This window comes from Nocardia brasiliensis NBRC 14402, from assembly GCF_000308475.2.
Lineage (GTDB): Bacteria > Actinomycetota > Actinomycetes > Mycobacteriales > Mycobacteriaceae > Nocardia > Nocardia brasiliensis.
The window spans coordinates 1-115,343 of record NZ_BAFT02000079.1 but is presented as its reverse complement, the minus strand read 5'-3'; the positions used below and the strand labels follow the sequence as shown (position 1 = coordinate 115,343).

Sequence of the window (115,343 nt, the reverse complement as noted above, 5' to 3'; positions counted from 1 at the left end):
ATCGGAGATCGCAGTGGGCAGCGTCAGCACACAGGTAGCAAGCGAAACCGCACGAGTTCCGGAGAAAGACCCGAGCCGAGTGGTCGGCAAGACCGTGACACGTTGCGCCTCCCTGCTCGTGCGCCCATAGCTGACCGGCCTCGAGACAAACCGACCGGTACATCCAAATATGTTCGACTACAGCATGTTTCGATGAAGCGCGTTCGAGCATACTGATCCCGAGCAGCGTCCGCAGCCCGAACCGTAGGTCTCGGCAAATCTCCGGCACCGGCAACTCGGGATATTCACCGACCGCAGGCTTAGCGCATCCGCGGTGTTCGACGCCGCCGCGGACGCGCCCGCAAACCCTCCAGGGATCATGCGGGAGCAACGACGGCAAGCGCCCAGATCCGGCCATCGCGTCGGGCGATCCACTGCAGACCGTCAGCGAGACTTCAGCCGGGCGTGACCGCCACGCGATCGAGGCAACTGGACTTGCTTCTACGTATACATATGCTTATAGTAGGTCTTCAATGGCTGCTGAGAGTCTCTCAAATATCTTCTGCTGCAAGGGAAATGAGCATGAGCGAAGCGCTCCACACGATCGCCGCGCTACCGGTGGCGCGCCAGTCCGGCTGCCCGTTCGGCCCGCCCGCCGAGCTGATCGAGGCTCGTCGACACGGCCCGATCAGCCACTACACCTTCCCCGGCGGAAAACCCGGCTGGCTGGTTACCGGATACGAGCTGGTCCGGTCGATCCTGTCCGACTCGCGATTCAGTTCGCGCAAGGAGCTCATGCTCCACCCGACTATCGACTACTCGGGCTTCGAGATCCCACCGGCGGCGCCTGGTGAGTTCCTGCTCATGGACGAACCACAGCACGGGCGTTACCGGAAACCGCTGGCGAGCAAGTTCACCGCACGGCGCATGCGATTGCTCACCGAACGCGTCGAGCAGATCACCGCCGACCGGCTCGACGCCATGGAGACGGCCGGGCCGCCGACAGACCTGTTGGCGACGTTCGCCAGACCCATTCCCGCCATCACGATCTGTGAACTGCTTGGGGTGCCCTACGAAGACAGGGGTTCCTTCCAGGACAACGTGGAGTCGTTCATGAGCGGGGAGATCAGCGACGAGGACCTGATCGCGGCGGTGACCGCGACCTACGGGTACCTCACCGAACTGGTCGCCACCAAGCGCGCGAACCCCACTGACGACGTGCTCAGCGAGCTCACCCACACCGATCTGAGCGATGAGGAACTGCGGGGCATGGCCCTGGTTCTGCTGGCGGCCGGCCTAGACACCACCGCGAACATGCTGGCACTGGGCACCTTTGCGCTCCTGCGCCACCCGGAGCAGCTCGCCGCGCTGCGCGCCGATCCGGGGCTCACCGACCAAGCGGTGGAGGAATTGCTGCGATATCTGAGCGTAGCCAAGACCTCCATGAGGACAGCGCTGGAGGACGTCGAGCTGGCCGGCCACACGATCAAGGCAGGGCAGGTGGTGATCGCGTCGTACCACACCGCCAATCACGACCCCGAGCGCTTCGCCGATCCCCACGCGTTCGATATCCACAGGCGCCTCGGCGCGCACGTTGCCTTCGGCCACGGAGCCCACCACTGCCTGGGAGCGCAGCTCGCCCGCGTCGAAATGCGCGTCGCGTTCCCCGCCCTGATCAACAGATTTCCCACACTGCGCCTGGCCGTACCGGCCGACGAGGTCGCCCTGCGCCCGGAAACCGCGGACATCTTCGGGGTGAAGAGTCTCCCGGTCACCTGGGACGTGTGACCGCAAGACCCTCGCCGCCGAACCAGGAACCATACCGACCGCGGCTACGTGCCCGCCCGGGTACGCGAGAGGCTGATCGAGGCAATCGCACACGCCGAAAAACTGAGCGCCCGCTGACGACACCGTCGAAGCCGTCCCGTTATCCGCGGCAAGTGAGGAGCGAAACCAGCGCACCGAGCCGAAAACCTTAGCTTCTGGGCCACTCGAACTACGCGCGGGGCGGCGACCGGGGTCCCAGCTCGGTGGCGTTTGTGGAGAGGCCCCGCGCCGGATGTCTCCAGTGCGGGGCCGCGAACGAGAAGGAGCTGCTGACAGCTACTTTTCGATCAATCGAACGACCCTCACTTGCAAGCCGCCTTGGCTTCCCGCCGGCGCCGGTGCAGGATCGGCTCGGTGTAACCGTTGGGCTGCTTGGTGCCTTCGAGGATGAGTTCCTTGGCGGCTTGGAAGGCGATGCTGCCGGCGAAGTCCGGGGACAGGGGGCGGTAGTTGCGGTCGCCGGCGTTCTGGCGGTCGACGATCGGCGCCATCCGTTCCAGGCTGGCCACCACCTCGTCGGCGGTGACGATGCCGTGGCGCAGCCAGTTCGCCATCAGCTGGCTGGAAATGCGAAGGGTGGCACGGTCTTCCATGAGCGCGACGTCTTCGATGTCGGGCACCTTGGAGCAGCCGACGCCCTGGTCGATCCAGCGCACCACATAGCCGAGGATGGACTGGGAGTTGTTGTCCAGCTCCTGCTGCTTCTCCTCGGCCGACCAGTTGGGCGCCGCGGCGAGCGGGATCTCCAGGATCTGGTCGACGGTGGCGCGCGGGCCGCCCTTCAGGATTTCCTGCTGCCGGTCGAGCACGTTGACCTGGTGGTAGTGCGTGGCGTGCAGGGTGGCCGCGGTCGGCGAGGGCACCCACGCGGTGTTGGCGCCGGCCTTGGGGTGGCCGATCTTCTGCACCAGCATGTCGGCCATCAAGTCCGGCATGGCCCACATGCCCTTACCGATCTGCGCCTTGCCGGGCAGTCCGGTGGCCAGGCCGGTGTCGACGTTCCAGTCCTCGTAGGACTTGATCCACTGCTGGCCCTTCATCTCGGCCTTGCGGACCATCGGCCCGGCCTCCATGGAGGTGTGGATCTCGTCGCCGGTGCGGTCGAGGAAGCCGGTGTTGATGAACACCACGCGTTCGGCGGCAGCCTGGATACAGGCCTTCAGGTTCACCGTGGTGCGGCGCTCCTCGTCCATGATGCCGACCTTGAGGGTGTTGCGCGGCACACCGAGCACGTCCTCGATCCGGCCGAACAGCTCGTTGGTGAACGCGACCTCGTCGGGGCCGTGCATCTTCGGCTTCACGATGTAGACCGAGCCGGTGCGGCTGTTCTTCAATTCGGTGTCGCCGCGCAGCGAATGCGTCGCGATCAGCGAGGTGATCAGGCCGTCGAGGATGCCCTCGGGCACCTCGTTGCCGTCGGCGTCGAGGATGGCGTCGCTGGTCATCAGGTGACCGACGTTGCGCACGAACAGCAGCGAACGGCCGTGCAGCACCAGCTCCCCGCCGTCGAGCGCGGTGTAGACCCGGTCCGGGTTCATGGTGCGGGTGAAGGTCTGGTCGCCCTTGCTGACCTGCTCGCTGAGATCGCCCTTCATCAGGCCGAGCCAGTTGTGGTAGCAGAGCACCTTGTCCTCGGCGTCGACCGCGGCGACCGAGTCCTCGAAGTCCATGATGGTGGTGACCGCGGACTCCAGCACCAGGTCCTTGACGCCCGCGGTGTCGGTGCTGCCGATCGGCGAGTCCGCATCGATCTGGATCTCGATGTGCAGACCGTTGTGCTTCAGCAGCACCGAGGTCGGCGCGTCCGGCTCGCCGAGGTAACCGACCAGCTGCGACGGATCGGCGAGCCCGATCTCGGTGCCGTCCTCGAGGCCGACCTCGAGCTCACCGTCGACGATCTTGTACGAGGTGGAGCCGATGTGCGAGCCGGTGATCAGGGTCGCGGCGTCGTCGAGGAAGTTGCGCGCCCACTCGATGACCTTGTCGCCGCGAACCTTGTTGTAGCTCTTGCCCTTTTCCGCGCCGTTGGCCTCGGAGATGGCATCGGTGCCGTAGAGCGCGTCGTAGAGCGAACCCCAGCGGGCATTGGCCGCGTTGATCGCGAAGCGCGCGTTCATCACCGGCACCACGAGCTGCGGGCCCGCGGTGGTGGCGATCTCGTCGTCCACGTTCTGCGTGCTGATCTGGAAATCGGCGGGCTCGGGGCGCAGGTAGCCGATTTCGCTCAGAAAGTTCTTGTAGGCGGCCTTGTCGTAGTTCGCGCCGGGGTGCTCGGCGTGCCAGGCGTCGACCTTGCCCTGGATCTCGTCGCGTTCGGCGAGCAACGCGCGGTTGCGCGGCGCGAGGTCGTTGATGACCTGCTCGGCACCGGCCCAGAACGCGGCGGAATCTACGCCGGTTCCGGGAAGCGCCTCGTTCTCGATGAACTCGTGGAGAACGCTGGCCACCTGAAGCCCGCCGACCTGAATCCGCTCTGTCATCTACTGCCTCACTTCTGAGAAAGCCGGGTGGGAAAAGACGCATCGATGTTACCCGTGGGTAGTGATACCACCCTGTTCCGGGTCGAACGTGGCGTCTCGCCGATATGTTCCGGCGCGCCGATGAAGCGGGGTAGATCACTCGGCGCGGCACAGCGTGTCGGCGGTCGGCCGAACATGCCCTTGATTGTATCGGCCGCGCGATTTAATGTACTGATCGGAACATTTTCTGATCGACGGGAGAGCGTGTGTCGCTCGAGGACAAGGTCGTCGTGGTCACCGGGGGCAGCCGGGGACTCGGCCGGGAGATGGTGCTCGCGTTCGCGGCGGCGGGCGCGGACGTGGTGATCGCCAGCCGCAAACTCGACGGCTGCGTCGCGCTGGCCGACGAGGTACGCGCCACCCACGGCAGGCGCGCGCTGCCGGTCGCGTGCAACGTCAGCGACTGGTCCCAGTGCGACGCACTGGTCGAGACGGTCTACGAGGCGTTCGGCCGGGTCGACGTGCTGGTCAACAACGCCGGGCTCTCGCCGCTCTACCCGAGCCTCGATCAGGTGTCGGAGGCACTGTTCGACAAGGTGATCGGCGTGAACCTCAAAGGGCCGTTTCGTCTTTCGGCGCTGATCGGCACCCGGATGGCGGCCGACGGCGGCGGCTCGATCATCAACATCTCCTCGATCGAGGCGGCCCGGCCAGCACCGCACGCGCTCCCCTACGCCGCGGCCAAGGCCGGATTGAACACGCTCACGGTCGGTCTCGCGCAGACCTTCGGACCGACCGTGCGGGTCAACACGATTCAACCCGGCGCGTTCGCGACCGATATCTCGAAGGCCTGGACGCCCGAGGTCCGCGCGGCGATCGGCACCGTCAACGCGCAGCGCCGCGTCGGCGAACCCAGCGAAATCGTCGGCGCCGCACTGTTCTTCGCGGGCGCGGAGTCCGGATTCTGCACCGGGGCGACGCTCGCCGTGGACGGCGGCTGGCGATGAAGGCACTGACCTATCAAGGCCCGCGGGAGATCTCGTACTCCGACGTGCCCGACCCGGTACTCACCGGACCGGACGGCGTGCTCATCCGGGTCACCGCCGCCGGCATCTGCGGCAGCGACCTGCACATCTACGCCGGGCACGGGTTCACCGACGGGACCGGCTACAGCGTCGGGCACGAGGCGGTCGGCGAGATCGTCGAAATCGGTTCGAACGTACGCGGATTCGCGGTCGGCGACCGGGTGCTGGTCCCCGCTTCCGCGGGCTGTGACCGCTGCGCGAACTGCCGGATCGGCCTCGTCGCCGCCTGCGAACGCACGCCCGCAGCGATCGACGCCTGCTACGGGCTCGGCGGCGCGCTCCCCGGCTGTCAGGCCGAATATCTGGCCGTCGCACACGCCGAAGGCAACGTCGTGCGGCTGCCCGCGGGGGTCAGCGACGACGCCGCCGTGGTCCTCACCGACAACGCGCCGACCGCCTGGTACGGCGCGCGCCGGGCCCGGATCGCGCCCGGGGAGACGGTGGTGGTGATCGGACTGGGTCCGGTCGGGCTGATGGCGGTGCAGTCCGCGTTCGCGATGGGCGCGTCCCGCGTGCTCGGCGTCGATCTCATCGCCGAACGCCGCAAACAAGCCGCCGAACTCGGCGCCGAACCGGTCGACGCCGACGATCCGAAGCCGGCGATCCGCGAACTGCTCGGCGGCGGCGCGGATGTCGCGATCGAGGCGGTCGGCGCCGATGCCACCATCAAACTCGCGATCAGCGCGGTCGGACACCGCGGGCGGGTCAGCGTGATCGGCGTCAGCCAGAACCGGGCTTACCCTTTCCATATGCCGCTGGCACAGATCAAGGAGCTGGAGTTCCACATCGGCCTGTGCTCGATCCAATACGAGCTGCCCACCCTGCTGCGGCTCACCGCCGCGGGCCGGCTGCGCCCCGAAGCGGTCATCACCCATCGGCTCCCGATGTCCGACGGCGCGAACGCCTACCGGCTGTTCGCCGAACGCGCGGACGGCGTGAGCAAGGTCGTGCTGGACCCCGCGCGATGAGTACCGCGTCGCGCAGCAGGACGACGCCGGACGACGCCGACGTCGCCCCGGCGCGGCGCCGCGGCCGCCCGCCCGCCTCCGCCGCCAACGCCGGCGACACCCGGGAACGGATTCTGCGGGCCGCACGGGAGTTGTTCGCGGAGAAGGGATTCCACGGTACCGGCGTCGCGGAGATCGGCGACCGCGCCGATGTTCAGCGCGGCGCGCTGTACTACCACATCGGCTCCAAAGAAGAACTGCTCTGGCAGATCCTGCACGATTACATCCAGTTGATGCTGGTCGACGCGGAACAGATCGTCGCGGGCGACGACGATCCGATCAGCCAGCTGCGCCGGCTGATCCACAGCCACGTCCGGCTGATCATCGAGCACCGTAGCGAGGTCGCGATCCAGCTACGCGACGTCACCGCGCTCACCGGCGAGCGCGGAGCTCAACTGCAAGAGCTGCGCGATCGGGTCCAGCAGTGCTGGCAGCGGGTGATCGACACCGGGCACGCCGCGGGTCTGCTGCGCACCGACGACCACGTGGTCACCAACAGCGTGCTCGGCATGCTCAACATGGTGACCTTCTGGTATCGCCCACACGGCGAACACTCCCCCGCCGAGATCGCCGAGATTCTCGCCACCACGTTCCTCGACGGCGTGGTGACCACCACCGAACCGCACACGAAAGGCTGACCATGGCTTGGGATTTCGAGACCGACCCGGACTTCCAGAAGAAACTGGACTGGGCGGCGGAATTCGTCCGCACCGAGGTCGAGCCGCTCGACTCGCTGTACCCGAATCCGTACGACCGCGGCAACAAAGAAGCCATGGCGCTGATGCGGCCGTTGAAGGAACAGGTCAAGGAGCAAGGGTTGTGGGCCTGCCACCTGGGCCCCGAGCTCGGCGGCCAGGGCTACGGGCAGATGAAGCTCGCGCTGCTCAACGAGGTGCTCGGCACGTCGTTCTGGGCGCCGTCGGTATTCGGTTGCCAGGCACCGGATTCCGGCAATGCCGAGATCCTCGCCCACTACGGCACCGAGGAGCAGAAGGCGAAGTACCTGGCGCCCTTGCTCGCCGGTGACATCGGCTCCTGTTACGTGATGACCGAGCCCACCGGCGGCTCGGACCCCACCACGTTCAAGACCCGGGCGGTACGCGACGGCGACCACTGGGTGATCAACGGCGAGAAGTGGTTCAACTCGAACGCGCAGTTCGCCAGCTTCCACATCGTCATGGTGGTCACCAATCCGGATGTCAGTCCGTACCAGGGCATGTCGATGTTCATCGTGCCCGCCGACACTCCCGGCCTCGAGATCGTCAAGAACTTCCACGTGCACGGGTTCAGCGAGCACGAGGGCCATCTGCGGTTCACCGACGTCCGGGTGCCCGCCGACCATCTGCTCGGCGCGGAAGGCCAGGGCTTCATCGTCGCGCAGACCCGCCTCGGCGGTGGTCGCGTCCATCACGCGATGCGCACGGTCGCGTTGGTGCGCAAGGCTTTCGACATGATGGCCGAGCGCGCCGTGTCCCGGCCGATGCGCAAGGGCCCGCTGGCCGGCCTGCAGATGACCCAGGAGCGCATCGCGGACAGCTGGATCGAGATGGAGCAGTTCCGGCTGCTCGTGCTGCGCACCGCGTGGCGCATCGACAAGGAACAGGACTACCTGAAGGTGCGCAAGGACATCGCCGCCATCAAGGTCGCCATGCCCAAGGTCATGCACGACATCGCCCAGCGCGCACTGCATCTGCACGGCGCCATCGGCGTCAGCACCGACCTCCCCTTCGTCGACATGATGAATTACGCCGAGGTGATGGCCATCGCGGACGGGCCCACCGAGGTGCACAAGATCACCCTCGCCAAGGAGGTCCTCAAGACCTATGAACCCGCGGATCCCGTCTACCCCAGCGGTTACCGCCCCACCCTCCGCGAAAAGGCCCGCGAGCACGTCGCCGAACGCCTCGAACACATCGTCGGCAACCTCTGACCCGCGCGGGGAGGTAGCGCCTCCGGATGCCTACGCACCTACCTGCCGAATTCGCAGGTAGGTGCGCCGCGGCCGATCACGAAGCGCGCGTGGCGAAGTCGACCGGCGCCGGAGTGACGTACGGTGCCATCGGGCTCAGCAGCAGTACCGAGGGCATGCGGCGGGTCAGCGCGGTCGGGCCGATGAACGTCAGCCGGCCGGTCCGGATCGCCTGCGCCAGTGAGAGTTTGCCGAGCCACACCTGATACAGCGCGCCGACGTCGGAGCTGATCGCCACGTCGACCGGATAGCCCGGGTCGGCGTCGCAGACCGACGGGACACCCGATTCGACGACGATCCAGTAACGGTGCGGACGATCGGTGAACCGGATGGCGAAAACCTGGCGTTTGCCGGGCAGCGCGGAGGTGTCCAGGCGGGTATGCATCCACCACACCAGCACCGCGGGATCGAGTTCCGCCGGCCGCGGGTCGCCGAAACTCCAGCGGGCGCCCCACGCGCCGAGGCCGAACAGGATCCGCTCCAGATCCCGGCCCGCGGCGGTCATCAGGTACTCCGAGCCCACCTTGTCGAGCAATCCGGCGCGCTCGAACTGGCGCAACCGCTTGGCCAGCAGGCTGCGGGACAGGCCGGGCAGGCCGCGCGCCAAATCGTTGAACCGGGTGGTACCCAGCAGCAGGTCGCGCACGATCAGCAGCGACCAGCGCTCGCCGAGCACGTCGAGCGCGCGAGAGATCGGACAGTACTGGCCGTAGCCCGGTGTCGTCATGGTCACCTCGTGTTCGGGGTCCAGATACTGGACCGGCAGGGTCCACTTTCTGGACTATTCGGTTATCGCGGCTGTTCCTACCTTCGAAACATGACGACAACCTCTTCCGACATCCACACCGACTGGATCGCCCGCGCCCGCGAGGTCGGCGCCGCCCTGCGCCCCGAGGTGGCAGCCAACGACCGCGCGGGCGAACTGTCCACCACCGCCTTCGACCTGCTGCGCAGCACCGGACTGTCTGCCGCGCTGGTCCCCGCCGAGTTCGGTGGCGGCGGTGCGACACATCGCGAGATGGGCGACATACTGCGCGAACTCGGCCGCCACGACCCGTCCACCGCGGTCGCGTTCGCCATGCACACCCATCTCGTCGCCGCCCAGGTGTGGCGGCACCACCACGGCATCGACGCGGCACCGTTGTTCGGCAAGGTGGTCGACGGCGCGATCCTGATCAGCACCGGCGCCTCCGACTGGGTCGCCTCCAGCGGCCGGGCCGAGCGGGTGGAGGGCGGCTACCGGGTGCACGCGCGCAAATCACCGGCCAGCGGTGTCGAAGCGGGCACCGTGCTCGTCACCAGCATCCGGTGGGCGGACGCACCCGAAGGCCCGCACGTGCTGCACTGCGCCGTCCCGATCGCCGCGCCCGGTGTGCGGATCGAAAAGACCTGGGACACACTCGGTCTGCGCGCGAGCGGCTCGCACACCGTGCTCCTCGACGACGTCTTCGTGCCCGACGCCGCGGTCTCCCTGGTGCGCCGCGCCGACGCCTGGCCGCCGCTGCTGAACGTGGTGATGGGCGCGGCGATGCCGCTGGTGATGGCCGCCTACCTCGGGATCGCCGACGGCGCAGTCGAACTCGCCGCCGCCCTGGTCGCCGACCGGGACGATGCAGCCACCTTCCAACTGGCCGGTGAGATGGTCAATGCGCACACCACCGCCGCCGACCTGATCGACGCCATGTTCGCCGGTTCCGACGATCTGCGGTTCGACAACTCCGACGCCCATGCCAGCCGCACCCTGAGCCGCAAGACCGCGGCCGCCGACGCGCTCATCCACACCGTCCGACTCGCCATCGAAACCGTTGGCGGACTTGGCTATTCACGGACCTGCGAACTGGAGATGCGCTACCGCGACATCCACGGCTGCCTGTTCCATCCACTGCCGCGAGCCAAGCAGACCCGATTCACCGGCCGCGTGCTGCTCGGACATTCGCCGCTCGGATGACGTTGCAGGCCGCGGACCAGCAGACGCGGCAATCGCCAAGGGCACGAGACATGACGGCTCGCAGCAGCGCTACTCCACGTGAAAACTGCGGCACGACGCTGCAATACGAGCATCGCGGCACCCTACAGCGTTGCGATGCGGCCGCACACCGCCGCTGCCGACCGACGGGCGGGAATCCGTCAGGGTTTGTTCACACGTTTTCGCTCGTCAACGCGCGGTTGAAGGCTGGATTGCGGTGTTCAATGGTCGTATTGCTGGAACAGCTCGAAGGAGTACCCATGGTGTCGGCTCGGCGAATTGCGCGCTCCCCCATCACGTGGGCGTTGGCGGCGGTACTGGTCGTCGGGCTCGGGGTGGGGCTGGCGCTGTTCCAGCCGTGGCGGTTGTTCACGAACACCACGGTCGTCGAGGCCGCGCCATCGCTCGCCGCACCGGCCGGGGCCGCGCCGCCGGGCGTCCCCGCCGAACCGCGCGTCCTCGCCCGCGGCACGTTCATCTCCCATGAGCACACCACGTCAGGTACGGTCGCCGTCCTCCAACTACCCGACGGGAGCCGCGTCCTGCGCCTGGCGGACCTCGACACCTCCAACGGCCCCGACCTGCACGTCTGGCTCACCGACGCGCCGGTCATCGAGGGCAGCTCCGGCTGGTTCGTCTTCGACGACGGCAAGCACCTCGACCTCGGCAGCCTGAAAGGCAACAGAGGCAGCCAGAACTACGCCATCCCCGCCGACACCGACCTGGCGTCCCTCACCAGCGTCACCATCTGGTGCGACCGCTTCAACGTCTCCTTCGGCGCCGCCGAGCTGGGCGCGGCCTGAAAATGACGGCTCACACGGTCAAAACCGTTGGACCGGTAGCACGTAGCGCGTCCACGGCTTCGGGGGTGGCGTCGTGGTCGGTCACAACGGCGTGCAGGGCGGCGGCGGGGGCGGCGACGGCCAGGGCCGTGCGGGAGAACTTGGCCGATTCCGTGACCGCGATGACCCGCCGGGCGGAGGCGATGGCGGCCTGTTTGACCGCGGCGTCGTCGAGGTCGTGCGCGGTGAGACCGTCGGCGGCGGTCAGCCCGCAGCAGCCGATGACGGCGGTGTCGAACCTGATCGCGGCCAACGAGGCGAGGGTCAACGGACCGGTCAGCGCCAATTCGCCCGGGCGCGGCCTGCCGCCCGGCACCAACAGGGTCACCGCGGGCGCCGCCGACAGCGCGTTCACCGCATGCAGGGACAGCGGCATCACGGTGAGCCGCCGTGCCGCCAGCAGGTGCGCGACCTCGACACAGGTGGTCCCGCTGTCGAGGACCACGGACTCGCCGTCGGCGAGCAAACCGGCCACGGCCGCGGCGAGCCTACGTTTGGTCTCCAGCCCCTCCCGCACCCGCAACGCGTATGGCGGTTCCTCGCCGCGCAGCAGCAGGGTCCTGGCGCCGCCGCGGTAGCGCTCGAGCACGCCCTGACCGGCGAGGGTCTCCAGGTCCCGGCGAATGGTCATCTCCGAGGTGCCGGTCAGTTCGGCCAGCTCGGCGACGCCGAGACTGCCCGCCGCGCGCACGGCATCGGCGATCTGCGTAAGACGATCTGTGCTCACCACACCGCCATTCAAACATCCTTTGTGTTCATAAATCAATATTTCGCACAGTCGATGTGTTCGTTATGTTCGAACACATGCAAAGTACGTTGCGCGCCGCACGCCTGGCCACCTTCGCCTTCTTCGCGCTGAACGGTTTCCTGATGGGCATGTGGGTCGTGCACATCCCGGCGATCGAACAGCGGACCGGCATCAGCCACGCGACACTCGGCTGGCTGCTCCTGCTCCTGGGTGCGGGCGCGTTCGCGGGCATGCAGATCGTCGGCCCGCTCGCCGATCGTTTCGGCGCCCGGGTCGTCGTCCCGGCGAGCGCGGCGCTCTGCGCGCTCGCCCTGGAGCCGCCAGGGCTGGCCACCAACGGGTGGCTGCTCGGCGCGGCCCTGTTCGGACTCGGGCTCGGCAACGGCTGCCTCGACGTCGCGATGAACTCGCACGCCGTCCAGGTCGAACACGGCTATCAGCGCGCGGTGATGTCGGCGTTCCACGCCACCTTCTCGCTGGGCGGCGTGCTCGCCGCGCTGATCGGCGCCCGCACGCTGAGCTGGGACTGGTCACCCGCCACCACGCTCGGCGTCGCGGCCCTGCTCGGCCTCGCCGTCGCGCTGACCGCCGCACCGGCCCTGCTGCGAGCCGAAACCACCGGCACAGCAACCACTTCCGCGACAAACGGCAAATACAAAGCGACACGGCGGATCTGGCTGCTCGCCACCCTCGCGTTCCTGCTCATGCTCTGCGAAGGTGTCGCCAACGATTGGAGCACACTGCATCTGCGCGATGTGCTGTCCGCCTCCCCCGCCACCGCCGCGCTCGCCTACGGCGCCTTCGCCACCGCGATGACCGTCGGCCGCCTGCTCGCCGATCGGCTCAGCACCAGGTTCGGCCCGGTGGCCATCCTGCGTTACGGCGCGGCGACGGCGGCGATCGGCCTGTCCACTGCCGCGCTCTCTCCGTGGATTCCACTGGCGCTCGCCGGATGGGCAGTGTTCGGCGCGGGTATGTCCGGGTGCGTCCCGCAGCTGTTCAGCGCCGCCGGTCACGCCGACCGAAACGCGGTGGGCGCCAACGTCGCCCGCGTGGCGGGCATCGGATATCTCGGCATGCTGGCCGGCCCCGCGATCATCGGGCCGCTCACCCACTTCGCCGCGCTCGACGTCGTCTTCTTTCTGCCTGTCGCGTTCTGCGTGCTCGCCGCGGCCGCATCCGGCGTGCTGCGCACCCGCTCGACCAGCGCCGACGCGACCGGCACCGGGCAGCGCGTCGCCTGAACCGAGCCGCGAAAAAATGACCCGACAACGGTGGGTCCGTTATGTCACCATGGGATTCGACGATGATCACCGAGTAGCGGTGACGCCCGAGCACGCGGAAAGGAGGAGGTGGCGAATGCGCCCGACCATGCCGAACACCCATGCGGCCCAGCGCTTGTCGACCGTGAAACCAGGTCGCGAAAACAGCCGCCTCCAAGACGGTCGCTGACCTCTCCCCTTCCGCCGCATCGCTCGACTCTTCCCGAAACATGGTGATTCCCATGCCCTTCCGCCATGCCGCATACCCCGCGGCCGTCACCGCCGACAACTGGATACACACCGGCGTGCTGGTGCTCAACGCCTCCTACGAGGCGCTCGACGAGATCAGCGCCGACCGGGCCGTGGTGCTGCTCATGGCCGGAACCGCGGAGTCGATCGCCGACCGGGTACCGCATTTCACGATCCGGTCCCAACACGTCGAGGTGCTGCTGCCGGAAACCATCCGGCTGCTGCGCTACGTCTACCTCGAGCACAGCGCGCGGGTACACGACGAGAGCCGCGCGACCTGGGCCGGCGTGCTGCGCCGGGACAACCACCGGTGCGGCTACTGCGCCGCCTGGGCCCGCACCGTCGACCACATCCGCCCGCGCAGCCGGGGCGGCCCGAACACCTGGAGCAACCTCGTCGCCTGCTGCGGGCCGTGCAACACGAGCAAGGCAGACCGCACGCCCGAGGAGGCAGGCATGCGGTTGCTCTGGGTGCCGAAGGCGCCCAACCACCGGGCCAGACAGCAGCGACAGATCTGGAAGCAGCTCGCGCGGACCTGACATCCGAGAAAGGAGACCACCACGATGACCGTCCACACCGACACCGCCGCCGTCGTGCAGCTGACCCTGGCGGAGCTGCTCCCGCTCTCGGACTCCGGCGAGTGGCATCGGGCCGCCTGCCGCGGTGACCCGCATCACGAGGCCTGGTTCCCGTATCCGTCGCAGGACTTCGACTACGCGCGCGAGGTCTGCGCGGATTGCCCCATCCGCACCGCGTGCGGTGAATTCGCCGCGCGCACCGGCCAGTCCGGCGTCTGGGGTGGCCACGAGTTCGACCGGGGCCGGATGATCCGCCCCTGAGCACCGGCGTCGTGCCCCGTCCGGGCACGACGCCGGCTGTTTCGACACGGCACGCCGACGAGCAGGAGACTCGCCGAGCCCGCAAACCGCAGGTGAACATACACTGTGCACCGTGGGCACTCATCGCAGCGGAACCAGGTCCCGTGGCGTCAGTAAAGGTCCGGTTCTCGCGATAGTGGCCATCGTGCTGCTGGTCGCGGGCGTCTTCGGCTGGTTTCAGTTGAGAGACCGCGCCGCGGACGAGGACAGCGCCGCTGCGGCCGAATGCGTCTCCGGCGCCGCGACGCTGTACGTGACCGCCGATCCGGATATCGCACCGCAGGTCAGAGCGGCCGCGGACCGCTACAACGCGACGCAGCCGAAGGTGCGCGACCACTGCGCGCAGGTGTCGGTCACCACTCAGCCGTCCGCCTCCATCGTCGCCGCCTTCACCAGCGGCAAGCCGTGGGATCCGAATCTCGGCCCGCAACCGGTGCTGTGGATCCCGGACTCGACCCGCTCCATCGAAGCCATGCGCGTCCCCGGCCTGATCGAGGGCACGCCCGCACCGATCGCGGTGAGCCCGATCGTGCTCGCGGTGCCCGACGAATTGCGCGGCGCCCTCGAAGAAGCCAAGTCGTCGTGGTCGGATCTGCCACGCCTGCAACAGGGTTCGCTCGGCGATATCGGCCTGTCCGGGTGGGGCGGCCTGCGCATGGCGCTACCGCCGGGCGATGCCACCCTCGCCGCCGCCATCGCGGTCGGCTCCGCGGTCTCGGGCGCGGACCCACTCACCGACCCCGCCGCACAGTCGGGCCAGGTCGTCTCGGCCATCTCCGGCCTCGCCGCCGAAGCACCTGAGGTACCCGACACCGCCGCCGCCTTCAGCGCGCTCGCGGGCGCGCCGAAGGACGCCACCGTGCACGCCGTCGCGACCACCGAACAGCAGGTCAAAAGCCAACCGGGACTAACTGTTTACCGTCCGTCCGGTGCCGCACCGATCGCCGACCACCCCGCGGCGCTGATGTCCGGGCCGTGGGTCGACAAGACCCAGAACCTGATCGGCGGCCTGTTCGCCGACTTCCTGCGCACCCCGGAAACCGCCCAGACGTTCGCCGCGGCCGGGTTCACCGCCGGCCCGCCCGCCACCGCACCCGCGCCGCCGCGCGCGGTCCTGGACAAGGTCGCCGGCACGCTCGCCAACCCGGTGCTCGGCGTGCAATCGACTGTGCTGGTAGACGTCTCGGCATCCATGTCGACCGCCGACGGCTCGACCACCCGGCTCGCCAACGTGATCGCCGCCCTCAACTCCACGATGACCGTGATGCCGCCCGACTTCGGCCTGGGCATCTGGACTTTCGGCAAGAACCTCGACGACACCAAGCCGTACAAGGTGCAGGCCGCCACCGCACCGCTCACCGACGCGCAGCGCACGAAGGTCAGCAACGCACTCGGCGCCGTGCGCGCCACCGACGTCCGCGCCGATCAGGCCTACCCCTCCTTGATCGCGGCCTACAAGAACGCCGTGGCCAATTACACCGCCGGACGCACCAATTCGGTGCTGCTCATCACCGACGGGCCCGACGACGATTCCTCGGTCACCGGCGCGAAACTCGCGAGCGATATGGCCGCGGCGATCGACAAGGCCCATCCGGTCCGCGTGGACATCATCGTGATCGGCGGACCGGGCACGCAGACCCTGAAAAGCATCTCCGAACAGAGCGGTGGCACCTACACCCGCCTGGCCACCTCCGACGATCTCACCTTCGCCTCGGCGGTCGTGCAGTCGCTGACGGCCCCGTAAACGCCGAAAGCCGCACCCTGCCAAGGGCGCAACCGCCCTGGCCTGCCAGAGCGGTTGCGCGACGGCGGAAGCGGTGCGGTCGGCCGGCGGGGTGCGCCCACCCGCTACCTCAGTCGGCGTACGCCTCCAGCGGCGGGCACGAGCACACCAGGTTGCGGTCACCGTACGCGCCGTCGATGCGGCGCACCGGCGGCCACACCTTCGCGCGAGCGTGGCCGAGACCCCGTGGGTACACCGCGGTTTCGCGGCTGTACGGGTGCTCCCACTCGCCCACCAGGCTGGCCGCAGTGTGCGGCGCGCCGCGCAGCGGGTTGTCGGTGACCGGCCAGACACCCGCGGCGACCTGGTCGATCTCCTTGCGGATGGCGATCATCGCCTCGATGAAATCGTCCAGCTCGGCGAGGTTCTCGCTCTCGGTGGGCTCCACCATCAGCGTGCCCGCCACCGGGAAGCTCATCGTCGGCGCGTGGAAACCGTAGTCCGCCAGACGCTTCGCCACATCGTCGACGGTGACGCCGGTCTGCTTGGTGATCTCGCGCAGGTCCAGGATGCACTCGTGCGCGACCATGCCGTGCTCACCGGTGTAGAGCACCGGGAAGTACTCGTCGAGCCGGCGGGCGATGTAGTTCGCCGAGGCGATCGCGGTCAGCGTCGCGCCGCGCAGGCCGTCGGCGCCCATCATCCGGATGTAGGCCCAGGTGATCGGCAGGATCGACGCCGAACCGTACTTCGCCGCCGACACCGCGTGCGAGTCGAGCTCGAGCGGGTCGCCCGGCAGGTACGGCGCGAGATGCGACCGCACCGCGACCGGACCGACGCCGGGACCGCCTCCGCCGTGCGGGATGCAGAAGGTCTTGTGCAGGTTCAGGTGGCTGACGTCGCCGCCGAATCGGCCCGGACGGGCAAGGCCGACAAGCGCGTTCAGGTTCGCGCCGTCCACGTACACCTGGCCGCCCGCGTCGTGCACCAGCGCGCACAGCTCGGCGACCTCGTGCTCGTACACGCCGTGCGTGGACGGGTAGGTGATCATGATGCAGGCCAGCCGGTCGGCGTGGTCGGCGATCTTGGCGCGCAGGTCGTCCAGGTCGACGTCACCGTTGTCGCGGCACTTCACCACCTCGACGCGCAGCCCCGCCATCGCCGCCGACGCCGCGTTGGTGCCGTGCGCACTGGACGGGATGAGGCACGTATCCCGGTGCGTGTCACCACGATCCAGGTGGTAGCGCCGGATCGCCAGCAACCCGGCGTACTCGCCCTGGCTACCGGCGTTCGGCTGCAGGCTCACCGAGTCGTAACCGGTGATGTCGGAGAGCCACTGCTCGAGGTCGTGGATCACCTGCAACAGGCCGGGGGCGTCCTCGACCGGCGCGTACGGGTGCACGCGGGCGAAGCCGGGCCACGTGATCGCTTCCATCTCAGCGGTCGCGTTCAACTTCATGGTGCAGGAGCCGAGCGGAATCATGCTGCGGTCCAAGGCGATGTCCTTGTCCGACAGCGACCGCAGGTAACGCAGCATCGCGGTTTCGGTGTGGTACTTGGTGAACGCGGGGTGTTCGAGGAACGGCGAGGTCCTGGTCTCGATCGTGGCGGCCGGGGCCGGCTCGCGCTGCTCGGAAGACAGTGCGGTGCCGAACGATTCGAGCACCGCGGCGACGTGCGCCGCCGTGGTCGCCTCGTCGCAGGCGATGCCGACGTGATCGGCGTCCACCAGCCGCAGATTGATCCCCCGCGACTTCGCCTTGGCGACAACGGCTTCCGCACCGCCGGGCACGTGCGCCAGCACGGTGTCGAAGAAGCTGTCGTGCACGACCGCGCCGTCCAGCCCGGCCGCGATGGCGGCCGCGTGTCCGTGCACCCGGCGCGCGATGGCGCGCAGGCCCTCGGCACCGTGGTAGCTCGCGTACATCGCGGCCACGATCGCCAGCAGCACCTGTGCGGTACAGATGTTCGAGGTGGCCTTCTCCCGGCGGATGTGCTGCTCGCGGGTCTGCAACGCCAACCGGTAGGCGAGGTCCCCGTCCGCATCCACCGACACGCCGACCAACCGGCCCGGCAGCTGCCTGGCATACGCCGTGCGCACTGCCAGATAACCCGCATGCGGGCCACCGAAGCCGAGCGGCACGCCGAAACGCTGGGTGGTGCCGAAGCAGACGTCGGCACCCTGGTCGCCGGGCGAGGCGAGCAACGTCATCGCCAGCAGGTCGGCGCCGACCGCGACCAGCGCGCCCCGCTCGTGCGCGGCGGCGATCAGCGACGTCCAGTCCACTATGCGACCGGACGCACCGGGCGCCTGCACGAGCACCCCGAAGAATTCACCCTCGGGCAGTTCCCCGCCGGACAGGTCGGCCGGCACCAATTCGATGCCCAGCGGCTGGGCCCGGGTGGTCAGCACGGTCTTGGTCTGCGGGAACAGATCGGTGTCGATGACCAGGCGGACCGACTTGGATCGGCTCGCGCGGTGCAGCAGGGTCATCGCCTCGGCCGCGGCGGTGGCCTCGTCGAGCATCGAGGCGTTGGCGACGTCCATGCCGGTCAGCTCCGACACCATGGTCTGGAAGTTGAGCAGCGCTTCGAGCCGACCCTGGCTGATCTCCGGCTGGTACGGCGTGTAGGCCGTGTACCACGCCGGGTTTTCCAGCAGGTTGCGCACCAGCACCGGCGGCGTCAATGTGTCGTAGTAGCCGAGGCCGATCATCGAGGTGGCGACGGTGTTCGAGTGCGCGAGGGCGGCGAGTTCGGCGAGCACCTCGTGTTCGGTTGCCGCGGCGGGCAATCCGGCCAGTCCGGAACCGTCCAGGATGCTGGCGGGCAGCGCCTTGGTGGCGAGCTCGTCGAGCGAGCCGACGCCGACGACGTCCAGGATCCGGGCGAGTTCTTCCCGGTCGGGTCCGATATGGCGGTCGGCGAATGAGCGAGTCACGGCAGCTCCCATGGGTCGGGCGGGTCGACGTCGGTCGACGGGTACCAGCCCTCTCCCTCTGTCGTGGCGCCTGAGAGATTCGGTTGCCGCGACCTGAGCCGAGCCCCTTTCCCCGTGGGCGGGCGACTCCGCTCGTAGCAGGCCACCGCTTTCCAGAGACGTCGAAGCCCGTACGGTCCTTTTGCCTGAGAGATTGACGGAGAGGTGCTGCTCCTTCGGCGCCCGGGGTTACCCGGAACTCTCCCGCACGGCGGCGACGCGCCACCAGTTTATGCCGACGCCACGCCGATGTGCGCCACCGGCTCCCTTCCTTGCCGTGTCGCGCTGGTCACGTGCCGTTCGCACCCGGCTCGCCCTGTTGCAGACCTATAGTTAGATGCGCATATCCAAGTATCTTGATGTTTTCGACCTCTCGCCCTGGAACTTCGAAAATTCAAGTGCCACACAGCACAACACCCCGCTACCCTCGATGACGGGGAGGCGGGGTGTTGTGTCTGCTTTATCTCTTAACCGGTCTTGCGGTTCATTCGCGCCTTGCGACGGTAGGACAGCTCGTCCTCCGGCCGCTCGGTCACCGCGGACGCGCGTTCTGCCGGGAAATTGGCGATGGCACCGGTGAGTTCGTGCATGGCGCCACTGATGGCGATACCGAAGACGCCCTGCCCACCCTGCAGTAAATCAACGACCTCCTCGGGCGAGGTGCACTCGTACACCGAGGTCCCATCCGAGAAGAGCGTGATGCCCGCGAGGTCCTGCACTCCCCTGCTGCGCAGATGGTCGACCGCGATCCTGATGTTCTGTAGCGAGATGCCCGCGTCGAGCAGCCGCTTCACGATCTTCAGGACCAGAATGTCCTTGAAGGAATACAGCCGCTGGCTCCCCGAGCCGGCCGCGCTGCGGATGGAGGGCACGACCAGTCCGGTCCGCGCCCAGTAGTCGAGCTGCCGGTAGGTGATCCCGGCCACCTGGCATGCACTGGGCACCCGGTAGCCGACTAGATCGTCAGGAACCGAGTCGTCCGGGAACAGGCCTGGCTGTACCACATCCTGCGATTGCTCTGCCACTGACCACTCCCTTGCTTCGCCGACGGCTAGCCTCATCGATGACCCGGCTCCGTTTCGACCCCTGCGGTACTGCCGAACACTGCGGTACTGCCGAACTGGCCAAAACGGACGTGGCCCAACTATCGAGATTACTCCCCTAGATTGTCCAGGGAGCACCATCGTCGAGCCAAACGCGACGCGCGGTCAAAGTCTCAAGCTCTAGTTCAGAGCTGATCCCCCGGTCATCCCGGGAAAACGCCGGGATGCCGGAAAGATCCTGTTCAGCTGTCGGTGGCCTTGAAATCGTCGGGTGACACCGACTCGAGAAACTCCTTGAACTTCTCCACCTCGTCCTCGCGCTCGTCCGGCATGACCAACCCGGCCTCCTCGAGCACCGGCTCCTCGGCATAGATCGGGCAACCCACCCGCAAGGCGATCGCTACCGAATCCGACGGGCGCGCCGACACGTGCAGATCGTTGTCGAACACCAGATCGGCGTAGAAGGTGCCCTCCTGCAGATCGACGATGCGCACCTCTTTCAGCGTGTGCCCGAGTTCGGTGATCAGGATCTTGATCAAATCGTGGGTCAGCGGCCGGATCGGCGTCACCCCCTCCTGCTCCAGCACGATCGCGGTCGCTTCCGCCTGCCCGATCCAGATCGGTAGATACCGGTCCCCCGACACCTCACGAAGCAACAGCACGGGCTGATTCTGTGGCTGTTCGACACGAATGCCGATAACCCGCATTTCACTCATGGCTGCGCCTCGCTCCGCTCAGCTCCGCCACGCGCGAAGCACGCTGCAACATGATTCGCTCGCTTCGCTCACTCATCGCACTGCCTCCCATTTCGCCAGGCCGCCCGGCACGACCACCGCAGAGCTCGCCGTACCACGAGTCTAGGCGAACGCGGACGGGTGCAGCGATGCGTGTGCACAGCCGAAATCGGCGTGTTGGCCGACTGAAACCTGACACCTCAGCCCGGCCTGGTGATTCGCCGGGATGCTCAGCCGCCCAGCGACGTCCGTACCGACGACTTCACCAGACAGGCGTGCAACGTCAACGACAGCGCCGCCAATTCCCGCACGGTTTCCTCGGCGCGCGCGCGAGCGCCCGCGTCGCGGCTCTTCGCGATCGGCGCGGCGATCTGCGCGACCAGCGCGGCCTCGCGGTCGGCGGCGAGTTTGAACGCACGCAGATGCCGTGCCTCCAAACCGAATTCGGCCATCGCCTTGGCGGTTTTGGCCAGGGTCACCGCATCACCGTCGAAGAAGCCGGCGGCGCCGGGGGTGATGAGGTTGGCCCGGATCAGATCGTTCAGGAACGCGTCGTCGATCTCGGCCTTCGCGAGCAGATCCGCGCGGGTGAGCCGGATTTCGTGATCGAAACGCAGATCGTCGGGGGAAATCTCGCTGGGCACCACGCCGAGCCTCCTCGGCGCCGCGGCGCCGTTGCTGTTCCCGCCGGACGCGGCAGGGTGCCCGGAGGCCGACCCGGTAGCGGTCGGCTCCGCGGCACCTGCGCGGCCGGAGTGCGCTCGGGCACGGGCTTCCCGTACCCCGAGCGACGCCGCACCGCTGTCGATCGCTTCGAGTTGTTCCTTGATCACCTTCAGCGGCAGGTATTGATCGCGTTGCGCGGTCAAGACGAACCGCAGCCGTTCACAATCGGCGACGGAGAACCTGCGGTAGCCCGAGGGCGTTCGCTCCGGCCGAATGAGGCCTTCCGCCTCCAGGAAGCGGATTTTGGAGATGGTGACGTCCGGGAAGTCCGGGCGCAACAGGTCGAGCACGGAGCCGATCGACATGCCTCCGCGTGCCCATTGCGCCGCGCCCGTCACAGTGCCCTATCCCTCAACACAGCACACACTCTCATGACCCCGAGCCCTTCGGACCCGACGCCGCGTGCTCATAGGCTCCCTGCACCCGTTTCGCTCACCGACGCCTTCGGTCCGGTGAGGAACACCAGACGGAACTTGCCGATCTGCACCTCGTCGCCGTTCTGGAGTTCCGAGGAGTCCACCGGCTCCCGATTCACATAGGTGCCGTTCAGGCTGCCCACATCGACCACCTGGAACGAATCGTCGTCCTGACGGAACTCGGCGTGCCGACGGCTGACGGTGACGTCGTCGAGAAAGATGTCACTGTCGGGGTGGCGACCGGCCGACGTGGTCGGCTGATCCAGCAGGAACCGCGAGCCCGCGTTCGGACCGCGCTTGACGACCAGGAGGGCCGCACCAACGGGCAGACCCTCGACCCCTTGGACCGGCTGTTCACCGGTCGGCTCTCCGGAGCGCGACGCGTCGACCTCGTTCAGGAAATCCGCGCGGAAGACCGACGTCGTCTCGGCCGCGGTCTCCCCGTAACCCGGGTCTTTGTTCTCGCTCACCGTTTCTCTCCTCCTCGAACCTGATTATCCATGCAAGCAGGTGATACCTGTGGCACCACGACCTGCCGTCGAGTCCCTAGATTCCCGGCAACGACTGCCGGCGGATCTGTTGGCATTGACCGTACCCTGCCAGGGCGTGCCCGTGCAGGTAGAACCGGGAAGGCTGATTCAGCCCCCGATAACTCCTTGATAACCTGCCGCATCCAGCAGTTCACCCAGCGTCGCGTCGAGGCCGGCAGCGTCGGCGACCTCCAACTCGAACAGCCAGCCGTCACCGTACGGATCGGTGTTCAGCGTCTCCGGCTGCTGCACCAATTCCTCGTTCACCGCAACGACTTTCGCGCTCAGCGGCGCGTAGATGTCGGAAACGCTCTTGGTCGACTCGACCTCGGCGATGCTGTCTTCCACCGCGACGTCCTTGTCGGTTTCGGGCAGCTGCACGAACACGACGTCACCGAGCTGCGACTGGGCGTAGTCGGTGATTCCCACCCGAACGCGGGTAGGGCTGAGTCGCCGCACCCACTCGTGCTGATCGGTGTAGCGCAGGTCCTCGGGGGTCTGGGTCACAGCCCGTCCGTCCTTTCCATCGTGATCGTGTGTGCGCAACTCTATGCGAGGGTCGGCCGAGAGTCCGACCCGGCGCTGCACCTTACGTGGACCGGTGTGGCACAGCCGGTATCGCGCGTGCGACCGCGATCGCTTTGCCGGTGTAGAGCAGGCCGGTCCATACATACACTGCCGTGCCCCAGACCAGTAGTGCCCCGCCGAAGGCCCGTCCGAAACCATCGAGTGCCCAATCCATCTCCCCGGCCAGCAACCAGGGCAGCGCGGACATCAGGGCGAAGGTGGCCGCCTTGCCCAGATAGATGACATCGGGCGGCGGCAGGTCGCGCCGCTTGTAGATGGACAACGTCAGCGCGAGCACCGCCTCGCGGCCGATCAGCAGCACCGCGACCCACACCGGGAGCAGACCGCGGATCACGAAGGCGGCCAGCGTCGTCACGAGGTAGAGCCGGTCGACGAACGGGTCGAGCAGCGCGCCGAGCCGGGACGACTGATCGAGCAGGCGGGCCAGTTTGCCGTCCAGGAAGTCGGTGACGCCGCTGGCGATCAGCAGCGCGAACGCCCAGCCGTCGGCCCGCTGCACCAGCATCAGCCACAGCAGCAGCGGAACGCCGAGCAGGCGCAGCACGCTCAGGACATTCGGGACGGTGAGGATGCGGTCGGCGAAGATACCGCCGAGCACGCCGTCGCTGGCGGCGCGTTCCTCCGGTTCCGTGGTGCCCGATTCGGTTGTCACGCCCCGTGCTTACCGCACCGACCCCGCTCGACGCCATCCAGGCGCGCCGCATTCGGCCATATCCGCGTGCGACGATGGTGTGCACCACAGCGCGTCGGTGAAAGAATGAGTATGAAATTATCTCATCCATCGGCGCGGCGTGGACCTGCCGAACGGTTGGTGACGAGAGGAAATCATGCCCACATTCGACTACGACGTGGTGGTGATCGGATCCGGTTTCGGCGGCAGCGTGAGCGCCCTCCGGCTGACCGAGAAGGGGTATCGGGTCGGCGTGCTCGAGGCGGGCCGACGCTGGCACGCCGAGGACATCCCGAAGTCCAATTGGAATGTCCGCAAATCCATCTGGGCGCCCCGGCTCGGATTGACCGGGCCGCAGCGGATCAGTGTGCTCGGCAAGTGCGCGGTGTTCTCCGGCGCCGGCGTCGGCGGTGGCTCGCTGATCTACGGCAACACCCTCTATGAGCCGCTGCCCGACTTCTACACCGACAAGCAGTGGGCGCACATCACCGACTGGCGGGCCGAACTCACGCCCTACTACGACCAAGCGCAGCGGATGCTCGGCGTGGCGCCGAATCCGCGGCTGACCCCGGCCGACGACGTGATCCGGGAGATCGCGAGCGACCTCGGCGTCGGGCACACCTTCCACCCGACGAACGTCGGGGTGTTCTTCAACGAGGACGATCCGGGCACCGAGGTCGACGATCCCTACTTCGGCGGCGTCGGGCCGCGCCGGCGCGGCTGCGTGCACTGCGCGCAGTGCTTCACCGGCTGCCCGCACAACGCCAAGAACACCACCACCACGAACTACCTGTACCTGGCCGAACAGGCCGGCGCCGAGGTGCACGAACTCACCACGGCCACCGCGGTGCGCCCGCTGCCCGACGGCGGCTACGCGGTCGAGACGCAGCGGTCGGATCGGTGGATTCGCAAGCAGCGCAAGACCTTCACCGCCGAGCAGGTGGTGTTCGCGGGTGCCGCGCTCGGCACCCAGAAGCTGCTGCACAAGATGCGCGACGACGCGGTGCTCCCCCGCCTCTCGCCCCGGCTCGGCGAACTCACCCGCAGCAATTCCGAGGCGATCCTCAACGTGGTCAGCCGCGCGCGCCGGGACTTCGCCGAGGGCATCGCGATCACCTCCTCCATCCACCCGGCAGAGGACACCCACATCGAGGTGTGCCACTACGGCAAGGGACAGAACGCGCTGTTCCCGATGTCGGTGCCGATCGTGGACGGCGGCGCGTTCCGGTTCCTGCGCTTCCTGCTCGCGATCGTGCTGCATCCCTTGGTCTTCCTGCGCAGCCTCAATGCCAGGCACGCCTCGGAGAAGTCGGTGATCCTGCTGGTCATGCAGTCGCTGGACAATTCACTGACCTCGTTCCGCAAGCGCGGGTTGTTGAAGACGAAACAGGGCACCGGCGAGCCGAACCCGACCTGGATCCCGATGGCGCACGACATCGGCCGGCGCTTCGGCGAGAAGGTCAAGGGCGATACGCACGGCCTGGTGATGGACGTCTTCAACATCCCGGCGACCGCGCACTACATCGGCGGCTGCGTCATCGGCGACACGGCCGACACCGGCGTCGTCGACCCGTATCAGCGGGTGTTCGGCCATCCCGGGCTGCACATCGCGGACGGGTCCGCGGTGACGGCGAATCTGGGCGTCAATCCCTCGCTCACCATCACCGCGCAGGCCGAGCGGGCAATGGCGTTCTGGCCCAACAAGAACGAGCAGGATCCGCGCCCCGAACTCGGCGCGGCCTATCGGCGGATCGCCCCGGTGGCGCCGAAGCACGCCGTCGTGCCCGCCGCCGCGCCGGGCGCGCTGCGCCTGCCGATCGTCCCGGCGGATGCGGCGCAGCCACCGGTCTCGGCCACCTGAGCGACCGGTCGAACCCCGGAGGGCGGGACTCGGACCGGGATCGCCACGCGCGATCCCGACCCGAGTGACGTCGACCATCGGAGGTGCCCAGGATGGCAGTTACCCGCTAGCGTCAGTCATTGTGTCGGAGAACGGTATCGATTTGCGCTCGTACATCCCCGCGGCGGAGGTACGCGCGCGGGGGCAGGCGATTCGCCGGCAAGTCCCGGTGATCGCCCGCGATCGCGCGGCCACCAGCGTGCGGCGCCCGGAGGTGCTCGACTTCATCGAGGCGAGCAATGCGGGCCGCCTGCCGCACCTGGTGCCGCTGCGGATCGGGCGGATGATCACCTCGCCGTTCACCTTCTACCGCGGCGCGGCGGGGCTCATGGCCGCCGATCTGGCGGGCGGACCGGACAGCGGCCTGGCCGCACAGATCTGCGGGGACGCGCACGCCGCCAACTTCGGCCTCTACGGCACGGCCCGCGGCGAAATCATCATGGACATCAACGATTTCGACGAAACGGTGGTCGGTCCCTGGGAATGGGATCTGGAGCGGCTCGCGGCCAGCCTGGTGCTCGCGGGCCGGGAAAGCGGTACGGACGAGCAGGATTGCCGCCGGGCGGCCTGCGACGCCGCGCGCGCGTACCGCCTCGCCGCCGGTCAGCTCGCCGACCTGCCGTTCATGACCTCGTGGACCGCGCTGCCCGACGAGTCGATCCTGAGCGCCGCGAAAGCGGAGGACCTGATCGACGATTTCAAGAAGGCCGCCAAGAAGGCCCGCAAGAACACCAGCGCCAAAGTGGTCGCGAAATGGACCGAGCACCTGGAAGATCACGAGACCGGCATCCGTAAGCACCGATTCGTCAGCGACCCACCGATTCTCACCGAGGTGGACGAGCGGGTGGCGGCGGCGTTCACCGGCGGACTGGAGCGCTACGCGGGCACCCTGCGGGAGTCCCGGCGCCATCTGCTCGCGCGATTCGCGGTGTCCGACATCGCGTTCCGGATCGTCGGCACCGGCAGCGTCGGGCTGCACAGCTACGTGGCGTTGCTGCACGGTAACGAGGGCGAGTCGGTGGTCCTGCAGATCAAGCAGGCCAACCCGTCGGCGCTCGCGCCGTATCTGCCCGCCGTTCCGGCACGCCACGAAGGCGAGCGAATCGTGCAGGGCGCCAGGCACGTTCAATCCGAGACCGATATCCTGCTGGGCTGGACCAGCGTGGACCCGACCGGGGACGGCGTCGAATTACCGTTCATCGTGCGGCAATTCCGCAATCTGAAGGGCAGCATCGACCCGGCCGAACTGTCCGCCGGCGATCTCGACGACTACGGCAGGCTGGCCGGGGCGCTGCTGGCCCGCGCGCACTCCCGCTCGCTCGATCCCCGCCTGCTGGCAGGCTATCTCGGCGACGACGAGCGGTTCGAGGAGGCGGTCGCGGCCTTCGCGGTCCGCTACGCCGATCGCACCGAAGCCGATCACGCGGTGCTGGTCGAGGCGGTGCGCAGCGGCAGGATCGCGGCCGATCCGGCGGAGTGAGCGCGCACCAACACGCCGACTGTTGCCAGGAGGGCGACGAACCCGGCGCCGGACCTCGTATCCTGTGAGCTGTCGAGTGTCGACGTGAAGGGCGGTCGTCAATGCTGGTGCGAGTGCAGAACGCCGCGGGCACCAATGCCGAGCGCGCGCTGATCGATTGGCTGCGCACCTGGAAGGACCCGGGCAGCCCCAAGGGCGTCGCCACGATCAACTGCAGTCTGTTCCACAAGGATCGGCTGCATCAGTTCGACGCGGTGATCTGGACGCCGACCAGCTGCGTGGTGATCGAGGCGGAGGCGTTGGTGGCGCGGCAGGACGGCGTGCTGGAGATCCCGCTGAACGGCGCGTGGACGATCAACGGCGAACCGGCCGCGATGGAGGGCCGAGACCGGCGCACGCCGCTGGAGAAGTCGCGCGAACACACCTTCGCGCTGCAGAACTGGCTGGCCGATCGTGGGCTCGGCCAGCGCGCGGTGCACGGGCTCGCGCTCGTCGTCCCGCTGCGCGGGGCGCAGCTGAAGATCCAGCAGGCCTGGAGCGACCCGAGCTTCGACGTGATCCTCGGCGAGGACCCCGCGCGGCTGCGGCACTATTTCGATGTGCTGGCCCAGCAGGAGAAGCACCTGTGGACGGCGAACGATGTCGCGGTCGCGTTCCGCGGTCTCGGCATCCTCCCCTACCTGCCCGCCCCGCAGGAGCTGCTCAACGAGGGCTTCCTCGGCCCGATCGACATCACGCTGTGGCACGGCGGCCCCAATCAGGCGCAGGCCGAGGCGTACGCGGAGGAACTGGCCCAGGCCGAGCGGGAAGCGAGCAAGCCGATCTACGCGGTCGAGGCGCCCTGGTACAGCCCGTGGAAGCTGTATCCGCGGGAAACCCGGGACATGGACTTCGGCCGGGCCTTCATGCGGATCACCCTCGCGGTGGGCATGCTGATCGCGTTCGCGTGGCTGCTGTGGTTCGTCATCAGTGCGGTGCTGACCTACGGTCCGTAGTCGCCGGTCACGGTTTGTAGTCGCGTCATGGCTTGCGCGCCAGGGCGATTCGGTGTGACTCCGGTGCCGGATCGGCGAGCTGCGCTTCGCGCTCCACCACCAGCGCGACGTGCAGCCGGGACGGGCAGTCGAGCTTGAGCATCACCTGACGGACGTGGTTCACCACCGTCCATTCGGAGATCCGCAACTGGGTCGCGATCATCCGGTTGGTCATCCCGGTCGCCACCAGTGTCGCGATCTCGCGCTGCCGGTTGGTCAGGGCGGCCAGCGGGGAATCTTCCGGGTCGGGCAGCGTGGGCGCGTTCCGCGCGTAGGCGACCGCTTCGGTCAGGGTCAGCTCCGCCGCCAGCCGCTGGATCTCCCGGAATTTGCTCTCCCCCACCGCGTTCCGGTTCTCCGCCAGGCGCGGCGCGGGATCGCCCGCGCCGAGCAGCGGGATGCCGTGCGTGGCCCGCAGGTGCCGGGCCGCGAGGAGCAGGGTCAAGGTCTGTTCGGCGTATTCGACACCGACCGCGTCGTAGGCGCGGGCACAGCCTTCGAGCGCGACGATCGTCTGCAGCACATGGGTGGACAGGTCGTTGTTCGCCAGGTTCTCCCGGTACAGCGACTGGGCGCGATCCGCGGTCAGCGGCCCGATCTGGCTGCGCGCCAGGGTGTTCAACCCGATCAGGCGCGCGGTGCTGTCCAGCTGCCGGATCCGATCCCGGATCTCGGACCAGACCCCGGTATCGCGCCGCGGCGGATCGGGCAGCGCCGCCAGGCGCATGGACAGTTCGATCCGCATGGGCCACGGGCCGCCGAGTTCGTCGCGGTAGCGCGCCGCCATTCGCAACAGGTCGCGGGCGGTGTCGTGCTCCCCCACCGCGGCCAGCGCCACCGCCAGCGGCACGGCGGTGCGGGCCGCGTCCCGGGGACGGTCGAAACGCCGGTATGCGGCAACCGAACTGGTGAGCAGATCGACGGCGCGGCGCAGCCGGCCCGAGCGCCCCGCCCAGACGCCGAGCACCTCGAGGCACAGCGGCGCCGTCACGCCGGGCGTGAGCGTCGTCCGGTCGCTCATCTCCAGCGCCTTGGCCAGCACCGATTCCAGCTCGGCCTGATAGCCGTGCTGGATCCACGCCGATTCCAGTACCGCCGCGAGCCGGACCGCCTGTTCGGGTTGGCCGGTGTCGATCAGATAGTGCAGTGCGGCAAGGAAGTCCACGATCAGGCGGCCCGCGATGTCCAGCGCGGCGCCGCGTTGCTCGTGCTGCTCGAACTGCGGGCCGATGGTCTCGGCGAGCTGACCGAGGCGGTGTACCTGGTCCGCACGAATCTCCTTGGCCCGCACCGAGTCCGCGCGCAACGCGTGCCGGCAGTAGGCGCGCACCGGCGCGAAGAGCCGGTAACCGTTGCCGCGCGGGCCACTCACCGTATGGTCGAGCAGGCTGCGCTGCACCAGGTCGGCCAGCGCGGCCGCGGCCTGTTCCTCGCCGATACCCACTGCGAGACAGGCGGTGTCGGTGTCGATCACCGATTCGTATAGCGAAAGCCGCAGCAGCAGCTCGAGCGCCTCGGGCGCGAGGTCGCGCAGACCCCACGCGACCGCTCCGGGCAGGGACCGATGCCGGACGGGCACGTCCACATACCCGGGTGAGAGCAGCTCGCCGCCGGCTTTGATCTGCTGCAGGGTGCGCACCGGGCCGATCCGGGCGATGGTGCCCGCCGCCAGCTCCAGCGCCAGTGGCACCCCGTCCAGCTCGCCCACGATCTCGTCCACGACCAGCCGATCGGCCATGGTGGCCGACCCGCGGTAGTGACTGTCGATGCTGTCGAGCAGCAGTTCCGCGGCGAAGGAGGAGCCCGGGTAGTAGTCGCCGCTGCCGGTGTCGGTGGGCAGCGGGCGCACGCACAGCACGCACTCACGGTAGAGCTTGAACGGAATCCGGCTGGTCGCAACGATGATCAGGTTCGGGCAGCACGCGAGCAGGCGCACGAGATCGGTGGAGATCCGCTCGACCACCCGATCGCAGTTGTCCAGCAACAGCACCAGCGGGTGCTCGCCGACCCGGTCCACGAGCACGTCGAGCACGAGTGTCGCGGCCGCCGAACCCGGCAGTACCCGAGTCACCGCCGCCAGCACCGCCTGCCAGACGCCACCCGGGTCGTCACCGTCCACGAGGTCGACCGCGACCCGGCGACGGCCGTCGAGTGTGGTGTCCGACAACGCTTCCCGTGCCAGCGCCGTCTTACCGACGCCGGCCGTCCCGGTGAGGGTCAGCAGCCGAACGCGCGGATCGCTGAGCAGACGCCCCATTTCGGCCAGCTCGGCCGTCCGTCCGACCACCGTCGGAAGCCGATAGGTGCCGGCCAGCGACGGCTGGACATCATCGCCCACCATGGGTACCTCTCAGTCACTGCCCCGGCTCCGACGACCATCACAAATACGCCAGAGCCCCATTGCATCCAGGCCGACCGAGCCGAGATCCTCGATCTACGAACCCTTTTGTTCGCCGATCGAACACGACGATACCAAGCCTGCGCAACCCTGCGGGCGGTTCGGCGCATCTTGCCCGTTTCGGTCGAGTTCGCCTGCCGCCGTTCCGGTTTCGGGCACAGCACCATTCCGGACAGGTTGGGTCGAGTGACCATTGACATCCGGGACGGGTGTGCATAGCGAGCCGTCCACCGGTGCGATCCTGCCACTGACTATCGTCGATCGGTGCCCGGATCGCGACAAGACGTCATTCCACGGGGCGTACCCACCCTCGGCGGCATCGCGCTGGGCGCCACCGTGACCGGCGCGCTGCCCGCGACCTTCCCACCCGACGGCGGCCCCACCACCCTGGACCGCACGCTCGCCGCCCCGATCCATGCCGCGCTCGACGCCCGGCCCGGTCTCGCGGAATTCTTGGTCGTCCCGAGCAACGGCTACATCTTGCTGCCGCTACTCGCGATCGCCGCCGGCTGGTTCGCTTACCGAAGCCGGTGGCGCAGCGCCGCCCTCATGCTCGCGGTTCCGGGCCTGGCGGTCGCGCTCAACGCGTGGGTGTGGAAACCGCTGTGGCACCGGCAACTCCACGACTATCTGGCCTATCCCAGCGGCCACACCGTGCATCTCGTCGCGATCGCGACCACGTTCTTCGTGCTCGCCGATTCCCCACGCGCGCGGCTGAGCACGGTCGCCGTCGCGATACCGGCCCTGCTCGCCGCGGCGGCCGGGATGATCGGACTGGACTATCACCTGCCCACCGACATCATCGGCGGCACGGCGGCCGCAGTGGCCATGGCGCTGACGTTCTGCTGGGCGGCGCGGCTGTTCCCGGGCGCACCCGCGCCCCAACGTAATTCGTCCTGATTCCACTCGAAGGGATTGCACACCGGACAAATCCGGCTAATCTCTACTACCAACCGTAGTAGTTACTCGAGGGGATCACATGAGCAAGCTGCAGGGCAAAGCCGCCCTGGTCACCGGATCGAGTCGCGGCATCGGGCGCGGGATCGCCCGCCGCCTCGCCCGGGATGGCGCGTTGGTGGCGGTGCACTACTCGACCGACGAGGTGGCGGGCAAGGAAACCGTGCGGCAGATCGAGAGCGCGGGCGGCTGCGCATTCCTGGTCCAGGCCGACCTCGCCACGACGGAGGCGATACCCGAGCTGTTCGCCGCGCTCGAGGTGGAACTGCGGGTGCGCACCGGCGCGCCGACGCTCGACATCCTCATCAACAACGCGGCGCACACCGGATTCGAGGTCGCGACCCCGGAGGACGTCACACCCGAGCTGTTCGATCGCACCATCGCGGTGAACGCCCGAGCGCCGTTCTACCTGACCCTGCGCGCGCTGCGGCTGATGCCCGAGGGCGGCCGGATCGTCAACATCTCCTCCGGCCTGACCCGCACCTCCTTCCCGTCGCAGATCTGCGACGCGATGAGCAAAGGCGCGCTCGAGCAGATCACCGTGCAACTGGCCCGCTACGTCGCGCCGCGCGGGATCACGATCAACACGGTCGCGCCCGGCGTGACCAACACCGGCGGGCCGGTCTTCGCCGACCCCGCGGCCGTCGCGGAACTCGCCGAATGGTCCGCGTTCAACCGAGTCGGCGAGGTCGGCGATATCGCCGACGTGGTGGCCTTCCTCGCCTCCGACGACGCCCGATGGGTCACCGGCTCCTATATCGACGCCACCGGCGGCACCCTGCTCTGACCCGTTCCCATGGTGCGCACCGGCAAAGAATGGTAGAACTTGTTCTAGTTTCGGCGATGGGAGCGCGTACGGTGCGGTACGGAATTGTGTTGTTCACCAGCGATCGGGGCATCACGCCCGCGGAGGCGGCGGTGGCCGCCGAAGGTGTCGGTTTCGATACCTTCTACGTACCGGAACACACGCACATTCCCGTGGTGCGGGCCGCGGCGCACCCCCGGACAGGTGACGCGAGCCTGCCCGACGATCGCTACCTGCGCACGCTCGATCCCTGGGTCGCGCTGGGCACCGTCGCCGCGGTCACCAGCCGGATCGGGCTCTCGACGGCGGTCGCGCTGCCCGCCGAACATCATCCGATCACGCTGGCGAAAACCATCGCCACGCTCGACCACCTGTCCGGCGGACGCGTCAGCCTCGGCGTCGGATTCGGCTGGAACACCGACGAACTCGCCCATCACGGCGTCCCCCCGAACAAGCGCCGGACCGTGCTGCGCGAACACCTGGACGCGATGCGCACCATCTGGACCGAGGAAGAAGCCAGCTTCGCCGGTGAATTCGTGCAGTTCGGCGCGAGCTGGTCCTGGCCCAAGCCGGTGCAGAAACGCATTCCGGTGCTGCTCGGCGCGGCGGGCACGGAGAAGACCTTCGGTTGGCTGGCCGACAACGCCGACGGGTGGATCACCACTCCCACCGAAGCCGGACTGGACTCCAAAATCGCCCTGTTGCAGCGGGTCTGGCGCGAACACGAGCGCGCGGGCAACCCCGAGATCGTCGCCCTCGCGGGCCGCCACAACGCGGAACAGTTGGCGCAGTGGGCCGACTTCGGTGTCACCGAAGTCGTTTTCGGCATGCCGGATCGTTCGCCCGACGACGTACGCGCGTACCTCGCGCGCCTAGTCGGCAAGCTCGGGATCGGCTGAGCCTCCGGTTCCCGCACGCCTTTCGCGTTCCCGCACCCGCTGTGCCAGTCCACAGCGGGTGCGGGAACGCGAAAGGGGTGCGCGAATCGTTACGAGCTGGGCGCGCGCGTTCAGCGCAGGTCGCGGCGGCGGAAGGCGAGCAGGCCCGCCGCGAGCAGCGCGGCGGCGATGCCCAGCAGCCACAGCACCGGCGCGATCTCGAACGGCGCGCCGGGCAGTTTCGGCGGATGGACGAACGGCACCAGATCCACCACCCACTGCGGCAGCCCGTCGAGCGAGCCGACGAAGAAGATGACGACCAGGACGCTGAGCACACCCCAGGCCACCGGAGTGAAGCGCGGCGCGAAACCGTACAGCGCCACCGCGATACCGGTGCACACCCAGACCGCGGGCACCTGGACGAGCGCCGCGCCCAACGTGTCGGCCACCTTGCCGAGCAGATCACCGTCGGTCGCCCCGTACACCACCCCGATCGCGAGACCGGCGACGGACATCAGCAGCACCGGACCGAGCAGCGCGAAAGCGATGTGGCTCAACGCGTATCGCTCGCGGCCGACCGCACCGGCGAGGGTCGACTCGATCCGCTGGCTGGACTCCTCGTCGTGCAGCCGCAGCGTGGCCGAGAGCGAATAGGCCGCGGCGCCGGCCGCGAGCAACGTGAGCGCCAGCGTCACGAACGAATCCTGCAGCATGGTCGAACCACCCATCCGGGTGATCGCGTCGTGCACGGTGTCGTTGTCGCCGAGCATGTCCCCGACGCTCTTGATCGCGCCGCCCATCAGCAACCCGTACAGCAGGAATCCGATGGCCCAGAACACCATCGACCCGCGTTGCAGCCGCCAAGCCAGGCCGAGCGGGCCGGCCAGCGAGGGTGCCGCGCTCGGCGGCCCGGGCCGCTCCGCGACCAGACCCGAGCCGGTATCGCGGCGACTCAGCAGCAGATACGCGGCCGCCACCGTGAGCACCGCGACCAGCAGCAGCGGAACGAGCACCCACCAGCGTTCCTGCGCGAACGCGCGCATCTGGATGCACCATCCCAGCGGCGAAAACCAGGACAGCACACCGTTTCCCGCATCACCGATGGCGCGCAGCGCGTACGCCGCGGCCAGCGCGCCGAGCGCGATCCCCCGGGCGATCCGCGAACTGGTACTCACCTGCGCGGCCGCGGCGGCCACGCCGGCCCAGGCGAGCCCGGAACCGGCCAGCGCCGCCGCGTAGGCCACCGAGCCCGCGATCGGCAGATCGTTGCTGTACAGCATTGCGGCAGCGATGATTCCGACCAGCACGCAGCCCGCGGTGGTCAGCACCAGCGCGGCGGAGAGACCGGCGTAGCGCCCGATACTGGTCGCGCCCACCAGCTCGGCCCGTCCGGTCTCCTCTTCCACCCGGGTGTGCCGGATGACGGTGAGGATGGTGGCGATCGCGATCATCGCGAAGAACGGCCCGGCCTTCCACAGGTACATCGAGCCGGGCTCGGTGCTGAACACCGGCCCGTACATGGCGATCAGCGCGGGGCTGTCGGTGATCGTCTTCGCGTAGTTCGCCAGGTCGGCGGGCGAGGAGTACACGCCCTTGGTCGCCGAGACATAGAACGCGGGCAGCATGCCGAACGCGATCACCCACAGCGGCAACACGATTCGATCACGGCGCAGGTACAGCCGCAGCAATTGGCCGGTGCCGGCGAAGTCGGCCGAGCCACGCGCGGCGGGGGCGGCGGAGTGCCTGCCCGCGGCAACGGTCGTCATGCCCGCACCTTCTCCCCACGCTGCGCCGGGGTGGCGGCCGAGTCGTCGGCGCCGACGTGATAGTGCCGCAGGAACAATTCTTCGAGCGTCGGCGGAGTGCTGGTCAGGCTGCGCACGCCGGTATCGCCCAGCACCCGGATCAGTTCGCCGAGATGTTCACCGTCGACCTGGCAGCGCAAGGTCTTTCCGTCCCACTGGATGTCGCCGACGCCGGGCAGCCGACCGAGATCACCCGGGTCACCGACCAATTCGGCCGTGATCGAGGTCCGCGACAGGTGCCGCATCTGCGAGAGCGTGCCGCTCTCCACGGTCCGTCCCGCGCGGATGATGGTCACCCGGTCGCAGAGCACTTCGACCTCGGAGAGGATGTGACTGGACAGCAGCACCGTGGTGCCGCGGTCCTTGGCCTCCTGCACGCATTCGCGAAAAACCTGTTCCATCAACGGATCCAGGCCGGAGGTCGGCTCGTCCAGCAGCAACAGGCGCACGTCCGAGGCGAGCGCGGAGATCAGCGCGACCTTCTGCCGGTTGCCCTTGGAGTAGGTGCGCGCCTTCTTGCGGGGGTCCAGGTCGAAGCGCTGGATCAGCTCCGCGCGGCGTTCGGCGTTGATACCGCCGCGCATGCGGGCGAGCAGGTCGATGGTCTCACCACCGGACAGCGACGGCCAGAGCGTGACATCGCCTGGCACATAAGCGAGTTCGTGGTGCAAGGCGACCGCATCGGCCCACGGGTCGCGGCCGAGCAGCTCGGCTCGTCCGGCGGTGGCGCGCAGGATGCCGAGCAGCACCCGGATGGTGGTCGACTTACCCGCGCCGTTCGGGCCGAGGAAGCCGTGGATCTCCCCTTCCGCGACGGTGAGATCCAGGCCGTCGAGCGCGGCTACATGGCCGAACGTCTTACGGAGATCGGCGATTTGAATGACCTCGGACATCAATGCTCCTTGGTGAAGGTGTCCAAAAGCGTGGGGTCGGTGAGAATGCCCTGGGTGTAGAACTCCAGGGCCGGAGGGGTGAGCTCTTCGGTCAACTCACGAATGGCCTTACGGAAATCGAGCTTTTCGCCGGGCTCGTGATGCATCTGCATCCAGAGCAGCGTCGCGCCGACATTGAGCGTCATCAGATATCTGGCCCGCGCCGCGGGATCGCGGCTCGGCTTGATCGCGCCCGCCTCGACGCCCTGCTGGATATAGACCTCGGCGTCCTCGACCATGTGCTCGAAGAGCGATCTCGCCATGGGGCCCCCGGCTTGCAGGCTGCGGACCATGTAGGCGACCAGCGGTGCGTACTCCTCGATCTCGGCGAGGGCGGCCAGCATGCCCTTCGCGACGTTGCCCGCGGTGATCGTCTGGACTTTCTTGTCGCGGATCAGCTGCTGCACTCGCGCGTCACACGCGGCGCGCAGGCCGTCCTTCGAACCGAAGTGGTGGTTCACCAGTCCCGGTGACACGCCCGCCGCCTTCGCGATGGCCCGCACCCCGACCTGGAAGCCCTGGTCGCCGAAGACCTCGATCGCGGCGTCACGTATTCGGGCCGCGGTGGTCAGATCCGAGGCGGGTCCTTGCGGTAGGGGCTGTTCGTTAAACACATGTTCAATATACTAAACACGCGTTCAACCCACCACAAGAGCCTGCCCGGAATGTCGTGTCAACAGTCACGGTTTGCCCGGCCCACATCGGGCTAATGTCGAGTTATGACTACCGGCACCGGCACCGCAACGACCGCAGATCACCTCCGCGCAGCGCTCGACGGACCGTGGGGCGAGATCCGGGAGCAGGCTCGCGTCCAGCTCGCGGACGACAAGTTCGCCGGAGATTCCTACCTCGACTACAAGGCCGCGCGGGCCCGGGTGCTCGAGCAGATGCGCGCCATCGCGACGATGGGCTACGCCGAGCGCGGCTTCCGCCGGGAGAACGGCGGCACCAGCGAGCCGGGCGCCGCGGTCACCGGACTCGAGATGCTCGCCTACGCGGATCTGTCGCTGTGGGTGAAAGCCGGTGTGCAGTGGGGCTTGTTCGGCGGCGCGGTGGAGAACCTCGGCACCGAGCGGCACCGCGAGTACATCAAGCGGCTGCTCTCGCTGGACCTGCTCGGCTGCTTCGCGATGACCGAATCCGGGCACGGCAGCGACGTCGCCAATCTCGAGACCACCGCGACCTACGACCCCGAGACCCAAGAGTTCGTGGTGCACTCGCCGACCCCGTCGGCGCGTAAGGACTACATCGGCGGCGCGGCCGAACACGCAAGGATGGCAGCGGTTTTCGCGCAGCTCATCACCCAGGGCAAGAACCAGGGCGTGCACTGTCTGCTGGTGCCGATCCGGGACGAGGCGGGCGCGGACCTGCCCGGCGTGACCACCTTCGACGACGGCCTCAAGGGCGGGCTGCCCGGTGTCGACAACGGCCGCATCGTGTTCGACCACGTGCGGGTGCCGCGCGAGAACCTGCTCAACCGGTACGCCGACGTCGCACCGGACGGCACCTACAGCTCCGAGATCGAGAATCCGAGCCGCCGCTTCTTCACCACGCTCGGCACGCTGGTGCGCGGGCGAGTCAGTGTGGGCGGCGCCGCCGCGGCCGGGGCGCGGGTGGGACTGAGCATCGCCGTGCGCTACGCCGAAAAGCGCAGGCAGTTCTCCGATCCGGACAGCGGACAGGAAACCGTGCTATTGGATTATCGCAGCCATCAGCGCCGGTTGCTGCCGCTGGTCGCCAAGTCCTACGCGCTCGCCTTCGCGCAGAACGACCTCGTCCGCCGCATGCACCTGGTGCAGACCGGGCAGGACCTCAACCCCAGCTCGCAGCGCGCGCTGGAGAAGCGCGCCGCGGGCCTCAAGGTGGCGCAGACCAGGCACGCCACCCGGGCCATCCAGGAATGCCGCGAAGCCTGCGGCGGCGCAGGCTATTTGACCGAGAACCGGCTCGTCACGCTGAAGGCCGACACCGACGTGTTCACCACCTTCGAAGGCGATAACGTGGTACTCACCCAGCTGGTCGCCAAGGAACTGCTCACCGCGTACTCCGACGAGATCCGCGACCTCGACGCGCTCGGCTGGGTCAAATTCGCCGCCACCATGGCGCGCGACGAGGTGCGCAAGCGCTCGGGCGTGCGTCAGCTGATCCAGACCCTGCGCGACGGCTCCGACGACACGGTCGACGACGGCGACCTGTCCCGCCGCGCGGTGCAGCTGCAACTCTTCGCCGACCGCGAGGACTACCTGGTGCGCACCGCCGGTCACCGTCTGCGTGCCCGCGCCGAGGACACCAGCCCGTTCGAGGCCTTCAACAACGCGCAGGACCACATCCTCACCGCGGGCACCGCACACATCGATCGGCTCATCCTGGAAGCGTTCATCGAAGGCATCGAGGACATCCACGATCCCGACGCGCGCGCCCTCGCCGAAACGGTGTGCGACCTCTTCGTCTACTCGACGCTGGAGGAGAACTCCGCCTGGTACATCATGCATCGCTTCATGTCCGTCGAGCGGGCCAAGGGCGTGCGCCGCGGGGTCAACGAACTCGTCGACCGGCTGCGGCCCGACGCGCTGACCCTCATCGAAGGTCTGGGCGTGCCGGAGTCGATGCTGCGCGCCGCGATGCTCGACGACGCGAGCGTCTACGAACGCGGGTGAACTGGCTGCTCATCGGATGCGCTGCCACTGATCAGTTTTCGAGAAGCATTGCCCGGTGCCCGCTTCATAGCATGGGAAGCAACGCAGCACCGATCAGGAGGAGCATCCGATGAGCACCACTACCGCCCAGGTCACCGACACCAAGTCCTACGCGGGTTTCACCGCCGAGGAACGCGACGCGATGAAGCAGCGTGCCAAGGAGCTGAAGTCGGCTGCCCGGCGCACCTCTCGCGGGGCCAAGGCGGACGGCGAAGCCGAAGTGCTGGCCAAGATCGCGGAGATGTCGGACGCGGACCGGGCGACCGCCGAACGAGTGCACGCGCTCGTCAAGGCCAACGCGCCGGCGCTCACGCCGCGGCTCTGGTACGGCATGCCCGCGTACGCCGCGGACGGCAAGATCGTCTGCCACTTCCAGCCTGCGGCGAAGTTCAAGACCCGCTACTCGACCTTCGCGTTCAGCGATCCGGCGCACCTCGACGAGGGCGCCATGTGGGCGAGTTCCTTCGCGATCACCGAGCTGACCGCCGAGGACGAGGCGATTCTCGGCGCGCTCGTGCGCAAGGCCGTCAGCTGAGCGCGCGGTCGATCAGTCGGCGCGCAGTTCTTCGATCCGCTGCCGCAGCTGGTCGAGCAACTTGTCGGGATCGTCGAAATCCGCCGGATCGATCGGGGCGCCGAAATGGATGGTCACCTGCTGGCGGCGGTCGAAGGCCGGGCCGTCGCCGCGCGTGCGCCGCATCGGCAGCACCCGGTCGGTGCCGGTGGTGCCGACCGGGATGAGCGGAACCCCGGTCGCCAGCGCAAGTTTCGCCACACCCGGCTTGTAGGGCTCGTGCTCGCCGGACGCGACCAGCCGCCCTTCCGGATAGATGAGCAGCACACCACCGTGCCGGAGAATCTGCTCGGCCTGCGACAGCGCGGCCTGCCCGGATTCGCTGTCGCGCCGTAGCACCGGAATATGACCCAGCCGGCGCACCAGCCAGCCCACCACCGGCCACGACCACAGCTCCGCCATGGCGATCGCGATCGCCCGGCGGCGCAGCGCACCCCATAGGAACACCGCGTCCAGCATCGAAATGTGATTGCTCGCCACGATCACCGGACCGGACTTCGGTATCGACTCGCGGCCGAGCACCGTGACGCGCACGAACCGCGACCAGGCCAAGCCGCGCAACACCCGGCGCACCAGCTTCGTGGTCACCCACGCACGTTTGCCCAGCCCCTTCGGCCGACGTCGTGCACCGTCCATCTGTTCCCCCGCGCTCCTCGTCGGCCTCGTCCCAGCCTACCGAGGGCCACCGACAGCCCGGCCCATCGATAATCGTTTGCCTGCCTTGCGATGATGGCTGGCGTGCGTTTGTCCTATACCGATTTCGGTGGTGCCGGGATGCCGCTGCTGGCGCTGCACGGCAGCTTCGGGCGCGGAACCGTGTTCACCCGCCTCGCCGCGGACCTGTCCGGGCGCGCCAGGGTGATCGCGCCCGACCTTCGCGGCCACGGCCACAGCGACCGAGCCGACAGCTACACCTGCGCGGACTTCGTGGCCGATGTGGCGGAATTGCTCCAGCGGCTGGCCCCGGGTCCGATTGCGGTGCTGGGTCATTCACGCGGTGGTATCACGGCGTATCAGCTGGCCGCACGCCATCCCGAATTGGTGTCGCGCTTGATCGTCGAGGACGTGGGTCCGGTGATGCGGCGACCGGAGGTCGAGAATCCCGTCCTTGACGTGCGCGGCTGGCCTGCGGTCGCGGCATCGGAATCGGAACTGGCCGAGGCGCTTCGCGCGCGTGGCATTTCCGATCCCGGCTACTTCATGCAGAGCGCGGCAGCTTCCGATGACGGCCGCTGGCGCTGGCTTTTCGACTGGACCGACATGATGGCCGTACAAGAGGGCGGTGTCGGTGACTGGTGGGCCGACTGGCTCGGTTCGACATGTCCGGCGCTGGTCCTGCGCGGTGAGCACAGTCCGATGCTGTCCGCGGAACTCGCCGCGGCGATGGTCGCCCGGCGTCCCGGCGTTCGCCTGGTCGAGTTCGGCGGTGCCGGGCATTGGGTGCACGACGACGCGCCCGCTGCCATGGCCGAGACCGTCGCGTCGTTCCTCGACGAGCCGGGCCCTGCAGCCCACTGAGGTCGAAAAGACGACGCCCCCGGCGGTAGCCGGGGGCGACTTCGGTGTTCAGTTATCGAATCGCGTTCAGCCCTTGATCAATTCGGGGGCCGAGGGATCGGTTTCGTCGACCGTCGACTCCGCCACATGGTCGGCGGCGCGGCTGGGCAGCAGCACGGCCATGACGATCACCAGCACCGACACCACAGCGGAGACGAGGAACGCCAGGCGCATTCCGTCGAGGTGCGCGGTGGCGATTTCGACACCGTCCTCCACCAGCTGGCTGCTGCGCGCCGACATGATCGTCACCACGAGCGCGGTGCCGAAGGCCGCGGCCACCTGCTGCAGGGTGCCCAGCATCGAACTGCCGTGCGAGTACAGGTTGTGCGGCAGCGCGCCGAGACCGAGGGTGAAGACCGGCGTGAAGGTCGCAGCCAGCGCCACCATCAACAGCACGTGCAGGGCGATCAGCTGCCAGTACGGCATCGACATCGAGATCTGGGTGAAACCGGCCAGCGCGACGGTGATCGCGATCGAACCCGGGATCACCAGCCAGCGTCCGCCGAACCGGTCGAACAGCCGGCCGACCGTCGGTCCGAGCAGACCCATCGCCAGACCGCCCGGCATCACCAGCAGGCCGGTCGCCAGCGGGCTCAGACCACGCAGGTTCTGCAGGTACAGCGGCAGCAGGATCATCGAGCCGAGCATTGCCATGAACGCGACCGACATCAGCACCAGCGCCTTGGTGTAGGTGCCGGCCAGCAGCACCCGCAGATCGAGCAGCGGGGTGCCGTTGCGCTGCAGCCGCAGCTGCCGGAACACGAAGGTGGCGATGAGTGCCGCGCCGACGGCCACGATCAGTGCCGGCTCGCCGAGGTTGTCCGCCTCGAACTTGCTGAGCCCGTACACCAGGCCGCCGAAACCGAGCGCGGCGAACACGACGCTGGCCCAGTCGATGGCGCCGGCTTCCGGTTCCCCGACGTTCTCCAGCTGGCGCAGACCGAGCCAGGTGACGACACCGGTGATCGGCAGCACCAGCACGAAAAGCCAACGCCACGAACCGACTTGGAGCACGAGCCCGGAGATCACCGGACCCATCGCGGGCGCCACCGAGATGGCGAGGGTGACGTTGCCCATCACCCGGCCGCGGTCCTGCTCGGGCACCACGGTCATCAGCGTGGTCATCAGCAGCGGCATCATCACCGCGGTGCCGCCGGCCTGGATGATCCGGCCGATCAGCAGCACCGCGAACGACGGCGCCACGGCCGAGAGCGCCGTGCCCGCGAGGAACACGCTCATCGCGACGGCATAGGCCTGCCTGGTGGTGACCCGCTGCAGGAACCAGCCGGTGGTCGGGATGACGGCCGCCATCGTGAGCATGAACGCGGTGGACACCCACTGCGCGGCGCGCTCGGTGACCTGCAGGTCGGCCATCAGACGCGGGATCGCGTTGATCATGATGGTCTCGTTGAGGATCACCACGAAGGTCGCGAGCACCAGCACCCGGATGACCAGCGGCGTCCGTCCTTTCGAGACGGAAACGGATGGGGCGGCGGGCATCGATACCTCCGGTGGGGCTTGGACAGTGACTGAAGACAGGTGGCGGAGGCTGTTCGAGCTTCGGTGCCACAGTGATGGAGACGGAACCGGTAGCTCGAACTAATCGGCCGCACGTGAGTATTCCGGTCGGCACCGACACAAATCACCCGAATTTCTGGCGGGGCGAGCCATCGCATAACGCAAACGCGCAGTTCAGAGTGGTCTCCGAGCGTCAGTCAAGATCGAATCGTGACCCTGGTCACCCTGCCGTGCCCGCACGGCGGCACCGTTTGCTCCGCGGTGCGACCTCAATCCGCATTCTCGCCCAGCGCCCGGACGAACAGGGCGATCTGGTCGGCGTAGTGGGCGATGAATTCACCTCTAGCGACCGAGATCGGCAACGTCCAGGGCCTCGATCATCATGGTCGCCAGAACGTTTGCGGCGGTGGGGGGTTCGCGGTCTCGGGGGGTGGCGAGGTGCATGCGCCAGGTCAGGTCGGGTTCGGCTAGGGGTAGGGAGCGGATCTGCGGGTCGGCGCCTTCGTAGGCTGCGGGGACGATGGCGATGCCGAGTCCTTGGCGCACATAGTCGACTACGACGCGGCCGTCGCCCAGTTCGATGGCGACGTTGCGGGTGCGGTCGGCCGCCGCGAAGGCCCGGTCGACCACGGCCCGGCTGCCGAAACCCTGGGGCAGGTCGACGAAGTTCTCGCCGTCGAGTTCCGTCAGCGCGACGCTGCGCCGGGCGGCGAGCGGATGGGCGGCCGGGACGAGCAGGCGCATCGGGAAGGACTTCAGCTCGGTCAGTCGCAGCTTCCGCCTGAAGGGACCGGGATCGGAAAGGATCGCGAGATCCAGCTCCCCCGCGACCACGGCGGCGGCGAGGTCGTGCGAGCCGCCGGCGCGATGACTCAACCGCAGCCGCACCTCGGGATGCTTCGCATGCATTCGGCCGAGCACCGCGGGCAGGTCGAACCACGGCACCGAGGACATCAACCCCAGCCGGACCTCCCCGCCGACGACGCCGCGGACCCCGTCCACCGCGTCCACCGCCTCCCGAACGCCGCCGATGATCGCCCGCGCCCGCGGCAGCAGTACCTCGCCGGCTTCGGTCAGCGCCACCTCGCGGGACGTGCGCCGCAGGATCTCGGTGCGCAGTTCTCGTTCCAGCGTTTTGATGGCCGCGGACACCGCGGATTGCACGACGTGCAGCCGCGCCGCCGCCTTGGTGAAACTGCGCTCCTCAGCGACCGCGACGAAGTATTCGAGATACCTGAGCTCCATCCGTCAACTATCACATTTGGTGATAGCTAAGAGAAGAATCAATCGTTGGACGTGAACGTTCACGCGCTCGACCATGGATTCCGGCGGCCGGACCCGGCCTCGACACCACGGAAGAGAGTGCACGCGATGACGACCACGTCTATCGATACCCGCGGGAAGCCCCGCACCGAACAGCCCGACTCGCGGCGGCACGACACCGGCTTCTGGTTGGTCACCGTGGCGTTCTGCGCGGCCGTCGCGCTGGCGATGGTGCCGACACCGCTGTACCCGCTCTACGCGCAACAGCTCGGCCTCTCGCCGCTGACGATCACCGTCGTCTTCGCTGTCTACGGCACCGGCGTGATCGTCAGCCTGTGCACCGTCGGGCACGTGTCGGACTGGATCGGCAGGCGGCAGGTGCTGACCCTGGCGATGTCCGCGGAGGTGCTGGCCGCGCTCATTTTCATCCTGCCGCCCCAGCTACCGCTGCTGATCGCCGGACGACTGATCACCGGCCTCGGAGTCGGCGCGATCACCGCGACCGCGACCGCCTACCTGCACGAATTGCACGTGCTGGCCCGGCCCCGCGACAGCGCGAGACGCTTCGAAATCGCCTCCCCCGCAGCCAATATCGGCGGACTCGGGGTCGGCGCGCTGGTGTCGGGCGCGCTCGCCCAGTGGGCGCCGTGGCCGCTGCGGACCACGTATGTGGTGTTCGTCGTGCTCCTGGTGCTGCTCATCGCGGCGCTGATCCGGTTCGTCCCCGAGACCGTGTCCGTGCCGCGCTCGCTGCGACCGGCGTACCGCCCGCAGCGCGTGTCCGTCGTCGGATCCCGGCTGGGCTGGACCGTCGCGGTGCTCAGCATCTTCGGGGCGTTCGCCGCGTTCAGCCTGTTCGCTTCGCTGACCCCGGCTTTTCTGGCCGGGACGCTCGGCCAGCCGTCGCGCCTGCTGGCGGGCGGTGTGGTGTTCCTGGTGTTCGGCAGCGCGCCCGTCGCTCAGCACGCGGCCATGGCGTTGACGGTGTCGGCCCGCCTGCTGTCCGGCCTGCTCGGTGCCCTCGCCGGGCTGGCGCTGCTGGTGGCGGCCATGCTGCTGGGCAATCTGCCGTTGTTCCTGGTGGCCGGCGTGGTGACCGGTGCGGGCGCGGGCGTCCTGATCCAGTCCGCCGTCGCCCGCACCGTGCGCACGGCCGCCCCGGCGAACCGGGGTGCCGCGGTGGCCGGGCTGTTCCTGATCGGCAACGCCGGTCTGGTCTTTCCCGCGATCGGCATGGGCATCGCCACCCAATTCGTCGACACCCGCGTCGCGATGGCCGGTTTCGCGGGCGTGCTCGTCGCACTGCTGTGCGGTGTCGTGGTCGGCGCCCGCAGGATGCGCGGTATCGAGGGCCACTGAGCCGCGGGTCGGCGGCGCGAAGATCGGGGATTCGCGCCGCCGGCACGCGGTGAGCGAGGTCATGTGCCAGCCCGGATGCGAAGGTCGCCGGAAGGTGACTACGTTCGCGTGCATGGAATCAGACACGCTCCAGGGAGGCGACAGCACCGAGACGCGGGTCGATCACCTCGGTCGGCGGCGTCTGTTCCGGCGGGGACGACGGGTGCCGGTGGTGAGCCAGGCGGTCGGCCTGTTGGTCGCCGATCGGCAGGCCATCGCCGACACCATCGTCGCGGCGCCCGCGCCGTTGCAGCCGATCGATCTGACCGACGACGCGCGCGTCGCCGAGGTGCTCGACCTCGCCGTGCGCGTCGGTGAGGTGGTCATGGCCTCCGGCACCGGCGTCATCGATACCACCACCCAGGTCCAATTCATCGCGGCCACCTATGGTCTGGCGCGCTGCCATGTCGATGTCACCTACGACGCGATCAGGATCTCCGCCGACCGCGGGCCCCGGCTGCCGCCGGCGAGCACGATGCGGATCGTGCACTACCGCTCGCTCGACTTCACCCGGCTCGCGGCGGTGGACCGGCTTACCCGGCGCATCCGTAACGAGGTGGTCGACCCCGAGGAGGCGCGCGCCGCGCTGGACGCGATCACCTCGGCGCCGCACCCGTACCACCGCTGGATGGCCACCTTCGGCTGGTCGCTGCTCGCGGCCGCCATCGCCGCGCTGCTCGGCGGCGGGATTGTTGTCGCCGCAGTAAGTTTCGGCACCACGCTGGCGATCGACCGGGTGAACCGGGTGCTGAACCGCTACGGTCTGCCGTTCTTCTTCCAGCACATGGTGGGCGGCGCGATCGCGGCGACCCCGGCCATCGTGCTGGCCACGCTGGCCGAACCGCTCGGCATCGAGGTCGATCCGTCACTGATCATCGCGGCCGGAATCACCGTGCTGCTCAGTGGATTACAACTGGTCGGCGCGGTGCAGGACGGGATAACGGGCGCGCCGATCACCTCGACGGCGCGCATGCTCGAGGTGCTGATGATGACCGGCGGCATCATCGCAGGCATCGCGCTGGCGTTGCGGATCGGCGACACCATCGGCGCGACGGTGCCGCAGATCCAGCTGACGCCGGGGCCGGATCTCACCGATCTGCCGATCAAGATCATCGCCGGTGCCGTCGCGGCCCTCGCGTTCGCGCTCGCCTGCTACGCGGAGAAACGCGCGCTCGCCGCCGCGGCGGGCAGCGGTGCGGCGGGCACGATCTGCTTCCTGCTCGTGCAGCAAGCCGGGTTCGGCCCGGTGCTCGCCTCCGGTGCCGCCGCGACGGTGATCGGCATGGCCGGTGGTCTGATGGCCCGCCGGGCGCTCACGCCCCCGCTGGTCGTCGCCGTCGCGGGGATCACGCCGCTGCTGCCCGGCCTCAAGCTGTATCGCGGGCTCAATGCCGTGCTCAACGATCAACTCGCGACCGGCGCCAACCAATTGCTCGCGGCCTTCGGCATCGGCTGCGCCCTGGCCGCGGGCGTCACGCTCGGCGAGTGGTTCGACCGCACCGTGCGGCGGCCGCGCATCCTGCGACGCTTCGGCGCGCTGCGCCGCCCGACCGTGCGACGCATCCGACCCGGCGGACGGTGGCGCAGGCCCGCGCCCACTCAGTGAGGCAAGCACCTGCATCTCGAGAAAAATACCGGTATGGTCGTACCAAGTTAGGGTAGCCATACCTGGTTCGCCAGGGTGCCGAAGTGAGGTGGTCCCGCCATGTCGGAAGCGACACCGTTCTCGACGCAGATCCGTAGCGCCACGGCGCGCCAGCATGCGGACGCAGAGAACTCCCGATTCCTCAGCGACATGCTCGGCGGCGCGCTCGGCGTCGACTCGTATCACCGCTACACCGGCCAACTCTGGTTCGTCTACCGCGCGCTCGAGGCGCGGTGGGACGCGCTCGCCGACGATCCGATCGCCGGCCCGTTCATCCGCCCGGAGCTCGCCCGCACCGCCGAACTCGAACGCGATCTGGCGCACCTGATCGGCCCGCGCTGGCGCGACGCACTGACGCCGCTCCCCGCGACCGCCGCCTACGCCGCACGAATCGATGACTGTGCCCGGGACTGGCCCGCGGGCTATATCGCGCACCACTACACGCGGTACCTCGGCGACCTCTCCGGCGGACAGGTCATCCGCGGTACCGCCGAGAAGCTGTGGAATCTGCCGCATCGCGGCGACGGCGTCCGGTTCTACGTGTTCGACGGCGTCGGCAATCCGGCGGCGTTCAAACGCGAATATCGCGGTCTGCTGGATCAATTGCCGCTCGACGACCTGGAACGCCGCCGGGTGCTCGACGAAGGGCAGCGGGCGTTCGCCATGAACGCCGCGCTCTTCCAGGAACTCGCCGCGGAATTCCCCGCCGCACAGTAGCCGCTCAGTACGCGCCCGCGCCGCGGGTGACCGCGCCGATCGTGCGCGCGATGAGCAGCAGGTCGAGCACCATCGACCAGTTCTCGACGTAGGAAAGATCCAGTCGCACAGAGTCTTCGAGCGAGAGATCGGATCGTCCGCTGACCTGCCACAGCCCGGTCACCCCGGGTTTGACGAGCAGCCTGCGCCGCATCTCGCCGTCGTAACTGTCGACCTCGCGCTGCACCTGCGGACGCGGCCCGACCACGCTCATCTCCCCGCGCAGCACGTTGAAGAACTGCGGTAGCTCGTCCAGGCTGAACTTGCGCAGCACTTTGCCGAGGGGGGTGATCCGCGGATCGTCCTTCATCTTGAAGAACACCGGGTTGCCGCCGTTGCGTGCGATGAGCGCGTCCACGGCGGTATCCGCTTCGACATACATGCTGCGGAACTTGATCATCTGGAAAGGCTTGCCGCCCCGTCCGATCCGCTCCGAGAGGTAGAACACCGGGCCCGGGCTGGTCAGCTTCACCGCGAGCGCGATCCCCAGCATCGTCGGCGCGATCGCGAGCAACACCGCGGCCGCGAACAGCACATCGAAAACCGCCTTTCCGGTCGACTTCGCGCGATCGTATTGCGGTTTCGCGATGTGCAGCATCGGCACGCCCGCCACGAACCGGTTGGTCAGCCGAGTACCGGCGATATCTACCACGCCGGGCGCGACGATCAGCTCGACCCCGAGCGGGTCGAGTTCCCATGCCATCCGGCGTAATTCGATCGGACCCAGATGGTCGGTCGCGGTGACCGCGACGGTGTCGGCGCCGCTGCGCCGGACCGCGTCGAGCACCGTGCGGTCGTCGCCCACGACCGAGAACAGATGGTCCGACGGCCCGCGCAGGTACTCGGTGATGCCGTTGAGCCCGTCCGGAATACACACACCGACCACCCGGTACCCCGATGCCGGGTCGGCGGCGAAGGCATTGGCCATCGCCTGGGCCGCCTCCGCACATCCGACCACGAGCACCGAGGTGCGGTATTCCCCGCGCCCGCGCAACTGACGCGCGTGGACCCGCCACAGCAACCGGCTCAGCATCAGCCCGAACAGACCGAGCGGTAGCGCAATCGCCAAATAGCCTCGGGCGAACTCGATCTGGAAGACCAGCGACAAGATCGCCAGCACCCCGAACAACCGCAGCGTGGCCGCCACCAACCGGCGATATTCCTCGCTGCCGCTGCCGACCACCTGCGGCGACCGGGTGTTCCCGACAGCCAGGAAACCGGCCCAGGTGAGCGCGAGCGCGCCGGAGACCACCGTGTAGCCGATCTCGTACGGCAGATGCCAGGCCAGCGGCGGCGCGGCAGGCCCACCGAAACGGATGATCTGAGCCAACGCCATCGCCGCCACGATCACGCCGAAATCCGTTGCGCCCAAGCGCCGTATGTATTCAGCCTGCCAGCGTTCCCGATCGGAACGCGGCCGGCCGTGCGGCGATCGACGGATCTCCAGATCGTCGTCGTCGGCGAGCTCGAAGCTCATGAACACGCACCTCCCCGTGGGAGAAAAAGAAGAAGCCCCCCGATCCGCGCTGACCGGTCCCCGCTGCACGATCCGACCGCCCCGGGTGTCCCCTCATTCGGCTGTCAGATGCAGATTGTTACAGAACACAATCCGTTTCACATGTCGAATCAACAGGGCGGCAAAGTGTTCCACGGAGTAGCCAACAAAGGGGCGGTCGGTATTTCGCCCAGGTTTGTTTACGTCCGCTCGTAACCATGGGCGCAGGTCACGAACCCTCGCTACCCACAGGCGAATTCGTCCCACCACGGTGAATCCACCAAACCCGTGGATAGCCGCCCGGAAGCTACCGCCGAAAACCGGTGGAAAAGTACCGGAAATTACTTCGAGCCCAGTCGATTTCACCAACGCCACGCGGGACTTTCGTTGTAACGTCTCACTGGATCGGGTCGACGTCAGGGGTGCGCCGACAATGTGCCGGTTATTCGACTCTTGGCAAAGGTGGGCTTCGTGCTATGTCGTCTGTGTGACTCCGAGCGATTGACGAGCGTGCTCGATCTCGGAGCGACACCACCGTGTGAAAAGTTCCTCGCCGCAGCCGAACTCGATCTACCGGAATCAACCTACCCGCTACACCTTCGGTTGTGTACGGACTGCATGTTATTGCAGATTCCCGCGTTGATCACGCCCGAGGACACCTTCACCGAGTACGCCTACTTCTCCTCCTTCTCCGACAGCTGGGTGCGCCACGCCCGGACCTTCGTCGGCGAGGCGATCGACCGGCTCGAACTGGGCGCCGACTCGTTCGTGGTCGAGGTGGCCAGCAACGACGGTTACCTGCTGCGGCATCTGGTCGCGGCCGGGGTGCCCTGCCTCGGCATCGAACCGTCGGTGAACGTCGGCGACGCCGCGCGCGCGGCCGGTGTGCCCACCGAAACCGCCTTCCTGGACCAGCAATCCGCGGCCCGGGTGCGCGCCGAACACGGGCCGGCCGATCTGGTGGTCGCCAACAATGTCTACGCCCACGTGCCCGATCTGCGCGGCTTCACCAGCTCGCTGCGCACCTTGCTGGCCGACGACGGATGGCTGTCCATCGAGGTGCATCACGCGCTGAACCTGTTGCGGCTCGGGCAGTTCGACACCATCTACCACGAGCATTTCCAGTACTACACGCTGCATTCGGCGCAGCGCGCGCTGGCGACCGCGGGCCTGGCGGTGGTCGACGTGGAACTGCTGGCCTCCCACGGTGGTTCGCTGCGGGTGTGGGCCCGGCCGGTCACCGTGGCCGCCGCGCCGAGCCGCCGGGTGGGCGAGGTCCTGCGCCTGGAACGGCATGCGGACCTGGATCGGGTCGAGGGCTATCGCCAACTCCGGCCGCGCACCGAGGCGGTCCGGCACGACCTGCTGCGGTTCCTGCTCGACCAGCGGGCCGCGGGCAAGCGGGTGGTCGGCTACGGCGCACCGGGCAAGGGCAACACCCTGCTCAACTACTGCGGCATCCGGTCCGACCTGCTCGAGTACACCGTGGACCGAAACCCGTACAAACACGGGCGATTCACCCCGGGCACCCGGATCCCGATCCACCCGCCGGAGCGGATCGAGCTGGATCATCCCGATGTCGTGCTCGTGCTGCCGTGGAACCTCGAGGCCGAGATCACCGAGCAGCTGCGCCATATCGCTTCGTGGGGCGGTGAATTGGTGTACCCGCTACCCGCGCTGCACCGCGCCGACCTCACCGGTCACAACGACGTGCACCACACACTGAATTCCGAAATGACAGGGAGGGGAGCACGATGAAGGTTGTGCTGTTCTGCGGTGGCTACGGCATGCGGATGCGCGACGGCACCGACGACATGATTCCCAAACCGATGCAACTGGTCGGTCCGCGACCGTTGCTCTGGCACGTGATGCGCTATTACGCGCATTACGGCCACACCGAATTCATCCTGTGCCTCGGCTACGGCGCCCAGCACATCAAGAATTTTTTCCTCACCTACCAGGAGTCGGTGTCCAACGATTTCGTCATCCGGGACGGCCGGGTCGAAATGCTGAGCTCCGATATCAGCGACTGGCAGATCACCTTCGTCGACACCGGGCTGGAATCGGCGATCGGTGAGCGGTTGCGCCGGGTGCGCGAGTATCTCGGCGACGACGAGTGCTTCCTGGCCAACTACGCCGACGTGCTCACCGACGCACCACTGGACGAGATGGTCGCGAAGTTCACCGCCTCCGGTGCGGCCGCGTCGATGATGGTGGTGCCGCCGCAGTCCTCGTTCCACTGCGTCGACATGAAACCCACCGGTGAGGTCAAGGAGATCATGCCGGTGTCGCGAATGCCGTTGTGGGAGAACGGGGGTTACTTCGTGCTCAGCCAGGAGATCTTCGATCTGCTGCCGCCCGGCGGCGATCTGGTCGCCGACGCCTGCGCGACGCTGGCCGGGCAGGGTCGTCTCTTCGGCTATCAGCACCTCGGCTTCTGGAAGCCCGCCGACACCTTCAAGGAGCGCGCTGAGCTCGATCAGGGCTACCGGTCCGGGTCCCGGCCGTGGATGGTCTGGGAGCGGGTGTGATCCGACTCAGTGTCGGTGTAGTGCGCGAGATCGCCGTACTCGGCGCACACTGCGACGACATCGCCATCGGGCTGGGCGCGACGCTGCTGACGCTGGCGCGCGCCCATCCCGGCTTGCGGGTGCGGGCCTTGGTGCTCTCCGGCGGCGGCACCGAACGGGCCGCCGAGGAGCAACGCGCGCTGGCGGCGTTCTGTCCGGGCGCGCAGGTGCGGCTCACCGTGCTGGACGTGCCGGACGGTCGCGCACCGGCGCACTGGGACCGAATCAAGAACGAACTCAACAGTTTTCGGGCCGAGTGCACCCCTGATCTGGTCTTCGCGCCGCACCGCGGCGACGCGCACCAGGATCATCGGCTGCTGGCCGAACTGGTGCCGACCGAGTTCCGCGACCAGTTGGTGCTCGGCTACGAGATCCTCAAGTGGGAGAGCGACACTCCCGCCCCCGTCGTCTTCCATCGGCTCAGCGCCGAACTGGCCGAGGAGAAGGCGATGCTGCTGCTGAAACACTATCCGTCCCAAGCACATCGGGACTGGTTCGACCAACAGGCGTTCACCGGCCTCACCCGGCTGCGCGGCGTGCAGTGCCGGGCCGGACATGCCGAGGCGTTCCTGCTCGACAAGGCCGTCATCGATTTCGGAGGTTCGTAGCCATGCGGGTGTTGCTCACCGGACACCAGGGATATCTCGGCACGGTCATGGTGCCGGTACTGCGCGCCAACGGGCACGAGGTGATCGGGCTCGACGCGGGCTTCTTCGCCGACTGCGTGCTCGGCGAGCTGCCCGGCGATCCGCCCGGCCTCGCGGTGGACCTGCGCGACGTGACCGTCGAGCAGCTGCGCGGGTTCGACGCGGTGATCCATCTGGCCGCGCTGTCGAACGATCCGCTCGGCGCGCTCGCACCCGAGATCACCTACGCCGTCAACCATCACGCCTCGGTCCGGCTGGCCCGGCTCGCCAAGGAAGCGGGGGTGCGCCGGTTCCTCTACGCCTCCACCTGCTCGGTTTACGGTGCGGCAGGCGCGGATCTGGTCACCGAGGACGCACCGCTGCGTCCGATCACGCCGTACGCGCAGAGCAAAGTACGGGTCGAGGACGATGTGGCGGCACTGGCCGATTCCGGCTTCGCGCCGGTATTCCTGCGCAATGCCACGGCATTCGGCTTCTCCCCGCGGTTACGCGCCGACATCGTGCTGAACAACCTCGTCGGCTACGCCACGCTCACCGGCGAGGTGAAGGTGCTCTCCGACGGGACGCCGTGGCGGCCGCTGGTGCATGCTCGCGATATCGCGTGGGCCTTCGCCAACTGCCTCACCGCACCCGTGGACGCAATCCACTGCCGCGCGTTCAATATCGGCACCGAGGCCAACAACCTCACCGTCGCCGATATCGCCGAGGCGGTCGTCGAGGCGGTGCCCGGCTCGCGGTTGAACATCACCGGCGAGAGCGGCGCCGACCCGCGCTCCTACCGCGTGGATTTCTCGGCGGCCCGCTCCGCGCTCGGTTTCCGCGCGCTCTGGACCGTGCAGGCGGGCGCGGACGAGTTGTTCCAGGAATACACCGCCCGCGGGCTCACCTACGACGATTTCTTCCAGAAGTTCACCCGGCTGCCGCACCTGCAGCGGCTGCACCGGACCGGGGTGCTCGACGCGACGATGCGCCGGATACCCACCGGAACCGCCCATGCCCCCGCAAGCTAGCCAGGACACCCCGGCACAGCGTTGCGCACCCGTGCGCGCGGCGCGCGAGCACTGCTGCCGCGCCTGCCGCGGCAGCGCGCTCAGCACCGTGCTCGACCTCGGTACCGTGCCCGCGGCCGACTTCTTCCCGCCCGCGCACGCGCCGGTCGGCCTGGCGGAGTCGGCGCATCCACTGCGGATGGAGCTGTGCGCCCACTGTGGCCTGGCACAGCTCGCCGAGGACGACACCCGGACCGAGGAGCCGCGCGGCATCGAACCAGCGGCCTTGCGCGCACAGGCGGCCGATGCCGTCGGCAAGGTCGCGGCGGCCGGGCTGCTGCGCGGAAAGACGGTGCGCGAGTTCGGCAGTCCGCACGGGGGCACCTGGCTGCCCTTGCTCACCGAGCGTGGCTTCTCCCCCACCGAGGCGGCGGCCGAGGTGGTGCTCGACTGTTTCGGCATCATGCACGAGCCCGACCAGCGCGCGGCCTTCGCCGCGCGCGCCGCCGCGACCGCGCCGGACGGTGTGCTGCTCGTCCAATTCCACGCGCTGGCCACCATCGTCGCCGGCTCCCAGTGGAACGCGTTGCGGCACGGCCACTTCGCCTACTATTCGCTGACCGCGCTGCAACGGCTGCTACGCGGCGCCGGGATGAGCCTGGTCACCGCGTGGCGGTTCGACCTCTACGGCGGGACGGTGCTCGCCGCCGCCCGGCACGGAAATCACGAGCCGGACCGCGTCGTACGGGAAATCCTCACGCGGGAACGAGATTTCATCGCGCCCGCCGCGATCCGCGGGCTGCAATGTGCTGCCGACGCGCACGCCGACGCGCTGCGCCGCTGGCTCGAACGCCATGCCGCGCAAGGTGATCGGGTCTACGCCTACGGCGCGGCGTCCCGGGCGGTCGCCGTGTTCAGCCTCGCCGGTGTGCATCGCGGGTTGATCGCGGGCGTGGCCGACGCCGCCGCGGCCAAACAGGGCAGGCGGATGCCGGGCACCGACGTGCCGATCATCTCGCCCGACGAACTCGTCGCCGCCCGTCCGGATCTCGTGCTGCTGACGTTGCCCGATCTACTACCCGAGGTCCGGGCCCGCTATCCGGAACTAGACGGCTGCTGGATCGTCGACGACCCGGCCGAGCCCACCGCGGAAGGCGGCTGACATGCCTCGGATTCGCTGTCCACCAATGGTTTTGCCACCGGTTTCCGCCACGCGCTTGATCTGACATGATTCGAATACCGAGCACCTGACCGCCCAGCTGACGGACGAGTTTCGTTGCTCCCGCGTGCCGGGGAGCGGGCCGCCGAGCGAACACCCACGCCCGGCCGGGTGCGTGCAGAAGGGGATGAACCAGATGAGGGACTTCACGCAGCAGCGCGGCCGAGACCTGCGCATGCTCGCGATCACCACCGCCGTCGCTACCGGCCTGATCTTCGGCGCGGGCGCCGCGGGCGCGGTCGTCGACAGCACCAACCAGATCGTCGATCAGAAGGATCGGTCGATCGAGGCGATCCAGTCCGATACCCGGATCGACTTCGTGCCGCCGTTGGACGGAAACCCGTTGACGCGCGAGTGGTTCCACAACGGCGAGGCGTCGTTCAAGGTCGCGGGCCCGCACGCGCAGGACTGGAACGGGCACATCACCATCGGCTACCAGGTCGGCTATCCCGCGACGCTGAGCGGCCGACTGAAATTCGGCTACTCGACGCCCGGACTCGGCGTCGACCTCGGCGGCGGTGACGGTGGCATCCTCAAGCTCGACGGGCTGATCCCCCGCGCGGGCGTGGAGATCGAGGTCGGTTTCGGCCCCGGCATCAAGACCGTGGAGTGCGCCGGCGGCGATATCTCCGGCACCTCCGGCTTCATCCGGATGTCCGGGTTCCACGGCACCGTGACGGGCGTGATCGGGCCGACCACCATTCGCCCGTTCGTGCGGGTGGTCAGCGCCAGTGGTGACACCGTGATCACCTATGGGCGGATCTGGACCCTCTGAGGTGCGGCCGGTGTGGCGCCCCGGGGCGAGCGCCACACCGCCGGCGGTCAGACCAGCAGGTCCGGGCGATTGCGGACCGTGGCCACCGTACGAACCCGCAAGCGGTACAACGCCGCTCGGGCCAGCCGGGTGTCACCCGCGAGCACGTCGCCGCGGCTCACCAGGTTCGGGTAGTCGCCCGCGATACGGTGGTGGAACCGGTACATGTCGGTCAGCTTGCTCACCGTCGAGGTGCGGCTGCACAGGTTGAACGACGAATTGCGCCAGGCGGCAAGTATTTCGGTCATCCCGAAGAACACGCCGAACGACGACACCCGCGCGAACAGGTCCACGTCCATCGGGAACACCAGATCCCCGCGCAGACCGCCGACCAGATCGAAATGCTTGCGGTAGAACATCGCCGCCGCGGTCGGCCCGAAATCGGCGGGTCCGCGCCGCACGATGGCGCGCGCCAGGGCCCGCGCCGTCTGCCTGCCGAGCAGGTCCGGCAAGCCGAGTTCGGTCTCGAGCAGCGCGCCGTCCTCGTCGATCACCTCGAATCGGCTCGAAGAGATCGTGATACCCGGGTCATCGGCCATCACCGCGAGCTGTGCGGCCAGCGCGCCGGGACGCAGTACGTCGTCGGCGCAGACCACCTTGACCAGGTCGCCACGAGACGCGCGGATCACCTTGTTCCAGTTGTCCCCGATCGGCAGCACGGCATCGTTGCGTAGCACCCGGATCCGCGGGTCCTCGAACGAGCGCGCGATCGCGCCGGTGTCGTCGGTGCTGGCGTTGTCCAGCACCACGAGCTCGAACTCCGCGTCCTGGTCGAGCACCGAACGCAGCGTCGTGGCGAGCGTGCGCGCGGAATTGTACGCCGGAACACATACCGACAGGCCGGCCATGAGTCATCCCCCTAGCTGATGGCCCGGACGTACCGGGCCGCTGTCCACTAGCCGGAATACCCGCTCGAGCCCGGCTCTGCTGGCGTCGATCTGTTCTATCGCTTTGCGCTGCAGGGGCTCCCGCACCAGGGGCGCGTCGTGCCAGGACTGCTGCACGGCCTCGGTCAGTTGCGTCTGCAGCGCGGGATCGTTCAGGTGCACGATCCGCAGCCCGATGCCGAACATCTGCGCCAGGCCGTGGAACTTGTCGTCGTAGTACTCCGAGGCGGTGATGCCGACCGCCGGGATGCCTTGCGACAGTGCGAAGACCGCAAGATGGTAGGCGCTCGTGACGAGCACCCGGCAACCCGCGACCTGACGCGCGACGTCCTGGGGCGTGCCGCCGCGGCCGACGGCGGGCCGCGCGAGCTGCGCCCCCGCCATCAGCGGCAGCGTGGAAAGCCGGTCCTCGGAGGCGTATTCGGAGATGATCAGCGGGACCACCCCGGCCCGATGATGCGCCGCGCAGGTGCGCACCACCCGGCCGAGCGTCTGCTGCGCGGCCACGCCGACCGGCGAGTAGTCCGCGACCCGCAGGCACAGGCCGATATCCGCGCCGATCCGGGCCTGGCGCAACCGGTAGGCGAACTCGACCGCGTCGTCACCGGTGACGAGCACCCGCTCGGGCGCGACACCCATGCGCGACAACAACTCCGGGCCTCTGCGCCGCTCGCGCAAGGCCACGAAGTCCACGCCGGGTAACACCTCGCCGGCCCGGCGTAGCAGCTCCGGGTCGCGTAGCGGACCGAGGCCCTGACCGACGAGCGCGGTCGGAATGCCGCGGCCGCGGGCGTATTCCAGCAGATTCAGCGTGCGGTGCGCCTGATAGCGGTCCACGTCGGTCATGTAGCCGCCGCCGAGCGCCAGCACCAGCGACGCCTGTTCGACCGCGGCGGGTATTTCGACGGGGAAGGCACTGTCGGCCGGCACCGTGACGTGTTCGGTGATGCCGGGGCCCGCGGTCCGGCGCTTCGCCGCGGAGCGCAGCGCGCGCAACCGGTCCTTGGGTCCGTCGGTGGCGGCCCGCCAGTGCAGCGCCGCCGGACCACCCAGTTTCGTTGCGGCCCTGTGGGATAACCGCGCCACCCACCCGTCACCGCGCCACGACCAGTCCGGGCCGCAGAGCGGCTCCGCCGTCGGTAACAGCGCGCGCAGGATGCCGGGTTGGTGGGTGAGCACCCCGATCCGGGCGCGCGGCCATCGGGCCCGCAGTCGTTCGACCGTCACCGCCATCATCGCGATATCGCCGCGGTTGCGCAGCCAGTATTCGCCGTTCTCGACCAGCACCCGAATATTGCCCTCGGCAAGTTCGGCGCGCTCGGCCGCGGAACCTTCGGTCCCCACTGTGCATATCCTCCCGCCAGCCCCCTGCCGGGTCGGCCCGTGCCGAGCACGAACTCGTTGTGAAATCTACCCCACGCTATGCATCGCGGCTACCGTACCGGGAGTTACCGGAAAACCGCGCGCTACTCAATCGCTTGTGCGGGAACGTCCTTCGGGCCGACCGGACTGTTTGGTTATCCGCCCCGCGTAGAGCGCCGCCAGCGACGCCGCGGCGAATGCCGTGCAATAGTCGACGAGTTCGTCCATCGGCACGTCCAGCCGCCCGCCCTCCTTCTCGACCAGCACGCGTTCGAGCATGCCGACCACCGAGAGCGCGTAGATATCCACCAGCTCGGCCGGCGGCTCGGTCTCCGGCCGCGCCGCGGTGGCGGTCCGGGCCACCAGCCGGGCGAAGCGCCACAGCGCCTCGCGCATCCGCTGTTCGGCCCCGGCCCCGGCGGGCTCGACGAACACGATCCGCATCTTGCGCGCGTCCTCGGCCAGCGCGGTGAGGTACGTGCCGATGCCCGCGCGCAGTTTGCGGGTGCCGGTGGCGGGAGCCGCGTCCACGGCCACGGACACCGCCGCGAACAGTTCGTCGATCACCTGGTCGAACACCGCCGCGAACAACTCCGCGGTGCCGCCGAAGGATTCGTAGAAGTATCGGTCGGTGAGCCCGGCGGTGCGGCACAGGTCCTTCACGCCGGTGGCCGGGTAGCCCCGGGTTCCGAACAGCTCCAGGCCTGCTGCCAGCAGTTTGCCGCGACGTGCAGCCACCCGATCGGCCGCGCCGACCCCACCGTACGGCCGCACCGGGCGGCGCTGTTTCGGCGTCCCGGTCATCGCTCGCTCCGCCTCGTCATCTACGCATTGTCTCCCATCGCGCCCGACCATCTGCTAAAGATGACTATCACAATAGTCAGTTTTGCGAACGGGGTCGGCCAGTGACACCTCACCAACGGAACAGCGCGATCAGCAGGCGTTCGGTCTTACGTGGCGCGGCGGGTCTGGCCGGTGCGGCCGGCTTGGCGGCGAGCGCGGGCACCGCGGCAGCACGGGAGCCACGCCGGCGAAACGGACCCGGGCGCAACACGGTCGCGGTGCTCGGCGCCGGCATCGGCGGACTCACCGCGGCACATGAATTGGCCGAGCGGGGTTTCGAGGTGACCGTCTTCGACCGCAAAGAACTCGGCGGGAAATCCCGCACCATTCCCCTGCCCGGCACCGGGATCGGCGGCCGGGCCCCGCTGCCGGGTGAGCACGGAGCGCGCGGGTTCACCTCGTTCTATCACAACGTGCACGACACGATGCGCCGCATTCCGCTGCCCGGCACCCGGAACTCCGTCTACGACAACCTGATTCCGTTCTCGGTCAACGATCCCCGCTATCCCCGGGCGGGCAATCTCCCCGACGGCTTCCCGCTGATGTTCGGCTTCTACTTCGACCCGCGCCAAGCGCTCACCCCGGAAGGGTTGCAGCGCATCTTGATCGAGGTGTTCATGAAGAACAACCTCATCCCGCTGCCCGAGGCGATCCACATGGCCGGGCGGGTCATCACCTATCTCACCTCCAGCGAGGAGCGGCGCTTCGCGCAGTGGGAACACCTCAGCTGGTGGGACTATGTCGGCGCAGCGCAGCGATCCGCGCAGTTCCAGGCCCTCGCCGCAACGGGTTTGACCCGAGCGCTGGTGGCGGCGAAAGAGTATGTCGCGAGCACCCGGACCATGGGCAACATGATGGAGAGCTTTTTCATCGCCCTGCTGCAGGAACTCGCCGGCGGCCCCAAGGTCTATCAGGTGCTCAACGGCCCGACCAACGAGGCCTGGCTGGATCCGTGGATCACGCTGCTGAGCGAGCTGGGCGTGCGGTTCCTGCCCGGGCACGCCCTGGACGGCTTCGAGGTCGCGGGCGGCGAGATCGGCGGCGCGCGGATCCGCAGACCGGACGGCTCGACCACGCTGCACCGAGCCGACTGGTATGTCTGTGCCGTGCCGACGGATCGGGCGCAGCGCCTGTGGTCGCCCGAGATGCGCAGTCTCGAACCGAGTTTGGCGCGCATGGACGAGCTGACCGTCGATTGGATGACCGGCATGCAGATGTTCGTCAGCGAGAAGCTGGAACTCGGCGCGGGCTACAACATCTATCTCGACGCCCCGTGGCGACTGACCTCGTACACGCAGCGCGCGTTCTGGAACGTGGACTACGCCGCGAAATACGGCGACGGCCGGGTCGTCGACGGTCTCACCATCGATATCGCCGACTGGGACACCCCGGGCATCCTGTACGGCAAGACCGCCAAACACTGCACCCGCGAAGAGATCTACCAGGAGACCTGGGCTCAGCTCACCGCCGCGCTCAACGACGACGGGCGCGTGCAGCTGCAGGACGGCATCGTGCGCGACTGGCTGCTCGATCCCGGTATCAGCTGGCAGGACGGGCAGAACCACAACGACGAACCGTTGCTGGTCAACACCGTCGGCTCCTGGGCCGCCCGGCCCACCGCGCACACCAGGATCCCCAATCTGTTCTTGGCCGCCGACTATGTGCAGACCAACTTCGATCTGGCCACCATGGAGGGCGCCAACGAGGCGGCACGCACCGCGGTGAACGCCTTGCTCGACGCGGCAGGCTCCCCCGCCGCCCGCGCCCAGTTGTTCACCCGCGCCGCGATACCCGCGTTCGAACCACTGCGCCAGATGGACGCCGCGCGCCTGCGCGCCGGGCAACCGAACCTCTTCGATCTGGGTTGACGAATTGTTGCTCGCCGACTGGCCGACCAGAAGGCCCCCGGTCCCCTAGACTGCTGCGGGAGAGGCGAGTTCACCGACAGCGACTCGTCCCGCCATCACCGCCAGTAGGGGGCATGGGTGACGGGAAGTTCCGGGATAGTTCGGGTCCACATGACGGGATCGGAGTGGTTCACGTCCGCGCCCGGCGGGCTCAATCGGTACTTCACGGAGCTGTTCCACGCCCTCGCGCGGCAACCGGAGATCGCGGTGTCCGCGGCCGCCTTCGGCACGGCCGCGCCGGACGCCCCGACCGCCCGATCTTGGGGCGGCACAGGCGGTTCCACGCTGCACCGGACGCGCGCCGCGCTACTCGACCGCGCCGGACTGAGCCGCGCCACGGTGCTCGACCGGCACTTCTGCTTGTACGGACCGGTCGCCTTGTCCCGACATGGCCGGCTACCCCTGGTCGTCCACTTCCACGGCCCGTGGGCGGCGGAGAGCCGGATGACCGGACAGCACCCCGCGGCCGTGCGCGCCAAGTATCTGCTCGAACGGCTCCGATACCTCGGTGCGGACCGATTCGTGGTGCTGTCCAACCACTTTCGTGAGGTACTACATACCGACTACCGGGTTTCCCCCGATCGGGTCGCGGTCATCGCGCCCGGTGTCGACCTCGATCGTTTCCAGTCCACCCCGATACCCGCCGACACCGCGACGCGCACGGTGCTGTGCGTGCGCAGACTCGAACGCCGCATGGGCATCGATACGCTGCTGCGCGCGTGGCCCGCCGTCCTCGCCGACCATCCGGACGCCCGGCTCGTGCTCGTCGGCACCGGCACCGCGGAGCACGAACTCCGTTCCGCGGCAGCGACTCTGCGCGATACCGTCCAGTTCGCCGGACACGTCGACGACCAACGACTGACCGAACTGTACGAACTCGCCACGCTGACGGTGGTGCCCACCACCGCCCTCGAGGGTTTCGGGCTGATCGCGCTCGAATCGCTCGCGGCGGGGCGCGCGCCGATCGTCACCGACTGTGGCGGACTGCCGGATTCGGTGCACGACCTCGACTCGTCCCTGATCGTGCCCGCGGGCGACGCCGAAGCCCTCGCCGCGCGGCTGGCCGGCGCACTACACGGCGATCTGCCCAGCCCGCAACGATGCCGGGCGCACGCCGAGACATTCTCCTGGGATGTCACGGCGCGGCGGCACCTCGCGTTGTACCGGGAGGTCAGCCGATGACCAAGGCCCTGTTCCTCGCGCACACCGCGGCACCGTCGGGCGCCGAATTGGCCACGCTGCGCCTGCTGTCCGCGCTGCGGGATCTCGGTCGTGCGGATATCGCCATGGCGTATACCGAAGACGGCCCGATGGTCGAGCGTATGCGCGCCCGCGGGGTCGAAACCCTGCTGCTGCGTGGTCGTTTCGAGAGCAGGGCGATGACCATCGGCGCGGGACCGATACGACTCGTCGCCGGTTTCGCGGCGCTGCTCCGGCTGGGCTGGACGGTCGGCGGCGCCGCACGGCGGCTCGGTGCCCGCGTGCTCGTCGCGGAGAGCAGCAAAGCGCTCGTGATGGGGATCGTCGCCGCGCGGCGCGCCCGCATTCCGCTGGTCTGGCAGGTGCACGACCGGATCGCCGCCGACTATTTCGGCCGGCTGCCCACACTGGTGCTGCGCCTGCTGGGCCGCTGGTGCTGCGCCGGTTACCTCGCCAACAGCCGCACCACGCTCGACACCGTGCCGGTCGGACGCAAACCCGCGCTCGTGGCCTATCCCGGCGTCGAACCCGCCATCGGCACAACGCGTTGCGCGCAGCGCCCGCCCGCCGAGACGGTGGTCGCCGTGCTCGGCAGGCTCGCCCCGTGGAAGGGCCAGGACGTGCTGTTGCGGGCACTGGCGGCGACGAAGACGCGCCCGCACCGGGTCTACCTCATCGGCGGCACCTTCTTCGACGAGCAGGCCTATCGCACCGAACTGGAACGGCTCGCCCAGGACCTCGCACTACCGGTCACCTTCACCGGCCACGTCGACGATCCGGGCGAATACCTCTGCGCCACAGACATCCTCGTGCACTGCTCGGTCCTGCCGGAGCCGTTCGGTCAGGTGATCGTCGAAGGCATGCAGGCGGGCTGCGCCGTCATCGCCGCCCGGCCGGGCGGTCCCGCGGAAATCATCACGCCGGACGTCGACGGTCTGCTCGTCGACGGCGGGTCCGCGCACCAGCTCACCACGGCCCTGGACACCCTCATCGCCGACCCCGAGCTACGCACTCGCCTCGCCGACGCGGGGCGGGCGCGCGCCGCGGACTTCGGCAGCGCCGCGACGGCCCGCTCGGTCGCCGCCTTCCTCGATGACATCGCACAACGCAACGACGCCGCGGGCACCCCGTCTTCCTCGGAGCGAACCCCGAATGGCTGAACACGCCGCGCCGAACGGCCCCGACCGGTCGCCCTCCACAGGCGGCTCGCATCGTCGTGATCGCCGGCCGCGCCACGGTTTTCTCGCGATCATCCGCGATATCGGTTACGTCAGCTTCGGCAAATACGGGCAGTACGTCGTCACCATCGTGACCGTGCCGCTGATCGCCCGGGTGCTCGGCACCCACGGTCTCGGCCTGCTCGCGATCGGCATGTCCGCGTACTTCATCGGCTCGCTGCTGGTCGATCTCGGCATCACCTCGTACCTGGCCGCGCGGGTGCACGACGCCAACTCCCCCGAACTCGGCAGCGACCGGTTCCGGCGCGTGAACCAGCTCCGCGGCGACTATCTGGCGATCCGCGCGGGCACGCTCGGCGTACTCGGTGCCGCGCTGTTGCTCAGCTATGCCGTGGGTGCGCCGGACCATCTGGAGATGATCCTGCTCGGCTTGTTCGCCGGCGGTTTCTGGTCGGTCTCCGAGGACTGGCTGCTTATCGGTCAGGGCCGCTTCGGCGCGTCGACCGCCTATCAGGCGGTCGGCCGCATCGGATATCTGGTGCTGCTCGTCGCCGTGCTGCCCCGGATACCGAGCGCCCAGGTCGCGCTGCTGTGCCTGCTCGTGTCGTCGGTGCCCACCGTCGTGCTGACCTGGTGGGATTCGCTGCGCACCTTCGGGCGACCGGCCCGTCCCCGCGGCATTCGAACCGTGTTACGAACCGGCGCACCGGTTTTCACCTCTCGACTACTGGTCACGTCGTACGGGCAGGGCGCGGCGGCGGTGTATTCGGCGGTGCTCGACGCGGTGTCGCTCGGCCTCTACTCCGCCGGGGACCGGCTGGTCCGCGCGATCCAATCCACCCTGGATCCCATCGGTTTCGCGCTGCTCCCCCGCATGGCACGCAAGAGCACCGACGACAACTTCTGGCGTCACGCCATGCAGGCGCTGCTCGCCTGCGTCTGCACCGCGACCGTGGCCGCCGCCGCGGTGTGGCTGGCCGCGCCGACGTTGATCCACCTGGTGTTCGGTAAGGACTTCACGGCCGCCATCGGACTGTTGCGGGTGGAGACCTTCGTGCTCCCGGCCACCGCGATCACCTCGTTCGTCACCACAGCCGTCCTGCCGGTGCGCCAGGACACCACCGGTGTGCTGATCGGGGCGGTGCTCGGCACCGCCGTAGCGGCCACCGCACTCGCCATCGCGTTCCGCACCCACTCGGTGTGGACGCTGGTCTACGGCACCGTCGTCGTCGAATTCACCGTCGCCGCTTGGTATCTGCTGCGCATCCGGACGCTCATCCACCGCGAGCGGGTAACGACCGCCGACGGTCCCGCGATTGTGCTGATGCGGGAGGAGGGCGGATCATGAGAATTCTCTACCTCGGCGACGACTGGGTCGGCAGCAATGCCCGCTCGCTCGCGGACGGCTTCCGGCAGGCCGGGCACGACGTCGTCGTCCTCGACACCACCCGGGTCACGTTGCCGCGCAGGCTTTCTCCGCCGTGGATCTACGCCAGACTGAATCACCGCCGGGCGCCGTGGGATATCGCCGCGCTGCACGAAGAGATCGACGGCGCCGCCGCGGCGCTGCGCCCGGATCTGGTCTTCGTCTTCAAGGGCATCCATCTCGACCAGCGCAGGCTGCTCGACCTGCCGGCGCCGCTGCACGTGCACTACAGCCCGGACGACGTCGCGAACCCGGCGAACATCAGCCCGGAATACCTTGCGCACGAACACGAATGGGATCACGTGCTCACCACGAAGCGGCACAACGTGGCGGAGCTGCGCAAGCGTGGCGCCCGCGGCGTCGTCTTCGTGCGCAGCGCCTACGACCCGGCCTGGCATCACCCCGCCGCGCGGCGGGGCACCCGGCAGTTCCTCGTCGGTTTCATCGGGGTGTGCCGGCCCGATCGCCGCGCCGACCTGGTGGCCCTCGCCCGTACGCACGGCGCCCGGATGCTGGTGCGTGGGCCGGGCTGGCGGCGGGTGCCCGAATTGCACACCACCGGCGCGGTGGTCGGCGGCGCCGTGTACGGCCAGCGGTACTCCGAGATCGTCGCGAGCATCACCGCCAACCTGGTCCTGCTGAACTCCGGCAACCGCGACACCCACACCTGCCGCAGCTTCGAAGTGCCTGCGGCCGGTGGACTTTTCGTCGGCGAACGCACCGACGAGCACGCGGAGCTGCTCACCGACACCAGCGAATGCTTCCTGTTCTCCGACACCGGTGAACTGCGCGAGATCCTCGACTGGTGCGCGGCCCACCCCGACAAGGCCGCCGCGGTCGCCGCGGCGGGATACCGGCGAATCGTCGACGGCCACCATCGCTACGTCGACCGGGCCAGGGAGATCATCGATGCGATCGCGTGAACCGGCGTCGTCGTGACGGCCACCACCGAGGTGCTGCTGATCGCCCTCGCCCTGCTGACGATCGTGGTCGCGGCCACGGCGATTCCCGGGGTGGCGCGGGTCTTCCTGATCGCGCAGGCGGCGTTCTGGTCGCTGTCGTACCTGGGGCGGCCGCTGGTGCTGCTGCATGTGCAGCCCGAGCCGCACTACGGCGACAACGTGCCCGATCCCCGCCTGGCCGAATTCGGGTACGACCGCGGCATCGCGCTGGTGCTCGAACACGTCGTGTTCGGCCTCTGGATCTACGCGGGACTCGTTGTCGCCTACGCACTTCGGGCCCGCCGGCAGCCACCGCCGCAACAGCCGGCGCTGACCCGAGACCCCGACTTCGTGCCGACCCTCGCCGCAATGTACGGCGTCGGACTGTTCGGGCGGGCCGCCTCGGTCGCCACCGGATCCATCGGCGGTGCGGGCGATGTCGACAGCGCCAATCCGATCCTGTCCTTCGTCGCGATTCTCGCCACCATCGCCGCGCTCGGGCTGATCATCTTCATCCGACCGGCACAGCCGAAGACCACCGCGCTGATCATCGGCGGCCTGCTGCTCGGGGAACTCGCCTGGACCGCGGTCGTCGAATCGAAAACGCCGATCATCGGTGCGGCACTGGCCATCGCGATCCGCTTCGCCATCCTCGGCTGGACCAAGACCAAAGCGTTCTCCGTCGCGACCATCGGCGTGCTGGGCATCGGCGGGTTCGGCTGGTTGCAGTCGTTGAAGCAGACCGAGGTGGCCAAAGCCGAAGCGGCAGTGATCGATTCGGGCTACCCGCCGGCGGTGCAGCCGTTCCTGAGCATCCTGCGCCGGTTCGACCTGCTGGAGGCGGCCACCGACGCCTACTTCCACGGCCCCGGTCTGTGGCTCACACCCACCGAGGCTCTGCGCCATGCCACCACGAGCTTGATCCCGGGTCAGTTGCTCGGCAGCCAGAAGTTCCAGTCCGGTACGGCGTGGGCGCAGGACGTACGCGGCGCTTCGGTCGACATGACCAAGGTGTCGGTGTCGCTGGCCGAAGGCAATGTCAACGAGGGGTACGTGCTCGGCGGCTACGCCGGGGTACTCGTCTGCGCGGTGTTCACCTTCGCGCTGCTGATCGCCTGGGCCAGAGCGCTGCATTCCCGCTTCTTTCCGGTCGTGGTCCTCGGGCTGGCCATGACCGGCGCCTCCGCGCTGTTCGAGCGCGGAATCCTCGGCAGCATGGAGAATCTCGGCAAATTTCTCCAGGCGGCCGTGCTCGCGTGGCTCATCTCGCTGCTGGTGCGTGCGTACCGGCGCCGAGCCGCACCGGTTCCGCCGCGCGCGGAACCAGACCTTGTCGGGGCTGTCCCTCTTACCGAGAAAGCGTCCACCCCATGGGATTGATCGACTATTGGCATATCGTGCGCCGCCGCTGGGTCATCATCGTCGCGGCCGTGGTGGTGTGCCTAGCGGCGGCGGGTGGCTACGCGAGCACGCTGCCGACCACCTACCTCGCCGCCAGCAGCATGTACGTGTCGATGGCGACCGGTACCTCGGTCAACGACTCGTACCAGGGTGGCCTGGCCGCCCAGCAGCGCGTCCGCTCGTATCTGGACCTGGCGACCAGCGCGACCGTCGCCAAGCGGGTCATCGACGACCTCGGACTACAGATGTCGGTCGGCGAGGTGCAGAGCAAGATCAAGGCGTTCTCCCCGCCCGCGACCACCAACCTGGTCATCACCGTCGAGTCCGGCACCGCGGAGGGGGCGCGCGATCTGGCCAATTCGGTGGTGGCCCAATTCCGCAGGCTCGTCGACGAATTGGAGACGATCGTGCGGGACGCGGCGCCGGCGGCGCGGGTCGCGGTGGTCGACCGCGCCGAACTGCCGACCGCGCCGAGCGGACCGCAGACGAACCGCCTCCTGGTACTGGGCGTGCTCGCCGGTCTCGCGCTCGGCTGTGCGGGCGCGTTCGTCCGGGACCGCACCGATCGCACCCTGCGCACGTCCAACGATCTCGAAGCGCTGCTACCCGTGCCGATCCTCGGGATAATCGACGCCGGGCGCCCCGGCGCACCCGACGAGACGCGGCGGCTGCGCACCCGGCTGCTGCGCGAAAACGAGTCCGGGAGTGTGCAGATCACCAGCCTGTCGTCCCGGTCGGAGCCGGAAGTGGCGGCGGCCCTGGCGAAATCGCTGGCCGACACCGGCAGCAGCGTGCTGCTGATCGACGCGGACACCTCCGGCAACGGCAGCTCCGGCACCGTCCCGGACGCGAAACTCGGGCTGGCCGAGGTGCTACGCGACGGCACCCCGGTCTCCGACGCGCTCACCGCACTGCCGGAAACCGGCGTGACGGTGCTGCCGCTGGGCGGGGCCGACGCGCAGACCCCCGACCTGCTCGCCTCGGACCGGTTCGTCTCGGTCGTCGCGAAGCTGCGCACCGAATACGACCACCTCATCATGCAGACCGCACCGGTGACCCGCGCTGCGGACGCCATCGCGCTCGCGCCGCTCTGCGGCCGGACCATCGCCGTCGTCCCGCTCGGCAGCACCACCGCGCCGCAATTGCGCGGTGCGCTGGCCACTTTCGGCGACAACAGGCTGACCGGCGCGGTAGCGTACAGCAAGCCGGGCAACCGGCTGCAGCGGCTCGGCGACAGGCTGCGGCTATGAATGGGCGCATGACGGATCCCAGCGTTGGCGAGGCAGGGTCATGAGCAAAGAAGCAGTCGGTCGGCGGGGTATGTTGGCGGCCGCGTTCGGGGCGGTCGGCGCGGTGCCGGTACTGGCCGCGTGCGGCAGCACACCCGAGGTCGGGCCGCCCACGATCGAATTCCGTTCGCCGCATGTCACCGACGCACCTGCGGCGCGCAACGTCCGCGACTTCGGCGCCGTCGGTGACGGCCTCGCCGACGATACGGCCGCCATCGCGGCGGCGGCCGCCGTCACGGACAAACCGCTCGTCATGTATCTACCCGCCGGCCACTACCGGGTGACGGCGTGGCCCGAATTGCACGACTACGCCACGGTTCTCGGCGACGGCGCCGACGTGACGGTGATCAGTTGCGAGGCCGATACGACGCTCATTCACCTCCATCAGCGCAACCGGGTGCGGTTCGCGCGAATCGGTTTCTACCTGGCCGGGCCCAAGGCGACCGGGATCGTGCTGTCGGAATGTTTTCGGTGCTCGTTCGATTCGGTGGTGATCCGCGGTAATCACCTCAGCGACAACCATCCGCGCTACCTGGCGCAGCGCGGCGTGGTACTGGAGGGCAATACCGGCGGCACCTCGTTCGTCAACTGCGACATCAACAATTTCGGCTACGGCATCGTCACGTCCTGTATCCAGAACTACGTCACCTCGTCCAAGCTCACCAGCAACTTCATCGGCGTGCTGGGCACCGGTAACGATCACAACGCCGGATTGGCGCTCACCAACGTCGAATTCGTGTCCGATGCCGATCCGCGCACCACCGATCGGCACATCCTCGTCGACGGTGCGGCCAACGACTGGTGGCTGACCAATGTCTGGTTCGAGGGCGCCGAGGTCGCGCTGTCCATCGGGCACGCCGATCGGGGCGGTCCCGCGCAGTTCGGCATGATCAACTGCAAGGTGGCGGCGCGCAGCGTCGGGCTCGACCTGATCTATTGCCGCCAGCCGTATCTCGCCAACGTGCAGTTCGACAGGGATCTGGACCGGCCGCCGACCGAGCTGCGGATCGATCCGGCAGGCTGCCCCGAGGGCACCGCGGTGAACCTGATCTCCACCGCCGCGGACGATCTCAACCCGGCGGTGTTCCCCGACCGCTGGCATGTGCTGGGGCGCACCGGCATGCACACCCCCGCCTTCACCGGCACGGTCGTGATCAAGGCGGGGCGCAGCGACGCCGACGTATTCCAAACGCAGTCCGCCGACGGCGCCGTACGCGCGGCCGTCCTCGGGAGCGGAACTTGGCTCTCCGAGCACAGCGAAGGAGGTCTCGTGCTCAAAGACGCGTCCGGGACATATTGGCGGGTGTCCATCTCCACCGAGGGCGCCCTGAAGACCATGTCCTTGGGTAAACAGCGGCCGCGCGAGTAGCCGCCATGATCCGATCGAAATCGTTGGCGCGCAGCAGACTCGGGCCGGTGTCGTTGCACGGCAGCACGGTCGTGCTGCGCCCGCCCCGGCTCGCCGACTACCCGTACTGGCGCCACATCCGGCTGCGCGACCGGCGGCATATCGAGCCGTTCTGGTACAGCTCGGCGCTGGACTGGGACGCACGGCACTGCGGAACCCATTGGGTACGTGAATGTCTCATGATCCGCGCGGAGGCCAGAGCGGGTCGCCGGCTGGCCACCGTGATCGAAGTCGACGGCCGGTTCGCGGGACAGATCGAGCTCGGCACGATCGACGCCGCGACCGGCGCCGCGGAAATGGGCATCTGGGTCGACGCCACGGTGGCCCGGCACGGCATCGGCGGATTGGCGGCGGCCATGCTGCTGGACCACGGCTTCACCCGGCTCGGGCTGCAGCGGATCACCGCGCCGATCTCACCGGCCAACGTCGCCGCCGCCCACGGCGCGGCCGGGGTCGGTTTCCGCCGGGAAGCGTTGATGGGCAGGTACTTCGACGTGGGCGGGGCGCGCCGCGATCACGAACTCTGGGCGGTCACGGCGGGTGATCGCCCGCCGGACGGGTTCGCCGGGCACTGGCTCGCGCGCCACGAGACGCCCGGTGCCGCACCGCTGCCCGCACCCACCGATCCGGTGCCGCCGGCTCTGCCCAAGCTCGCCATGTTGATCGCGGGCGCACGCTTCTACGCAGGGCGCGCGGTGCACCTGTTCGATCCGCTCGGCACACCGCCGCCGATCCGGCTCACCGACCCGGACCATCCCGAGGTCGTCCTCCGGACCCGCAAGCCCACCGACTGGCGGCGCTGGCGAGCCGCGCGGTCGCGCTGCCGGGCCGAGCTGGATCCGGACGCCTCGGCACCCGAGCCGATCTGGGCCGCGCAGCACTCCTGGTCGCACTGGGTACGGCAGTATCTGCGCACCCGCGCCGGGCTGCGCTCGGCGGGCGGCCTGGTTCTCGCGATCGAGGTGGACGGTGAGTACGCCGGCGAGGCCCGGTTGTTCGATCGGGATATGTTCGATCGCAACGCCCGCATGTTCGTCTGGGCCGATCCGGCGCACGCCGAGCACGTCCGCGTCGCGGCCACCAGGGGTCTGCTCACGCTCGCTTTCGGACCGCTCGGGCTGTGCCGCGTCGCAACCACCATCGCGCCGGGCGATCGGGCCGCCGCCGAGATCGCCGCCCGGGTCGGCATGGCACACGAAGGGCAGATGCGCGATTCGGTCGACGCCACCGGCCGCCGCGCCGATCACGACCTGTGGGCGATCACCACACCCAGCCCACCGGAACACACCTCGGCACCGTCTCTGTCCACCGATCCGTCACCCCGCAGCTCCGGGAAACAGTGAGTACCAATCCGCATACAGAGCAACCGAATTCGCTGTGCACGAGTTCACCGAACCGGCGCGGGTGCAACTGTGCTCCGCCTGACACGCAACAGGTCCCCATTTCGACCTCCGCTCGACTGGCTCGCGCGCCTACCCTCGAAGGCGATGTACCGCTGACGAAGGGATCGACCCGATGGCCGCACCGGCCCACGCCACCGTCGCGGCCGAGTACGCACGACAGATCCGCGACGGTGTCCTCGCCGCCGGTGCCCGGCTACCGAGCCAGGCCGAATTGGCCGCGCGGCATGGCGTTTCCCGTGCCGCCGTCCGCCGGGCGCTCGAGCTGTTGCGCGAGCAGCGCCTCGTGCACACCGTCGCGCGGCGCGGCACCTTCGTCGGCGACGGTTCCGCATGCCGCGCCGCCGAACCGGTGGACGACGATGTCGACGAGATCCGCGCCGTGGCCCATCCGATCCGGCGGGCACAGCTCGCCGCCAGCCTTATCACGCACTACCAACTGCGGATCGCCGAGCTCTCCGGCATCCGGCAGACCGCGATCGAGGACGCGCACGATCAGGGCATGAGCCTCACCGATATCGGCGCCCGGCTCGGCCTCACCGACGGTCTGCCGGCTCGGATGCGCCGCGCCGACCGGTTCGGCTGAGATCCCGTTCGGACACACCGACCGGCCGCTTTGTGGCCTGTGCGGCACTGCCGTCGTTGCCCGGACAAGCCCGGTGGCGCGGACGTACAGTGATGCGCAGAACCCGTCGCGTACCGGAGGATTCGTACGGGTCAGTGTGCCGAACCGCGGGGAGATCATCATGGTGTCCGATCCCGAGCAGCCGGCGACGCCGCACGGCCGGTTCGCCCGGAGCAACGAACTCCAGGCGCGGCTGCACGAACTCGTCCCGGGCGGCGCGCACACCTACGCCAGAGGCGCGGACCAGTATCCCGAACAGATGGCCCCGGTGCTGGTGCGCGGCAACGGCTGCCGAGTGTGGGACGCCGACGGCAATTGCTACGTCGAATACGGCATGGGATTGCGCTCGGTCACCCTCGGGCACGGATTCGCACCGGTGCTCGACGCCGTGCGCGCCGCGATCGCCGACGGCGTCAGCTTCAGCAGGCCGACCGAGCTGGAACTGCTGGCCGCACAGGACTTCCTCGCCCTGGTGCCCGGCGCCGACATGGTGAAGTTCGCGAAGAACGGTTCCGACGCGACCACTGCCGCGGTGCGGCTCGCCCGCGCCGCCACCGGCCGGACCGCGCTGGCCGTCTGCGATCAACCGTTCTTCTCGGTCGACGACTGGTTCATCGGCACCACCGCGATGTGCAACGGCATCCCCGCCGAGATCGCGGCCGATACCCTGCGTTTCCGCTACAACGATCTCGATTCGCTGGCGGCGGTGCTCGATTCGGGGCGCGTCGCCGCGGTGATCATGGAGGCGGCCACCGCACTGGCCGAGCCTGCGCCGGGCTTCCTGGCAGGCGTTCGCGCCCTCTGCGACCGGCACGGCGCCCTGCTCGTCTTCGACGAAATGATCACCGGCTTCCGGTGGTCGGCCGGTGGCGCGCAGGCGGTCTACGGCGTCCGGCCGGACCTGTCCTGCTGGGGCAAGGCGATGGGCAACGGGTTCCCGCTCTCCGCGCTGGCCGGCAAGCGCGAGTACATGGAGCTCGGCGGGCTGCGCACCGACGACGATCGGGTCTTCCTGCTGTCCACCACGCACGGCCCGGAATCGGCGTCGCTCGCCGCCTTTCGCGCGGTGGTGCGGGAGTACCGCACCGGCGATCCCATCACGCGCATGGAGCGGGCCGGTCAGCGCCTCGCCGACGGAGTCAACCTGATCGCCGCGGATCTCGGCATCGCCGATCACCTTCAAGTACTCGGCCGCCCGTCGTGTCTCATCTTCGTCACTCGCGATCCGAACGGGCGGCCCTCGCAGGAGTTCCGCACCTTGTTCCTGCAAGAGCTGCTGCAGCGGGGCGTGCTCGGTCAGTCGTTCGTCACCTCCGCCGCGCACGCCGACGGCGATATCGACGTGACCGTCGCGGCCTGCCGCGAAGCGGCCGCGGTGTACCGCAAGGCCATCGACCAGGGCAGCGTGGACGGCCTGCTCATCGGCCGCCCGGTCGCGTCGGCCATTCGTCGCCGAGCCGCGCCGCGCCGCATTCGACGGGACGGCGAATGACGCAGCCGAACAAGGCGTTTCGAGCGACGGAACACCCGCCGGAATGGCACAGCGTGCAAGGTTGCAGTCATGGCAGCCCCGCAGTCCGTGCGACAAAGCACGCGACGCACGGGGCGGCGGTGACGCTCAAAGCCCTTGCCGCGCCGCGCTTCCCCTGGCCGAACGGATGAGCGGCCCACGCGTCGCGGTGGTGCACGAACGCTTCACCGAGTTCGGCGGTTCCGAGGCCGTCGTCGGCGAACTGGCCGAAACCTGGGAGCGCACGGAGGTTTTCGCGCCGATCGTCGATCCGGCAGGCGTGCGGGCGCCGCTGACCGCGGTGCACGATACCTGGCTCAGCCGTGCGTATGCCGTGACCGGCCGCCGTTCGCACGCTCCGCTGCTGCCCTTCGCGCCGCGCGCGCTGCGCCGGCTGCCGCTCGCACACCGCTTCGACGCCGTCGTCATCAGCCATCACGCGTTCGCCACCCAGGCCGCGTTCGCCGCCGACGTACCGGTCCTCGCCTATGTGCACAGCCCGGCACGCTGGGCGTGGGACAAGGACTTCCGCGCGCAGGAGGCGGGCGGGCCCGCGGGCCGGCTCGCCCTGTCCGCGCTCGGCAGGCTGGCCCGGCACGCCGAATTGCGGGCCGCGCCTCGACTGTCCCGGGTCGTCGCCAATTCCCGCGCCGTGGCCGCGCGGGTGCACGACTGGTGGGGACTGCCCGCCACGGTCGTCTACCCGCCGGTACAGATCGACAGCTTCACGCCCGACGCCGCGGTAGCGCGGGAGGACTTCTTCCTGTTCGCGGGCAGGCTGGTGCCGTACAAGCGACCGGATCTGGCCATTCGGGCCGCGCAGCGCGCGGGCCGCGAACTCGTCGTGCTAGGCGACGGCCGCTTCCGCGCGCAACTGGAATCCCTGGCCGGGCCGGAGACCACCTTCCTGGGCGCGACCTCACACGAAGTTCTGGTCGACGCATACCGCCGCTGTCGCGCACTGCTGATGCCGGGCGTCGAGGATTTCGGCATCGTCCCGGTAGAGGCGATGGCCTGCGGCACCCCGGTGCTCGCGGTCGATCGCGGCGGCGCGCTGGACACGGTCCGGCCGGGCGTGACCGGAGAGCACGTCGCGCACGGCGCCGACGAAACCGTCGTCGACAACCTGGCCGCGGCGATGCGGGACTGCACCCCCACCGACTACCGGACCGAGGTCATCCGCGCGCATGCGGAAACCTTCTCCCCCACCGCCTTCCGCGCCAACATGGCCGATGCGATGACCGAACTGCTCGGCTGACTTTCAGGCCAGGCAGGTCGGCGCCGGCGGTTTCGGCGCGTTCCAGTCGTTCACCGTGATCCACTGGAACACCGCGGATCGCCGCTTCATATAACGCAGCAGACCTTCGTTCGTCTCACACAGTTCCTGCAGATTTCCGACCACATAACTCTCTGTGATCAGGGCCTGGAGTTTTTCGTTGTAGGCCGCTTCGCCCGCGCACATGGCGTTTCGTGTGTCTTTGTCGAATACCGGATTTCCGTACAGCGCACGCCGCGTTTCGGTGTGCACCGGTTTGTCGAAGATCAACGGCGAGAGCTCCAGCCACTCGCCGATCTCCTGATACCAGCGGTCGTCGTGGTCGGAGCCGTCGCACATGTGCTCGTCGGCTTCGATCGCCACGCCGAAGATCACCGCATCGGCCCGCGCCGCCGGTCCGAGCACCAGCAGCGCGGCACCGAGCGCACAGGTCACCATCGAGGTCGTGCGTGAGAATTTCAAAGACCCGAGCCCTCCAAAATGGTCGTGAACTTTCGACTGCTCCTCGGCTACGCAGTATTACATTCACCAACCGGTCGCTCGGGAAACTCCCGTACACCTCGGTGCGCCGTGTCGAAAAACGGCGCGGTCGTGTTCTAGGTGAGCTGATATGTCGCCAGGACGGCTTTGTGGTCGGTAACCCATTTCTGCGGTGTCGCGAGAAAATTGTCCTGGGTATTCTCCTCGCGCCGGGCATTGCGCACGATCGAGCCGCGCGGTCCCACGATGCCCACGTCGGCGAGCCGCAGCGCGGCGCCCGGTCCGGCGAAGATGTAGTCGATGCGGTCACGTTCGTCGGCCTCGGGCGCCCAGGTGAGCTGCGAGACCGGCGCGTCGGGATTGCTCGCGGGCCAGGTGAAGCCCGGATGCGTCACCGGATCCGGGTAGCGGGAGCGGTAGGCGTCGACGAACCCGGCCTGCTGTAGTCGGCGGGTGCTCTCCCACGGCAGCACCACGCCGTTGTGGTCGAACAGATGCGCCGCCGCTGGCGTCCAGTCCAGCGCGGACGGTTCGTTGAAGTCGCCACCCATGAGCACCGAACTGCCCGCCGCCGCTTCCGCTTTCGCGTCCTCGAGGAAGGCGCCGATCGCTTGGGGACGTCCGGAGGCGATGTTCACCCGCTGCACCGCGGCGGGATCGGTCACCGGCCCGTCCGGCAGCTTGTTCCAGCCGAATTCGGAGTACTCCCCCGGCGCGGGCACACCGGCGCCGTAGCCGCGCGGCAGATAGGTGGCGTACCAGCGATATTCGAGGTGCGCGGCGTAGGCGGTGATGCGCTTGCCCCCGACGCTCAACCGGGCCTTGACCATCCAGCCCAGATCCGCGCTCTCCTCGACCGGGAACGCCGAGAGCACACCGGTATCACCCGAGGCGACCGCTTCGAACTTCTGGCCCTTCTGCTCCAGCGCCGCCGCGATCGCCTTCGTCGCCTTGTTCGCCTCCGACAGCAGCACCACCGAGGCACGCGTATCGATGATCAGATCGGCCACCAGGCCGATCCCATCGGGGATCTTGCTCGCGCCCATCCAGATGTTGATCGCGAGCACCCGGATCTCCTCGGTCGCGGGCGCGGCGGTGGCCAGCGGCATCGCCGCGCCGACGGCCAGCGCACCGCCCGCCGCGCCGAACCATTTCATCGCATCGCGTCGTGTCATCGAACTCGTCATGGTGACCATCACTCCGATCGTGTGCACAGCGGGACAGAGGTGTTCATTTCCTGGCTATCCACCCAACTGGAATATCCCGTGAACTCGGCGAGAGCGCAGAGCGAACAGCGACGGCGGCACGCGCGAACGGTGGCCCCGGCCGACCCCGCATGGCACAGTCAGAACATGAACGCGCGCCGTCGCTTTGCCGTGGTCGTTGCCGGACTCGTGAGCACGGCGCTCGTCGCCGGGTGCGGCACGGCGAACGACCAGGGCGGCGGGCCGGTCACCTCGACCGTGCCCGGCGTGGTGCCGCTGATCTCGACCGACGACCTCGGCGCGGCCGAGGCCGGCGAAGTACACCTGTTCGGTCTCAACGACCTGCACGGCAATCTGCAGCCGCCGGCCGGCTCGACCGGCAAGATCGCCGGGCACGACGCGGGCGGGGCCGCCTATCTGGCCACCCACCTCGCCCGCCTGAAAGCCGCGTACCCCGCCAGCGCGGTGGTCGCGGCCGGTGACGACATCGGCGCGAGCCCGCTGATCTCCGGTCTCTTCCACGACGAACCGACCGTCACCTTCATGAACAACATCGGGGTGGCCGCCTCGTCGGTCGGCAATCACGAATTCGACCGCGGCGTCCTCGAATTGGCCCGCATCCAGCAGGGCGGCTGCCCGCCGGACGGTTGTTCGCCCGGCGCACCGTTCACCGGCGCGAAGTTCCCGTACCTGGCCGCGAACGTGACCGACGCCGAGGGCAAGCTGCCGCCCGCGCTGCGGCCGTGGACCATGCTGGAGGTCGGCGGGCACAAAATCGGCGTGATCGGCACGGTCACCCCGGACACCACCAATCTCGTGCTGCCCGCGGGGATCCGGGGGTACCGGTTCGACGACGAGGCCGCGACGATCAACCGCTATGTGCCGGAGGTGAAGTCCGCGGGCGCCGAGACGATCGTCGCGTTGATGCACGACGGCGGCAGCCAGCGGCCGCCCAAGGATGTGCCGGTCGACTACAACGGGTGCGCCGATATCAGCCCGAACGTCACGGGGCTGGCCAAGGCGATCGACCCGGCGGTGCAGGCGCTGTTCACCGGCCACAGCCATCAGTCCTATGTGTGCACGATCGAGGGCAAGGTGGTCACCCAGGCCGCGTCCTACGGCAGGCTCATCACCGATCTGACGCTGCGTTTCACCCCAGACGGCGTGCGGGCGTCCGCGGTCAACCGGGTGGTGACCCGCGAGGTGACGCCGGACGGGCCCACCACGGCGCTCGTCGATTTCTATGCTGACCAGGCACGGCCGCGCACCGCCCGGGTGGTCGGCACGGCCACCGCGGTGCTGTCGCACGATCCGGGGCCGTCGGGCACCGCACCGCTCGGCGACGTCATCGCCGATTCGATGCTCGCGGCCACCGCCGGACCGGCGGGTGCGGTCGCGGCGTTCATGAACCCGGGCGGGGTCCGCGCGGACATCAAAGCGGGCCCGGTCACCTACGGCGACATCTTCACGGTCCAGCCGTTCGGTAACCAGGTCGTCACGCTCACGCTCACCGGAACGCAGGTGCTGCGGCTGCTCGAACAGCAGTGGACCAATGCGAGCAAGCCGGCCGTGCTCTCCCCCGCCGGTATCACCTACGCCTACACCGAATCCGCGCCGAAGGGCGCGAAGGTGTCGGCCGAGAGCGTGCGAATCGGCGGACAACCACTCAATCCCGTTGCGACGTACCGGATCACGACGAACAGCTTCCTCGCCGCCGGCGGCGACGGGTTCGCCGTCTTCACCGAGGGCACCGACAGCGTCCCCGGCCCGACCGACCTGGACGCCTTCGAGGCCTACTTCCGGGACCATCCCGCCGTGCAGCCGCCGGCCGCCCGGGTGGAGCGGCGTTAGCTCATCGGATGCCGGACGACTACTGGTCAAATGACCAGTGAAGGTATACCTGGAAATTGTTGTAACACTTACCCTTTGACCTGCACAGACAGGTGACCAGTCCCACAGCCGCAGACCGACCGGAACGCTTGCCGGGGTCGCGCGGAATCCATTACTGTTTCCTATAAGTCAGGACGAAGGGGTTCCTACTTTCGGCCCGACCGCTGTTACCGCGTCAGGGGGCACGTCGCGGCCGGACCAGTATCTCCGCATTCACTGTTGCATGCCGGATTACTTTGTGCGACAACATGGTTCGAGTGAACAGCAGGAGAGGACGATGGCTACCTACATCGTGACGGGCGGTACCGGATTCTTGGGACGACGGGTCGTCCAAGAGCTGCTGGACCACGATCCCGACGCCGTGGTCCATGTGCTGGTGCGCGAGGGCTCGCTGCAGAAGTTTGCTGACCTGGCCACCGCGTGGCACGGCGGCGAGCGGGTGTTCTCCCTGGTCGGCGACCTCACGGCGGACGACCTCGGGCTCACCCGGGAGGCACCGGCGGCCGAACACGTGATCCATCTCGGCGCCGTCTACGACATGACCGCCGACGAGGACACCGCGCACGCCGCCAATGTCGCGGGCACCCGCTCGGTGATCGCCCTGGCCCGCCGGATCGGCGCTGTGCTGCACCATGTTTCGTCGGTCGCGGTGGCCGGCGACCACAAGGGCAAGTTCTTCGAAGAGGACTTCGACCTCGGTCAGCGGCTCACCTCGCCCTACCACCGCACCAAGTTCGCCGCCGAGCAGCTGGTGCGCGAGGCGCAGGGCCTGCGCTGGCGGGTGTACCGGCCCGCAATCGTGGTCGGCGATTCGCGCACCGGCGAGATGGACAAGATCGACGGGCCCTACTACTTCTTCTCCGCCATCGCCAAGCTTGCGGCGCTGCCGTCGGAACTGCCGATGCCGCTGCCCGATCTCGGCGCGACCAACATCGTCCCCGTCGACTATGTCGCCGCCGCCATGGCCACGCTGATCCGCAAGCCCGGACTCGACGGGCGCACCTTCCACCTGGTCAACCCGGAGCCGCAGCCGTTCAGCGCGGTGTACGGCGCGCTCGCCGCGGCGGCGGGCGCCCCCACCGGCATCGGCGTCGTGCCGGGCAGTGCGCTGGCGCTGACCGGGCTGGCGCAATTGCCCGGCGTCGCGTCGGTGCGCGATTTCCTGTTGGAGCAGTTGGGCATTCCCGCGGCCGTCGCTCCGCACACCTCCTTCGCCGCGGAGTTCATCTCCGATTCCACCCGGGCGCAGTTGCGCGGCTCCGGACTGAGCGTGCCGCCGTTCGAAAGCTACGCCGAGCGGCTCTGGAGCTACTGGCGTGCGCATCTGGACACTCATCGCGACCGCCCCGAGATCACCGACGATCCGCTCAGCGGCCGGATCGTGCTCATCACCGGCGCCTCCTCGGGCATCGGGCTGGCCACCGCGCACGCGGTCGCCCGGCGCGGCGCCACCGTGCTCATGGTGGCGCGCGGCAAGGACGACCTGTCCGACGCCGCCGATTCGGTGCGTGCGGAAGGCGGTGTGGCCTATGACTATCCGTGCGACATCACCGACGCCGACGCGGTCGAATCGCTGGTGCGCGCCGTGCTCACCGAACACGGCCACGTCGACTACCTGGTGAACAACGCGGGCCGGTCGATCCGCCGCTCGGTGCTCAACTCCACCGATCGCATGCACGATTTCGAGCGGACCATGGCGGTGAACTACTTCGGCGCAGTCCGGCTGATCCTGGCCCTGCTGCCGTCGATGCGGGCCCGGCGCTTCGGCCACGTCGTCAACATCTCCTCGATCGCCGTGCAGACCAAGGTGCCCCGGTTCGCGGCCTATGTCGCGAGCAAGTCGGCGCTGGACAACTTCAGCGAAATCGCGGCGGTGGAGAACCGGGACGCAGGCATCACTTTCACCTCGGTGCGGATGCCGCTCGTGCGTACCCCGATGATCGCGCCGACCGATCTCTACCGCTCGCTGCCGGTCCCCGACCCGGACCAGGCCGCCGCCATCGTGGTGCGCGCTCTGGAGGATCGCCCGCACCGCATCGACACCCCGGTCGGCACCTTCGCCCAGGCGGTCGAGCTGCTGATGCCGTCGGTGAAGCGGACGATCCTGCACCAGGGCTTCCGCTTGTTCGGGGAATCCCATGCGGCACAGGGCAACAAGGCCGTCGCGTCCGCGCAGCCCGCAGCCGCAGAGCGCGGCCGTAGCCCGCTGACCGTGCTCGCGCCGGTGCTCATGCCGCTGATGGCGCTGCCCGGCCCCGCGGCGCGGGTGGCCCGGGTGGTGCCCGGATTGCAGTGGTAGTCACCAGGATTTGAATTCCGGTCGACTCGCGTGCGCAAATTGCGGGCGACCGGTTCAGACGCGGGCCTGACGGTTCGGCACGATATCGGGATACCGGTAGTGTATTCGTGCGATGCAGTGCCGAACCGTGTGCATCTCCGCGTGCAGTTCACGCAGCCGTTGCGTTTGGAAAGTCCGTTCGGCGGTACTGATTGCGCGGGCGAGCCCGCGCGCGTGAGTGGCAAGCAAGTCGAGAAATACCCGGGCTTGTGCGATGTCGGGATCATCGGACATTCGCTGTTCCTATCACGCCCGCTCGCGGCCGGACCCCTCGAACTCCGCGCGTTCCACGGGATTTCGCCGCACCGTGTCCGAATCGAAAAGGACTACCGGTGTTTCAGAGAAATTGCGGCGCCCGGTGCCGAAATGCCGGTGCGGTGGGGCCGGATCGGCCCCACCGCGGATTCCCGGCGGAGAACTACACTCGATCCGCCGCGAACCAGGCGGCCGGCCACATGGCCCAGCCGTAGTTGCCGTGCTGCGTCGGGTCGAGACCGCCACCGCAGACGGGATCGCCACCCGTGCAGTAGTTTCCGGTGCGCCAGGCGTACTGACCCGGCACGTTCCAGCCGATCAGCCGGACCGGATCACCGAAGAGCAGCACCGCGGCCACCCGCGACTCCAGTTCGCCGGGCAGCACCGCCATGCCGCCGAGTGCCGTCACCACGCCGGTACCGAGCACACCGTGCGTGACGACCGCGCCCTGCGAATAGCCGACCAGGATGAACCGCTGGTCCGGGCACGCCGCCGCCTGCCACAGCAGGTGACCGGTCATATCGTGGGTGCCGCGGCTCACCGACGCCGGATCGAGCAGGTCCGCAGGATAATTCACGCGATACGCGGTGGAACTCACCGGTAGCGCCTGCAGCAACGTGCCGTAGAGCGGGTCCCCGACCGCGGCGCCGAGGTAGCCGGGTTCCTGTGTGCCCCGTGCGACTACCACGTCGATCGCGGCGCAGGGCGACGCCCATGCGGGCGATCCCGTCGTCGCTCCGAAACCCGCGGCCAGTAGTAGCACGATGAAAACTCGTACCACCCGCCACTTTTCGAAATGAATTACCTTCCGGTTTGCCATCGTGATCACCCACTCACGCCGTTGTGAGAAGCCGAGTGACACTTGTCAGCGACAAGTGCCACTCGGCTATATCTGCGAAGGTAAGAACGGCTGAGTAGGTCGTCAAGGAAGTCGACCCGAACGATGCGGACTCAACGCCGAATCGTGTCCTGGCTAATCTTTTCTACGGAACGAGAACCGCTGCGCCAGTGAATCGTCCGTGGGCGAGATCGGCCAGGGCCTGATCTGCCCTGCCCAGGGAGTACCCACGGGTGGTCACTTCTATGCGGTGTTCGCCTGCGAGCGCGAGAAATTCACGCGCGTCGGCCCGGGTGTTCGCGGTGACCGAGCGAATTTCCCGCTCCTGGAACAGATGCCGCTGATAATTCAACGCCGGGATGTCGCTCAGATGAATACCCGCGATCGCCAGGACGCCGCCGCGGTCGAGCGCGGCCAGCGCGGGCGGCACCAGCGTGCCCACCGGCGCGAACAAGATCGCCGAATCGAGTTGCACCGGAGGCGGATCCGCCGCACCCTGTGCCGACGCCGCGCCGAGGGCGCGCGCCAACTCCTGCGCGGCCGGATCCCGGGTCATCACATGCACCTCGGCGCCGCGCGCGAGCGCGACCTGCGCGGCGATGTGCGCGCTGCCGCCGAAACCGTAGATGCCGAGGTGGCCACCGGGCGGCAACTGCGCGCGCTGCAGCGAGCGATAGCCGATGATGCCGGCGCAGAGCAGCGGCGCTGTTTCTTCGTCGGTGTAGTTCTCCGGCAGACGCAGCGCGTAATCGGCTGGCACAGTGGCGTATTCGGCGTATCCGCCGTCAGCGTCCCACCCTGTGTAAATCGAACGGGGACAAAGGTTCTCGAGTCCGCGCAGGCAGTACTTGCAGGCGCCGCAGGTGTGCCGCAGCCAGGCGATGCCGACCCGGTCGCCCACGGCGAAGCCGTCCGCAGGACGCTCGTCGGCACTCGCGCCGACCGCCGAACCGACCGCGACCACCTCCCCGACCACCTCGTGTCCGGGCACCACCCCGGCGCGATGCACGGGCAGATCCCCCTCGGCGACATGCAGGTCCGTCCGGCAGACGCCGCAGGCCAGCACCCGCACCAGCAGTTCGTCGGCGGCCGGCTCGGGCACGGGCTCGTGCACTTGATCCAGCGGTCCCGCATCGATCGGCCCCGGGCGACGGACTCGCCATCCGGTCATCGATCCCGACCGCGCAACCTCGTTCATGCTCAACTCTCCTTGTCCCCGGGACACCTGGCCGAGCCGCACTGGCAATTCGATGCTGCGTGCGACCCTACTCAACCGATTCCACCCTGTCGCCGCACCAACTCTGATACATTTATGTATTGAATACAGTTTTGTATCCAATCGACCGGCCCGCTGCCACCACCCGCGGCCGGTCCCGCTCGAGGAGGTGCCCGTGGCGTCGTCCACCCCACCGGGAACCGCGACGAGCCGGGTCACCCGCCGCCGCGCCGAAACCCGCGAGCGGCTGCTGACCGCGGCGTATGAGGCCTTCAGCGAGGAGGGCTTCGGCAAGGCCACCGTGGAACGGGTCTGCGAACGCGCCGGCTTCACCCGCGGCGCCTTCTATTCCAACTTCGTCTCGCTCGACGAACTGTTCCTGGCGATGTGGGAACAGCGATCGGCCGCCATGCTCGCCGATATCAAGCGTGTCCTCGACGACATGCTGATCGGCGGTGACGACGACCTGCGCACCGCCATCGAACGGATGGCACGCGCGGTGCCCATCGACGAGGGCTGGTACCGGATCACCGCGGAGTTCACCGCCCACGCGCTGCGCCATCCCGAACTTCGCCGGGTGATGGCCGCGCGCGAAGAGGCGATCAGCGCCGCGCTGATGCCGGCCGTCGTCGCGGGACTGGCCCGGATCGGTCGCGCGGTCCCCGATCCGGCGGCGCTCGGCCAGGCCCTCGTCGCGGTGCACGACGGCACCAGCGTGCAGGTCCTGATGGAACCGCGCAGCCGCGCGGTGCGCAAGCGCCGCACCGAGCTCATCTACCACGTCGTGCTGGCCTATAGCACCGAAACCGAAGGATGAAGATGACCGACAGCGCCACCGAATTCGCACAGCAGGCCGACGTCATCGTCGTCGGCGCCGGGCTGGCCGGCCTCGTCGCGACACACGAACTGGTCAAGGCGGACCGCAAGGTGCTCGTGCTCGATCAGGAGAACCGCAACAATCTCGGTGGGCAGGCGTTCTGGTCACTCGGCGGGCTGTTCATGGTGGACACCCCCGAGCAGCGCCGGCTCGGGATCAAGGACTCCTACGAACTGGCACTGCAGGATTGGCTCGGCTCGGCCGGTTTCGACCGCGACGACGAGGACCTGTGGGCACGGCAGTGGGCCCGGGCCTACGTGCGTTTCGCCGCCACCGAGAAGCGCGACTACCTGCACGAACTCGGCCTTCGGATCACGCCGGTGATCGGCTGGGCCGAGCGCGGCGGCGGTTTCGCGGACGGACACGGCAATTCGGTGCCGCGGTTCCATCTCACCTGGGGCACCGGGCCGGAGGTCGTGCGGGTGTTCGCCGAACCCGTGCTCGAAGGGGAACGGCGCGGGCTGGTCGGCTTCGGCTTCCGCCACCGGGTCGACGAGTTGATCGTCGAGGACGGCGCGGTCGTCGGCGTCCGCGGCGGGGTGCTGGAGCCGAGCGACCTGGCACGCGGCCAGGCGTCGTCTCGGAACGTAGTGCGCGAGTTCGAGTTCCGCGCACAGGCGGTGATCGTCACCTCCGGCGGCATCGGGCACAATCACGAATTGATCCGGCGCAACTGGCCGGTCGAGCGGCTCGGCAAATGCCCGGAGACCATGATCTCCGGCGTGCCCGCGCACGTGGACGGACGGATGCTCGGCATCACCGAGGCGGCCGGCGGCGCCATCGTCAACCGGGACCGCATGTGGCACTACACCGAAGGCATCGTCAACTGGGACCCGATCTGGCCCGATCACGCCATCCGGATCATCCCCGGCCCGTCTTCGATGTGGTTCGACGCGAACGGAAGGCGTTTGCCCGCACCGTGTTTCCCGGGTTACGACACCAACGCGACCATGAAGGAGATCCTGTCCACCGGCTACGACTACTCCTGGTTCGTGCTGACCCAGTCGATCATCGAGAAGGAGTTCGCGCTGTCGGGTTCCGAGCAGAACCCCGACATCACCGGCAAGGACCTCAAACTCACCCTCAAGAGCCGCATCGCCAAGGGCGCGCCGGGTCCGGTCGAGGCGTTCAAGCAGCACGGCGTCGACTTCGTGGTCGCGGACACGCTGCGGGAGCTGGTCGCCGGGATGAACAAGATCGCCCGCGGTCCGCAGCTGGATCACGACACGCTGGAGCGGCAGATCGTCGCGCGGGACCGCGACGTCACCAACAAGTACTCCAAGGACAGCCAGCTGATGGCGATCACCAACGCGCGCCAGTACTTCGGCGACAAGGCGGGACGCGTCGCCAAACCGCACCGGATCCTCGACCCCGCCGCGGGCCCGCTCATCGCGGTCCGGTTGAATATCCTCACGCGAAAGACGCTGGGCGGCTTGCAGACCAACCTCGACTCACAGGTGATCCGGCAGGACGGCAGCGCTTTCCCCGGTCTCTACGCCGCGGGCGAGGTGGCCGGTTTCGGCGGCGGCGGGGTGCACGGTTACAACGCGCTGGAGGGCACCTTCCTCGGCGGCTGCATCTTCTCCGGGCGGGCCGCAGGTTTGGCACTGGCCGCGACATTGCGGTGATCGGCGCATAATCGGCAGATCATCCCGCAGGTCACGGTGGTTGTCCGGGCCGCACGGCACCCGTAGGCTCGGGCAGCCTTCGGCAGCGGTTCCCGGCTCAGGAGCCTCGTCGGCGAAGGACAGTCCGATAGAACGAGGCCAGGGAGATGTGGAGAAAGTGCGATCGGGGCCGGCGGCGGGGGCCGGCGCCCAGCAAATCGATCGGCGGCCGGAGAGAGCAACAACGCCTCCCCCAGTTCGAGCCGGACGACGACGAGCGACACCGGCGGCAGTGGCTGGCATCGCTGCAAGCCTTCGCCGACGCCTACCGGACGGCCGAGCTGAACGGCGCACCGGTGCTGCAGGTTTCGCATTCCGGCTGGCACCCGGGCGCGCGGATCGCACCGGGCACGACCGAGGGCAGGTTGCTCGCCTACCACGACTCGGGCGATGAAGCCGACTTCGTCTTCAGAGAGGGCGAGCTCGCCCTCTTCAGCATCACCACCGCGGGCGGACACCGAGAGGATTTCACGGTGCGCCCGTTCGCCATCCGCTGGGTGATGCCCGCCGGATTGTGCGGGGCGGTGGCGCCGGGCGTCACCCGGGTGGAGGTCCGCGACCGCGACGGCACCGCGGTCCCGGTGGATCTTGTGGCCCATACCTTCGCCGCCACAACCGATCTCGAGCTGCCGTACCTGCGCACGATGAACCGGCTGCGCGCCGCCGGAGCACGGTCCGACGAGATTCTGGACGTGTTGTTCCGCAGTGACCGGCGCGGTGAGGAGTACGCGGCGACCCAGCACCTGACCATCCGGGTCTACGGCGCCGACGACGCTCCCCTGTACACCGGTCCGGTCTTCACCGACGCCCGATTCCGTCAGTTGCGCAGGAGCATTCGCGACTGAGCACGGTCACGGCTTACAGCCCGCCGGGGTCGCGTTCGACGACGATTGCGGCGGCGGCGCGGCCGCCAGGCTGGTCGGCGAGACGATCGGCGGCTCGGTCGGCTTCGGCACGACCACGGGTGGCGCCTCGCTGTAGAGACGCGCACCGGTCGGTCGCATCCCCGGTTCCACCGTGATGCCGGTGATCTCGGCCTGGTTGCCGTGGATATCGGTGAGCCGCGCGGCGAACGGACCCGTCCCCGCCCGGGAGATGGACCAATAGTTGTCCATGCCGCGGGTCAGCTGCTGCCACGGCCCGCCCGTCGCGGGCCGAATCGCGACCTCGCGCAACGGATTCCCGGTGCCGCCGAACAGGATGGCGAACCAGGCGGCGGTGGCATCGGGCTTCACCTCGTAGGTCAGCTCCGCCACCGGCTCCGGGTTGCGCACCACGTGGTACCGAACCTTCGCGACGCCGTCGGACAGGTCGGCGATCTCGGTGAACGCGGCCGTGCTCAAATCCAGTTGTCCCGGAGCACATCCCGGGCAACGGTCGACGATCTGCACCCGCACGCTGCCCCGCGGGCCCTCGACGTCGAGGTAGGCCCCGCACGGATCGGCGGTGCCGTACTCCGATGTCGACATGCCCACGAAGAAGCCGTCCAGCGGAAGGTCGGGGTACGAGCACGAGACCCCCGGACCGAACGAATAGAACCGCGCCTCGCCGGACACGACGGGCTGCGGCTCCGGTAACGGGCTGGTGGACGGCCAAATACTGTTGGCGGTCAACGGATTCGGCGGCGTCGCCGACTGGGCCATCGCGTTCGGTACGTCGCAGTGCACCGGCTCGGGCCGGGTCACCCACACCGCTACGCCCGCAATGGCCGCCAGGCCGATCGCGGACCACAGCCACCCCGAACGGACGTGTCGCTGGTTGATCGGTATCCGGTGCATCGCTCCCGACTCCGGTTCACCTGCTCATGGACTCTCCATCCTGACGTCCATAGGAAAGCAGTCGAACGGCACGCGCACGCGGCGAACGAAAAATCTACACAGTGAAAGACACTCGCTTCAGCAAGCGTGAGGCAAATCCCCAGCATCCTCCTGGACACTCCCGCGGCCTGCCGGAAATCATCCGGTGTGCGTACCCCCTTGTAATGCCACGCACCCCAGCGCAATACGGCCGCGGCACCGGCGCTACGCGAAGCCGTCCATCAGGGACAGCACCCGCAGCATGACCTCGTCGGCACCGCCGCCGATGCTCAACAGCCTGCTGTCCCGGAAGGCGCGCGAGGTCCAGGTCTCCGTCATGTAGCCCATGCCGCCGTGCACCTGAAGGCACCAGTCCGCCACCTGACGGGACAGCCGCCCCGCCTCCAGTTTCGCGATGGTCGCCATTCTGGTGACGTCCTGGCCGTCCCGATAGGACCGGCCCGTGGTTTCGGTGTAGACGCGCAGCATGTCCGTGCGCGCCGCGAGCTCGGCGTAGGTGTACTGCAGATACTGATTGGCCGTCAGCGGCTGTCCGAAAACCTTGCGCTGCTTGGCGTAGTCACGGGTCAGTTCCAATTGCATGGCACAGCTGATCGGTGCGCTGTATGCGGCGAACATGCGCTCCATGACGAACTGCGACATCTGCTGCTGAAAACCGCGGCCGATCTCACCGATGGTGTTGCGCACCGGAACTCGCACATCCTCGAAGGTGAGCAGGCCGGTATCGGAGGCGCGCATGCCCAGCTTGTCCAGCTTGCGATCGACGCGGAAACCCGGTGCGTCGGTGGGGATGATGATCTGACTCATACCGCGATAACCGCCCTCCGGGGAGGTGCGGACCAGCGTGCACAGCCAATCCGCCTGAACCGCGTTGGTGATGAACATCTTCGACCCGTTGATCACCCAGTCGTCGCCGTCGCGGCGGGCGTGGGTTCTGATGCCGGCCACGTCGGACCCGGCGTCCGGCTCGGTGACCGCGACACCGCAGACGGTCTCGCCGCGCATAGCCGGGGCCAGATATTCCTGTTTGAGTTCCTCGCTGCCGTGCGCGTGCAGCGAAGGCGTCGCCATCGCGACGTGCACGCCCAGCGCCATCGGGAACGAGCCGTGCGCGACCCGGCCCAGTTCCTGGCAGAGCACCACGGTGAACAGATGGTCGGCGCCCTGCCCCGCGTAGGCCGGGTCGTACTCGAGACCGAGGATGCCGAGCTTCGCCATATCGGCGAAGATCTCGTGCAGCGGCATCATCTCCGTCTGTTCCCACTCGTCGACGTGCGGGTTGATCTTCTGCTCGAGATAGCGCCGGACCATCGCCCGGAACTCCTGATGTTCGTCGCTGTACATGCCCTTATTGTCACCTTGCCAACGTCGTGTGGGCGGATAATCAGCACACCGGTACCGCCGGGTACGACGTGGGGCAGGTCACGCCGGGCCAGGCTCGGCGATCAACGGATTTCGACCGGGAGTAAGGTGCCGAACATGTCGCGTACGCGCATTATTCGGATCGCCACCCGATCCAGCCCCATGGCGTTGGCCCAGGCCGAGCACGTCGCCGAGTTGCTCGGCCGGCTCGGCGTGCAGAGCGAATTGGTCAAGGTCACCACCGCCGGTGACCGCTGGATGGGTGACCTGGCCAAGCTCGGCGGCAAAGGCGCCTTCGTCAAGGAGATCGACCACGCCCTGCTCGTGGACGACGCCGACCTCGCGGTGCACTGCCTCAAGGACATCCCCGGCGATATCCCGGTGCCCGAGGGCCTGGCCTTCGCCGGCTACCTGGCGCGCGACGACGTGCACGACGCCGTGATCACCGGCAACGGCGCGCCGCTCGCCGAACAGCCCGCGGGGACCGTAGTCGGCACCAGCTCGGTGCGCCGGACCGCGCAGCTGCTGCTGCACTACCCGCACCTGACGGTGCAGCCCCTGCGCGGCAACGTCAATACCCGGCTGGCGCGGCTCGAAGAGGGACACATCGACGTGTTGATCGCCGCGGTCTCCGGCCTGCATCGGGTCGGCCAGCAGCACCGGATCACCGAGACGCTCGACCTCGAGACCATGTGCCCGCCCATCGGCGCGGGCATCATCGCGCTCGAATGCCGCAGCGACGACACACAACTCCGCGATCTCGGCGCCCAGCTCGATCACGCCGACACCCACCGCCAGGCCGACGCCGAACGCGCGATGCTGCACGCCCTGCAGGGCCACTGCAACTCTCCCATCGCCGGCTACGCCACCACCGACCGCACCGGCCGACTGACCTTGCACGGCAAGGTCTTCAGCGCCGACGGCGCGCAGTGGCTCGACTCCAAACACTGGGGCGTCCCCGAAGACCCGCAAGCCCTCGGCTTCTTCGTCGGCGCCGATCTGCTCCGCCAAGGCGCCCGAGCCATCATCGACGCCATCCCCCACTGACCGTCACCCGCGCCGTCCCGGTGCGGGGTACCGGGGTGCTCAGCGCCAGCGGGCGTGGCGGGGGAAGAGGGAGCGGCCCGCTTCGTGGGCTACTTCGATGAGGACGCGGGCGAGGCGGGTGGTGTCGAGGGACTTCCGGTCGCCGTCGAGGTGGGCGGACAGGGATAGGGCGGCTACGGCGGCGCCCCGGCCGCGGATCGGGACGGCGACACAGGCGATGCCGGCGACCGACTCCTCGTTGTCGACCGCCACGCCCTGACGCTGGCGGATCTTGCCCAGTTCGCGATGCAGATCGGTTCTGTCACAGATGGTTCGGGCGGTCAGCTGGGGTAGTCGATCGCGGAACGAAGTCTCGACGATGCTCGGCTCCAGCGAGGCCAGCAGCGCCTTGCCGAGCGCGGTGCTGTGCGCGGGCATCCGACCGCCGAGCCGGGTCGGGACGTTCGCCGCGAACCGGCCGCCCGCCTTGTCCAGGTAGAGCACTTCGCGTCCGTCCAGCACGCCGAGATGCCCGACCATGCCGGTGCGTTGACAGAGGTCGTGCAGCAGCGGGCTGACCACGTCCCGAATCTCGTTGTGGTCGGCGGCGAGTCCGCCGAGCTCGAGCGTGCGCAGGCCGAGCCGGTAGCCGCCCGGCGCGTGCGCGAGCCAGCGCAGCCGGATCATCTGGTCGAGAATGCGATGCACGGTGGAGCGCGGCAGACCGGTGCGTTCGGACAAGCCGAGCAGGGTCAGCGTCGGCGTCGAGCCGTCGAAAGCGTCCAGTATCAGCGTCATTCGCTCGATCATGGACACCGGCGGCCGGGCGGCGGGCGCCGGCCCCGATCCCGTCCACAATGCTCCGGACTCGGGATGGGTCACCGCCTCGACCGTCATAGCTCACCTCCACCACGTGCTCGCCTAGAGCTTAGAAGTACATCTATTAGGCATGTGCGTTTCCGGCACACCACTTTGTGTCGCCCATCACAGTGCCTCGAGCGGACCGTTCGGTGGAATCCCGAAAACTACGGAGACGACTACGGATCTTTCGTCCGTGCCCATACGCCAACCCAGCCAACGGCTTTCGGCACGGCGTTCGCGGCGAACGAGACCCCATGGCGCCGACGTGGCCGGATGGCTATCATCGCAGTAGTTCGTTATTACGGAATTACGGATTTACGGAGGCGCGATGATGCGACGCAGACTTGCGGCCGTGCTGGCCGCGGTCTTGCCGCTGGTTGCGGGCTGTTCGAGTACCGCGACGAAAGAAGCGGACGTATCCACGGTCGAGGGGTGGTTGGCGCGGATCGAGCAGGATCCGGACAACATCGCGTTCGCCATCGACGACGGGTTGGGACATACCGCCGAACGGCGGGCCGATGTGCAGCAGCCGCTCGCGTCGGCGGCGAAGGTGGTACCGCTCGCAGCCTATGCGCGGGCGGTCGCGGCGGGCACGGTCGATCCGCACGAGCAGATCCCGGTCGCCGAATGGGAGCGGTGGTATCTGCCGACAGCAGACGGCGGAGCGCATGAACAGGCGCGCAAACGACTGCCCGGCGACACGGTCACCCTCGATCAGCTGGTGAGCGCGATGATTCAGGAGAGCGACAATGCCGCGCCCGACTATCTGCGGGACCGTCTCGGCGACAACGCGCTGATCGAGGCCGCCGCGGCCGGGGGTTGGCACGACTACATGCTGTTCTCGCCACTGGGCAGCATGCTCCGGCTGGCCGAACCGGACGTCGCCGACGAGTGGGCCGCGGCTCGACGTTATGCGGCCGATCCAGCGTATCGCGCGGCGATACTGTCGAAATCACCGCCGTCCTACAGCGATCAAGTGGCGTGGGCGGAAACCACCTGGACCGGATCGGCACGCCAGCTCACCTCGCTGTATCGCTCGTTCGCCACCGGAAGTTTCGGGCCCGGCGCCGATATCGCCCGCGCGCACCTGGAATGGCAGCCACCGCCGGCCGGGTTCGTCGGGCTCGGCTTCAAGGGCGGTGCGCTCGCGGGCATCCTGACCGAGGCGATATCGCTGCGCCGCGCCGACGGTACGGTCGCGACCGCGGTGCTGCTCAACCGCCGCATGCCCGAGTCCACGTGGTCGGCTGCGCTGAAAAGCTTTTGTCATCAAGAACTGCTGCTCCGTGCCATGACCGAGCCGGAGATGCTGCGCCGGTTACCGTGATCCGTATGACGGATGTCAAGGGCAAACTCGCCGAACTGGAGGCGCGGATCGAAGCGCTGGAAGGGCAGCGCGGCATCGACGACCCGGCGCGCGGTTTCATCGACTACCGCGGCACGGTCGATTTCGACGGTGAGATCGACTGGACCATCCGCTACAGCGCGGCCGCGGTGCTCGGGCTACCCGCCGCAGCGCGCGTGGAAGTGCTTGCCGCGCTCGGACACCCGGTGCGCCACGCGCTGATCCAGGAACTGCTCGAAAGGCCGCGCACCGGCGCCGAGCTGGCCGAGGCCCTGGGCCTCACCTCCACCGGCCAGCTGTACCACCACATGCGCGCGTTGTCGTCGGCGAAGATCATCGAGCAAAGCCGTCGCGGCACCTATCGCATCCCCGCCTCGAAGGTGGTCCCGGTCCTGGTCCTGATGACCGCCGCCGCCGACATCGCCGAGGTGTTGCGCTAGGTGCGGTCGCTGTGCTGACCGACCAAGGCGTACAACCATTCTCGCGTATAGCGTTCGGCGAGCAGCGGCAGGAAATTGTCGATCGTCGCGTGTTCGGCGACGTGCTCGTAGGCCGAACGCAGGGACTGTTCGATGGCTTCGTCGGCGACGAGACCGTCGAATTCGTCCTCCAGCCGGACGGCGGCGGCATGCAGGGCGACTGCCTGGTCGAGGGCGAGATCAGTGGGGCGGACCGAGGTGACCGGACTGTGCACGGCGGACTCCTGTGTGGTGGTGCGGTATTCGGCACGGTGAGCGCATACGCCTGATACGCGCGGGCCTCATCACACTGAGTACCCAGCGGGCCGCGGCGGACACCCGTCGCCGGTTGTTGTCTGCGACGCACGCCCGTGCCACGCTGATGCCATGGATCTCGACGCCATAGAAGCCGTCCGGCAGCTCAAGTATCGGTATTTCCGGACCCTCGATCTCAAACTGTGGGACGAGTTCGCCGACACCCTCACCGTCGATGTGGCCGGGCGCTACGGCACGCACGCGCTCGGTGAACCACTCGTCCTGGACGGCCGCGCCGCGGTCACGGAGTTCATGCGCGAAAACCTCGGTCCCACCGTCGTCACGGTCCATATCGCGAATCACCCGGAGATCACCGTCGACGGGGAAACCGCCGTCGGCTCTTGGGCTTTCGAGGACACGGTGCTGGAAACCAAATACGGCTTGAAAATTCGCGGCGCGGGCTATTACACCGATACCTATCGGCGCGACGACGACGGTAAGTGGCGGATCGCCTCGACCGGCTATCAGCGCATCTACGAATCCATGCAGTCGCTCGTCGACACCCCGAGTTTCCAGCTCCTGACGAACATGTGGGCGGCACCGGCTCCGCAATAGCACCGGAAGGAGGCAGGCGTGCCGGCAGCGCGGCTGATCGGCCGGGACCATCACGCGGCACTGCTGCGCGAGGAGTTGCGGCGCACCACCGCCAGTCATGGCGGGTTGGTCCTGGTGACCGGCGAGGCGGGCATCGGCAAGACCGCGTTGCTCAGCGAGGTCGTCGGCGGCCTGGACGCGCGCGACGCGCTCGTGCTGACCGCGACGGCCTGGAGCGGCGACGGCACTCCCGGCTTCTGGCCGTGGGTACAGGTGCTGCGCGGTTTGCGCCGCGCCGCGACACCCGAGCAGTGGGCCGCGGTGGACGCCGCCGCGGGTAATGCGTTGTCCTTCTTGATCGGTGACGCGGAACTGCCGAAAGCGCCGCAGGGCGCGCTGTTCCGGATCGCCGACGCGGTGACCGAAGCCCTCGTTACCGCCTGTGCGCTGCGCCCGGTGATCGTGGTGATCGACGACCTGCATCGAGCAGACCCGGAATCGCTGACGGTGCTGGCGTTCGTCGCGCGGCACTCGTGGTTCGAGCGACTCACCATCGTCGCGGCCGCGCGGGACAACGATATCGACGTGGCGGGCCATCCGCTGCGAGCAGTGTTCGGCGAGTTGACGACTGCCGCGCGCCTGATCGAGCTGACCGGACTGCCGGTCGAGCACGTCGCCGAGTTCGTGCACGAGACGACGGGCACACGCGCACCGGACGAGATCGCCCGCACGGTGCACACCCTCTCGGGCGGCAATCCGTTCCTGGTCGAGCAGGCGGCCCGCCTGTGGCAGGCGGGCAGTGCGCTGGACATGCTCACCCCCGGCGTGCGCGAAACGCTCGACGCGCGACTGATCCCGCTGCCCGCCGCCGCGCTCGACGTCCTGACCACGGCCGCGCTCGTCGGCCGTGAGTTCGCCGCGCAGGTGGTGGCCGCCGGTTCGGGTCGCGATCTCGGCGAGGTGCTCGACCTCGCCGCGCTCGCGGTGCGCGCCCGGCTGCTGACGACGCCGGGCCCGGACCGTTACGCGTTCGTGCACGACCTGGTGCGGGAGAATCTGATCGCGCGGATCGGCGACACCGAGGCCAGGAAGCGGCACGCGGCCGTACTCGGCGCGCTCGAACGGCTGCCCCGGGAGGTGTCCGGGGCGACCCCGAGCGATCTCGCCCATCACGCTTATCTGGCGGCCGACGCGATCGACCCACAGCGCACGCTGCGCTATCTGCTGGACGCGGCCGCGGACGCCTGCGGCCGGCTCGCCGCGGGCGAGGTCGCCGTCCACTATCGGCGTGCCCTCGCCCTGCTCCCCGCGGACGAGGCCGAGCTGCGCGGCACGGTCGGATTGGGGTTGGCCGCGGCGCAGAGCGGTTCCGGCGAACTCGCCGCGGCGCGACGCACCTACGAGGCACTGCTGACCACGGCCAGAACCCGCGCGGCCGCCGAACTGTTCGCCGAGGCCGCCTTGGGGCTGCATGAACTCGGGATGCCGGATCCGGAGCATCAGGCCGAGCGCGAGATCGCCCTGATGGATCAGGCGTATCGCATGCTGCTCGCCGAACGCCCGGCCACCGACCCGCTGGCGGTGCGGGTGCGCGCCGCGGCGACCCGGGTGCGGGTGCACACGGGACGGGCGCGGCACGGCGCGGCCGAGCACGTCAGCGCCGAAACCGTCCGAGCGGCACGCGAATCCGGTGACGACACCGCGCTGGCCTCGGCTCTGCTCGCGCGTCACGACGCGATCTGGCGGCCCGGTACCGCGGCGGAGCGTTTGTCGCTTGCCGGGGAACTCGTCGCCATCGGCCGCCGCGAGCACGGCGACGAACTCGAATTGCAGGGCGCGCTATTGCGTTTCACCGCGTTGCTCGAACTCGGTGAGCCCGCGGCACATACCGAACTGGCTGCCTTCGGCGCCCACGCGGACCGGGCGCGGCTGCTCCGGTTCCGTTTCATCGCGCTGTCGCGCACCGGCGCGCTCGCCACCCTCACCGGGCGATTCGCGGACGCGCGCAACGCCATCGACGAGGCGTACGCGCTCGGCGAGCGGCTCGGCGAGGTCGATCTGACCCCGCTCTGGCTCGAACAACGCTGGGCGCTGGCGCTGCTCGCGGGTGATCTGGTGCAGGCCGAGGCGTTCATCGCCCGGTATCGCGATACCGCCGTCGCGTACACTTCGGTCCCCGAACTGATCACCGCCGCGCGCCGCCGCGACCTCGACCGGGTGCGCGGCCTGGTCGGCGATATCCAGGCGATGTACGAATTGCACCCGCGGCACTTCCATCCGTCCATCCTGGTCGCCCAGGCGTACGCCGCCCTCGTGCTGGAGGATCCCGAACTGCGGGAGACGGTGCGCGCCAGGCTGATTCCGCTGGCCGCCTGGTGGGCGGTGGTCGCGGGCGGCGGCGCGGTCTACGGTCCGTACGCCTACTGGCTGGGCCGCCTCGCCGCGGCCTCGGGTGACTATCCGGCCGCCGTCGAATACCTCACCGCGGCAGCGGATTCGGCGCACAGGTTGCGGGCGCGGCCGTGGGTCGACGCGGCACGACAGCAGCTACACCTGCTCTCGCACCGCGCACCACCCGCTGCGCGCGCGCCGATCATGCCCGCGGACAACGAGTTCCGGCACGACGGCGACGTCTGGACGCTGCGCTTCGCCGAGCGGACCGTGCACCTGCCCGATGCCAAGGGGCTACGCGACCTGCACGTGCTGCTCGGCCACCGGGACAGCGACATCCCCAGCCTCGAACTGTTCGGCACCACCGACCCCAGCGCGGTGGTGCGGGCCGCCAAGTCCTTCGGGGCCGACCCCGTACTCGACGACCAGGCGAAGGCCGCCTATCACCGGCGCCTGAGCACCCTCGATGCCGAAATCGACCGTGCGGTCACCCTGGGTCGCGACGACCGCGCCGCTGAACTGGACCGGGAGCGCGCGGCGCTGCTGGACGAATTGCGCCGCACCGCGGGCCTGGCCGGACGCACCCGCCACCTCGGCGACGATGCCGAGCGGGCGCGCAAAACCGTGTCCGCCCGGGTACGCGACACCCTGCGCCGGATCGACCGGATCCATCCGGAACTGGCCGAACATCTGCGCGCGACCGTCTCGCTCGGACTCGTCTGCCGGTACCAACCGCAGCGTGACATCAGCTGGCGGCTGTGAATTCGCGTCGCCGCGCCGCGATCCACCCCGCCGCGCCGCGATCTAGCGCCGCGAGATCGGATCTCGCGCCTTCCGGGTGACAGACCACGCACGGAAGGAACAGACAATGCACCAGATCACCGCGAACCTGTGGGAGACCGAGACCCTGAGCCCCTTCCCCGGGTTGAACACGCACGCCTACCTCTGGACCACACCCGAGAGGAACGTGCTGTTCTACAACACCACGCGCACCGAGGAATTCGACAAGATCGCCGAACTCGGCGGCGTCGCCCAGCACTACCTCAGCCACCGCGACGAGATCGCCTCGTCGCTCGCGCTCGTCCGCGAACGCTTCGGCGCGCAGTTGCACATCCACCGCGCGGACGCGGGCGAGGTCACCGCCACCACCGTCGACGACCCGTTCGACACCCGGCACACCGCGATCGCCGGACTCGAGGTGATCCCGACGCCCGGCCACACCGCGGGCAGCGCCTGCTATCTCGCGACCATCGACGGCAAACGCCATCTCTTCACCGGTGACACCCTGATCCTCGGTGAGAACGGCACCTGGTGGGCCGGCTACATCGAGGGCCACAGCGACCGCGACACCCTGCTCACCACCCTCGACCTGCTCGCCACCCTCACCCCGGACGTCGTCGTGTCCAGTGCGTTCATGAGCGACAAGGGCGTCATCGAACTCGACCGCCCCTGGGCGGAGTGCGTCGCGGAAGCCAAGAAAGCCCTGCTCGCCGGCGCAGAGGCGTAACGGCGGCGGCTGCTCCCTGGCCGGGGCCGACTGCGCCGATACCTGTCGCCCCGGTCAGGCCGCGATGTCGAACAGGGTCAGTTCTCGGTTCGCGCGTTGTTCGGCACGTTCGCGAACGGCGCAGGTCGGCCCGATGCCCTGGGCTACCGAATCGGCCGAGACGAGCCAGCCGTGGCAGCGGCGGCAGTGTGTGACGAGTCGGACCGTGGCACGGTCGTCGGTATCGGCCATATCGTTCCCCTCCGGCCGTCGAGCGCTGGTACTTCCCCAGCGTGACACGGGGGTCCGACAAACTCCGGCGTGCTACCGGTTCCGCCCTCGCGGGGCGAGGGGCAGTGGTGCGAGGGGGTGCCAGGTGACCGGCACGTCGCGCATGAGCAAGGCGCCGTCGAGGTGCGCGCTGCCGGGCGGGAACACGTCCGCGTCGTCGAAGAACGTGGAGTGCACCGCGGCGACCTCGACCGGCTCGACCTGCCATGCGTCCGTGCGCAATTCGAGTCCGGCCAGCTCGGCTCCGCCGCGGGTCGCGGAGTACCCGGCCGAGCCGCGGCGGAAGAACTCCGAGGCCTGCGCCAGATCGGCGAACAGCTCGCTGCCCGGCCACTGTGTCGCCCGCCGGACGTCCACGCGCACTTTCGTGGCCGAGTCCCGGCTCGCGAAGGCCACCTGCAAATCGTCGGCGGTCTCGCGCACCCGGAACCGCGCATGCTCGTGGTCGCCCGGGAAGAGCCGGCCGCCGACCAGCACGTTGAGCACCGAGCCGGTGTCACGGCGTGGGATGTAGACGCCCGCCCCGTGTCCGCGCGGACCGTCCCATTCGACCGCGACGCGATGCGCCGCGTTCTCGCTGCGCACGCCGACCCAGTGCGGCAGACCACTCGGCCGCAGGTGCCCGAGCCGGATCAAACAGATCCCGGCGACCGCCCACTCCCCGACCCGCTGCGGGCGCAAGGGCGCGGGCAGCACCTTCGCCACCACATCCGGGTCGACCCGGTAGTTCACCAGCAATCGCCGCTCGATGACACCGGCCAGCTCCGGGAACCCGCCCCGCACCGTCGGCCGAACAGCATCTCTAGTCCACACCACACCAGCGTCTCAACATTCACTCAACGAGTCAAGACTCTTCTAGTAAATGCTCGAATCATTGCTATTCATGCAGGTGAGAAGCCGAACTTTCCGCCAGCCACCAGTACTCGGCGATCCTACTGTTCAGGGCCGAGGTACTTCGCCACCAGTTTGGTGTGGTAGATCGGGAGTTCGGTGGGCGAGCCGAGATGTTCGGCGGCTTCGGTGATGGTGTACCACTCGTCGGCGCCCGCGTAGCGGGTCTGCGCGCAGGCCTGGCCGGCATCGGTGACGGTGGAGCGGATCTCGACCTCGCCGGTGATGACGCCGACCTCGTCGGTCATGATGCCGCCGGGGGCCGCGGTCAGGGTTGTCGTCATTTCGTTGCTCATGAAGCACATCCGTTCAGGAGTTGTTGCAGAGCGTTCTTTTCCGCCTGCTGCGCGGAAAGCTGCCAGGCCGACTTCGAGGCGATCCATATCTTCGCATAGGTGCAGCGATAACCCGTGGTGGGCGGTAGCCACTGGGACGGATCCTGATCGCCTTTGGATCTGTTCGATGACGCCGATACGGCAATGAGCTGTGGGTGATTCAGGTCATTGGCGAAATCCTGGCGCCGCTGCGTGGTCCACCCGGAAGCACCCGAGCGCCATGCTTCGGCCAGCGGCACCACGTGGTCGATATCCACCGCGCCGGGATCGGTCACGGTCACACTGTCGTAGGGCGAATACCAGGAGCCGGCGGTCGGATAGCAGTCCGCGCCGACCCGCACGCCGGTACCGTCACGCATCAAAACCGTTTCCCTGGTCGAACATTGGCCGGAGACGGTGATCCAGTGCGGAAACTTCTCCCGCGAGTACCCGGTCATCGCCCCCTCCGGCGCGACGGCGATCCCGTCGAGCATCGACTGCGCCGCGGCCTTGCCCGGGATATTCGGCGGCGTCGCCGACGCCACACCCGCGGGCAGCGCCGTCGCGGTAATTCCCACGGCGACAAGGGAAATGCCGATCAAATATCGGTTGAATCGCTTCTCGGTTCGCATGTGCCAACGATCACCGGAAATTGCTGATCGAGAACGATGACAGGCCGCGCCGTGCGGCGAATTCACCGATCTTTCACACAGGTTTCCGCGGAACGCCGATTCGGCGAACGGCCGAATTACCCAACAGGACAACATGACACAGAACGGTCGAATACCCGAAAATGGATTCCGCCGACCGTTCGGACGTACCGGCATGCCCGCGATCGGTCCAGTTTCGGGATGCTGGCGCTGGACGGGGGTCGGCGCAACGGCGCAGGCTACCGGTATGTCCTCGCTTGCGCCCGAAGAGTTCTCTCCCGAAGTCACCTACCTGAACACCGCCTCCTACGGGTTGCCGTCGGAGCGCGCACTGGCAGCGGTACGGGACGCCAGCACCCGATGGGCGAGCGGCCGGGGCGGGCCGATGACGCAGGACCACCTGGTGCCCGAACTGCGGGCCGCCTACGCCCGGCTGCTGGCAGGCGCGACCGCGGACGATATCGCGCTCGGCAGTGGTGCGGGCCCGCTGATCGGCCCGGTCGCGGTCGCACTGCCGTCCGGGGCCGAGGTGCTGGTCGCCGAAGGCGAATTCTCCTCTGTCACCATGCCTTTCCTGCATCGCGGCGACCTGACGGTACGGGTGGTCCCGCTGGAGCGCCTGGCCGAAGAGGTGCGCCCGGAGACCGCACTGGTCGCGGTGAGCGTGGTGCAATCCGCGGACGGGCGCACCACGGACCTGTCCACGCTGCGCGCGGCGACCAACGCCTACGGCGCCCGGTTGCTGGTGGACGCCACGCAGGCGGCGAGCTGGCTGCCGCTGTCCTTCGCCGACGCCGACTACTGGGTGTGCGCCACGTTCAAATGGCTGATCGGCTCGCGTTCGGTGGCCTTCTTCGCCGCCGGACCGGAGGCGACCGAGTCGGTGCGCCCGGTCGGGCCGAGCTGGTACGCCGCCGAGGATCGGTGGGCGGAGCTGTACAACCCCGTCGCTTTGCCGAAGACCACCCGCCGCTTCGACTCGACCCCCGACCTGCTCGGCATCATCGCGGCCACCGCGGGCATCGCGCTGATCGAGGAACTGACCGTCGAGCGGATCGGCGCGCACGATCTCGCGCTGGCGGACCGATTCCGCGCCGGGCTCACCGAGCTCGGCCTCGACTATGTCGCCAAGCAGTCCCCGATCGTCACGGTGCCCGGTGCGGGCGAGGTGCAGGCTCGACTGGAAGCCGCCGACGTCATCACCTCCGCGCGCAACGGCGGCCTGCGCTTCTCGTTCCATCTGTACAACAGCGCCGACGACGTGGACCGTGCGCTGGAAGTTCTTGCCATGAAATAGGTTTGATCATTCGGCCGCACGGCAGCGCTGACCGGCTCTGCCGATGCCCTCGATCTCGACCTCCACCAGATCACCGGCGCGCAGGTACGGGTAGCGGCCGGACAACGCCACCCCGGCCGGCGTGCCGGTATTGACGACGTCGCCCGGTTCCAGCACCGCGTACTGCGACAGGTGCCAGACCAGATACGCGACATCGAAGATCAGGTCCGCGGTGCTGGCGTCCTGCCGCGCCACGCCGTTGACGAAGGAGCGCAGGCGCAGGTTCGCCGGATCGAGCCGATCACGCGGGACGAGGGCGGGCCCGAGCGGGTTGAAGGTCTCGCAGCACTTGCCTTTCGACCACTGGCCGCCCGACTCCTCCAGCTGGAACGCGCGTTCGGAGACGTCGTTGGACACCGTGTAGCCCGCGACGTGATCCAGCGCCTGCTCGACCGAGTCGAGATAGCGGGCGCGTTTCCCGATCACCACCGCGAGTTCCACTTCCCAGTCGGTCTTTTCGGAGCCCTTCGGGATCAGCACGTCGTCGTACGGTCCGATCACCGTGTTCGGGGTCTTGAAGAACACCACCGGCGTCCGCGGCGGCGCCGCACCCGATTCCGCGGCATGGGCGGCGTAGTTCATGCCGATGCACCACACCGCCTGCGGCCGCGCGATGGGCGCGCCGATGCGCTGTCCGTCGATCTCGACGCGCGGTAGTTCACCGGCCGCGAGCGCGGCGGCGGTGGCGGCGATGCCGCCAGCGGCCAGGAATTCGCCGTCGATGTCCCGGGTGAGCGGGGTCAGGTCGTAAGCCTGCGCGCCGTCCACCACCACCGGTCGCTCCGCGCCGCGTTCGCCGATGCGCTGCAACTTCATTCGGTACCTCCTTGGCTCATCCAGGTCGGGGCCAACGGCAATTGGTAAGTGCGCCAGGCTACTTCGGTCAGAATCTGCACGCGATCGACCGGATCGAGCGTGGCCAAGGTCGCCAGGGTGGTCTGCCATACGGTCCGATACGACGCGGCGGTCAGCGTGAACGGCCAGTCCCCGCCCACCATCAACCGTCCCGGCCCGAAGACCTCGAGGGCGTGATCGACATAGGGTTGCCAACGCGCAGCGCTGATTTCGCTGCCGGACACGGTCGCGAGGCCGGAGATCTTGGCGATCACGTTCGGCGCGGCCGCCGCATCGGCGAGCAGGTCGGCCCACGGTTGCCGAGCGCCCGTGGCGATCGGCGGCTTACCGAGATGGTCGAGCACGATCGTCAGATCCGGATGTGCGCGCGCGATCACCGGGACCTGGGCCAGCAGATCCGGCCGCTCGGCGACCGCGTCGAAGACCAAGCCCGCCTCGGCCAGCAACGTCAGGCTGTCCGAAACCTCGGGCCGCAGCAGCCATTCGGGATCCGGATCGCGGTGGATCATGTGCCGGATGCCGACGAACTCCGGATGCGCACGGAGCCGGGGCAGTTCGGCGGCCACCAGCTCGGGCCGATGCAGCGGCAGCCAGCCGACCACGGCGGCCGGATACGGTGTCGCGGCGGCCGCCGCGAGCAGCGCGCGGTTCTCGGCCGGCGAATCCGAAGCCTGCACCAGCACCAGCGCACCGATCCCGTGCTCGGCGAACTCCGGCTGCACCTCCGGTAGGGCATAGTTGCGGTACAAAACATCGGATGTTTCTGTCAGCCAGTCGTATTCGACGTCGAATTCTCCCCCGTCTACCTGCCAAACATGCATATGGGCGTCTACAGTCATCGGAGGCATACGTTCACATCCTCGAGGTCGAAGGAAACAGGGTGTCGGTCACCGACGATGCGATAGCGAAGATCAAGGCGATGATCATCTCGGGCGATCTCGAGCCCGGCTCCCGGCTGCCGCGCGAAGCCGACCTCGCCGCCGAACTCGGGGTCTCGCGCAACTCGCTGCGCGAAGCCGTCCGCGCGCTCTCCCTGGTGCGCATCCTGGACGTGCGCCAGGGCGACGGCACGTATGTGTCCAGCCTGGAACCCAAGTCGCTGCTCGATGCGATGAGCTTCCTGCTCGAATTCCACCAGGACGACTCGGTGCTCGACATTCTCGGCGTGCGGCGCATTCTCGAGCCCGCCGCCACCGCCCTTGCGGCACAGTCGATGTCGGAGGACCAGATCGAGCACCTGCGCACCCTGGTGGTGCCCGAGCACTCCTCGGTCACGGATCTGGTCGCGCTCGACCTCGAGTTCCACGCCGCGATCGCCGCCGCCTCCGGTAACAAGGTGCTGGCCTCGCTGCTGGAGTCGCTGTCCATGCCGACCATGCGGGCCCGGATCTGGCGCGGCATCACCGAGGAAGGCGCGTTCGAGCGCACCGTCGCCGAACACCGCGGTATCTGCGACGCGATCGCGGCCCACGACCCCGAACTCGCGCACGCGCGCGCCCTCGCCCACGTGGCGGGCGTCATGGAGTGGTTGCGCCGCGCCGCCCCCTGACGCGATTCCGCGCACCCGCTGCGCAGGCCGAAGCGGGTGTGCGAGAGCAGCGGGCACGCGCCGGATCATCCGCACCCCGCCAGCTTGTCCCAGAGTGCTTCGGGGACAGGGTGGTTCAGCATCGCGACGGTGTCGGCGACCTGGGCCGGGGTGCTCGCGCCGACCACCGTGCGGGTCACCGCCGGATGCCTGCGCGGGAACTGTAATGCCGCAGCGCGCAGCGGCACTTCGTATTCCGCGCACAGCCGCGCCATCGCACGCGCCCTGCCGATGATCTCACCGTCCGCCGGGCGATAGTCGAAGGTGGCCTGGTGTTCCGGATCGGCCAGAATGCCGCTGTTGAGCACACCGCCGACCAGCACCCGGATGCCGCGCCGGCCGCATTCCGGCAGCAGCTCGGCTTCGGCGCCGCGATCGAGCAGGGTGTAGCGACCGGCGATCAGCACGTGGTCGATCGGAGCTTCGCGGACGAAGCGCAGCGCGAGATCGACGAAATTGACGCCGATCCCGATACCGGAGACCAGGCCTTCGTCCCGCATCCGGACCAGCTCGGGCACCGCCGACGAAAACGCCTCCGGCTGATGATCTTCCGGATCGTGGATGAGCAACAGCTCCACCCGGTCCAGGCCGAGCCGGGTCAGCGAGTCCGCCAGGGACCTGCGGATCCCCGAGGCCGAATAGTCCCGCCGCCGCGAGCGTTTCGGGGTGCCGTAGAAGCCGTCGGTGCCGTCGGCGGCCTGTGGGTCGTCGTAGAGCAGACGACCGGCCTTGGTGGACACGGTGAATTCCGCGCGCGGACGGGTGCGCAGGAATTCGCCGAGGCGTTCTTCACCGCTGCCCACACCGTAATGCGGTGCGGTGTCGAAGGATCGGATGCCTGCGTCCCAGGCGGCGGACAGCGCGGCGTGCGCGTCCGCGGGGTCGACCGCCCGGTACAGCCCGGCGTATCCCGCACCGCCGAGCACGATGTCCGCGAGATAGGTCATGATCACTCCTGTCGCCGGCCGCTGGCGACGCGGGTGATCACGAGGGCGACGAGGATCAGCGCGCCGTTGATGAACTTCAGCGAATCGGCACTGACCCCGCCGTAGGACAACAACTTCTGGATCAACGTCAGGATCAGCACGCCGAAGAACGCGCCGAGCACCGACCCGCGGCCGCCGTTCAGTGCGACACCGCCGATGACGCAGGCCGCGAACACCTGGAAGATCATGCCGTCGCCCTGGCTGACCTGCACGCTGGCGAACTGCCCCGAATAGATCAACCCGCCGATGGCGGCGAGCCCGCCCGCCACCACCAGCACCGCGATGACGACCTGATCGGTGCGGATGCCCGCGGCCCGCGCGGCGGCCTCGTTGCCGCCCACCGCGTACAGCGCGCGCCCGGCCGTCGTGTAGGTGAGCACGAGATACCCCACCAGGAACAGGAGCAGGCACAGCGCCACATCGACCGGGACGCCGAATACCCTGGTGTTGCCGAGCCATTCGACCGACGGCGGAATCTTGGTGAGCGTGAAACCTTCGGTGAGAAAGGTGAGCAGACCGCGCAGCGCGATGAGCATCGCCAAGGTCACGATGAACCCGTTCAACCCGAACCGGACGATCAGCACCCCGTTCACCGCGCCGACCGCCAATCCGACGAGCAGGGCCAGCGGAATGGTCATCCACGGCGAAGTCCAGGTGAAGGCGCCGACTTTCGCGGTGCCCATGGTGGCCCAGATGGCGACACCGGGCGCCAGCCCGAACGTCGACTCCAGCGACAGGTCCATCCGCCCGACCACCAGCACCAGCACCTCGGCCAGCACCAGCAGCGCGATACCGCTCATCGTGGTGAGCACATTGGTGAGGTTGGCCGGTGAGACGAAGCTGGCGTCGATGAAGTAGCCGACCACCAGAACGAGCAGGATGGGCGGCACGAGCAGGAAATCGCGCAGCGCGCCCCAGCGCACGGTGACCGGCACACCCCGGCGCGCGGTGGCCGTACGGGTCGCCGGTTCCTGGCCGGTCGTGGTCGGGGTCATCACAGTCCTTCCATGGCGGCGACGAGTTCCTTGTCGCCCCAGCCTTTCTCGAATTCCTGAGCGATCCGGCCCTGCACCATCACCAGGACCCGATCACAGTCGCGCAGATCGTCCAGCTCGTCCGAGACCACCAGTACCGCGGTACCGCGGTCGGCGGCCGCCCGCACCACGGCGCGCAGGGTCTGCTTCGATCGGACATCGACGCCCGCGGTCGGCGTGATCAGTACCAGCACCGCGGGGTCGGTGGCCAGCGCGCGAGCGAAGACCACCTTCTGCTGATTGCCGCCGGACAACTCCGCGACACTCTGGTCCGGCCCGGACGTCTTGATGCCGAGCGCGTCGATCGCTGTGCCCGCCACCGTATTCCGGGTCCGGCGGGACAGCAGCCCGAGGCGGCCCAGGCGGCGCGGCACGGTGAGGGTGGCATTGTCCGCGACGCTCATTTCCGGGATCAGCCCTTCCTCGTGCCGATCCCGCGGCACGAAGCCGATACCGGCGTCCAGGGCCGCCCGTACCCCACCGCGGCGCGGCATCCGCCCGGACACCAGCACGGAACCCGCTGCGGCCTTGCGCAATCCGACGATCGTCTCCGCGACCTCGATCCGCCCGCTGCTGCCACCGCCCGCCAGGCCGACGATCTCGCGCGGGGACACCTGAAACGTCACGTCGATGAACTCCCCTGCACCGCTGAGTCCCTCGACCTGGAGCGTGGGTGTGGCGTCCTGATCGGCGGTGCCGCGCGGGGCGGCGGTCTGCAGTTCCACCGAGTCACCGGTCATCGCCGCGATCAGGTCCTTCTTGCCCAATTCGGCGGCGGGTGCGGTCAGCACGTGCTCGGCGTCCCGGAAAACCGTGATGTCCTGGCAGATTTCGTAGGTCTCGTCGAGGTGGTGGGAAATGAACAGGAACGTGACGCCTTGCGCCTGCAGATCTCGGATTCGGTGGAACAACCGCTTGATCGCCGGTCCGTCCAGCTGCGCGGTCGGTTCGTCCAGGATGATGAAACGCGCGCCGTACGACAGCGAGCGGGCGATCTCGACCAGTTGGCGGTGCTCGACCGAGAGGTCACGGGCGACGGTGTCCACGTCGACGGGCACCGACCAGGTGTCGAGCAATTCCCGGGCGCGGCCACGAAGCTTGCGCCAGTTGATGATCCGACGGTCCAGGCCCTGCCGGTTGATGAACAGGTTCTCCGCCACCGACAGGTCGGGGATGATCGTCGACTTCTGGTACACGCACGCCACCCGGGCGCGCCACGCGTCCCGGTCGGCGGGCGCGGGCGCCGGGCGACCGTTGAACCGCACCTCCCCCTCATCAGGAGTTGCGAGCCCGGTCAAGATCGACACCAGCGTCGACTTCCCGGCGCCGTTCCGGCCGACCAGCGCGTGCGTGCGCCCCGCCGCCACCCGCAAGCCGACCCGGTTCAGCGCGATCACGTTGCGGCCGAAGCGTTTCGAGACCTCGATCGCCTCCGCGATCGGTTCGCCGCTCATCCGCCGTGACCCCACAGTCCCGGCGCGGTGGGCGGCACTGTGTCGAGTTCGCCCACCTTGCCCCCGGCGCGGGTGACGACCGGCGCGGGCAACTGGTCCTCCAGCGTGCCGCCGACGCCGGTGTCGATGATGGTCGAGCCGTGATCGGTCGGTCCCGGCGTGAACTTTCGGCCGTCGACCGCGGCCTTCGCGTAGAACGCGGCGTACTGCGCGTAGAGATCGGCGGGCTGGGAGATGGTCGCGTCGATCTCACCGGCCGTGATGGCGTCCAGCTCGGCCTTGATACCGTCGTTGGAGACGATCGTGATATGCCCTGGCGCACCGGCTTTCACCAGTTTTCCGCTGCGCCGCAGCAGTGCCAGCGTCGGTTGCAGGAAGACGCCGCCCGCCTGCATGTAGATACCGTTGATATCGGGGTCGGTCAGCAGTTTGTCCTGCAGACCCGACACGGCGCGATCACCCTTCCAGTCGGTTGGGATTTCGATCACCTTGATCCCGGGATAACGCGTTTTCATGCAGTCGGCGAACGCTTCCGAGCGATCACGCCCGTTGATCGAACTCAGGTCGCCTTGGAATTCGACGACCTTGCCGGTGCCCTGCAGGGTTTCACCCAGGTAGATGCACGATTTGGTGCCATAGGCCCGATTGTCGGCCCGCACCACCATGTACACACCGCCGCTGTCGGGCCGGGTGTCCACGCTCACCACGGGCACATTCTTCGCGGCGGCCGCGGCCAAAGCCGGTTTCACCGCGGCCGTGTCCTGCGGCGCCATGATGATCGCCGCGACATTCTTCGACAGCAGCGTGTCGACGTTGGATTTGAGCCGGTTGGCGTCGTTGTCGGACGAGGTGTTCTCCAGCTTCACCCCGGCCGACGCCGCCTTCGGGCCGAGGTAGCCCGCATAGGCGCTCCAGAAGTCGGAATCCGACCGGGGCTGGTCCGCACCGACCAGCACGCCGTTGTCCGCGCCGCTGCCCACGGTGACGGCCGGGCCGGTCTCGGTGCCGACCGATTCGCGCGAGCACGCGGCACCCGAGGCGATGATCAGGGTAGCGCCCAGTGCGACGCCGACGAGGCTGGCGGTGTTCATGACTTCTCCTGATGGTGTGCGGACGGTGTTGCGCGCCAAGCGGCTCCGACCGGGTATTCGTAATCGCGCAGCGACGCGGGCAGCATCTCAGCGCTGAAGCCGGGTTCCCGAGGTGCGAGGTAGTGCCCACCCACCACGCGCACCGGAAATCGGAAGTGCTCGTGCAGATGGTCGACGAACTCGATCGCGCGCCCCTCGACGCTCCCGGAGACCACGACGTAATCGATCATCGCCAGGTGTTGCACCAGCTCGCACAGCCCGACGCCGCCTGCGTGCGGCACGACCGGGATCCCGAACTTGGCCGCCAGCAACAGAATTGCCAGATTCTCGTTCACACCGGCGACCCTGGCCGCATCGATCTGCACGATGTCGACCGCGCCCGCCTGGAACAGTTGCTTGAACAGGATGCGGTTCTGGCCGTGCTCGCCGGTCGAGATCCGCACCGGTGCGACGCGACGACGGATCTCGGCGTGGCCGAGGATGTCGTCCGGGCTCGTCGGCTCCTCGACCCAGGCCGGGTCGGCGGGCGCCAGGCGGGAGATCCACTGCACCGCGGCGTCGACATCCCAGCGCTGATTCGCGTCGACCGCCAGGCCGATATCCGGCCCGATCGCCGCCCTGGCGATCTGCAACCGGTGCACGTCCTCGTCCACGTCGCGGCCCACCTTGATCTTGATGGTGCGGAAACCGTCGGCCACCGCCTGGCGGGCGAGCCGGGCCAGCTTCTCGTCCGAGTAGCCGAGCCACCCCGGCGAGGTGGTGTACGCCGGATATCCGGTCGCGAGCAGCCGGTCCATCCGCTGTTGCCGACCCGGTTCCGCGCGCCGAAGCAATGCCAGCGCTTCGTCAGGGGTGAGCGCATCGGTGAGATACCGGAAGTCGAGCAGGTCGACGATCTGCTCCGGCGACATCTCGGCGACCAACTGCCACACCGGTTTTCCGGCCAGCTTCGCCACCAGATCCCACGCGGCGTTGACCACCGCGCCGACCGCCATGTGCATGACGCCCTTTTCCGGGCCGAGCCAACGCAGTTGCGAATCCGCGGTGAGTGCGCGGGCGAATCCTCCGAGGTCCCCGGCGATCTCGGCGACCGAGCGGCCGACCACCAGCGCGGTCAGCGATTCGATCGCGACCCGCTGGACGTCGTTGCCGCGGCCGATGGTGAACGCGAAACCGTGCCCCTGCGGTCCAGCCGGGTCGTCGGTGCGCAGCACCACGTAAGCCGCGGAATAGTCGGGGTCTGGGTTCATCGCGTCCGAGCCGTCCAGCTCGCGCGACGTCGGGAACCGGACGTCGAAGGTGTCCAGCGCCGTGAGGTGCGCCATGGGATGATCCTCGTTCCAGAAAGTGATCTGGGTCACGACTATACATCGGATGTCTGTCGACGCAAGGGGGTTCGAGTATTCGTCAATCCTGGTTTATCCGTGGCAATCTGGCGCGTTCCCGCGCGATCGGTGTTATGTTCGCCAGGGGTAAACATCGGACCTGTTCGAGGCGTGCCATCGCCTCGGAAGCGAGGCGAGAGCGAGGGGTCGGTATGTCGTCGCACGACGAGTTCGACGGACTGGTGGCCGTGGTCACCGGCGGTGCGTCCGGAATCGGAAAGGCCATCGCCGACACGCTCGCGACGGCGGGCGCGCGAGTCGCGGTGCTCGATCGGGCCCCGGGTGACGCTCCGCCGTCCGGGGGTATCAGCCTGTGCTGCGATGTGGTCGACGACGCTTCGGTGCGCGACGCTGTCGCACAGGTGCACGAAACGTTCGGCCGCCTCGATATCGTCGTCAACAACGCCGGTATCGGCGCGCAGGGCACAGTCGAGGACAACAGCGACGACGAATGGCGAAATCTGTTCGAGGTCAACGTCTTCGGTACGGTGCGGGTCTCCCGTGCGGCCCTCCCGCAGCTACGTCGATCGCCCGCGGCCGCGATCGTGAACACCTGCTCGATCGCGGCGACCACCGGACTGCCCAACCGGGCCGCCTACGCCGCGAGCAAGGGCGCGATCCTCTCGCTCACCCGCGCCATGGCCGCCGACCACGTCGGCGAGGGCATCCGGGTCAACTGCGTCAATCCCGGCACCGTCGACACGCCGTGGGTACAGCGACTTCTCGCGGCCAGTGCGGATCCCGCGGCCGAGCTGACCGCGCTGCGCGCCCGACAACCGCACGGACGGCTGGTCACGGCCGAGGAGGTAGCCGCCGCCGTCGCCTTCCTGGCCGGGCCCGGAGCCACCTCCATCACCGGGACCATGCTCGAGGTCGACGCCGGCATGCACTCGCTGCGGCTACGCGCCGCCGCCCAGGCCGCCACGCGATGACCGCGCGCAGGCTGCCGCGGCCCCGGGAACTCGCGCCGCTGCTCAAATTCGAGCGTCCGTTCGGCGGCCGTGCGCGCAAACTCACACGCGCCCAGACGATCTGGGATCTGCGCGAATTGGCTCGCAAGCGCACCCCGAAGGTCGCGTTCGACTACACCGACGGCGCCGCCGACGCCGAGATCAGTCTCGACCGGGCCCGAGAAGCGTTCGCGGATCTCGAATTCCGGCCCACCATTCTGCGCAACGTCAGCGCCGCCGATACCTCGGTGCAGGTGCTCGGACGCACCGCCGCGCTGCCGTTCGGTATCGCGCCCACCGGATTCACCCGGATGATGCACACGGCCGGCGAGGCGGCCGGAGCACGGGCCGCCGAGCGGGCGGGAATTCCGTTCACGTTGTCCACCATGGGCACCGCCGCCATCGAGGACGTCGCGGCCCTGACCGGTCCCGACGCGCGCAACTGGTTCCAGCTCTACATGTGGACCGATCGGGACCGTTCCATCGCACTGGTCGAACGCGCCGCGCAGGCCGGTTTCGACACCCTCGTCGTCACCGTCGACGTGCCGGTGGCGGGCGCCAGACTGCGGGATGTGCGCAACGGAATGACGGTGCCGCCCTCGATCACCCTGTCCGGCGCGCTCGACGCGCTGCGCCGCCCATGGTGGTGGTGGGACTTCCTCACCACCGAACCGTTGTCCTTCGCCTCCCTGGACCGCTGGTCGGGCACCGTAGCCGAACTGCTCGACTCGATGTTCGACCCCACCGTCACTTTCGACGACCTCGCCTGGCTCCGGCAACAGTGGTCCGGACGGCTACTGGTCAAGGGCGTGCAGACGGTCGACGACGCGAAACGACTCGCCGGTCTCGGCGCCGACGGCATCGTGCTGTCCAATCACGGTGGGCGGCAACTCGATCGCGCGCCGGTGCCGCTGCATCTACTGCCCGCGGTGGTCCGCGAGGTGGGCGACGACATGGAGATCCACCTCGACACCGGCATCATGCACGGCGCCGATATCGTCGCGGCCCTCGCACTCGGCGCCCGCTTCACCCTGATCGGCCGCGCCTACCTCTACGGACTCATGGCCGGCGGCGAACCCGGCGTCGACCGCGCCATCGACATCCTGCGCACCCAGGTGCTGCGGACACTGAAACTCCTGGGTGTGACCAGCATCGAGGAACTCGAACCGGCGCACGTCCGACTGCTCGAACGCTACCGCCCGCGCGAATGACGGTGGGCCGGTGCCGTGATCAGCGGCAGGTCCAGTGCGGTCATGATGCCCGCGGGCGCCTGCACCACCGCCGGGATCGCGTTGACGATACGCATGGCGGTGGCCACCAGGGTGGCGTAGTTGTGGTCGCCGTTGCGGCTCGAGGTGACCAGATCCAGGGCGTAACTCGGTTCGCCCGTCAATTCCACCCGATACGAGCCCTCCCGGTGCGCCGGCTGCGGCCAGTCCGGGCAGAGGTCGGGGTGCAGCCGGGTGATGTGCTCGAGCACGGTGACCGGGGTATCGCCGACCATACCGCGCACCTCGAAACGCAGTGCGGCAGCTGAACCTTCGGGGATGTGACCGGTGACGATATCGAAGGCATGCGGCGCAGGCACACGCTCGTAGGTCTCGGTGACGGCGTCGAGTTCGACGCCGATACCCGCAGCCAGCTGGCGGACCACGCCACCCCAGGCGAGCGACAAGACGCCGGGCTGCAACAACATCGGGATATCGTCGAGCGGTTTGCCGAAACCCATGATGTCGAACATGACTTCACGATTGTCGTAGCTGGCGTAGTCGACGATCTCGATACAGCGCAGCTCATCGATGCGCAGGCAGGTGCCCGCCAGAGCCAGCGGCACCAAGTCGTTGGCGAAACCGGGATCGATGCCGTTCACCCAGAGGGTCGAATTACCTTGTGCCGCAGCCTCTTGCACCGGCTTCAACAGTTCGTCCGGGACCACGCCGTACGGGTACTGGAAGAACACCGGTGCGCACGCGACGACATTGACACCCGCGCGCAGAATCCGCTGCAGGTCCTGCACGGCTTCGAACAGGCGGTTGTCGGTCATCGAGCAGTAGACGACACAGTCCGGCCGGGCGGCCAGCAACGCGTCCGCGTCGGTCGTCGCCTGCACCCCCACCGAATGTTCCAGCCCGGCCAGCGTTCCCGCATCCACGCCCGCCTTCGACTCGCCGGAGACCCAGACGCCGGTCAATTCGACGTCGGGATTGGCGATCACACCGGCCAGCGCGTGCCGGCCGACATTGCCTGTACCCCACTGCACTACGCGATAAGTCATGTCACAGATCCGGAATCGGGAGATGGAGGTTCGGGATGATCAAGCCACCGTCGGGTTCGATGACCTTGCCGGTGAGATATTTGCCCGCAGGGGACACCAGATACAGGGCGGCCGCGGCGATGTCCTCAGGCTCACCTATTCGTTGCAGCGGGGTCTTGGTCTCCAGTTCGGTGCGCATCGCCTCGTTGCCCGCGACGATCTCCAACGCGGAGGTCAGAATCGAGCCGGGCGCGATGGCATTCACCCGAATGCGCGGGTTCAGGTCCAGCGCAGCAAGTTTCGTGTAATGCGCCAGCGCCGCCTTGGCGGTGCCGTAGGCGGCGAACGCGCGACCGGGCAGCCTGCCCATGGTCGAGGTGATGTTGAGAATCGAACCGCCGCCCGCGGTCTCCAGCATGCGCGGGACCGCGGCGCAGACCAATGCGTGCGCGTTGGTGACGTTGAAGTTGAACGCGTCGACCAGGGCCTGCGGCGTCGTATCGAGCAGTGTGCACGGCATCGCGCCGCCCACATTGTTCACCACGATATCCAGCCTGCCGAAACGTTCCACCGCGGTCGCGGCCAATGCCGCGGTGGTGTCGAGACCGCTCAGGTCGGCCGGGACGACATGCGCCTGCCGTCCCGTCGCGGCCACCCGCTCGGCCACCGCGTCCAACTGGCTCTTCGTGCGGGCCGCGATCACCACATCCGCACCCGCCTCGGCGAAGGCCAGTGCGATCGCCGCCCCCAGGCCGCGGCCGGCGCCGGTCACGATGGCGACCTGCCCGTCTATCCGGAACCGATCCAGGATCATTCGCGCTCCATCCGATGCGGGGTCATGCCCGCCGACATCCACGGTGTCGAATATTCGACGCTTGGTGTTCTAATATTCGACACATCGTAGGTTGCCCACCCGAGCAGAAACAAGAGGTTCCGTCATGCCGGAACGGTCCGCATCGCCGCCGACCCGCCGGGTCGTCGACATCGTTTCGCTGCTCACCACGGCGAACGAGCCGATCGGTGTCGCGGGCATCGCCGAACGCCTCGGCATCGCCAGAGCCACCGCGACCGCGATACTCGCCGAACTCGCCGCAGCAGGCTGGGTACGCCGAGACCCGCAGCGCGGCTACACCATCGGCCCCGAGCTGGCCGGATTATCCAGTGCCGCACTACCGCCCGGCGTCGGTGACGTACTCGCCGCACTCGCCGCCCGCACCGGATTCGGCGCCACCTTCAGCCGGATCGAACCCGATCGGCTCACCGTCCTCGACATCCGGCACGGACACACCCGCGTCGTCCCCGGAATCCCGGTGGGACACCGCATTCCACTGCAATTCCCCGCCGGTGCCAGCGTCATGCCGTGGCGTCCGGCCGCCGAACAGAACACCTGGATCCGCACCGCCACCGGCGCCGACCGGCGCAACGCCGGCGCTCTACTCACCCTCGTTCGCGCCCGCGGCGTCGCAGTCTTCCGTCCCCGCGCCGACGACGCGGGCTTGGTCGACCTCCTCGCCGACCTGCTCGGCGCCGCCGGAACCGAACTCCTGCAACCACATCTGCGCACCCGCGCCCTGCGCCAACTGGCCGAACTCACCGCCCGCCCCTTCACCCGAACCGAACTCGACTCCCCTGACCCCTTGCCCCTCAGCTACCTCGCCGCCCCCGTCTTCGACCCCGCCGGCACCGCCACCCACGAAGTCCAACTAGGCCCCCTCCAACCCTCCACCACCAAACCCGAACGCGACGAATACATCTCAGCCGTAACCGAAGCCGCCCACCACCTCACCACCACCCTCAGCTCCCCCTGACCCCGTTTCTTACGCCGCCGAAATCGCCGAGGTGCGGCCGCCTGCTAACTCGGCAGCTCCACCAGCCGAGTCAGCCGTTGTCCCAGCGGCCGACCCGCGATTTTGCCGATCCCGGAGCGGACCCGGCGTGTTTCGCCACGCAAGTCGGGGGCTCACAGACCTTCAGTACGGCTCACAGGGGATACACCTGCTGTGAACCGTACGAACCCTCTGTGAACGCCGACCTATCTGTCGCTTGGTCCACTCGCTCTGCTCTGTGGGGATCGGTCAGGTTCGGTGGAGGGTGGCCAGCCAGGCGGGGGCGCCGGTGGGGTGGAAGGTGGTGTGGATTCGGGTGGGGGCGAGTCGTGGCGATGGTCCAGTTGGTGGCGAATGCGGTGGTGAGCGCTTGCCGACTGATGGGGTGGGGGCCTGGGTCGGGGCCGGTGTCGCTGAAGCAGAGGATGTAGAGGGTGCCGCCGGGGTTGGTCACCGAGGCGAGGCTGGCTGCGTAGCGGAGTTGTTCGTCGGTGTCGCAGGTGTGGAACATTCCGCTGTCGAGCACGGTGTCGAACATGCGGTCCAGGCGGCGCAGCTCGAACGCGTCGGCCATGATGAATTCGACGGCGAGCCGACGTTCGGCGGCCTTCGCGCGGGCGGTGGCCAAAGCTGTCTCGGCGACATCGACTCCCAGCACCGATAGCCCCAGCGCGGCGAGGTGCAGAGCGTTCTCCCCGGACCCGCAGCCGGCATCGAGTACTGCCCCGGTGAATCCGCCCGCCGCGGCGACCTGCACGATCGCGGGCTGCGGACCGCCGATGTCCCAGGGTGCAGGGCCATCGTGATACGACGCATCCCAGGGTAAGCCGGTCATCCGCTCGTGACTGGTCGGCGCACGACCACCGAACGGCTCCCCTGCGCGGACGTCCGACACGCACCCTCCTAGAGGCCGATGCTCGGCCCCTCTGGGACCGATGCCGTCTCATCGTGGCACGCCACCCAGCGGCACACGCCGAATCGCGACCCCTCGACCTTCTCGACGCTGCCGAAGTGTTCTCCCTCCGGCCGTAGGTAAGCGACGCCGGACTACGTGGGGGTGTCATCGGACCGCGAATAGGCGATGGTCAATCTCTCCGAGAGCGACCCCCGGCCACGGATTGCTATCCTTCGATCTTTTCGAAGGGTGTTGGAGTGTTTCCGGTCCAGCGGTATAGGTGGGCTACGCCGGATTGGGTTGTGGTGCCGTCGGATTTCGAGGTGCTCGAGGTGGCGACGTAGTAGCGGCCGTCGCCGAGGGCGATCAGGCCATAGGGGGCCGTGAACTTCCAGCCGCGCGTGCCTGAACGGTCGTCCTGTAGGCCGCCTGGTGCCAGGGGCAGTACTGAGCCTTGTTCGGGTTGCGGTTGGCCGGTGAGGTCTTGGGGTTGTGGTTGGGCGGTGGCTTCGATGATGAAGAAGGGGTAGTTCGGGAATTGCGGCTTCTTGCCGGGATATACGGCGAGGAACCAGTTTCCGGTGTGGCTGTCGTATTCGAGGTTCTGCACGCCGTAGGTGGTGTTGCCGGTACGGACGAAGAATTTTCCGTCCGGAGTCTGCGGCCCACTGGTGTGCGGGGCACGCTGAGTGAGCGGGCGCTCGTACGCACGCCAGTTCGTGGTGTCGTATTGCAGGAGCACCTGGTAGTCGTTGTCGGTGCGACTGTTGTTCGAGTAGATCCCATAGGCGACAGTGAGTTTCGGCGCACCATCGCGGCTGCCGAACGCCGGACCGAACGCCACACCGTCGATACCGCTGCACCCGTACCGGTGGTCTGCGGTCGCGGCGACGTCACCGTCGAACTTCCCGTCACCGTTCATGTCGGCCGTGTAGTCGGCTACCACTTCCCGCAGATACACCGTGCTGACGATGCCCGTGGCTTCGGCGTCCATGTTCTGCTGGGTGATCCGGTCGACGTCGATGATCGCGATATAGAACGCGGAAGCGGCCTTGTATTCGAGGGAGCCGTAGACCCGGCCGTCCCGTTCGTCGAACGCCAAATCGCCGAGATGGCCGGTGAATCCCGTCACCGTGCCGATCACCGCGCCGTTCAGATCTGTTTTCACCAGCAGATCGGTGAACGAGAAGTACATGAAGCCCTTGCGCACATCAATCGCAATGCCCTGCACATGACCGGATTTCCATGTCCCACCGGATATTTCGGTGGGCAGATCCGAGTCCGCATGCGCGGCCGGCAGCGCGGGCAGCGAAACGGCGAGCACCAGCAGTAGACCGAGACGCAACAATTTTGCCCACACCGCACAACCTCCGTAGCCGGACGACGTCGAGAGCACGCACGCTACCGCGGCGAACCAACGGCGAATCGACCGCGGAGAGAACAGCATCCGACAGGTGCGTGTGGGAAGGGTCGGAAAACGACGAAAGCCCCCAGCGATGCTGGGGGCTTTCGTGAAAT

At 68.4% G+C, this 115,343-nt stretch carries 101 protein-coding genes, 1 pseudogene and 1 riboswitch; of the genes and pseudogenes, 57 read left to right on the top strand and 45 right to left on the bottom strand.

Features of this window, described 5'->3' with window-relative positions; all coding sequences use genetic code 11:
- Positions 1–561: 561 nt before the first annotated feature.
- Positions 562–1,767, top strand: a complete 1,206-nt coding sequence (locus TY25_RS28730) for a cytochrome P450 (RefSeq protein WP_042261294.1) — start codon at positions 562–564, stop codon at positions 1,765–1,767.
- A gap of 341 nt (positions 1,768–2,108) precedes the next feature.
- On the opposite strand, the gene TY25_RS28725 is transcribed toward TY25_RS28730, so the two are convergent.
- Positions 2,109–4,286 (bottom strand): malate synthase G, encoded by a 2,178-nt coding sequence (locus TY25_RS28725; protein WP_042261178.1) that lies wholly within the window; start codon positions 4,284–4,286, stop codon positions 2,109–2,111.
- 245 nt (positions 4,287–4,531) lie between these two features.
- Here TY25_RS28725 and TY25_RS28720 point away from each other — a divergent pair, with 245 nt between their 5' ends.
- From TY25_RS28720 to TY25_RS28705, 4 genes are read left to right on the top strand one after another with little or no spacing between them, the layout of a single operon-like run.
- Positions 4,532–5,272: an SDR family NAD(P)-dependent oxidoreductase gene (locus TY25_RS28720; protein ID WP_043674696.1), complete on the top strand. Its 741-nt coding sequence runs from the start codon at positions 4,532–4,534 to the stop codon at positions 5,270–5,272.
- Positions 5,269–6,318 carry an alcohol dehydrogenase catalytic domain-containing protein gene (locus TY25_RS28715; protein WP_042261177.1) on the top strand — a complete coding sequence of 350 codons (1,050 nt, stop codon included), beginning with the start codon at positions 5,269–5,271 and terminating at the stop codon, positions 6,316–6,318. The genes TY25_RS28720 and TY25_RS28715 overlap by 4 nt, the downstream gene beginning before the upstream one ends.
- Positions 6,315–6,995 carry a TetR/AcrR family transcriptional regulator gene (locus TY25_RS28710; RefSeq protein ID WP_042261176.1) on the top strand — a complete coding sequence of 227 codons (681 nt, stop codon included), beginning with the start codon at positions 6,315–6,317 and terminating at the stop codon, positions 6,993–6,995. The genes TY25_RS28715 and TY25_RS28710 overlap by 4 nt, the downstream gene beginning before the upstream one ends.
- A gap of 2 nt (positions 6,996–6,997) precedes the next feature.
- Positions 6,998–8,287, top strand: coding sequence for an acyl-CoA dehydrogenase family protein (locus tag TY25_RS28705; RefSeq protein ID WP_042261175.1), 1,290 nt, complete (start codon positions 6,998–7,000; stop codon positions 8,285–8,287).
- Positions 8,288–8,363: 76 nt separating this feature from the next.
- Here TY25_RS28705 and TY25_RS28700 read toward each other — a convergent pair whose 3' ends face one another.
- Positions 8,364–9,053, bottom strand: a complete 690-nt coding sequence (locus tag TY25_RS28700; RefSeq protein WP_042261174.1) for a winged helix-turn-helix transcriptional regulator — start codon at positions 9,051–9,053, stop codon at positions 8,364–8,366.
- A gap of 90 nt (positions 9,054–9,143) precedes the next feature.
- Here TY25_RS28700 and TY25_RS28695 point away from each other — a divergent pair, with 90 nt between their 5' ends.
- Both TY25_RS28695 and TY25_RS28690 read left to right on the top strand, forming a co-directional pair.
- Positions 9,144–10,274 (top strand): acyl-CoA dehydrogenase family protein, encoded by a 1,131-nt coding sequence (locus tag TY25_RS28695; protein ID WP_042261173.1) that lies wholly within the window; start codon positions 9,144–9,146, stop codon positions 10,272–10,274.
- 278 nt (positions 10,275–10,552) lie between these two features.
- On the top strand, positions 10,553–11,095 hold the full coding sequence (locus TY25_RS28690; RefSeq protein WP_042261290.1) for a DM13 domain-containing protein: 543 nt from the start codon (positions 10,553–10,555) through the stop codon (positions 11,093–11,095).
- A 10-nt stretch (positions 11,096–11,105) separates the two neighbouring features.
- On the opposite strand, the gene TY25_RS28685 is transcribed toward TY25_RS28690, so the two are convergent.
- On the bottom strand, positions 11,106–11,864 hold the full coding sequence (locus TY25_RS28685; protein ID WP_042261172.1) for a DeoR/GlpR family DNA-binding transcription regulator: 759 nt from the start codon (positions 11,862–11,864) through the stop codon (positions 11,106–11,108).
- A 74-nt stretch (positions 11,865–11,938) separates the two neighbouring features.
- On the opposite strand from TY25_RS28685, the gene TY25_RS28680 reads away from it, so the two are divergent.
- From TY25_RS28680 to TY25_RS28665, 4 genes are all read left to right on the top strand, one after another.
- Positions 11,939–13,126, top strand: a complete 1,188-nt coding sequence (locus tag TY25_RS28680; RefSeq protein ID WP_042261288.1) for an MFS transporter — start codon at positions 11,939–11,941, stop codon at positions 13,124–13,126.
- A 260-nt stretch (positions 13,127–13,386) separates the two neighbouring features.
- Positions 13,387–13,932 (top strand): HNH endonuclease, encoded by a 546-nt coding sequence (locus TY25_RS28675; protein ID WP_043674875.1) that lies wholly within the window; start codon positions 13,387–13,389, stop codon positions 13,930–13,932.
- Positions 13,933–13,956: 24 nt separating this feature from the next.
- Positions 13,957–14,232: a WhiB family transcriptional regulator gene (locus tag TY25_RS28670; protein WP_014984402.1), complete on the top strand. Its 276-nt coding sequence runs from the start codon at positions 13,957–13,959 to the stop codon at positions 14,230–14,232.
- 112 nt (positions 14,233–14,344) lie between these two features.
- Positions 14,345–16,015: a substrate-binding domain-containing protein gene (locus TY25_RS28665; RefSeq protein ID WP_042261171.1), complete on the top strand. Its 1,671-nt coding sequence runs from the start codon at positions 14,345–14,347 to the stop codon at positions 16,013–16,015.
- Positions 16,016–16,124: 109 nt separating this feature from the next.
- Here TY25_RS28665 and gcvP read toward each other — a convergent pair whose 3' ends face one another.
- From gcvP to TY25_RS28630, 7 genes are all read right to left on the bottom strand, one after another.
- Positions 16,125–18,947: an aminomethyl-transferring glycine dehydrogenase gene (gene gcvP, locus TY25_RS28660; protein ID WP_042261170.1), complete on the bottom strand. Its 2,823-nt coding sequence runs from the start codon at positions 18,945–18,947 to the stop codon at positions 16,125–16,127.
- Between the two features lie 151 nt (positions 18,948–19,098).
- Positions 19,099–19,191, bottom strand: a riboswitch (glycine riboswitch).
- A 250-nt stretch (positions 19,192–19,441) separates the two neighbouring features.
- A complete protein-coding gene (locus TY25_RS28655) occupies positions 19,442–20,035 on the bottom strand; it encodes a MerR family transcriptional regulator (protein WP_029901342.1) in 594 nt (197 codons plus the stop codon).
- Between the two features lie 224 nt (positions 20,036–20,259).
- On the bottom strand, positions 20,260–20,733 hold the full coding sequence (locus TY25_RS28650) for a bifunctional nuclease family protein (RefSeq protein WP_014984398.1): 474 nt from the start codon (positions 20,731–20,733) through the stop codon (positions 20,260–20,262).
- Positions 20,734–20,981: 248 nt separating this feature from the next.
- Positions 20,982–21,782 carry a transcriptional regulator FtsR gene (gene ftsR, locus TY25_RS28645; RefSeq protein WP_042261169.1) on the bottom strand — a complete coding sequence of 267 codons (801 nt, stop codon included), beginning with the start codon at positions 21,780–21,782 and terminating at the stop codon, positions 20,982–20,984.
- A 101-nt stretch (positions 21,783–21,883) separates the two neighbouring features.
- Positions 21,884–22,363 carry a glycogen accumulation regulator GarA gene (gene garA, locus TY25_RS28640; RefSeq protein WP_014984396.1) on the bottom strand — a complete coding sequence of 160 codons (480 nt, stop codon included), beginning with the start codon at positions 22,361–22,363 and terminating at the stop codon, positions 21,884–21,886.
- A 168-nt stretch (positions 22,364–22,531) separates the two neighbouring features.
- Positions 22,532–22,930 carry a glycine cleavage system protein GcvH gene (gene gcvH, locus TY25_RS28635; protein WP_014984395.1) on the bottom strand — a complete coding sequence of 133 codons (399 nt, stop codon included), beginning with the start codon at positions 22,928–22,930 and terminating at the stop codon, positions 22,532–22,534.
- A gap of 82 nt (positions 22,931–23,012) precedes the next feature.
- A complete protein-coding gene (locus tag TY25_RS28630) occupies positions 23,013–23,609 on the bottom strand; it encodes a CDP-alcohol phosphatidyltransferase family protein (RefSeq protein ID WP_029901340.1) in 597 nt (198 codons plus the stop codon).
- A 229-nt stretch (positions 23,610–23,838) separates the two neighbouring features.
- Between TY25_RS28630 and TY25_RS28625 the strand changes: the two genes are divergently transcribed.
- The 3 genes from TY25_RS28625 (at position 23,839) to TY25_RS28615 (ending at position 28,056) form a co-directional block, all read left to right on the top strand.
- Positions 23,839–25,542 (top strand): GMC oxidoreductase, encoded by a 1,704-nt coding sequence (locus tag TY25_RS28625; protein ID WP_042261166.1) that lies wholly within the window; start codon positions 23,839–23,841, stop codon positions 25,540–25,542.
- 121 nt (positions 25,543–25,663) lie between these two features.
- Positions 25,664–27,061: a DUF2252 domain-containing protein gene (locus tag TY25_RS28620; protein ID WP_042261164.1), complete on the top strand. Its 1,398-nt coding sequence runs from the start codon at positions 25,664–25,666 to the stop codon at positions 27,059–27,061.
- A gap of 101 nt (positions 27,062–27,162) precedes the next feature.
- A complete protein-coding gene (locus TY25_RS28615; RefSeq protein ID WP_042261162.1) occupies positions 27,163–28,056 on the top strand; it encodes a nuclease-related domain-containing protein in 894 nt (297 codons plus the stop codon).
- A 25-nt stretch (positions 28,057–28,081) separates the two neighbouring features.
- On the opposite strand, the gene TY25_RS28610 is transcribed toward TY25_RS28615, so the two are convergent.
- Positions 28,082–30,433: an ATP-binding protein gene (locus TY25_RS28610; RefSeq protein ID WP_162184234.1), complete on the bottom strand. Its 2,352-nt coding sequence runs from the start codon at positions 30,431–30,433 to the stop codon at positions 28,082–28,084.
- A 324-nt stretch (positions 30,434–30,757) separates the two neighbouring features.
- Between TY25_RS28610 and TY25_RS28605 the strand changes: the two genes are divergently transcribed.
- The 3 genes from TY25_RS28605 (at position 30,758) to TY25_RS28595 (ending at position 33,154) form a co-directional block, all read left to right on the top strand.
- Complete coding sequence (locus TY25_RS28605) at positions 30,758–31,393, top strand: phosphatase PAP2 family protein (protein WP_226887370.1); 636 nt, start codon at positions 30,758–30,760, stop codon at positions 31,391–31,393.
- A 79-nt stretch (positions 31,394–31,472) separates the two neighbouring features.
- Positions 31,473–32,237: an SDR family oxidoreductase gene (locus tag TY25_RS28600; RefSeq protein WP_042261157.1), complete on the top strand. Its 765-nt coding sequence runs from the start codon at positions 31,473–31,475 to the stop codon at positions 32,235–32,237.
- 71 nt (positions 32,238–32,308) lie between these two features.
- A complete protein-coding gene (locus TY25_RS28595) occupies positions 32,309–33,154 on the top strand; it encodes an LLM class F420-dependent oxidoreductase (RefSeq protein ID WP_042261155.1) in 846 nt (281 codons plus the stop codon).
- Positions 33,155–33,264: 110 nt separating this feature from the next.
- On the opposite strand, the gene TY25_RS28590 is transcribed toward TY25_RS28595, so the two are convergent.
- From TY25_RS28590 to TY25_RS28580, 3 genes are read right to left on the bottom strand one after another with little or no spacing between them, the layout of a single operon-like run.
- Positions 33,265–34,899, bottom strand: a complete 1,635-nt coding sequence (locus TY25_RS28590; RefSeq protein ID WP_042261153.1) for an ABC transporter permease — start codon at positions 34,897–34,899, stop codon at positions 33,265–33,267.
- On the bottom strand, positions 34,896–35,831 hold the full coding sequence (locus TY25_RS28585) for an ABC transporter ATP-binding protein (protein ID WP_042261151.1): 936 nt from the start codon (positions 35,829–35,831) through the stop codon (positions 34,896–34,898). The genes TY25_RS28590 and TY25_RS28585 overlap by 4 nt, the downstream gene beginning before the upstream one ends.
- Positions 35,831–36,484: a TetR/AcrR family transcriptional regulator gene (locus TY25_RS28580; protein ID WP_042261148.1), complete on the bottom strand. Its 654-nt coding sequence runs from the start codon at positions 36,482–36,484 to the stop codon at positions 35,831–35,833. Before TY25_RS28580 ends, TY25_RS28585 begins: the two co-directional genes overlap by 1 nt.
- Before the next feature lie 105 nt (positions 36,485–36,589).
- On the opposite strand from TY25_RS28580, the gene TY25_RS28575 reads away from it, so the two are divergent.
- Entirely contained in the window at positions 36,590–38,527 is a 1,938-nt protein-coding gene (locus tag TY25_RS28575) for an acyl-CoA dehydrogenase family protein (RefSeq protein WP_042261146.1), read from the top strand.
- A gap of 109 nt (positions 38,528–38,636) precedes the next feature.
- On the top strand, positions 38,637–39,101 hold the full coding sequence (locus TY25_RS28570) for an iron chaperone (protein WP_042261144.1): 465 nt from the start codon (positions 38,637–38,639) through the stop codon (positions 39,099–39,101).
- Between the two features lie 12 nt (positions 39,102–39,113).
- Here the strand turns inward: TY25_RS28570 and TY25_RS28565 are convergent, their stop codons facing one another.
- Positions 39,114–39,728, bottom strand: a complete 615-nt coding sequence (locus TY25_RS28565; protein WP_226887371.1) for a lysophospholipid acyltransferase family protein — start codon at positions 39,726–39,728, stop codon at positions 39,114–39,116.
- A gap of 150 nt (positions 39,729–39,878) precedes the next feature.
- On the opposite strand from TY25_RS28565, the gene TY25_RS28560 reads away from it, so the two are divergent.
- A complete protein-coding gene (locus tag TY25_RS28560) occupies positions 39,879–40,658 on the top strand; it encodes an alpha/beta fold hydrolase (protein WP_201773720.1) in 780 nt (259 codons plus the stop codon).
- A gap of 66 nt (positions 40,659–40,724) precedes the next feature.
- On the opposite strand, the gene TY25_RS28555 is transcribed toward TY25_RS28560, so the two are convergent.
- Together TY25_RS28555 and TY25_RS28550 are read right to left on the bottom strand one after the other, a co-directional pair.
- Positions 40,725–42,197 (bottom strand): MDR family MFS transporter, encoded by a 1,473-nt coding sequence (locus TY25_RS28555; RefSeq protein ID WP_042261140.1) that lies wholly within the window; start codon positions 42,195–42,197, stop codon positions 40,725–40,727.
- A gap of 360 nt (positions 42,198–42,557) precedes the next feature.
- Entirely contained in the window at positions 42,558–43,460 is a 903-nt protein-coding gene (locus tag TY25_RS28550; RefSeq protein ID WP_042261139.1) for a LysR family transcriptional regulator, read from the bottom strand.
- Positions 43,461–43,586: 126 nt separating this feature from the next.
- Here TY25_RS28550 and TY25_RS28545 point away from each other — a divergent pair, with 126 nt between their 5' ends.
- The 3 genes from TY25_RS28545 (at position 43,587) to TY25_RS28535 (ending at position 47,238) form a co-directional block, all read left to right on the top strand.
- The gene (locus tag TY25_RS28545; protein ID WP_042261136.1) at positions 43,587–44,837 is read left to right on the top strand and encodes an MFS transporter; all 1,251 of its coding nucleotides are present in this window, start codon (positions 43,587–43,589) and stop codon (positions 44,835–44,837) included.
- A gap of 112 nt (positions 44,838–44,949) precedes the next feature.
- Positions 44,950–46,482 (top strand): threonine/serine exporter family protein, encoded by a 1,533-nt coding sequence (locus tag TY25_RS28540; protein WP_201773719.1) that lies wholly within the window; start codon positions 44,950–44,952, stop codon positions 46,480–46,482.
- 99 nt (positions 46,483–46,581) lie between these two features.
- Positions 46,582–47,238, top strand: coding sequence for a biliverdin-producing heme oxygenase (locus TY25_RS28535; RefSeq protein WP_042261134.1), 657 nt, complete (start codon positions 46,582–46,584; stop codon positions 47,236–47,238).
- 4 nt (positions 47,239–47,242) lie between these two features.
- Here TY25_RS28535 and TY25_RS28530 read toward each other — a convergent pair whose 3' ends face one another.
- Entirely contained in the window at positions 47,243–48,754 is a 1,512-nt protein-coding gene (locus TY25_RS28530) for a sugar transferase (RefSeq protein WP_042261278.1), read from the bottom strand.
- 489 nt (positions 48,755–49,243) lie between these two features.
- Between TY25_RS28530 and TY25_RS28525 the strand changes: the two genes are divergently transcribed.
- From TY25_RS28525 to TY25_RS28500, 6 genes are all read left to right on the top strand, one after another.
- A complete protein-coding gene (locus tag TY25_RS28525) occupies positions 49,244–50,530 on the top strand; it encodes a class I SAM-dependent methyltransferase (protein ID WP_042261277.1) in 1,287 nt (428 codons plus the stop codon).
- The gene (locus tag TY25_RS28520; RefSeq protein ID WP_042261132.1) at positions 50,527–51,303 is read left to right on the top strand and encodes a sugar phosphate nucleotidyltransferase; all 777 of its coding nucleotides are present in this window, start codon (positions 50,527–50,529) and stop codon (positions 51,301–51,303) included. Before TY25_RS28525 ends, TY25_RS28520 begins: the two co-directional genes overlap by 4 nt.
- A complete protein-coding gene (locus TY25_RS28515) occupies positions 51,300–51,950 on the top strand; it encodes a PIG-L deacetylase family protein (RefSeq protein WP_042261130.1) in 651 nt (216 codons plus the stop codon). The genes TY25_RS28520 and TY25_RS28515 overlap by 4 nt, the downstream gene beginning before the upstream one ends.
- 2 nt (positions 51,951–51,952) lie before the next feature.
- A complete protein-coding gene (locus tag TY25_RS28510; protein ID WP_042261128.1) occupies positions 51,953–52,999 on the top strand; it encodes an NAD-dependent epimerase/dehydratase family protein in 1,047 nt (348 codons plus the stop codon).
- Positions 52,983–54,140, top strand: coding sequence for a methyltransferase C-terminal domain-containing protein (locus tag TY25_RS28505; RefSeq protein ID WP_226887372.1), 1,158 nt, complete (start codon positions 52,983–52,985; stop codon positions 54,138–54,140). The genes TY25_RS28510 and TY25_RS28505 overlap by 17 nt, the downstream gene beginning before the upstream one ends.
- Positions 54,141–54,333: 193 nt before the next feature.
- Positions 54,334–54,972 (top strand): MspA family porin, encoded by a 639-nt coding sequence (locus TY25_RS28500; RefSeq protein WP_226887373.1) that lies wholly within the window; start codon positions 54,334–54,336, stop codon positions 54,970–54,972.
- A gap of 47 nt (positions 54,973–55,019) precedes the next feature.
- On the opposite strand, the gene TY25_RS28495 is transcribed toward TY25_RS28500, so the two are convergent.
- The 3 genes from TY25_RS28495 to TY25_RS28485 form a co-directional block, all read right to left on the bottom strand.
- The gene (locus TY25_RS28495; protein WP_042261120.1) at positions 55,020–55,859 is read right to left on the bottom strand and encodes a glycosyltransferase family 2 protein; all 840 of its coding nucleotides are present in this window, start codon (positions 55,857–55,859) and stop codon (positions 55,020–55,022) included.
- Positions 55,860–55,862: 3 nt separating this feature from the next.
- On the bottom strand, positions 55,863–57,242 hold the full coding sequence (locus TY25_RS28490) for a polysaccharide pyruvyl transferase family protein (protein ID WP_042261119.1): 1,380 nt from the start codon (positions 57,240–57,242) through the stop codon (positions 55,863–55,865).
- Positions 57,243–57,368: 126 nt separating this feature from the next.
- Complete coding sequence (locus tag TY25_RS28485; protein ID WP_042261117.1) at positions 57,369–58,064, bottom strand: TetR/AcrR family transcriptional regulator; 696 nt, start codon at positions 58,062–58,064, stop codon at positions 57,369–57,371.
- A gap of 101 nt (positions 58,065–58,165) precedes the next feature.
- Between TY25_RS28485 and TY25_RS28480 the strand changes: the two genes are divergently transcribed.
- From TY25_RS28480 to TY25_RS28425, 12 genes are all read left to right on the top strand, one after another.
- On the top strand, positions 58,166–59,971 hold the full coding sequence (locus TY25_RS28480) for a hydroxysqualene dehydroxylase (protein ID WP_226887374.1): 1,806 nt from the start codon (positions 58,166–58,168) through the stop codon (positions 59,969–59,971).
- Between the two features lie 150 nt (positions 59,972–60,121).
- On the top strand, positions 60,122–61,192 hold the full coding sequence (locus TY25_RS28475) for a glycosyltransferase family 4 protein (RefSeq protein WP_042261116.1): 1,071 nt from the start codon (positions 60,122–60,124) through the stop codon (positions 61,190–61,192).
- Complete coding sequence (locus tag TY25_RS28470) at positions 61,189–62,370, top strand: glycosyltransferase family 4 protein (protein ID WP_042261114.1); 1,182 nt, start codon at positions 61,189–61,191, stop codon at positions 62,368–62,370. The genes TY25_RS28475 and TY25_RS28470 overlap by 4 nt, the downstream gene beginning before the upstream one ends.
- Positions 62,363–63,736 carry a lipopolysaccharide biosynthesis protein gene (locus TY25_RS28465; protein WP_088606863.1) on the top strand — a complete coding sequence of 458 codons (1,374 nt, stop codon included), beginning with the start codon at positions 62,363–62,365 and terminating at the stop codon, positions 63,734–63,736. The genes TY25_RS28470 and TY25_RS28465 overlap by 8 nt, the downstream gene beginning before the upstream one ends.
- Positions 63,733–64,737: a CgeB family protein gene (locus tag TY25_RS28460; RefSeq protein ID WP_042261112.1), complete on the top strand. Its 1,005-nt coding sequence runs from the start codon at positions 63,733–63,735 to the stop codon at positions 64,735–64,737. Before TY25_RS28465 ends, TY25_RS28460 begins: the two co-directional genes overlap by 4 nt.
- A gap of 12 nt (positions 64,738–64,749) precedes the next feature.
- A complete protein-coding gene (locus TY25_RS28455) occupies positions 64,750–66,135 on the top strand; it encodes a hypothetical protein (protein ID WP_042261110.1) in 1,386 nt (461 codons plus the stop codon).
- Complete coding sequence (locus tag TY25_RS28450; protein WP_042261108.1) at positions 66,126–67,406, top strand: Wzz/FepE/Etk N-terminal domain-containing protein; 1,281 nt, start codon at positions 66,126–66,128, stop codon at positions 67,404–67,406. Before TY25_RS28455 ends, TY25_RS28450 begins: the two co-directional genes overlap by 10 nt.
- 40 nt (positions 67,407–67,446) lie before the next feature.
- Positions 67,447–68,814: a right-handed parallel beta-helix repeat-containing protein gene (locus TY25_RS28445; protein ID WP_042261106.1), complete on the top strand. Its 1,368-nt coding sequence runs from the start codon at positions 67,447–67,449 to the stop codon at positions 68,812–68,814.
- Positions 68,815–68,819: 5 nt separating this feature from the next.
- The gene (locus TY25_RS40840; RefSeq protein ID WP_081869158.1) at positions 68,820–70,196 is read left to right on the top strand and encodes a GNAT family N-acetyltransferase; all 1,377 of its coding nucleotides are present in this window, start codon (positions 68,820–68,822) and stop codon (positions 70,194–70,196) included.
- Between the two features lie 172 nt (positions 70,197–70,368).
- A complete protein-coding gene (locus TY25_RS40835; RefSeq protein ID WP_052383248.1) occupies positions 70,369–70,839 on the top strand; it encodes a winged helix-turn-helix domain-containing protein in 471 nt (156 codons plus the stop codon).
- Positions 70,840–70,999: 160 nt separating this feature from the next.
- Complete coding sequence (locus tag TY25_RS28430; RefSeq protein WP_042261267.1) at positions 71,000–72,370, top strand: glutamate-1-semialdehyde 2,1-aminomutase; 1,371 nt, start codon at positions 71,000–71,002, stop codon at positions 72,368–72,370.
- 166 nt (positions 72,371–72,536) lie between these two features.
- A complete protein-coding gene (locus tag TY25_RS28425; protein ID WP_042261104.1) occupies positions 72,537–73,646 on the top strand; it encodes a glycosyltransferase in 1,110 nt (369 codons plus the stop codon).
- Between the two features lie 3 nt (positions 73,647–73,649).
- Here TY25_RS28425 and TY25_RS28420 read toward each other — a convergent pair whose 3' ends face one another.
- Entirely contained in the window at positions 73,650–74,126 is a 477-nt protein-coding gene (locus tag TY25_RS28420) for a hypothetical protein (protein WP_042261103.1), read from the bottom strand.
- Positions 74,127–74,260: 134 nt separating this feature from the next.
- Positions 74,261–75,319 carry an endonuclease/exonuclease/phosphatase family protein gene (locus TY25_RS28415; RefSeq protein WP_226887375.1) on the bottom strand — a complete coding sequence of 353 codons (1,059 nt, stop codon included), beginning with the start codon at positions 75,317–75,319 and terminating at the stop codon, positions 74,261–74,263.
- Between the two features lie 177 nt (positions 75,320–75,496).
- Between TY25_RS28415 and TY25_RS28410 the strand changes: the two genes are divergently transcribed.
- On the top strand, positions 75,497–77,200 hold the full coding sequence (locus TY25_RS28410; protein WP_052383256.1) for a bifunctional metallophosphatase/5'-nucleotidase: 1,704 nt from the start codon (positions 75,497–75,499) through the stop codon (positions 77,198–77,200).
- Positions 77,201–77,516: 316 nt separating this feature from the next.
- Entirely contained in the window at positions 77,517–79,538 is a 2,022-nt protein-coding gene (locus tag TY25_RS28405) for an SDR family oxidoreductase (RefSeq protein ID WP_042261102.1), read from the top strand.
- A gap of 54 nt (positions 79,539–79,592) precedes the next feature.
- On the opposite strand, the gene TY25_RS28400 is transcribed toward TY25_RS28405, so the two are convergent.
- The 3 genes from TY25_RS28400 to TY25_RS28390 form a co-directional block, all read right to left on the bottom strand.
- A complete protein-coding gene (locus TY25_RS28400) occupies positions 79,593–79,811 on the bottom strand; it encodes a hypothetical protein (RefSeq protein WP_042261100.1) in 219 nt (72 codons plus the stop codon).
- A 184-nt stretch (positions 79,812–79,995) separates the two neighbouring features.
- Positions 79,996–80,652, bottom strand: a complete 657-nt coding sequence (locus TY25_RS28395) for a cutinase family protein (RefSeq protein WP_042261261.1) — start codon at positions 80,650–80,652, stop codon at positions 79,996–79,998.
- Positions 80,653–80,815: 163 nt separating this feature from the next.
- Complete coding sequence (locus tag TY25_RS28390) at positions 80,816–81,841, bottom strand: zinc-binding alcohol dehydrogenase family protein (protein ID WP_042261259.1); 1,026 nt, start codon at positions 81,839–81,841, stop codon at positions 80,816–80,818.
- 220 nt (positions 81,842–82,061) lie between these two features.
- On the opposite strand from TY25_RS28390, the gene TY25_RS28385 reads away from it, so the two are divergent.
- From TY25_RS28385 to TY25_RS28375, 3 genes are all read left to right on the top strand, one after another.
- A complete protein-coding gene (locus TY25_RS28385) occupies positions 82,062–82,703 on the top strand; it encodes a TetR/AcrR family transcriptional regulator (protein ID WP_042261098.1) in 642 nt (213 codons plus the stop codon).
- A complete protein-coding gene (locus TY25_RS28380) occupies positions 82,700–84,391 on the top strand; it encodes an FAD-binding dehydrogenase (protein ID WP_081869157.1) in 1,692 nt (563 codons plus the stop codon). The genes TY25_RS28385 and TY25_RS28380 overlap by 4 nt, the downstream gene beginning before the upstream one ends.
- 146 nt (positions 84,392–84,537) lie before the next feature.
- Positions 84,538–85,275 (top strand): hypothetical protein, encoded by a 738-nt coding sequence (locus tag TY25_RS28375; protein ID WP_052383247.1) that lies wholly within the window; start codon positions 84,538–84,540, stop codon positions 85,273–85,275.
- A gap of 6 nt (positions 85,276–85,281) precedes the next feature.
- Here the strand turns inward: TY25_RS28375 and TY25_RS28370 are convergent, their stop codons facing one another.
- Both TY25_RS28370 and TY25_RS28365 read right to left on the bottom strand, forming a co-directional pair.
- On the bottom strand, positions 85,282–86,208 hold the full coding sequence (locus tag TY25_RS28370; RefSeq protein ID WP_052383246.1) for an expansin EXLX1 family cellulose-binding protein: 927 nt from the start codon (positions 86,206–86,208) through the stop codon (positions 85,282–85,284).
- 243 nt (positions 86,209–86,451) lie between these two features.
- Entirely contained in the window at positions 86,452–87,591 is a 1,140-nt protein-coding gene (locus TY25_RS28365; RefSeq protein ID WP_042261095.1) for an acyl-CoA dehydrogenase family protein, read from the bottom strand.
- Positions 87,592–87,726: 135 nt separating this feature from the next.
- On the opposite strand from TY25_RS28365, the gene hemC reads away from it, so the two are divergent.
- The gene (gene hemC, locus TY25_RS28360) at positions 87,727–88,656 is read left to right on the top strand and encodes a hydroxymethylbilane synthase (protein ID WP_042261093.1); all 930 of its coding nucleotides are present in this window, start codon (positions 87,727–87,729) and stop codon (positions 88,654–88,656) included.
- A gap of 39 nt (positions 88,657–88,695) precedes the next feature.
- Here the strand turns inward: hemC and TY25_RS28355 are convergent, their stop codons facing one another.
- Positions 88,696–89,532 (bottom strand): IclR family transcriptional regulator, encoded by an 837-nt coding sequence (locus TY25_RS28355; protein WP_042261091.1) that lies wholly within the window; start codon positions 89,530–89,532, stop codon positions 88,696–88,698.
- A gap of 292 nt (positions 89,533–89,824) precedes the next feature.
- Between TY25_RS28355 and TY25_RS28350 the strand changes: the two genes are divergently transcribed.
- Together TY25_RS28350 and TY25_RS28345 are read left to right on the top strand one after the other, a co-directional pair.
- Positions 89,825–90,823 carry a serine hydrolase gene (locus tag TY25_RS28350; RefSeq protein ID WP_172595834.1) on the top strand — a complete coding sequence of 333 codons (999 nt, stop codon included), beginning with the start codon at positions 89,825–89,827 and terminating at the stop codon, positions 90,821–90,823.
- A gap of 5 nt (positions 90,824–90,828) precedes the next feature.
- Complete coding sequence (locus tag TY25_RS28345; RefSeq protein ID WP_042261089.1) at positions 90,829–91,281, top strand: ArsR/SmtB family transcription factor; 453 nt, start codon at positions 90,829–90,831, stop codon at positions 91,279–91,281.
- Here the strand turns inward: TY25_RS28345 and TY25_RS28340 are convergent.
- Positions 91,278–91,535, bottom strand: a complete 258-nt coding sequence (locus TY25_RS28340; protein ID WP_042261088.1) for a three-helix bundle dimerization domain-containing protein — start codon at positions 91,533–91,535, stop codon at positions 91,278–91,280. The genes TY25_RS28345 and TY25_RS28340 overlap by 4 nt on opposite strands.
- Positions 91,536–91,686: 151 nt before the next feature.
- Here TY25_RS28340 and TY25_RS28335 point away from each other — a divergent pair, with 151 nt between their 5' ends.
- From TY25_RS28335 to TY25_RS28325, 3 genes are all read left to right on the top strand, one after another.
- Positions 91,687–92,169 (top strand): nuclear transport factor 2 family protein, encoded by a 483-nt coding sequence (locus TY25_RS28335; RefSeq protein ID WP_042261086.1) that lies wholly within the window; start codon positions 91,687–91,689, stop codon positions 92,167–92,169.
- An 18-nt stretch (positions 92,170–92,187) separates the two neighbouring features.
- Positions 92,188–95,301: an ATP-binding protein gene (locus TY25_RS28330; RefSeq protein ID WP_042261084.1), complete on the top strand. Its 3,114-nt coding sequence runs from the start codon at positions 92,188–92,190 to the stop codon at positions 95,299–95,301.
- 106 nt (positions 95,302–95,407) lie between these two features.
- Positions 95,408–96,046 carry an MBL fold metallo-hydrolase gene (locus TY25_RS28325; RefSeq protein ID WP_042261082.1) on the top strand — a complete coding sequence of 213 codons (639 nt, stop codon included), beginning with the start codon at positions 95,408–95,410 and terminating at the stop codon, positions 96,044–96,046.
- A 54-nt stretch (positions 96,047–96,100) separates the two neighbouring features.
- On the opposite strand, the gene TY25_RS43440 is transcribed toward TY25_RS28325, so the two are convergent.
- The 4 genes from TY25_RS43440 to TY25_RS28310 all read right to left on the bottom strand — a co-directional run bounded on the left by TY25_RS43440 (position 96,101) and on the right by TY25_RS28310 (position 98,153).
- Positions 96,101–96,277 (bottom strand): DUF6011 domain-containing protein, encoded by a 177-nt coding sequence (locus tag TY25_RS43440; RefSeq protein ID WP_014984330.1) that lies wholly within the window; start codon positions 96,275–96,277, stop codon positions 96,101–96,103.
- Between the two features lie 72 nt (positions 96,278–96,349).
- Positions 96,350–97,129 (bottom strand): DUF2071 domain-containing protein, encoded by a 780-nt coding sequence (locus tag TY25_RS28320; protein ID WP_201773718.1) that lies wholly within the window; start codon positions 97,127–97,129, stop codon positions 96,350–96,352.
- 119 nt (positions 97,130–97,248) lie between these two features.
- Positions 97,249–97,503: a hypothetical protein gene (locus TY25_RS28315; RefSeq protein ID WP_088606868.1), complete on the bottom strand. Its 255-nt coding sequence runs from the start codon at positions 97,501–97,503 to the stop codon at positions 97,249–97,251.
- The gene (locus TY25_RS28310) at positions 97,500–98,153 is read right to left on the bottom strand and encodes an HNH endonuclease family protein (RefSeq protein WP_042261079.1); all 654 of its coding nucleotides are present in this window, start codon (positions 98,151–98,153) and stop codon (positions 97,500–97,502) included. Before TY25_RS28310 ends, TY25_RS28315 begins: the two co-directional genes overlap by 4 nt.
- 265 nt (positions 98,154–98,418) lie before the next feature.
- Here TY25_RS28310 and TY25_RS28305 point away from each other — a divergent pair, with 265 nt between their 5' ends.
- Positions 98,419–99,468, top strand: a complete 1,050-nt coding sequence (locus TY25_RS28305; protein ID WP_042261077.1) for an aminotransferase class V-fold PLP-dependent enzyme — start codon at positions 98,419–98,421, stop codon at positions 99,466–99,468.
- Positions 99,469–99,474: 6 nt separating this feature from the next.
- On the opposite strand, the gene TY25_RS28300 is transcribed toward TY25_RS28305, so the two are convergent.
- Both TY25_RS28300 and TY25_RS28295 read right to left on the bottom strand, forming a co-directional pair.
- The gene (locus tag TY25_RS28300) at positions 99,475–100,323 is read right to left on the bottom strand and encodes a fumarylacetoacetate hydrolase family protein (RefSeq protein WP_042261076.1); all 849 of its coding nucleotides are present in this window, start codon (positions 100,321–100,323) and stop codon (positions 99,475–99,477) included.
- Complete coding sequence (locus TY25_RS28295) at positions 100,320–101,201, bottom strand: amidohydrolase family protein (RefSeq protein WP_042261073.1); 882 nt, start codon at positions 101,199–101,201, stop codon at positions 100,320–100,322. The genes TY25_RS28300 and TY25_RS28295 overlap by 4 nt, the downstream gene beginning before the upstream one ends.
- Before the next feature lie 41 nt (positions 101,202–101,242).
- Here TY25_RS28295 and TY25_RS28290 point away from each other — a divergent pair, with 41 nt between their 5' ends.
- Positions 101,243–101,911 (top strand): FadR/GntR family transcriptional regulator, encoded by a 669-nt coding sequence (locus tag TY25_RS28290; protein WP_042261071.1) that lies wholly within the window; start codon positions 101,243–101,245, stop codon positions 101,909–101,911.
- 65 nt (positions 101,912–101,976) lie between these two features.
- On the opposite strand, the gene TY25_RS28285 is transcribed toward TY25_RS28290, so the two are convergent.
- Genes TY25_RS28285 through TY25_RS28265 form a run of 5 tightly spaced genes read right to left on the bottom strand, consistent with a single transcriptional unit; the run spans position 101,977 to position 107,840 of the window.
- Complete coding sequence (locus TY25_RS28285; protein ID WP_042261250.1) at positions 101,977–102,897, bottom strand: aldo/keto reductase; 921 nt, start codon at positions 102,895–102,897, stop codon at positions 101,977–101,979.
- A gap of 2 nt (positions 102,898–102,899) precedes the next feature.
- On the bottom strand, positions 102,900–103,931 hold the full coding sequence (locus TY25_RS28280) for an ABC transporter permease (RefSeq protein WP_042261069.1): 1,032 nt from the start codon (positions 103,929–103,931) through the stop codon (positions 102,900–102,902).
- Positions 103,931–105,424 (bottom strand): sugar ABC transporter ATP-binding protein, encoded by a 1,494-nt coding sequence (locus TY25_RS28275; RefSeq protein ID WP_042261066.1) that lies wholly within the window; start codon positions 105,422–105,424, stop codon positions 103,931–103,933. The genes TY25_RS28280 and TY25_RS28275 overlap by 1 nt, the downstream gene beginning before the upstream one ends.
- Positions 105,421–106,515: a sugar ABC transporter substrate-binding protein gene (locus TY25_RS28270; protein ID WP_052383243.1), complete on the bottom strand. Its 1,095-nt coding sequence runs from the start codon at positions 106,513–106,515 to the stop codon at positions 105,421–105,423. Before TY25_RS28270 ends, TY25_RS28275 begins: the two co-directional genes overlap by 4 nt.
- Entirely contained in the window at positions 106,512–107,840 is a 1,329-nt protein-coding gene (locus TY25_RS28265) for an enolase C-terminal domain-like protein (RefSeq protein ID WP_042261246.1), read from the bottom strand. The genes TY25_RS28270 and TY25_RS28265 overlap by 4 nt, the downstream gene beginning before the upstream one ends.
- 212 nt (positions 107,841–108,052) lie before the next feature.
- On the opposite strand from TY25_RS28265, the gene TY25_RS28260 reads away from it, so the two are divergent.
- Together TY25_RS28260 and TY25_RS28255 are read left to right on the top strand one after the other, a co-directional pair.
- On the top strand, positions 108,053–108,832 hold the full coding sequence (locus TY25_RS28260; protein WP_042261064.1) for an SDR family NAD(P)-dependent oxidoreductase: 780 nt from the start codon (positions 108,053–108,055) through the stop codon (positions 108,830–108,832).
- Positions 108,829–110,061, top strand: a complete 1,233-nt coding sequence (locus tag TY25_RS28255; RefSeq protein ID WP_042261063.1) for an alpha-hydroxy acid oxidase — start codon at positions 108,829–108,831, stop codon at positions 110,059–110,061. The genes TY25_RS28260 and TY25_RS28255 overlap by 4 nt, the downstream gene beginning before the upstream one ends.
- Here the strand turns inward: TY25_RS28255 and TY25_RS28250 are convergent.
- Together TY25_RS28250 and TY25_RS28245 are read right to left on the bottom strand one after the other, a co-directional pair.
- A complete protein-coding gene (locus tag TY25_RS28250; protein WP_042261061.1) occupies positions 110,043–111,125 on the bottom strand; it encodes an NAD(P)H-dependent amine dehydrogenase family protein in 1,083 nt (360 codons plus the stop codon). The genes TY25_RS28255 and TY25_RS28250 overlap by 19 nt on opposite strands.
- 1 nt (position 111,126) lies before the next feature.
- Positions 111,127–111,918, bottom strand: coding sequence for an SDR family oxidoreductase (locus tag TY25_RS28245; protein ID WP_042261059.1), 792 nt, complete (start codon positions 111,916–111,918; stop codon positions 111,127–111,129).
- 124 nt (positions 111,919–112,042) lie between these two features.
- Between TY25_RS28245 and TY25_RS28240 the strand changes: the two genes are divergently transcribed.
- On the top strand, positions 112,043–112,912 hold the full coding sequence (locus TY25_RS28240; RefSeq protein WP_042261057.1) for a helix-turn-helix domain-containing protein: 870 nt from the start codon (positions 112,043–112,045) through the stop codon (positions 112,910–112,912).
- 267 nt (positions 112,913–113,179) lie between these two features.
- Here the strand turns inward: TY25_RS28240 and TY25_RS28235 are convergent.
- Positions 113,180–113,765: pseudogene (locus TY25_RS28235) on the bottom strand (class I SAM-dependent methyltransferase).
- Between the two features lie 286 nt (positions 113,766–114,051).
- Positions 114,052–115,185, bottom strand: coding sequence for a hypothetical protein (locus TY25_RS28230; RefSeq protein ID WP_226887376.1), 1,134 nt, complete (start codon positions 115,183–115,185; stop codon positions 114,052–114,054).
- Positions 115,186–115,343 lie beyond the last annotated feature (158 nt).

Coding starts and splice junctions, on each gene's coding strand:
- ftsR (WP_042261169.1), bottom strand. CDS start 21,782: ATGTCGATCGGCTCCGTGCTCGACCTGTTGCGCCCGGACTTCCCGGAC.
- TY25_RS28295 (WP_042261073.1), bottom strand. CDS start 101,201: ATGACTGTAGACGCCCATATGCATGTTTGGCAGGTAGACGGGGGAGAA.
- TY25_RS28265 (WP_042261246.1), bottom strand. CDS start 107,840: ATGGCGCACCTCACGGCGCTGGACACCTTCGACGTCCGGTTCCCGACG.
- TY25_RS28705 (WP_042261175.1), top strand. CDS start 6,998: ATGGCTTGGGATTTCGAGACCGACCCGGACTTCCAGAAGAAACTGGAC.
- TY25_RS28485 (WP_042261117.1), bottom strand. CDS start 58,064: ATGACCGGGACGCCGAAACAGCGCCGCCCGGTGCGGCCGTACGGTGGG.
- TY25_RS28390 (WP_042261259.1), bottom strand. CDS start 81,841: ATGACCGGATGGCGAGTCCGTCGCCCGGGGCCGATCGATGCGGGACCG.
- TY25_RS28690 (WP_042261290.1), top strand. CDS start 10,553: ATGGTGTCGGCTCGGCGAATTGCGCGCTCCCCCATCACGTGGGCGTTG.
- TY25_RS28655 (WP_029901342.1), bottom strand. CDS start 20,035: ATGAGGCTAGCCGTCGGCGAAGCAAGGGAGTGGTCAGTGGCAGAGCAA.
- TY25_RS28540 (WP_201773719.1), top strand. CDS start 44,950: ATGGAATCAGACACGCTCCAGGGAGGCGACAGCACCGAGACGCGGGTC.
- TY25_RS28550 (WP_042261139.1), bottom strand. CDS start 43,460: ATGGAGCTCAGGTATCTCGAATACTTCGTCGCGGTCGCTGAGGAGCGC.
- TY25_RS28245 (WP_042261059.1), bottom strand. CDS start 111,918: ATGATCCTGGATCGGTTCCGGATAGACGGGCAGGTCGCCATCGTGACC.
- TY25_RS28315 (WP_088606868.1), bottom strand. CDS start 97,503: ATGAGCAACGAAATGACGACAACCCTGACCGCGGCCCCCGGCGGCATC.
- TY25_RS28615 (WP_042261162.1), top strand. CDS start 27,163: ATGCTGGTGCGAGTGCAGAACGCCGCGGGCACCAATGCCGAGCGCGCG.
- TY25_RS28625 (WP_042261166.1), top strand. CDS start 23,839: ATGCCCACATTCGACTACGACGTGGTGGTGATCGGATCCGGTTTCGGC.
- TY25_RS28275 (WP_042261066.1), bottom strand. CDS start 105,424: ATGAGCGGCGAACCGATCGCGGAGGCGATCGAGGTCTCGAAACGCTTC.
- TY25_RS40835 (WP_052383248.1), top strand. CDS start 70,369: ATGGCCGCACCGGCCCACGCCACCGTCGCGGCCGAGTACGCACGACAG.
- TY25_RS28585 (WP_042261151.1), bottom strand. CDS start 35,831: ATGTCCGAGGTCATTCAAATCGCCGATCTCCGTAAGACGTTCGGCCAT.
- TY25_RS28730 (WP_042261294.1), top strand. CDS start 562: ATGAGCGAAGCGCTCCACACGATCGCCGCGCTACCGGTGGCGCGCCAG.
- TY25_RS28725 (WP_042261178.1), bottom strand. CDS start 4,286: ATGACAGAGCGGATTCAGGTCGGCGGGCTTCAGGTGGCCAGCGTTCTC.
- TY25_RS28370 (WP_052383246.1), bottom strand. CDS start 86,208: ATGCACCGGATACCGATCAACCAGCGACACGTCCGTTCGGGGTGGCTG.
- gcvP (WP_042261170.1), bottom strand. CDS start 18,947: ATGGGAGCTGCCGTGACTCGCTCATTCGCCGACCGCCATATCGGACCC.
- TY25_RS28470 (WP_042261114.1), top strand. CDS start 61,189: ATGACCAAGGCCCTGTTCCTCGCGCACACCGCGGCACCGTCGGGCGCC.
- TY25_RS28405 (WP_042261102.1), top strand. CDS start 77,517: ATGGCTACCTACATCGTGACGGGCGGTACCGGATTCTTGGGACGACGG.
- TY25_RS28425 (WP_042261104.1), top strand. CDS start 72,537: ATGAGCGGCCCACGCGTCGCGGTGGTGCACGAACGCTTCACCGAGTTC.
- TY25_RS28415 (WP_226887375.1), bottom strand. CDS start 75,319: ATGACACGACGCGATGCGATGAAATGGTTCGGCGCGGCGGGCGGTGCG.
- TY25_RS28675 (WP_043674875.1), top strand. CDS start 13,387: ATGCCCTTCCGCCATGCCGCATACCCCGCGGCCGTCACCGCCGACAAC.
- TY25_RS28270 (WP_052383243.1), bottom strand. CDS start 106,515: ATGAACACCGCCAGCCTCGTCGGCGTCGCACTGGGCGCTACCCTGATC.
- TY25_RS28505 (WP_226887372.1), top strand. CDS start 52,983: ATGCCCCCGCAAGCTAGCCAGGACACCCCGGCACAGCGTTGCGCACCC.
- TY25_RS28305 (WP_042261077.1), top strand. CDS start 98,419: ATGTCCTCGCTTGCGCCCGAAGAGTTCTCTCCCGAAGTCACCTACCTG.
- TY25_RS28510 (WP_042261128.1), top strand. CDS start 51,953: ATGCGGGTGTTGCTCACCGGACACCAGGGATATCTCGGCACGGTCATG.
- TY25_RS28345 (WP_042261089.1), top strand. CDS start 90,829: ATGACGGATGTCAAGGGCAAACTCGCCGAACTGGAGGCGCGGATCGAA.
- TY25_RS28355 (WP_042261091.1), bottom strand. CDS start 89,532: ATGACGGTCGAGGCGGTGACCCATCCCGAGTCCGGAGCATTGTGGACG.
- TY25_RS28530 (WP_042261278.1), bottom strand. CDS start 48,754: ATGAGCTTCGAGCTCGCCGACGACGACGATCTGGAGATCCGTCGATCG.
- TY25_RS40840 (WP_081869158.1), top strand. CDS start 68,820: ATGATCCGATCGAAATCGTTGGCGCGCAGCAGACTCGGGCCGGTGTCG.
- TY25_RS28495 (WP_042261120.1), bottom strand. CDS start 55,859: ATGGCCGGCCTGTCGGTATGTGTTCCGGCGTACAATTCCGCGCGCACG.
- TY25_RS28670 (WP_014984402.1), top strand. CDS start 13,957: ATGACCGTCCACACCGACACCGCCGCCGTCGTGCAGCTGACCCTGGCG.
- TY25_RS28590 (WP_042261153.1), bottom strand. CDS start 34,899: ATGACGACCGTTGCCGCGGGCAGGCACTCCGCCGCCCCCGCCGCGCGT.
- TY25_RS43440 (WP_014984330.1), bottom strand. CDS start 96,277: ATGGCCGATACCGACGACCGTGCCACGGTCCGACTCGTCACACACTGC.
- TY25_RS28240 (WP_042261057.1), top strand. CDS start 112,043: ATGCCGGAACGGTCCGCATCGCCGCCGACCCGCCGGGTCGTCGACATC.
- TY25_RS28700 (WP_042261174.1), bottom strand. CDS start 9,053: ATGACGACACCGGGCTACGGCCAGTACTGTCCGATCTCTCGCGCGCTC.
- TY25_RS28535 (WP_042261134.1), top strand. CDS start 46,582: ATGTCGGAAGCGACACCGTTCTCGACGCAGATCCGTAGCGCCACGGCG.
- TY25_RS28335 (WP_042261086.1), top strand. CDS start 91,687: ATGGATCTCGACGCCATAGAAGCCGTCCGGCAGCTCAAGTATCGGTAT.
- TY25_RS28545 (WP_042261136.1), top strand. CDS start 43,587: ATGACGACCACGTCTATCGATACCCGCGGGAAGCCCCGCACCGAACAG.
- TY25_RS28365 (WP_042261095.1), bottom strand. CDS start 87,591: ATGTACAGCGACGAACATCAGGAGTTCCGGGCGATGGTCCGGCGCTAT.
- TY25_RS28715 (WP_042261177.1), top strand. CDS start 5,269: ATGAAGGCACTGACCTATCAAGGCCCGCGGGAGATCTCGTACTCCGAC.
- TY25_RS28250 (WP_042261061.1), bottom strand. CDS start 111,125: ATGACTTATCGCGTAGTGCAGTGGGGTACAGGCAATGTCGGCCGGCAC.
- TY25_RS28500 (WP_226887373.1), top strand. CDS start 54,334: ATGAGGGACTTCACGCAGCAGCGCGGCCGAGACCTGCGCATGCTCGCG.
- TY25_RS28475 (WP_042261116.1), top strand. CDS start 60,122: ATGACGGGATCGGAGTGGTTCACGTCCGCGCCCGGCGGGCTCAATCGG.
- TY25_RS28450 (WP_042261108.1), top strand. CDS start 66,126: ATGGGATTGATCGACTATTGGCATATCGTGCGCCGCCGCTGGGTCATC.
- TY25_RS28465 (WP_088606863.1), top strand. CDS start 62,363: ATGGCTGAACACGCCGCGCCGAACGGCCCCGACCGGTCGCCCTCCACA.
- TY25_RS28375 (WP_052383247.1), top strand. CDS start 84,538: ATGTGGAGAAAGTGCGATCGGGGCCGGCGGCGGGGGCCGGCGCCCAGC.
- TY25_RS28300 (WP_042261076.1), bottom strand. CDS start 100,323: ATGAAGTTGCAGCGCATCGGCGAACGCGGCGCGGAGCGACCGGTGGTG.
- TY25_RS28555 (WP_042261140.1), bottom strand. CDS start 42,197: ATGCCCGCCGCCCCATCCGTTTCCGTCTCGAAAGGACGGACGCCGCTG.
- TY25_RS28410 (WP_052383256.1), top strand. CDS start 75,497: ATGAACGCGCGCCGTCGCTTTGCCGTGGTCGTTGCCGGACTCGTGAGC.
- TY25_RS28445 (WP_042261106.1), top strand. CDS start 67,447: ATGAGCAAAGAAGCAGTCGGTCGGCGGGGTATGTTGGCGGCCGCGTTC.
- TY25_RS28280 (WP_042261069.1), bottom strand. CDS start 103,931: ATGACCCCGACCACGACCGGCCAGGAACCGGCGACCCGTACGGCCACC.
- TY25_RS28325 (WP_042261082.1), top strand. CDS start 95,408: ATGCACCAGATCACCGCGAACCTGTGGGAGACCGAGACCCTGAGCCCC.
- TY25_RS28285 (WP_042261250.1), bottom strand. CDS start 102,897: ATGACCTATCTCGCGGACATCGTGCTCGGCGGTGCGGGATACGCCGGG.
- TY25_RS28575 (WP_042261146.1), top strand. CDS start 36,590: ATGACTACCGGCACCGGCACCGCAACGACCGCAGATCACCTCCGCGCA.
- TY25_RS28260 (WP_042261064.1), top strand. CDS start 108,053: ATGTCGTCGCACGACGAGTTCGACGGACTGGTGGCCGTGGTCACCGGC.
- TY25_RS28310 (WP_042261079.1), bottom strand. CDS start 98,153: ATGCGAACCGAGAAGCGATTCAACCGATATTTGATCGGCATTTCCCTT.
- TY25_RS28350 (WP_172595834.1), top strand. CDS start 89,825: ATGATGCGACGCAGACTTGCGGCCGTGCTGGCCGCGGTCTTGCCGCTG.
- TY25_RS28710 (WP_042261176.1), top strand. CDS start 6,315: ATGAGTACCGCGTCGCGCAGCAGGACGACGCCGGACGACGCCGACGTC.
- TY25_RS28430 (WP_042261267.1), top strand. CDS start 71,000: ATGGTGTCCGATCCCGAGCAGCCGGCGACGCCGCACGGCCGGTTCGCC.
- hemC (WP_042261093.1), top strand. CDS start 87,727: ATGTCGCGTACGCGCATTATTCGGATCGCCACCCGATCCAGCCCCATG.
- TY25_RS28520 (WP_042261132.1), top strand. CDS start 50,527: ATGAAGGTTGTGCTGTTCTGCGGTGGCTACGGCATGCGGATGCGCGAC.
- TY25_RS28400 (WP_042261100.1), bottom strand. CDS start 79,811: ATGTCCGATGATCCCGACATCGCACAAGCCCGGGTATTTCTCGACTTG.
- TY25_RS28395 (WP_042261261.1), bottom strand. CDS start 80,652: ATGGCAAACCGGAAGGTAATTCATTTCGAAAAGTGGCGGGTGGTACGA.
- TY25_RS28650 (WP_014984398.1), bottom strand. CDS start 20,733: ATGAGTGAAATGCGGGTTATCGGCATTCGTGTCGAACAGCCACAGAAT.
- TY25_RS28695 (WP_042261173.1), top strand. CDS start 9,144: ATGACGACAACCTCTTCCGACATCCACACCGACTGGATCGCCCGCGCC.
- TY25_RS28255 (WP_042261063.1), top strand. CDS start 108,829: ATGACCGCGCGCAGGCTGCCGCGGCCCCGGGAACTCGCGCCGCTGCTC.
- TY25_RS28380 (WP_081869157.1), top strand. CDS start 82,700: ATGAAGATGACCGACAGCGCCACCGAATTCGCACAGCAGGCCGACGTC.
- TY25_RS28680 (WP_042261288.1), top strand. CDS start 11,939: ATGCAAAGTACGTTGCGCGCCGCACGCCTGGCCACCTTCGCCTTCTTC.
- TY25_RS28570 (WP_042261144.1), top strand. CDS start 38,637: ATGAGCACCACTACCGCCCAGGTCACCGACACCAAGTCCTACGCGGGT.
- TY25_RS28600 (WP_042261157.1), top strand. CDS start 31,473: ATGAGCAAGCTGCAGGGCAAAGCCGCCCTGGTCACCGGATCGAGTCGC.
- TY25_RS28460 (WP_042261112.1), top strand. CDS start 63,733: ATGAGAATTCTCTACCTCGGCGACGACTGGGTCGGCAGCAATGCCCGC.